The following is a 113,510-nucleotide window of genomic DNA, read 5'->3' on the forward strand; positions in this document are numbered from 1 at the left end:
CCCGGCGCACCGTGCCGGCCCTCATCGCCGCGCCGACACGCCGACGTCCCGGGGCCTCGACACGTGCCTGAGCCGCCCGGCCCCGGGGCATCGGTGCCCCCGCGCCGAGCCGCCCGCCGTGGTCGCCCCGGGCGGCCTGCGGTGCCTCACTCCTCCGCCGCACGGAACCGGCCTCCTCCGCCGCACGGAACTGGTCCCTCCATACGGCCGCCACGGATTCCGTCCACCCGCGCACGCTCTGTATCAGCCACTGATACGGCCGTCCGGCGCCTGGGTGCCGTCTGAGAGAATTGGCCCTGTGATCTCCCGAATCGATCTGCGCGGCGACGCCCTCCCCCAGGGACCCGCCCTGCGTGACCTGCTGCCCCGAGCCGACTTCGACGTTCAGGCCGCCCTGGAGAAGGTGCGTCCGATCTGCGAAGCCGTGCATCATCGCGGCGACGCGGCTCTGATCGACTTCGCCGAGAAGTTCGACGGCGTGCGGCTGGAGTCGGTGCGGGTGCCGGCCGGGGCCCTCGAGGAGGCCCTGGAGCGGCTCGACCCGGCCGTGCGCGCGGCCCTGGAGGAGTCCATCCGCCGCGCCCGTCTGGTCCACCGCGCACAGCGCCGTACCACGCACACCACCCGGGTCGTCCCCGGCGGCTCGGTCACCGAGAAGTGGGTGCCGGTGGAGCGTGTCGGGCTGTACGCGCCCGGCGGCCGTTCCGTCTACCCCTCGTCCGTGATCATGAACGTGGTGCCCGCCCAGGAGGCCGGGGTCGAGTCCATCGCCCTCGCGTCCCCCGCGCAGGCGGACTTCGGAGGTCTGCCGCACCCGACGATCCTCGCCGCCTGCGCCCTGCTCGGCGTCGACGAGGTGTACGCGGCCGGCGGCGCGACCGCCGTCGCGATGTTCGCGCACGGCACCGAGTCCTGCCCGCCCGCGAACATGGTCACCGGCCCCGGCAACATCTGGGTCGCCGCCGCCAAGCGCTACTTCACCGGCAAGATCGGCATCGACACCGAGGCCGGCCCCACCGAGATCGCGATCCTCGCGGACGACACCGCCGACCCGGTGCACGTGGCCGCCGACCTGATCAGCCAGGCAGAGCACGACCCGCTGGCGGCCGCGGTCCTGGTCACCGACTCGGTGGAGCTCGCCGACGCCGTGGAGAAGGAGCTCCAGCCGCAGGTCGAGGCCACCAGGCACATCGAGGACCGGATCCGTCCGGCGCTCGCGGGCAAGCAGTCCGCGATCGTGCTCGTCGACGGCGTCGACGAGGGCCTGAGGGTGGTCGACGCGTACGGCGCCGAGCACCTGGAGATCCAGACGGCCGACGCCGCCGCGGTCGCCGACCGGGTGCGCAACGCGGGTGCGATCTTCGTCGGTCCCTGGGCGCCGGTCTCCCTGGGCGACTACGCGGCCGGCTCCAACCACGTGCTCCCGACCGGCGGCTGTGCCTGCCACTCCTCGGGCCTGTCCGTCCAGTCCTTCCTGCGCGGCATCCATGTCGTCGACTACACGAAGGACGCGCTGGCCGAGGTCGCGCACCATGTGGTGACGCTGGCGGAGGCGGAGGACCTGCCCGCGCACGGCGCGGCGATCAAGGCGAGGTTCGGCTGGAAGGTGCCTGAGAGCAAGTGAGCTTCGGAATCGACGATCTTCCCGTACGGGACGAGCTGCGCGGCAAGTCCCCCTATGGGGCGCCCCAGCTGGACGTGCCCGTACGGCTGAACACCAACGAGAACCCCTACCCGCTGCCCGAGCCGCTGGTCGAACGGATCGCCGAGCGCGTGCGCGAGGCCGCCCGGAACCTCAACCGCTACCCGGACCGTGACGCGGTCGAGTTGCGCACCAGGCTCGCCGAGTACCTGACGAAGACCGGCGGGCACCGGGTCGGCGTCGAGAACGTCTGGGCGGCCAACGGCTCCAACGAGATCATCCAGCAGCTGCTCCAGACCTTCGGCGGCCCCGGCCGCACGGCGATCGGCTTCGAGCCGTCGTACTCGATGCACGCGCTGATCGCGCGCGGCACGGGCACCGGCTGGATCTCGGGCCCGCGGGGCGAGGACTTCACCATCGACGTCGGCGCCGCCGAGCAGGCGATCGCCGAGCACCGGCCCGACGTCGTCTTCGTCACGACCCCGAACAATCCCACGGGCAACGCGGTCCCGGCACAGACGGTCCTCGCCCTGTACGAGGCCGCGCAGGCCGCGCGTCCGTCCATGGTCGTCGTGGACGAGGCGTACATCGAGTTCAGCCACGGCGACTCGCTGCTGCCCCTCCTGGAAGGTCGGCCGAATCTCGTCGTCTCGCGGACGATGTCCAAGGCGTTCGGGGCCGCCGGCCTCCGCCTCGGCTATCTCGCCGCGCACCCGGCGGTCGTGGACGCCGTCCAGCTCGTCCGGCTGCCCTATCACCTCTCCGCGGTCACCCAGGCCACCGCCCTGGCCGCCCTGGAGCACACGGACACGCTGCTGAAGTACGTCGAGCAGCTGAAGTCCGAGCGGGACCGGCTGGTCGCCGAGCTGACCGCGATCGGCTACGACGTCACCACGTCCGACGCGAACTTCGTCCAGTTCGGGCGCTTCGAGGACGCCCACGCCACCTGGCGGAAGATCCTCGACCGGGGCGTCCTGGTCCGCGACAACGGCGTACCGGGATGGCTGCGGGTCACCGCCGGAACCCCGGACGAGAACGACGCGTTCCTCGACGCGGTACGTGAACTGAAGAAGGAGCAGAGCGCATGAACCGCGTTGGGCGCGTGGAGCGCACCACCAAGGAGACCTCGGTCCTCGTCGAGATCGACCTCGACGGCACCGGGAAGACCGACATCGCGACCGGCGTCGGCTTCTACGACCACATGCTCGACCAGCTCGGCCGGCACGGTCTGTTCGACCTGACCGTCAAGACCGACGGCGATCTGCACATCGACTCCCACCACACCATCGAGGACACCGCCCTCGCGCTCGGCGCCGCCTTCAAGCAGGCGCTCGGCGACAAGGTGGGGATCTACCGCTTCGGCAACTGCACGGTCCCGCTGGACGAGTCCCTCGCCCAGGTCACCGTCGACCTCTCCGGCCGCCCGTACCTCGTGCACACCGAGCCCGAGAACATGGCGCCGATGATCGGCGAGTACGACACCACGATGACCCGCCACATCCTGGAGTCCTTCGTCGCCCAGGCCCAGATCGCGCTGCATGTGCACGTGCCCTACGGGCGCAACGCCCACCACATCGTGGAGTGCCAGTTCAAGGCGCTGGCCCGGGCCCTGCGCTACGCGAGCGAGCGAGACCCGCGCGCGGCCGGCATCCTCCCGTCCACGAAGGGTGCGCTGTAAAGCCATGAACGGCACCTCGACCGTCCTCATCGTCGTCGGGCTCTTCCTCCTCGGCGGGATCATCTCCTTCGTCAAGCAGAAGATGCCCAAGAGCCTCATCGTGCTGCTGTCCCTCGGCGCCGCGATGTGTCTGGTGGCGGGCGTCATGCGACTGGGGGTGTGGAGTTGAGCACCCCGAAGAAGGTCGTGGTCTTCGACTACGGCTTCGGCAACGTCCGCTCGGCCGAGCGCGCCCTCGCACGCGTGGGGGCGGACGTGGAGATCACCCGCGACTACGACCGGGCCATGAACGCCGACGGTCTGCTGGTGCCGGGCGTCGGTGCCTTCGCCGCCTGTATGCAGGGGCTGCGCGGGGCGCGTGGCGACTGGATCATCGGCCGCCGGCTGTCCGGCGGACGCCCGGTGATGGGCATCTGCGTCGGCATGCAGATCCTCTTCGCCCGCGGTATCGAGCACGGCGTCGAGACCGAGGGCCTCGACGAGTGGCCCGGCACGGTCGGACCGCTCCAGGCCGACGTCGTGCCCCACATGGGCTGGAACACCGTCGAGGCGCCGGCCGACTCCGAGCTCTTCGCCGGACTGGACGTGGACACGCGGTACTACTTCGTGCACTCCTACGCCGTCCATGACTGGACCATGGAGACGCTCAGCTCAAGGCTGCACGCCCCCAAGGTGACCTGGTCGACGCACGGCAAGCCGTTCGTGGCGGCCGTCGAGAACGGGGCCCTGTGGGCCACGCAGTTCCACCCCGAGAAGTCCGGCGACGCCGGAGCGCAGCTGCTCACCAACTGGATCGGAACCCTGTAGACCATGGCCAAGCTCGAACTCCTCCCCGCCGTCGACGTCCGCGACGGCCAGGCCGTACGCCTCGTCCACGGCGAGTCCGGCACGGAGACCTCCTACGGCTCCCCGCTGGAGGCGGCCCTCGCCTGGCAGCGGGCGGGCGCCGAGTGGCTGCACCTGGTCGACCTGGACGCCGCGTTCGGCACCGGCGACAACCGCGCGCTGATCGCCGAGGTCGCCCGGGCCATGGACATCAAGGTGGAGCTGTCCGGCGGCATCCGCGACGACGACACCCTGGCCGCCGCCCTGGCCACCGGCTGCACCCGAGTGAACCTCGGCACGGCCGCCCTGGAGACCCCGGAATGGGTCGCCAGGGTGATCGCCGAACACGGCGACAAGATCGCGGTCGGTCTGGATGTGCGCGGCACCACGCTGCGCGGCCGCGGCTGGACCCGTGACGGCGGCGACCTCTACGAGACGCTGGAGCGCCTGAACAACGAGGGCTGCGCGCGCTACGTCGTCACCGACATCGCCAAGGACGGCACCCTCCAGGGCCCGAACCTGGACCTGCTGAAGAACGTCTGCGCCGCCACCGACCGCCCGGTCGTGGCCTCCGGCGGTGTCTCGTCCCTGGACGACCTGCGGGCGATCGCCGGCCTCGTGCCCCTCGGTGTCGAAGGGGCGATCGTCGGGAAGGCCCTGTACGCGAAGGCGTTCACGCTCGAAGAGGCCTTGGAGGCTACGTCGTGAAAAAGGACACGGTGTCATGACGTCGGAAGCCGTGCGGCGGGTACAGAGCGGAAGTCCCTGGGAAGAGAGCTTCGGCTTCGCACGCGCCGTCGCCGCGGGCGACCGTGTGCTGGTGGCGGGAACCACGTCCTTCCGGGGGCGGGTGCTGTACGGGGAGGGCGATCCGTACGAGCAGGCCAAGGTGGCCTTCACCAGCGCGCTGGAAGCGATCGCCGAGTTCGGGCTCGGTCCCGAATCGGTGCTCCGGACCCGGATGTACCTGACCCATCTGCGGGATGTCGACGAGGTGGGCCGGGCCCACAAGGAGCTGTTCGACTCGGTGCGCCCCGCCTCGACCCTGCTGGTCGTGGAGGGCTTCGTCGACCCACGCATCCTGGTCGAAGTGGAACTGGAAGCCTACAGAGGCTAGAAGCAGCCTTCAAAAGGCCCGAAGCAGCAAGAGGAGCCGTGGATTCATGACCCTGGCGGTCCGAGTCATCCCCTGCCTGGACGTGGACAACGGCCGGGTCGTCAAGGGAGTCAACTTCCAGAACCTGCGCGACGCGGGCGACCCCGTCGAGATGGCCAAGGTGTACGACGCCGAGGGCGCCGACGAGCTGACCTTCCTGGACATCACCGCGTCCTCGGGCGACCGCGAGACGACGTACGACGTGGTGCGCCGCACCGCCGAGCAGGTCTTCATCCCGCTGACGGTCGGCGGCGGTGTCCGCACGGCCGAGGACGTGGACAGGCTGCTGCGCGCGGGCGCCGACAAGGTCGGTGTGAACACGGCCGCGATCGCCCGCCCGGACCTGATCCGGGAGATCGCCGAGCGTTTCGGACGGCAGGTGCTGGTGCTGTCGGTCGACGCGCGCCGCACCGAGTCCGGTTCGTTCGAGGTGACCACCCACGGCGGCCGCCGCGGCACCGGCATGGACGCGATCGAGTGGGCGCACCGGGCCGCCGAGCTGGGCGCGGGGGAGATCCTGCTCAACTCGATGGACGCGGACGGCACCAAGGACGGCTACGACCTGGAGATGATCGCGGCCGTGCGCAAGCACGTGACGGTCCCGGTGATCGCCTCCGGCGGCGCCGGCAAGGCGGCCCACTTCCCGCCGGCCATCGCCGCGGGCGCGGACGCGGTGCTCGCGGCCTCGGTGTTCCACTTCGGGGACCTGCGCATCGGCGAGGTGAAGGAGACCCTGCGGGAGGCGGGCCACCCGGTCCGGTGACACCGCTCTCGCCTCCGGCCCCGGTCGCCTCACGGAGGCCGGGGCTTCATGACGCGCGGATGCGGGAACGGGGCGTGGGGCCGCCTCCCCGCTGCTCACGCTGCGCGGACCGCTGCCGCACCCAGGGCAGCCGGTCGCGTACACGCCCTTCGCGGGTTCCCTCGCGATCGGCGTCCGGGGCAGGCACCGGCCCGGTGTTCGTCAGCGCGGCGGTCTGCGGGCTGAGCGGGGTCGCCGCCCTCGGCGCCCGCGACCTGCGCCGCGCCGGGCTCCCCCGCTGAGCGCCCCCCTCAGAGCCCCAGCTCCTTGGCGTCCTGCACCTTGGCGACCGCCTCCTTGTCGCCCTCCAGCTCCACATCCGCCACCCGCTGCCGGCCGAGCGAGAACATCAGCAGTTCCGAGGGCTCGCCCGTCACCGTCACCACCGGCGTACCCCGGTGCGCGACCGCCGTCTGCCCGTCCGGGCGGCGCAGTACCAGTCCCGTCGGCGCCTTGCGGCCGGTGAGCCGGGCCGTGCGCTCCAGGCGAGACCACAGGGCGTCCTGGAAGACGGGGTCGAGCTCGCGCGGCGTCCAGTCGGGCCGAGCGCGGCGGACGTCCTCCGTGTGGACATAGAACTCGACCGTGTTCGCCGCCTCGTCGAGCTGCTTGAGCTGGAAGGGCGAGAACCGCGGCGGCCCGGTACGGATCAGCTGGATCAGCTCCTCGTACGGCTTCGCGGTGTACTCCTCCATCACCTTCTCCAGCCGCGGCGCGAGCTGCTTGACCAGCACGCCGCCGGCGGCGTCCGGGCGCCGCTCGCGCACCACCACGTGCGCGGCGAGGTCCCGGGTGTTCCAGCCCTCGCACAGCGTGGGCGCGTCCGGGCCCGTGGCCTCCAACAGATCGGCGAGCAGGAGCCTTTCACGCTTCGCATGGGTCGACATGCAGTCAGCGTACGACCGCAAGGACGGTCCGCCCACCGGACGGCGACCGGCGACGACGCCGGGGCGCGGCACAATGGTCGACATGACCAGCACGCCCGACCCCAGCAGGCCCAGCGGCCTGGACCCCCAGATCGCCGCGCGCCTCAAGCGGAGTGCCGACGGTCTGCTCCCCGCGATCGCCCAGCAGTACGACACCGGGGAGGTGCTGATGCTCGGCTGGATGGACGACGAGGCCCTGCATCGCACGCTCACGACCGGACGCTGCACCTACTGGTCGCGCAGCCGCCGGGAGTACTGGGTGAAGGGCGACACCTCCGGCCACGTCCAGCACGTCAAGTCGGTCGCCCTGGACTGCGACGCGGACACCCTGCTCGTCAAGGTCGACCAGGTCGGCGCCGCCTGCCACACCGGCGACCGCACGTGCTTCGACGCCGATGTGCTGCTCGGGGACACGGTGACCCGCGCCGCCGCCCCCGCGGATCAGTAAGGTCGGCCGCCATGGACCTCGAGACGTTCCGCAAGCTGGCCACCGACCGACGGGTCATCCCGGTCACGCGCAAGCTCCTCGCCGACGGCGACACCCCGGTCGCGCTCTACCGCAAACTCGCCGGGGAGCGCCCCGGCACCTTCCTGCTGGAGTCCGCGGAGAACGGCCGCTCCGCGTACAAGTGGTCCCGCTACTCCTTCGTGGGCGTCCGCAGCGCCGCCACCCTCACCGAACGGGACGGCGAGGCCCACTGGCTCGGTGCCCCGCCGGTCGGCGTCCCGGTGGACGGTGACCCGCTGGCGGCCCTCCGGGCCACCATCGAGACCCTGCACACGCCGCACCAGGATGATCTGCCGCCGTTCACCGGCGGCATGGTCGGCTATCTGGGCTACGACATCGTGCGCCGGCTGGAGAAGATCGGCCCGGGCGAGCGGGACGAGCTGCGGCTGCCCGAGCTGACCATGCTCCTGACCAGCGACCTGGCGGTCATGGACCACTGGGAGGGCTCCGTCCTGCTGATCGCGAACGCGATCAACCACAACGACCTCGACACGGGCGTCGACGAGGCCTACGCGGACGCCGTGGCCCGCCTCGACGCGATGGAGGCCGACCTCGCCCGCGCGGTCCCGCAGCCGGCCGCCGCCCTCCCGCCCTCCGAGCTGCCCGAGTACACCGCCCGGTGGGGAGGCGAGGACTTCCGGGAGGCCGTCGAGGACATCAAGGAGCGCATCCGCGCGGGCGAGGCCTTCCAGGTCGTCCCGTCGCAGCGCTTCGAAACGCGGTGCTCGGCAAGCGCGTTGGACGTCTACCGGGTGCTGCGGGCCACCAACCCGTCTCCCTATATGTACCTGTTCCGCTTCGAGGGCTTCGACGTGGTCGGATCCAGCCCCGAGGCACTGGTCAAGGTCGAGGGCGGCCGGGCCATGGTCCACCCCATCGCGGGTACCCGGCACCGCGGCGCGACCCCGCAGGAGGACCAGGCGCTCGCCGAGGAACTGCTGGCCGACCCCAAGGAGCGTGCCGAGCACCTGATGCTCGTCGACCTGGGCCGCAACGACCTGGGGCGGGTCTGCGAACCGGGCTCGGTCGAGGTGGTCGACTTCATGTCCGTCGAGCGGTACTCGCATGTGATGCACATCGTCTCGACCGTGACGGGCCGGGTCGCCGAGGGACGCACGGCCTTCGACGTCCTGACCGCCTGCTTCCCGGCGGGCACGCTCTCCGGCGCGCCCAAGCCGCGGGCGATGCAGATCATCGACGAACTGGAGCCCTCACGGCGGGGGCTGTACGGCGGCTGCGTCGGCTACCTGGACTTCGCGGGCGACTCCGACACCGCCATCGCCATCCGCACGGCGCTGCTGCGGGACGGCACGGCATACGTCCAGGCGGGGGCGGGCATCGTCGCCGACTCCGACCCGGTCGCCGAGGACCACGAGTGCCGCAACAAGGCGGCCGCCGTACTGCGGGCGATCCACACGGCCGGCCGGCTGGGCCGATGAGCCGATGAGCCGGTGGCGCGGGGCCGACGAGCCGGGAGCGGGCGCGTCGATCATCCGATAAGGGGGCCCGGGTGACGGTTCGCCCGGGGTTCAGGCGATAGTGGAGTACGTGACTGCCGTACCTCACCCCCGAACCGAGGCCGCCGCCCCCGTCCGGTCCGGCCGCCGCAGCCTCGCCCTGGCCCTGCTGAGCGGGGCCGTGGGCGCGGCCGTCGCGCTGCTCGCCTCCCGGCAGAGCTGGTCGGCGGGGACCGTGACGGTGGCCGGCGGAGACTTCCCGCTGACCGCCAAGGGGAGCGAGGTCACGGGCGTGCCCGCGGCGCTCGCCATAGTGGGCCTCGCCGCGCTCGTCGCCGTCTTCGCCGTCCGCAGGGCCGGGCGTCTCCTCGTCTCCGGGCTGCTCGCGCTCTCCGGCGCCGGCACCGTCGCCGCGGCGCTCCTCGGCGCCACGGACGGGTCGGCGCTCGACGAGAAGGCGGCCCAGGCGGCCGGCGACACCTCCGCGACCGCCTTCGCGCTCACACACACCGTCTGGCCGTATGTGGCGGCGGCCGGCGGCGCGCTCCTCCTCCTCGCGGGACTGCTCGCCCTGCGCTTCGGCCGGCTCTGGCCCGCGATGTCCGGCCGCTACGAGCGGGACGGCACCCCCCGGCCGCGCCGGGCGAAGCCCGTCGACCCCGACCGCCCCGAGGACCTCTGGAAGGCGCTCGACCGGGGTGAGGACCCCACGGGAGCCTGACCGGGCCCCGCCCGCCGCGGCGGGACCACCGGAGCCGGGCCAGGCTCCGCCGGGAGCGACCCCGCCCACGCCCCATCCGCCCGGGTGCGGGACAATGAGCGCCGAGCGTTCGGCTCAGACACGTCCATACAGTCAGCAAGGAGCAAGTCATGGCGGGCAGCAGCCACGGTCACACCCCGGCCGCCTGGACCGGTGTCATCATCGCCTTCATCGGTTTCTGCGTCTCGGGCGCCTTCACCGTGATGGCCCAGCCGGTCGGCTTCTGGGCGGGTATGGTGATCATCGCACTCGGTGGCGTCGTGGGCGGCCTCATGCGCCAGATGGGCCTCGGCCAGCCGAAGACGCCGGCGCACTCGGCGCACCAGCCCGCGAGCGCGACCGCGGACCACTGAATCCCTCCGCGACCTCGTAGGTCTCCTGCGTCCCGGACGCGAGGCGGCCCCGGCAGGCCCGGCGGCCGCCTCACGCGTTCCCCCGCGCGCGCCGGGAGCGGGGCAGGCAGAATGCCTCCCGTGAACGCCGAATTCCCCAGCGTGGTGCCGCCCCCCGCGCCGTCGGGGGCCGCCGCCGTGCTCCGGCGGACCGCCGTCCCCCTCGGGGTGCTCGCGGGGGTCGTCGGCGCCTTCGCGTACGTCGGGGCCGTGGACCCCAACGAGCCCGGCCACTACCCGGTCTGCCCGCTGCTGCGCTACACGGGCCTGTACTGCCCCGGCTGCGGCGGACTGCGCAGCGCGCACGCCTTCGTGCACGGGGACTTCCCGGCGGCGCTCCAGGACAACGCGCTCGCCGTCGCGGGCTATCTGGGGTTCGCGGTGGTGTGGGCCCTGTGGGCGGTCCACGCGGTGCGGGGGCGGCGTCTGCGGTTCGACCCCGGTCCGGTACCGCTGTGGGGCCTGGGCGCCCTGCTGCTCGTCTTCACGGTTGTCCGCAACCTGCCCTTCGGTGGCTGGCTGCATCCTTGACCTGGGGGAAATGTCCAGGTAGTGGGACCGGCGTCAACCGGATGCGAGGTCTACGCCCTCCTCCGGATACCATCGCAGTGACCATTGGTTCCGCCCGCGGGGCGATCGATCCCGGTGGACCGAGCTTCGAAGCGACAGAGCTTCTTCAATCCTCAACCGTCAGGAAGGGGGCCGCTCGCGTGAGTGTGCTCGACGAGATCATCGACGGAGTCCGTGCCGACCTTGCGGAGCGGCAGGCGCGCGTCAGCCTCGACGAGCTCAAGGAGCGCGCGGCGAAGGCGCGTCCCGCCAAGGACGGCGTCGCCGCCCTGCGGGGCGACGGCGTCAAGGTGATCTGCGAGGTCAAGCGGTCCAGCCCGTCCAAGGGCGCGCTCGCCGCGATCGCCGACCCGGCGGGTCTTGCCGCGGACTACGAGGCGGGCGGCGCGGCCGTCATCTCCGTCCTGACCGAACAGCGCCGTTTCGGCGGCTCGCTGGCCGACCTGGAGGCCGTGCGGGCCCGGGTCGACATTCCGGTGCTGCGCAAGGACTTCATCGTCACCTCCTACCAGCTCTGGGAGGCCCGCGCCTACGGCGCCGACCTCGCGCTGCTGATCGTCGCCGCCCTTGACCAGCCCGCCCTCGAGTCCCTCATCGAGCGTGCCGAGTCCATCGGGCTCACGCCCCTCGTCGAGGTGCACGACGAGGAGGAGGTCGAGCGGGCGGTGGACGCCGGCGCCAAGGTGATCGGCGTCAACGCGCGCAATCTGAAGACCCTGGAGGTCGACCGCTCGACGTTCGAGCGGGTCGCCCCCGAGATCCCCGAGAGGATCGTGAAGGTCGCCGAGTCCGGGGTACGGGGACCGCACGACCTCATCGCGTACGCCAACGAGGGCGCCGACGCGGTGCTCGTGGGCGAGTCCCTGGTGACCGGGCGCGACCCGAAGACGGCGGTCGCCGACCTGGTGGCGGCGGGGGCCCACCCGGCGCTGCGGCACGGGCGGGACTGACGTGGCTCCGGGACCGGCCCGGTGGCCCCGGTGCGGGCAGCCGGACGGCCCCGGCCCGGTAGGGTTGTTGTCGATGATGCTTTCGATCACCATGGCGGCCAGGGACCCGTATGCCCGTCTCGCCCGAGGGTGCCGGCCGCGTGGCTGCCGGGCGCCCGCGCGGCGGGTGCACGGGCGACGGGTGCGGTACGTCATCGGTGATGAGCCGGGGCAGGTCAACGGGATGCGATGGCGCCCCTCCGGGGGCGCGGGGCAGTGCCCGAACACGCGGCTCCGCCGCGTGAGCGCGACAATCCACAGGCGGCCCGCGGCCGTCTGACCAGCCCCGGCCCCACGGCGATTCGTTTCCACGCACTCACCGTGAGGTATCCGCATGCCCAGCGAGTTCTTCATTCCCGACCCGGAGGGTCGGGTCCCCAGCGCCGAGGGGTACTTCGGCGCGTTCGGCGGCAAGTTCATCCCGGAGGCCCTCGTCGCCGCCGTCGACGAGGTCGCCGCCGAGTACGACAAGGCCAAGGCCGACCCCGAGTTCGCCCGCGAGCTCGACGAACTGCTCGTCAACTACACCGGCCGGCCCAGCGCCCTCACCGAGGTGCCGCGGTTCGCCGAACACGCCGGTGGCGCCCGGGTGTTCCTCAAGCGCGAGGACCTCAACCACACCGGCTCCCACAAGATCAACAATGTGCTCGGGCAGGCCCTTCTGACCAAGAGAATGGGCAAGACCCGGGTCATCGCGGAGACCGGCGCCGGCCAGCACGGCGTCGCCACCGCCACGGCCTGTGCCCTCTTCGGGCTCGACTGCACCGTCTACATGGGCGAGATCGACACCGAGCGGCAGGCTCTCAACGTCGCCCGCATGCGCATGCTCGGCGCCGAGGTCATCGCCGTGAAGTCCGGCTCCCGCACCCTCAAGGACGCCATCAACGAGGCGTTCCGCGACTGGGTCGCCAACGTCGACCACACCCACTACCTCTTCGGCACCGTGGCCGGGCCCCATCCGTTCCCGGCCATGGTGCGCGACTTCCACCGCGTGATCGGCGTCGAGGCCCGGCGGCAGCTCCTCGAGCGCACCGGGCGGCTGCCCGATGCCGCCGTCGCCTGCGTGGGAGGCGGCTCCAACGCCATCGGCCTCTTCCACGCCTTCATCCCCGAAACCTCCGTCCGTCTCATCGGGTGCGAGCCCGCCGGCCACGGTGTCGAGACCGGCGAGCACGCCGCCACGCTCACCGCAGGCGAGCCCGGGATCCTGCACGGCTCGCGGTCCTATGTCCTCCAGGACGACGAGGGCCAGATCACCGAGCCGTACTCGATCTCCGCGGGCCTGGACTACCCGGGCATCGGCCCCGAGCACGCGTACCTCAAGGACAGCGGCCGCGGCGAGTACCGGGCCGTCACCGACGACGCGGCGATGCAGGCCCTGCGTCTGCTGTCCCGCACGGAGGGCATCATCCCGGCCATCGAGAGCGCCCACGCCCTCGCGGGTGCCCTGGAGGTCGGCAGGGAGCTGGGCCGGGACGGGCTGATCGTCGTCAACCTGTCCGGGCGCGGTGACAAGGACATGGACACGGCCGCCCGGTACTTCGGCCTGTACGACACCGACGCGTCCGTCGCCTCGGACGCCGACAGTGACGCCGCGGAGATCGAGGGGGACGCCAAGTGAGCGGCAACATCCGACTGCTGTCCGACACCCTCGCCGCCGCGAAGGCCGAGGGACGCTCCGCGCTCATCGCCTATCTGCCCGCCGGCTTCCCGACCGTCGACGGCGGCATCGCCGCTGTCAAGGCGGTGCTGGACGGCGGCGCCGACGTCGTCGAGGTGGGCCTGCCGCACAGCGACCCGGTCCTCGACGGCCCCGTCATCCAGACCGCCGACGACATCGCCCTGCGCGGCGGCCTCAGGATCGCCGACGTCATGCGCACGGTCCGCGAGGCGTACGAGGCGACCGGGAAGCCGGTGCTGGTGATGACGTACTGGAATCCCATCGACCGCTACGGCGTGGAGCGCTTCACCGCCGAGCTGGCCGAGGCGGGCGGCGCCGGCTGCATCCTGCCGGACCTGCCCGTGCAGGAGTCGGCGCTGTGGCGGGAGCACGCCGAGAAGCACGGGCTGGCCACGGTGTTCGTGGTCGCGCCCAGCAGCAGGGACGAGCGGCTCGCCCGGATCACCGCTGCGGGCTCCGGCTTCGTCTACGCGGCCTCCCTCATGGGCGTCACCGGTACCCGGGAGTCGGTCGGCGCGCAGGCCCAGGACCTGGTCCGGCGCACCCGTGCGACCACCGATCTGCCGGTCTGCGTCGGCCTCGGCGTCTCCAACGCCGCGCAGGCCGCCGAGGTGGCCGGGTTCGCCGACGGAGTGATCGTCGGCTCGGCGTTCGTGAAGCGGATCCTCGACGCGGGGGACGAGGCGGCGGCCCTGGAGGCCGTACGGACCCTGGCGGGCGAGCTGGCCGCGGGCGTGCGCGGCACCGCGTGACACCCCGGGGAACTCACCCGGCAGGGTGAATTCCCCGCGTGCCGGACCATTTCTCGCTCGAACGGGTGGACCTGGGACCGGGGAGGCGCGCTGCGCCTCCCCGGTTCGTTCTGCCGGATGTGAGCGAGAAGAACCGTGACGGAAAGCGCACCGCCCGTGAGCGGCTGGCGGTCGAGCGACAGAAGCAGCAGGCCGCGGACCGGCGCCGACGGGCGCTGATCGTGGGCGCCTCGGTCGTCTGTGTCCTGGGTCTGGCGACGGTGGTGGGTCTCCTGGCGGCCAACGCCGGGAAGAGCGGCAAGAGCGGCGCCGCCGGTCCCGCCGTGGCGCCCTCGGGCGCGACGGGCAAGGACCAGCTCGCGATCCCGGTGGGAAAGGACTCCGCGAAGTCCACGCTCACGGTGTGGGAGGACTTCCGCTGCCCGGCCTGCCAGGGCTTCGAGACCGCCTACAGCCCGACGATCCACCAGCTGGTCGACGCCGGACAGCTCAGAGCCGAGTACCACCTGGTCACGCTCATCGACGGAAACGCGGGCGGCAGCGGCTCCCGCCGCGCGGCCAACGCGGCGGCGTGCGCCCAGGACGCCGGCAGGTTCCGGGAGTACCACGACGTGCTGTACCAGAACCAGCCGAGCGAGACCCAGGACTCCTTCTCCGACAACGCGAAACTGATCGCGCTGGCGGGCAAGGTGCCCGGCCTCGACACGCCCGGCTTCCGGAAGTGCGTGAAGGACGGCACCCACGACCGCTGGGTGGTGAAGTCGAACGACGCCTTCCAGGCCGGGGACTTCAAGGGCACCCCGACCGTGTTCCTCGACGGAAAGAACATCTACGAGGACCGGACGATGACCCCCGCGAAGCTGAAGCAGATGGTGGAGGCGGCGAACAAGTCCTGAAGCACGTCCCCGACCGGTCATGAGGAGGCGCGCACCGCCCGGCGTGCCTCCCGTCCCGCCACGCCGAGGAAGCCCTACGTTATGGACCCGTAGCCGGGTCGGTTCCCCTGCTGCGGGTCCGGCACGGTAGCGTCGTTCTTGCCATGGAACTTGCCTACATCCCCAGCCCGTCGCGCGCAGTGCTGCACCTCGGCCCCGTTCCGCTGCGCGGCTACGCCTTCTGCATCATCATCGGTGTCTTCGTAGCCGTGTGGCTCGGCAACAAACGCTGGGTCGCCCGCGGCGGCCGACCGGGCACGGTGGCCGACATCGCGGTCTGGGCGGTGCCGTTCGGCCTCGTCGGCGGACGCCTGTACCACGTGATCACGGACTACGAGCTGTACTTCAGCGACGGCCGTGACTGGGTGGACGCGTTCAAGGTCTGGCAGGGCGGGCTCGGCATCTGGGGTGCGATCGCGCTCGGGGCGGTCGGCGCGTGGATCGGCTGCCGGCGCCGGGGCATCACGCTCCCCGCGTACGCCGACGCCGTCGCGCCCGGTATCGCCTTCGCGCAGGCGATCGGCCGCTGGGGCAACTGGTTCAACCAGGAGCTGTACGGCCGGGCGACGGACCTGCCGTGGGCGCTGCACATCACGTCCTCGGAGGGCGGGCGGGTGCCCGGCTACTACCACCCGACGTTCCTGTACGAGTCGCTGTGGTGCATCGGCGTGGGATTCCTGGTGATCTGGGCGGACCGCCGCTTCAAGCTGGGGCACGGACGGGCCTTCGCGCTGTATGTGGCCGCGTACTGTGTGGGCCGCGGCTGGATCGAGTACATGCGGGTCGACGACGCGCACCACATTCTGGGCCTGCGGCTGAACGACTGGACCGCGATGCTGGTGTTCCTGTGCGCCGTCGCGTACATCGTGGTCTCGTCGCGGCTGCGGCCGGGCCGCGAGGAGATCGTGGAACGGGACGCCTTCGACGGCGAGGCCGGGCAGGGCGCCGGTGCCGCGGACCCCGAGAAGAAGCCGGAACCGGCCGACGGGAAGCAGGAGCCCGCGGACGGGGAGCCCAAGCCCGCCGAGGTGAGTTCCGAGGCGGCCGACGGGAAGCCGGCGGCTCAGGAAGAGGCCCGGACGCCGGGTACATCCGGGGCGGCCGAGGCTTCCGAGGACCAGGACACCCCGGCGGACTCGAAGACTCCGGCGGACGGGGCCCGGTCGGCGAACAAGAGCTGAGCGACGTCTGTACGCCGTCGGGGGCGCCGTATCACCGGATACGGCGCCCCCGACGTGTACGGACAAGACCTCAGCGCCTCCGGCGGGCCAGTGACAGCGTGGTGTACGCCTCCCGCACCACCGCCGTGTCGATGAAGCGCCCGTCCGGGAGGGCCTGGGCTCCCGGGTCCCTGACCGCCGCCTTCAGGACCTCCTCAGCCCGTGAGATCTCCTCCACGGTGGGCGCATAGGCGCGCTCGATGACCGGGAGCTGGCGGGGATGGATCGCCGCCCGGCCCAGGAAGCCCAGCGTCCGGCCGCGAGCGCAGGAGGCCGCCAGGCCCTCCAGGTCCCGCGTGTCCGGGTAGATCGACTGGGCGGGCGGCGGCAGCGCGGCGGCACGGGCGGCCACCACCACCCGGGCCCGCGACCAGTCCAGTCCCGCGTCCGCCCGGACGCCTAGATCGGCCCGCAGGTCCGCCTCGCCGAGCGCGATGCCCCGCAGGGCCGGGTGAGCCGACGCGATGGCGAACGCCCGCTCCACGCCCAGTGCCGTCTCCAGCAGGGCGTAGAGGGGGACCGTCCCGCCCGTCCCGGACACGGTGCGTTCCGCCACCCGCACCACGTCCGACGGTGACGTCACCTTGGGCAGGCGCAGACCCGACAGGCCGGGCAGGGCCCACAGTGCCGCGAGGTCCGCCTCGGCCCAGGGACTGTCCAGCGCGTTCACGCGGACGTGGACCGGCACCGGCGGGCGCTCGGACAGCCGTTCCGCCGTCGCCGCCCGCGCGAACTCCTTGCGGTCCGGGGCGACCGCGTCCTCCAGGTCGACCAGCACCACATCGGCTCCCGACAGCAGCGCCTTGCCGACCACCTCGGGGCGGTCCCCGGGCGCGTACAGCAAGGTGAGAGGGGGGAAGCCCGGGCCCGCGCTCACAGGGCGCCCTCCGCCGCGAGCGCGGCGATCTCCCGGTCCGTGAGGCCGAGCTCGCTCAGGACCGCCTGTGTGTCCGCGCCGTGCGGACGGCCCGCCCAGCGGATCACGCCGGGCGTGGCGGACAGCCGGAACAGCACGTTCTGCATGCGCAGCCGGCCGAGTTCCGGGTCGGGGACCGTGGTGATCGAGTCCAGTGCCGCGTACTGCGGGTCGGTCATCACGTCCCGTACGTCCTGCACCGGCGCGACGGCCGCCTCCGCCTTCTCGAACTCCTTCAGCACCTCCGCTCGGGTGTGGCGGGCGATCCACCCGCCGACCGCCTCGTCGAGCACCTCGGCGTGCCGTGCCCGGTCCTCGCCGGTCGCGAACCACGGCTCCTCGATCACATCCGGACGGCCCACCAGGCGCATCACCCGCTCGGCGACGGACTGCGCGGAGGTGGAGACCGCGACCCAGCCGCCGTCCGCGGTGCGGTAGGTGTTGCGCGGCGCGTTGTTCTGGGAGCGGTTGCCGGTGCGCTCCTGGACATGGCCCAGCTGGTCGTACCAGATCGGCTGAGGGCCGAGGACCGTGAGGATCGGTTCGATGATCGCCAGGTCCACCACCTGTCCCGCGCCGGTGCGGTCGCGGCCCGCGAGTGCGGTCAGCACCGCGTACGCCGTCGTGAGAGCCGCGATGGAATCGGCCAGTCCGAACGGCGGCAGCGTCGGGGGCGCCTCGGGCTCCCCGGTGATGGCCGCGAACCCGCTCATCGCCTCCGCGAGCGTGCCGAAGCCGGGGCGGTGCGCGTAGGGCCCGAACTGGCCGAAGGCGGTCACCCGGGCGAGGACCAGCCGGGGGTTCGCGGCCGACAGCTCGTCCCAGCCCAGACCCCACTTCTCCAGCGTGCCCGGGCGGAAGTTCTCGATCACCACGTCGGCGGTCGCGGCCAGGCGCAGCAATGTCGTCCGCCCGCCGGGCCGGGACAGGTCCAGGGTCATCGTGCGTTTGTTGCGGCCAAGCAGCTTCCACCACAGGCCCACCCCGTTCTTCGCGGGGCCGTGACCGCGCGAGGGGTCCGGCCGGGACGGGTGCTCGACCTTGATGACCTCGGCACCGAAGTCACCGAGCAGGGTGGCGGCGAGGGGCCCGGCGAACAGGGTCGCGAGATCGAGGACACGGAGGCCGGTGAGGGGCGCGGTCATGAGCGGTGGGCTTCCCGGTGGGTGAGATGGGCCAGGGCGTCGAAGCCGATGCCGTTGAAGTCGCCGACCGACGTGGCCAGCCGGTTCTTGAGCGGGGCCGTCCAGCGGTCGGGCAGCACCCCGGGGTGTCCGGCCAGCAGGCCCGTGACGCTGCCCGCCGTCGCGCCGTTGGAGTCGGTGTCCCAGCCCCCGGACACGACCCGGCAGACGGAGCCGGTGAAGTCCCCGTCGGCATGCGTGAGGGCGGCGGCGATCAGAGCGGTGTTGGGGACGGCGTGCACCCAGTGGTACCCGCGATGGGTGGCGTGGAGTTCGTCGACGACCGCCTCGAAGTCCCGCGTGGCGCGCGCGAGACGGATCGCGTGGCGGACGGCGCGGGCCAGGCGGGAGTCGCGCGGGATCACGGTGAGGCCGGTGGCCAGACAGTGGTGGACGTCATCGGCGCCGCCGGCCGCCTCGGCGAGGGTGGCCGCCGCGAACATGGCCGCGTAGACGCCGTTCGCGGTGTGTGTGAGGGTGGCGTCGCGGTGGGCCTGTTCGGCCGCGGCGGCCGGGTCGCCCGGGTTGGTCCAGCCGTGGACGTCCGCGCGGATCAGGGCGCCGATCCACTCGCGGAACGGGTTGCGGTGGAGGGCCGTGCGCGGGGGCTCGATACCGCACAGCAGATTGCGGTAGGCGACGCGTTCGGCCGTGAAGGCGCGGCCGGCGGGGAGTTCGTCGAGCCAGAGCCGTGCCACGTCGGCGGTGGTGAAGGCCTTGCCGTGGCGGCCGAGCAACAGCAGATTGACAAGCGGGTAGTCGAGGTCGTCGTCCTCGGGCATGCCGTCGATGTTCTCGGCGAGGGAGTTTTCCGCGGAGCGGCGGTTCCAGGGGTAGCGCTCGGCGAGGTCGTCCGGCACTCCACGGGCCGTGAACCAGGTGTGCAGGGGCCAGTTGCCGGTGGCGCGGGCGAGTCGGCGGATGCCCTCCAGGGGGAGCTTCTCCACGGGCTTGCCGAGGAGGCAGCCGGCGGCCCGGCCGAGCCAGGCGGCTTCCAGGCGGGCCTCGGCCGGGGCCGGCGCGCCCCCGCGCGGGTCGGGCCAGTCGGGACACAGGGCCTTGATCCGCTCCAGGCAGGTCGGCTCGCCCTCCGCCGACCGGCGGGGCAGGTCGGCCAGCTCGTCCAGCAGGTCCTTCGCCAGCATCCGCAGATACGGGGACACCGGCCCCGTCGACGCGCCCGCCCGGGTCGGAGCCTCGGGACCGCCGGCCCGGTACCACCGCGCCGCGACGGCCGAGATCTCACGGCCCTCGTGCGCCGACTGGCGCAGCTCGTGGCCGAGGAGGTCCTCCGGCTGGACCCAGGTCAGTCGGAGCACCTGGGGCCTCCCAACCGGGCGAACTCCGCCTCATGGGCCCGGCGGCGGCAGACATCCCGGGCGAAGATCTCCCGCGTGACCTCCGTCAGCGTCCGTGCCGGGGCGTGCAGGTCCAGACGGCTCGCCTCCGCTACCTCCTTCGCCCAGTAGGACGGCACCTCCGATCCCAGCGCGCCCGTGACCGCGCCCGCCATCGTCGCGATGGAGTCGCAGTCCCGGCCGTAGTTCACAGAGCCGAGCACCGCGTGCCGGTAGTCGCCGCGCGCCACCACCACCATGCCCAGCGCCACCGGGAGTTCCTCGATCGAGTGCAACCGGGAGGGCCTGCGGGCGCCCAGGGACGGTGTCCGGTAGTCGGGGCCCACCGTGTCGTACGGGGCCACCGCCTCCCGCAGCGGACGCAGCGCGGACTCGAAGTCCGAGTAGCGGGAGGCCGTGTCGCAGACCGTCTCGATGGCGGCGCGCGTACCGTCCTTCGCCACGGACAGGCACGCTGCCACCACCGAGTCGGCGGTCGCGCCCGGAGCACAGGCCGCCGCCACCGCCGCGGCGAACACACCGGCCGCCTCCCTGCCGTACGACGACTGGTGCGCACCCGCCACGTCCAGCGCCTCGGCGTACGCTCCCGCCGGATCGGCCGCGTTGACCAGGCCGACCGGCGCCATGTACATCGCGGCACCGCAGTTGACGATGTTGCCGACGCCCGCCTCGCGCGGGTCGACATGGCCGTAGTGGAGCCTGGTCACGAGCCACTTCTCCGCGAGGAAGATCCGCCGGAGCGGGATCGTCTCCGTCTCGAGCTCCGGGATCCAGCGCGGGTTGGTCATCAGGTCGGGGACCAGGTGTTCGGCGATCGCGTAGGCGTCGAGGTGGTCACGGACCGCCGCGTACACCCGCACCAGCGCGTGCGTCATCAGGGTGTCGTCGGTGACGTGGCCGTCGCCCTTGTGGTACGGGGCGAGGGGACGGGCGGTGCGCCAGGCGTCGCCGTGCCAGGGTCCGACGATTCCGTGCACGCGGCCGCCGTGCCGCTCGACGATCTGCTCGGGGGAGTGGCCCTCGACGGGCCCGCCGAGGGCGTCGCCGACGGCGGCGCCGACCAGGGCGCCGGTGATGCGTTCGTCGAGAAGGGGCGTCTCGTCAGAAGTGGGCGTCATGTCCGGAATCATCCCCCCGGTGCGGTCAGTTCCGTCGCCTCCAGGAGTTCGGCGAGGTGTACGAGGTCGGTACCGGTCAGCCGGGGGAGCGCGCAGCCGGACAGGGCGCGGCAGGCGTCGCGCCAGGCGGCCGGGATCGCCCCGCCGCCGCCGATCGCCCCGGTCAGCGCGCCCGTCAGGGCCGGGGCGGAGTCGGCGACCCGCGACAGACAGGCGGCGGCGGGCACGGCCTCGGCGATCCGGCCGCGTGCCGCCGTCGCCAGGGCGAGCGCGACCGGGACGGTCTCCGCGGCCGCGACGCCGTAGCTGTAGACGTGGTCGACGATCTGGTGCTCCAGCAGCGGTACGACACCGAAGGCGCGGTCGCCGCCCCGGGCCAGCGTCAGCGCGTGCCGGGCGTTGCGGCCGATCTCGGTGGCCTCGGGAAGTTCGGCCAGCGCGGCCTCCACGCATGCGCCGACCGGCTCCCCGGACAGGGCGAGCGAGAGGGCCGCGGCCATGGCGCGCGCACCGTGCACCCCGTCGCCGTCCTGGGTGTAGCGGGCGTCGAACTCCGCCAGTTCCGCGGCCAGTCGGGGATCCCCCGGGTGCGCCACGGCCAGGACGCAGGCCCGGACGCAGGCCGCGTCGTCGAAGTAGTGCGGGTTGTCGTGGCCGGTGGCCGGCGGGCGCAGACCGGTGGCGAGGTTGCCGAGCCCCGCGCGCACGGAGATGCGGGCGCGCAGCGGCGGAACCGCCGACTCGACCTCGGGCGCGCGGTCGGCCGCGGCGGCGACCTCGGCGGCGACGGCGTTCCAGGACAGATCGATGGCCGCGCGCATCCTGCGCTGCCGGTCCAGGTCGCCGAGCGCGCTGCCGTCCCCGGCCCGCAGCACGGCCTCCGCCGCGAACGCCGCCCACTCTGCGTCGTCCGACGGCCCCAGCCGCAGCGGCTCGGGCGGCTGGTTGAGCGCGATCGGCACGGGCAGGGTGGTGGTCGCGTTCTGCTCGGCGAACGTGTCCAGTTCCCGGGTCAGCCGCCGGGTCCACTCGGGCATGCGGGCGGCGCGGTGCCGGGCGGCCGGCCAGCCGGCGGCGTCACCCGCGGCGAGCCCGAGCAGCAGCCCCTCGATGCGGCGGGGGCCCGCGGGCGCGTTCACGGTTCCACCCCGCCCTCGTCCGCCGGGTCCCTGTACGCGGCCTCCGCGTAGGCCGCGGGATCGGGCTGAGCCCGGGCGTCCTGCCATGGGGGCCCGCTGCGGCACACCGGATCGCCGCTCTCCGCGGGCCGGCCCCGAGGCGCGGCGTTGGCGGAGCCCCGTGCGGCAGCCGTCGCCTCCGTCGCATCAGTCGGCCTTTTCGGTCCCATTGACCCCCTCGACTCCGTCTGTCCCATCGACCCCCTCACCCCCGTCGGCCCTACCGCCGTCGTCCTCCTCGCCCCCGCGGCCCCTCCCGTCCCCGGCCCGCCGCCCTCCGGTGTGAGCAGGTCCGCCACGGCGAGGACGTGGTGGCCCGCCATGGAGGGCAGGCACCGGCCGCGAACCGGGCCGATCGCCGCCGCCCACGCCGCCGGGATCGCCGACACCCCGCGGGCAGCGCCCGCCAGGGCACCCGCGACGGCCGCCGTGGTGTCGGCGTCGCGGCCCATGTTCACCGCGGTGAGCACCGACTCCCTGAAGTCGCCGTCCGCCGCCGCGTACGCGCCGAAGGCCAGGGCCACCGCCTCGGGGGCGAGGTCCGTCCAGGGGTAGCCGCCGATCACCACCGCGGAGCGGACCGCGCGTGCGCCCCGGCGGGCCGCGGCGACCGCGCGGCGCAGGGAGCGGGCCGTCCACGAGTCGTCGGGGACGACCGCGAGGGCCGAGGCCACCACGGCGGTCGTCGGCGCACCCGCCATGGCCGCCGCGACCCCGGCCGCGACGGCCTGGCCGCCGTAGATGCCCTCCCCCTCGTGGCTCACCGAGCCGTCGATCGCCACCAGCCGGGCCGCCTCGGCGGGGCGGCCGGCGGCGAAGACGCCGAAGGGAGCCGCCCGCATGGCCAGCCCGTCGCTCCAGGCGTGCCGGTGCTGTGCGGAGATGGGCGCCGCAAGGCCCCGGCGCAGGTTCTCCAGGGTCCCCCGCTCGCTGAAGCCCGCCCCGCGGAACGGCCCCTCGTCCCGGTCCGCGATCCACCGGTGCCAGGCCGCCTCCACCTGGGCCACGGTGAGCGCCGAGCCGTACCGGGCCAGCAGCAGCCCCGAGAAGATCGCGTACTCGGTGTCGTCCGTGCCGGAGGGCCGGTCGACGACGTACCCCGTGATGCGGCCCCAGCGGGCCCGGATCTCGGACGGCTTCATGTTCTCGGCGGGCGCACCCAGGGCGTCCCCCACGGCGAGGCCGAGCAGCGCGCCACGCGCCCGTTCCCGCAGGCAGGAGGCGTTCCCGGGCGCCGGGGCCGCGGGACTGCAGGCGATGGAAGCCATACGGAGCCTCTCCTCTCAGGACGCCCCGCCCCCGGTCCGGGGCGACGGAACCGCTGTGCGGATCTGTGCCACCCGAGCCGTTCCCCCGAGCCTCGCCGGCCGCAGCATCACCCTTCCGACATCTGCGCAGTGCCATACACGGATGAGCGCCCGGAGGTAAAAGCGCAGGTTAGCCCAGCCTTTCCTTGCTGGCGGCCGGGCAATTTTCGACGTACTTTCGGGGTTGTCGAAAAGTGGAAACAGTCCAATCAGCACCCTGGGGGACCGGGCATGGCCATCATCGAGACCGAGGCGACACTGCACGAGGCGCACCGGGACAACCACACCCACAGGGATGTCAACGGAGGCTGGCTGCGCCCGGCCGTCTTCGGTGCCATGGACGGGCTGGTGTCCAACCTCGCCCTGATGACCGGTGTCGCCGGCGGTTCCGTCGGCCAGCAGACCATCATCATCACCGGTCTCGCGGGCCTGGCCGCCGGGGCCTTCTCCATGGCCGCGGGTGAATACACCTCCGTCGCCTCGCAGCGCGAGCTGGTGGAGGCGGAGCTCGCGGTCGAGCGCCGGGAACTGCGCAAGCATCCGGAGGACGAGGAGAAGGAGCTGGCGGCGCTGTACCAGGCCCGCGGGGTCGAGCCCGCGCTGGCCCGCGAGGTCGCCAGGCAGCTCTCCCGAGACCCGGAGCAGGCCCTGGAGATACACGCCCGCGAGGAACTGGGTGTCGACCCGGGCGACCTGCCCTCCCCGCTGGTGGCCGCCGTCTCCAGCTTCGGCTCCTTCGCGCTCGGGGCCTTCCTGCCCGTCCTGCCGTATCTGCTCGGTGCCCACGCCCTGTGGCCCGCCGTGCTGCTCGCCCTGCTCGGGCTCTTCGCCTGCGGCGCGGTCGTGGCCAAGGTGACGGCGCGGTCCTGGTGGTACAGCGGATTGCGGCAGCTCGCCCTGGGGGGTGCCGCGGCGGGTGTGACGTACGCCCTGGGCAGCCTGTTCGGTACCGCCGTAGGATAGAAGCACGCTACTTATGCGAGGGACCGTATAAGTAGTCGTTACTCCACGGTTTCGATTGCTTGACGACCGGGCATGAGCCGTAAGCGCCGCGGGCAATGACGCCTGCGCCGCACCCCCCGCGGTGGGCGACGACGCCCGCCTCATCCGGCCCGACGGACACCGATCTGTCCGCTTGCGCCCCCTGACTTCCATCGCCGTGCGTGGCACCCGCGCCACGCACGGCAGGTGTCCGCATGCTGGAACGGACTATCCGCTTCCCGAGCACCACTCCATCATGTAACCTGCACGAAATTTCGCACCTGACGCAGAGGGCCAACGTCGTCCCTCGGCACTGCACATGCCACATGACGACGACGGGAGAGCCGATGCGTACGCCGCGCCAGCCGTCCCAGCACTCCGCGAATGGCCAGAACTGGTCCTTCATGGATGCTCGCCCTGCTGCGCAGGGTATGTACGACCCCCGCAATGAGCACGACGCCTGTGGCGTCGGCTTCGTGGCCACCCTCACCGGCGAGGCGAGCCATGCGCTGGTCGAGCAGGCGCTCACGGTTCTGCGCAACCTGGAGCACCGCGGTGCCACCGGCTCCGAGCCCGACTCCGGTGACGGCGCCGGCCTGCTTTGCCAGGTGCCCGACGCCTTCTTCCGTGAGGTGGCCGGATTCGAACTGCCCGAGGCGGGCGCTTACGCCGTCGGCATCGCCTTCCTGCCCGAGGACGGTATCGCCGAGACCGTCTCGCATATCGAGACGATCGCTGCGGACGAGGACCTGACCGTCCTCGGCTGGCGCGAGGTGCCGGTCGCCCCCGAGCTGCTGGGCGCCACCGCCCGCTCCACCATGCCCGTCTTCCGTCAGCTGTTCGTGACCGAGGGCACCTCCCGGACGGAGTCCCGGGGAGCGAGCAAGGGCATCGACCTCGACCGCAGGGCCTTCGTGCTGCGCAAGCGCGCCGAGCGCGAGGCCGGGGTGTACTTCCCGTCGCTGTCCGCGCGCACGATCGTCTACAAGGGCATGCTGACCACCGGCCAGCTGGAGCCCTTCTTCCCGGACCTGTCCGACCGCCGTTTCGCCTCGGCCATCGCCCTGGTCCACTCGCGCTTCTCGACGAACACCTTCCCGAGCTGGCCGCTCGCCCACCCGTACCGCTTCGTCGCCCACAACGGCGAGATCAACACGGTCAAGGGCAACCGCAACTGGATGCGCGCCCGCGAGTCCCAGCTGCTCTCCGACCTGTTCGGCCCCCAGGAGAAGCTGGAGCGGATCTTCCCGATCTGTACGCCGGATGCCTCCGACTCCGCCTCCTTCGACGAGGTGCTCGAACTCCTGCACCTCGGTGGCCGCTCCCTGCCGCACTCCGTGCTGATGATGATCCCGGAGGCGTGGGAGAACCACGAGTCCATGGACCAGGCCCGGCGCGCCTTCTACCAGTACCACTCCACGATGATGGAGCCCTGGGACGGCCCCGCCTGCGTCACCTTCACCGACGGCACCCAGGTCGGCGCCGTGCTCGACCGCAACGGCCTGCGCCCGGGACGCTACTGGGTCACCGACGACGGCCTCGTCGTCCTCGGCTCCGAGGTCGGCGTCCTCGACATCGACCCCGCCAGGGTGGTCCGCAAGGGCCGTCTGCAGCCCGGCAAGATGTTCCTCGTCGACACCGCCGAGCACCGCATCATCGAGGACGACGAGATCAAGGCGTCCCTCGCCGCCGAGAAGCCGTACGCCGAGTGGCTCGAGGCCGGCGAGATCGAGCTGGGTGACCTGCCCGAGCGCGAGCACATCGTGCACACCCACGCCTCGGTCACCCGCCGCCAGCAGACCTTCGGCTACACCGAGGAGGAGCTGCGCGTCATCCTCGCGCCGATGGCCAAGACCGGCGCCGAGCCGATCGGCTCCATGGGCACCGACTCGCCGATCGCCGCGCTCTCCGAGCGCCCGCGTCTGCTGTTCGACTACTTCACCCAGCTGTTCGCGCAGGTCACCAACCCGCCGCTGGACGCGATCCGCGAGGAGCTGGTCACCTCCCTGCGCTCGTCGCTGGGCCCGCAGGGCAACCTGCTGGAGCCGACCGCGGCCTCCTGCCGCAGCGTTGTGCTGCCCTTCCCGGTGATCGACAACGACGAGCTGGCCAAGCTCATCCACATCAACGCCGACGGCGACATGCCCGGCATGAAGGCGGCGACGCTCTCCGGTCTGTTCCGGGTCTCCGGCGGCGGTGACGCCCTCGCCGCGCGCCTGGAGGAGATCTGCGCCGAGGCCGACGCCGCCATCGAGAACGGCGCCCGTCTGATCGTGCTCTCCGACCGGCACTCGGACGCCGAGCACGCGCCGATCCCCTCGCTGCTGCTCACCGCGGCCGTCCACCACCACCTCATCCGCACCAAGCAGCGCACCCACGTGGGCCTGCTGGTCGAGGCCGGCGACGTCCGCGAGGTCCACCACGTCGCCCTGCTCATCGGCTACGGCGCCGCGGCCGTCAACCCGTACCTGGCGATGGAGTCCGTCGAGGACCTGGTCCGCGCGGGCACCTTCCTGCCGGGGGCCGAGCCCGAGAAGGCCATCCGCAACCTGATCTACGCCCTCGGCAAGGGCGTCCTGAAGGTCATGTCCAAGATGGGCATCTCGACCGTCGCCTCCTACCGCGGCGCCCAGGTCTTCGAGGCCGTCGGCCTGGACGAGGCCTTCGTCGACAAGTACTTCAACGGCACGGCCACCAAGATCGGCGGCGTCGGCATCGACGTCGTCGCCAAGGAGGTCGCCGCCCGTCACGCCAAGGCCTACCCAGCCTCCGGCATCGCTCCCGCGCACCGCGCGCTGGAGATCGGTGGCGAGTACCAGTGGCGCCGCGAGGGCGAGCCGCACCTGTTCGACCCGGAGACGGTCTTCCGCCTCCAGCACTCCACGCGCACCGGCCGCTACGACATCTTCAAGAAGTACACGGCCCGCGTGAACGAGCAGTCCGAGCGCCTGATGACGCTGCGCGGCCTGTTCGGATTCAAGTCCGACCGCGCGCCGATCTCCATCGACGAGGTCGAGCCGGTCTCCGAGATCGTCAAGCGCTTCTCCACGGGCGCCATGTCGTACGGCTCCATCTCCAAGGAGGCGCACGAGACGCTCGCCATCGCCATGAACCAGCTGGGCGCCAAGTCCAACACCGGCGAGGGCGGCGAGGACCCGGAGCGCCTTTACGACCCGGCGCGCCGCTCGGCGATCAAGCAGGTGGCCTCCGGCCGCTTCGGCGTGACCTCCGAGTACCTGGTCAACGCGGACGACATCCAGATCAAGATGGCCCAGGGCGCCAAGCCCGGCGAGGGCGGCCAGCTGCCCGGCCACAAGGTCTACCCGTGGGTGGCCAAGACCCGGCACTCGACGCCGGGTGTCGGCCTGATCTCCCCGCCGCCGCACCACGACATCTACTCCATCGAGGACCTGGCCCAGCTGATCCACGACCTGAAGAACGCGAACCCGCAGGCGCGGATTCACGTGAAGCTGGTCTCGGAGGTCGGTGTCGGCACGGTCGCCGCGGGTGTGTCGAAGGCCCACGCGGACGTCGTCCTGATCTCCGGCCACGACGGCGGCACGGGTGCCTCCCCGCTGACCTCCCTCAAGCACGCCGGCGGTCCCTGGGAGCTGGGCCTGGCCGAGACCCAGCAGACGCTGCTGCTCAACGGGCTGCGCGACCGCATCGTCGTGCAGACCGACGGCCAGCTGAAGACCGGCCGTGACGTCGTCATCGCCGCGCTGCTCGGCGCCGAGGAGTTCGGTTTCGCGACCGCACCGCTCGTCGTCTCCGGCTGCGTCATGATGCGCGTGTGCCACCTGGACACCTGCCCGGTCGGCATCGCGACCCAGAACCCGGTGCTGCGCGAGCGGTTCGCCGGCAAGGCCGAATTCGTGGTGAACTTCTTCCGGTTCATCGCCGAGGAGGTCCGCGAGCTGCTGGCGGAGCTCGGCTTCCGCTCCATCGAGGAGGCCGTCGGCCATGCCGAGGCGCTCGACGTCACCCGCGCAGTCGACCACTGGAAGGCGCAGGGCCTGGACCTGCAGCCGCTGTTCCACGTGCCCGAGCTGGCCGAGGGCGCGGTGCGCCACCAGGTCGTCGCCCAGGACCACGGCCTGGAGAAGGCGCTCGACAACGAGCTGATCAAGCTCGCCGCCGACGCCCTGGCCGCGAACTCCCAGGCCGAGGCCCAGCCGGTGCGCGCCCAGGTCGCGATCCGCAACATCAACCGCACGGTCGGCACCATGCTCGGCCACGAGGTGACGAAGAAGTTCGGCGGCGCGGGCCTGCCCGACGACACGATCGACATCACCTTCACCGGCTCGGCGGGCCAGTCCTTCGGCGCGTTCCTGCCGCGCGGTGTCACCCTGCGCCTGGAGGGCGACGCCAACGACTACGTCGGCAAGGGCCTGTCCGGAGGCCGGATCGTCGTGCGCCCGGACCGTGCCGCCGAGCACCTCGCCGAGTACTCGACGATCGCGGGCAACACCATCGCCTACGGCGCGACCGGCGGCGAGCTGTTCCTGCGCGGTCGTACCGGCGAGCGGTTCTGCGTCCGCAACTCCGGCGCCCTGGTGGTGTCGGAGGGCGTGGGCGACCACGGCTGCGAGTACATGACCGGTGGACGCGCGGTCGTGCTCGGCGAGACGGGGCGCAACTTCGCGGCCGGTATGTCGGGTGGCATCGCGTACGTCATCGACCTGGACCGGGACAACGTCAACGCCGGCAACCACGGCTCCGTCGAGGCCCTGGACGACGCCGACAAGCAGTGGCTGCACGACGTGGTGCGCCGCCACGCCGAGGAGACCGGCTCCACGGTCGCCGAGAAGCTCCTCGCCGAGTGGTCCGTTGCCGTGGAGCGCTTCAGCAAGATCATCCCCAGCACCTACAAGGCAGTGCTCGCCGCCAAGGACGCCGCCGAGCGAGCCGGTCTCTCCGAGACCGAGATCACCGAGAAGATGATGGAGGCGGCGACCAATGGCTGATCCCAAGGGCTTCCTGACGCACGGCCGCGAGGTCGCCACGTCCCGCCCGGTGGGCGAGCGCGTCAAGGACTGGAACGAGGTCTACGTTCCCGGCTCGCTGCTGCCGATCATCAGCAAGCAGGCCAGCCGGTGCATGGACTGCGGCATCCCGTTCTGCCACAACGGCTGTCCGCTCGGGAACCTGATCCCCGAGTGGAACGACTACGCCTACCGCGAGGACTGGGCCGAGGCGTCCGAGCGCCTGCACGCCACCAACAACTTCCCGGAGTTCACCGGCCGGCTGTGCCCGGCTCCGTGCGAGTCGGCGTGTGTGCTCGGCATCAACCAGCCGCCGGTCACCATCAAGAACGTCGAGGTCTCGATCATCGACAAGGCGTGGGACAGCGGCACCGTCAAGCCGCAGGCCCCCGAGCGCCTGTCCGGCAAGACGGTCGCGGTCATCGGCTCGGGCCCGGCCGGTCTGGCCGCCGCCCAGCAGCTGACCCGGGCCGGTCACACGGTCGCGGTGTACGAGCGCGCGGACCGCGTCGGCGGTCTGCTCCGCTACGGCATCCCCGAGTTCAAGATGGAGAAGCGGCACATCAACCGCCGTATCGAGCAGATGCGCGCGGAGGGCACCCGCTTCCGTACCGGTGTCGAGATCGGCCGCGACCTCAAGGCGACGGACCTGCGCAAGCGGTACGACGCCGTGGTGATCGCCGCGGGCGCGACGACCGCACGCGACCTCCCGGTCCCGGGCCGCGAGCTCAAGGGCATCCACCAGGCCATGGAGTACCTGCCCCTGGCCAACAAGGTGCAGGAGGGCGACTACGTGACCGCGCCGATCTCGGCCGAGGGCAAGCACGTGGTCGTGATCGGCGGCGGCGACACGGGCGCGGACTGCGTGGGCACGGCCCACCGCCAGGGCGCGGCCTCCGTCACCCAGCTGGAGATCATGCCCCGCCCGAACGACGAGCGGCACCCGGTCAGCCAGCCGTGGCCGACCTTCCCGATCCTCTACAAGGTCACCTCGGCCCACGAGGAGGGCGGCGAGCGGATCTACGCCGCCTCCACCACCCACTTCGAGGGCGACGAGGACGGCAACGTGCAGTGGCTGCACCTGGCCGAGGTCGAGTTCGTCGAGGGCAAGCTGACCCAGAAGCCGGGCACGGAGCGCAGGATCCCCGCCCAGCTGGTCACCCTCGCCATGGGCTTCACCGGCACCGACCGGGAGAACGGCCTGGTCGAGCAGTTCGGCCTGGACCTCGACGAGCGCGGCAACATCGCCCGCGACGCCGACTTCCAGACCAACGTGCCGGGCGTGTTCGTCGCCGGTGACGCGGGCCGTGGCCAGTCGCTGATCGTCTGGGCGATCGCGGAGGGCCGCTCGGCGGCCCGCGGTGTCGACCGCTACCTCACGGGTGTCAGCGAACTGCCGGCCCCCATCCGCCCGACGGACCGCGCCCTCGCGGTCTGAGGCACCACCGCGTGACCTGACGGTCACTCACCTACGTTTCCGTACAAAGGCGTGCGGAACACAGATGGCGCCTGCCCAGTCCCCGACCGGACCACGGGCAGGCGCCGTCGCATGTGCCGAAGGGCTCAGCCCGTCAGATCCGTGACCTTGCCGACCGTGAGCAGCACCAGCAGGACCAGCAGTGCGGCGCAGGCGGCCGCCTGGAGCAGGCCGCGGCGCGGGCCGCGCGGAACGTAGGCGTACGCCAGGGTCACCACCCCGCCCGCCAGCAGGCCGCCGAGGTGCCCCTGCCAGGAGGTCAGGCCCGCGGAGATCACCAGCCACAGCAGCAGGCCCGTCATGTAGCGGTTGACGGTGCTCATGTCGGCGCCGAGACGGCGGGCCATCACGTAGTAGGCGGCGCCCAGCCCGAAGATGGCGCCGGACGCGCCGACCGTGTGGGTGCCCGGGGCGATCAGCAGGATCAGCACCGAGCCGCCGAGGGCCGACAGCAGGTAGAGCGCGAGGTAGCGGACGCGGCCCAGCTGTGCCTCCACCACCCGGCCGACGTTCCACAACGACACCATGTTCATCACGATGTGCAGAATGCCGAACGTCCCCTGCAGGGGTGGCAGATGCAGGAACGCGCCGGTCAGCAGCCGCTCCCACTGACCGCCGGCCACACCCTCCGCGTGCAGCTCAGGGGGGTACGGGTACTGCCACAGGTAGTGGCCGCCGTCCGGGCCCCGAAGATCCGCGCCCAGCATCGAGAACCGGTCCACGATCGCCGGACGCACCAACTCGCCCAGATAGGCCAGGACGTTCAGGCCGATCAGGACATACGTCACCACGGGCGCCGTGGTGATCCGGCCGCCGAACGCCGTACGCGCCTGCCGGATCGACCGCGCACCCTCCTTGACGCACTCCACGCACTGGTGGCCGACGGCCGCCTCCCGCATGCAGTCCGGGCAGATGTAGCGGTCGCAGCGGGTGCAGCGGACGTAGGACTCCACCTTGGGATGGCGGTAGCAGGTGGTGACGGCGGATTCGGGCTCCACGGCCGGCTCCTCGGACGGGGGGGCGGATGAAGGTGAGCCGGTGGGGACGGCGGCGAACAAACTAGCGAACTCGCGGGAACGGTGATCAGCGAGGGGCGTCGGTGGCGTAACGTCGGCTCCCCGCCCCCGCCTGCACAAGGGAGTCCCGTATGGCCGCGATCAGCCTCCGCAAGCTCGAGGAGACCGCTCCCGGACTCGTCGGCCTGTACAGGACCGCCGGGGTGTCCCTGGCCAAGCACGGGCTGGACGGGCAGCGGGCCGCCGTCTACCTGGTGGTGGACTACTCCGGATCCATGCGGCAGTACTACAAGGACGGCAGCGTGCAGGCGCTCGCCGAGCGGGTGCTCGGGCTGTCCGCGCACCTCGACGACGACGGCAGCGTGCCGGTCGTCTTCTTCTCCACGGACGTCGACGCCGTCACCGACATCTCCCTCGCCGACCACCACGGGCGGATCGACCGGATCGTGGCCGGGCTCGGACACATGGGCAAGACCAGCTACCACCTGGCGATGGACGCCGTCATCGACCACTACCTGGACAGCGGCTCCCGGGACCCCGCCCTCGTCGTCTTCCAGACCGACGGCGGCCCCCTCAGCAGAACCGCCGCGGAACGGTATCTGTGCAAGGCGGCGCGGCTGCCCCTGTTCTGGCAGTTCATCGGGTTCGGAGACCCGGACAGCAAACAGTTCGACTTCCTGCGCAAGCTCGACGAGCTGCCGGTGCCGCGCACACGCGTCGTCGACAACGCGGGGTTCTTCCACGCCGGACCGGACCCGCGGCGGATGTCCGACGCCGAGCTGTACGACCGGCTGGTGGCCGGGTTCCCGCAGTGGCTGGCGGCGGCACGGGCCGAGGGCATCGTGCCGTGACCGCGCGGGCCGCGCCGCTCCTCACCCGTGCAAACGCAAGCCCCTGAGGACGGCGGCCCGGCACTCTGCGGGCGTCCCCCACGCCCCGCGCAGCACGCGGGCCTTCGTCAGCCAGAGGGACAGGTCGTACTCGGCGGTGTATCCGATCGCTCCGTGCAACTGGAGTGCGGTCCGGGCGGTCGCGTACGCCGCCTCGCACGCCGCGACCTTGGCGGCGGCGATGTCCGCCGGAGCCATCGACAGCGCGGCCCCGAAGAGCAGCGGCCGTGCGAACTCCAGGGCGATCGCGGCGTCGGCCAGCCGGTGCTTGACCGCCTGGAACGAGCCGATGGGCACCCCGAACTGGATGCGCTGCCCCACGTACGCGACGGTCCGGTCGAGCAGGGCGAGACCCACGCCCAGAGCCTGCGCGGCCGTGGCCAGGCGCGCCCAGCCGACGGCGTCCGGGGGGACGGCCGGGCACAGCAGCTCGCCGCCGGGCAGCGGGACGGCCAGCCGCCGGGCGGGATCCAGGGACGGCCGCACCTCGGGACGGCAGCCGGGCGACAGCCACACCTTCCCGTCCGCGAGGACCAGGACGACATCCGCCGTGTCCCCGTCCAGCGCGTACGCCGAGCCCACCGTGGCCATCGCCTTGCCCGAGACCAGCGGCGGCAGCAGCCGCGCGGCATGCTCGGGCGCCCCGGAGAGCAGGGCCGCCGCGAGCACCGTCTCCACCACCGGGCCCGGCACCGCGTGGCGGCCCAGCTCAACGAAGGCCACGGCGAGTTCCACGGGGAGCGGGCCCATCCCCTCGTACGCCTCCGGGACCGCCGGCGCGAAGACGCCGGCCCCGGCGATCCGGGACCACAGCGCCCGCCCGGCCGTGTGCTCGCCCGCGCTCCAGGCCCGGGCGACCGACGGGGTGTCGGCGGCGGTCAGCAGGGCGTCCAACGAGCGTGCGAACGCCCGCTGTTCATCGGTGAGCAGAAAACGCATCAGCGTCGGCCCTTCGGCAATCCGAGCAGACGCTCGGCGATGATGTCGCGCTGGATCTCGTTGGTGCCGGCGTAGAGGGGGCCCGCCAGGGAGAACACATACCCCTCGGCCCAGCGGGTGTCCGCCACCTCGCCCTCCCGGCCCAGGAGATCGAGCGCGGTCTCGTGCAGCACGAGGTCGTACTCGGACCAGAACACTTTGTTCAGGCTGGCCTCGGGCCCGATCGGCGTGCCGTCCAGGAAGCGGGAGGCGGCCGCGTAGGTGAACAGCTGGTAGGCGCGGGCGCCGATCAGGGCGTCGGCCACCCGGTCGCCCATCGAGGCCGGGCCGCCGTGCGCCTGCCAGAGCGCGAGCAGCCGCTCGGCGGCGGCGAGGTAGCGGCCGGGGGAGCGGAGGGTGAGTCCGCGCTCGTCGGCCGCCGTCGACATGGCGATCCGCCAGCCCCGGCCCGGCTCGCCGATCACGTCCTCGTCGGGCACGAACACATCGTCCAGGAACAGTTCGGCGAAGGCAGGCTTGCCGTCGAGGCGGCCGATCGGACGGACCGTCACCCCGGGAGCGCGCAGGTCGAACATGAGGTAGGTCAGGCCCTGGTGGGGTTTGGGGGCGTCCGGATCGCTGCGGAACAGACCGAACGCACGGTCCGCGAAGGCCGCCCGCGACGACCAGGTCTTCTGCCCCTTAAGCAGCCAGCCGCCCCGGGTGCGTACGGCCCTGGACCGCAGCGAGGCCAGGTCGGAGCCGGCCTCGGGCTCCGACCACGCCTGCGCCCAGATCACCTCGCCGGTGGCCATCGGGGGCAGCACCCGGGCCCGCTGCTCCTCGGTGCCGTGGGCGAACAGGGTCGGCGCCAGCAGGCTGATGCCGTTCTGCCCGACACGGCCCGGAGCGCCAGCCGCGTAGTACTCCTCCTCGAAGATCAGCCACCGCAGCAGACCCGCGTCGCGTCCGCCGTACCCGGCCGGCCAGGACACCACCGACCAGCGGTCCGCCGCGAGTTCCGTCTCCCAGGCCCGGTGGGCCGCGAACCCCTCCCCGGTCTCCAGGGAGGGCAGCGGTGTCGAAGGCACATGCGCGGCCAGCCAGGACCGGGCCTCGGTGCGGAAGGCCTCGTCGGCGGGGGAGTGGGTCAGATCCACGGGCGGCACCCTTCGAAGGCGGGCATCCGGCTTCCCTAACAAGTGTTTGGTAGGTTAGCGTGGACCCATGACAGCCGTCGAGAGTCCGGCGTACGTGCCCGGTCACGGGCTGCTCCGGGGCCGCACCGCCGTGATCACCGCGGCGGCCGGTGCGGGCATCGGGGGCGCGACCGCACGGCGGTTCCTGGAGGAGGGCGCGCGCGTGCTGATCAGCGACGCCCATGCGCGCCGGCTTCAGGAGTACGAGACCGAGCTGGGCCGGGAGTTCGCCGGGGCGGTGGCGTCGGCCGTCTGCGACGTCACCGACGACGCCCAGGTGACGGCCCTCTTCGACACGGCCGTCCGGCTGCACGGCCGACTCGACATCGTCGTCAACAACGCCGGCCTCGGCGGCACCGCCACGCTGGCCGACATGACCGACGAGCAGTGGTCGAAGGTGCTCGACGTGACGCTGAACGGCACCTTCCGGTGCACCCGGGCGGCCCTGCGGTCGATGAGGGAGACGGGCGGCGGAGTGATCGTCAACAACGCCTCGGTGCTCGGCTGGCGCGCCCAGGCCGGACAGGCCCACTACGCCGCCGCGAAGGCAGGGGTCATGGCCCTGACCCGCTGCGCCGCCATGGAGGCCGCCGAGTACGGGGTACGGGTCAACGCCGTCTCCCCGAGCCTCGCCCTGCACCCGCATCTGGCGAAGGTGACGACGCCCGGGCTGCTGCGGGAGCTGACCGCACGCGAGGCCTTCGGGCGGCACGCGGAGCCATGGGAAGTCGCCAACGTGATCGTCTTCCTGGCCTCCGGCTACTCCTCCTACATGACCGGCGAGGTCGTCGCGGTCAGCAGCCGGCACCCCTAGAGCCGTGCGATGGACCAGCCCCCTCGGGATCACAATGGATCCGTGCCGACCAAGAAGAAGCCCCAGGTGGCCGCCGCGCCCGCCCGCCGCCGTGAACTCCTCGACACCGCCGCGGAGGTCTTCGCCGAACAGGGCTACAACGCCACCACCGTCCGCACGATCGCGGACCACGCCGGGATGCTCGCGGGCAGCCTCTACTACCACTTCGACTCCAAGGAGTCGATGCTGGAGGAGATCCTGCGCACGTTCCTCGACGAGCTCTGGGACGGCTACGACACGGTCCTGGAGTCCGAACTCGGCCCCCGCGAGACCCTGGAGGCGCTGGTCACCGAGTCCTTCAGGGAGATCGACCGGCACCGCGCGGCCGTCGCGATCTACCAGAAGGAGTCCAGGCAGCTCGCCGCGCAGGAACGGTTCGCGTTCCTCGCCGAGTCCCAGCGCAAGTTCGAGAGGGCGTGGCTGTCCACGCTGGAGCGCGGGGTGGCCGCCCGGGTCTTCCGGTCGGACCTCGACGTCCGGCTCACCTACCGGTTCGTGCGCGACACCGTCTGGGTCGCCGCGTCCTGGTACCGGCCCGGGGGACAGCACAGTCCGGAGGAGATCGCCCGGCAGTACCTGTCGATGGTGCTCGACGGGATCGCCGTGCGCGCCTAGCCGTACCTGACCGTATGTGACGTCCGTCCAATGCGAGGGAGTTGACCATGGCCGAGGCCTATCTCGTCGAAGCGGTCCGCACGCCCGTCGGACGGCGCCGGGGCGGATTGAGCGGCGTCCATCCCGCCGATCTGGGCGCCCATGTGCTGAAGGCCCTGGTGGCGCGTTCCGGTGTGGACCCGGCCGCCGTGGAGGATGTCGTCTTCGGCTGCCTGGACACGGTCGGGCCGCAGGCCGGGGACATCGCCCGCACCTGCTGGCTCGCGGCCGGGCTGCCCGAGGAGGTGCCGGGAGTGACGGTCGACCGGCAGTGCGGATCCTCCCAGCAGGCCGTGCACTTCGCGGCGCAGGCCGTGCTCTCCGGCACCCAGGACCTCGTGGTCGCGGGCGGCGTCCAGAACATGTCGCAGATCCCCATCGCCTTCGCCTCCCGCCAGGCCGCCGAACCGCTGGGGCTCACCGAGGGCCCCTTCGCGGGCAGCGAAGGATGGCGGGCCCGCTACGGCGACCGGCCCGTCAACCAGTTCCACGGCGCCGAGCTGATCGCCGCCAAGTGGGGCATCGGCCGCCGCGACCAGGAAGAGTACGCGCTGCGCTCGCACCGCAGGGCCCTCCGCGCGATCGACGAGGGCCGCTTCGACCGGGAGATCGCCGCCTACGGGGACGTCACGGTCGACGAGGGCCCGCGCCGGGACACCTCGCTGGAGAAGATGGCCGGGCTGAAGCCGGTCCTGGAGGGCGGCACCGTCACCGCCGCCTGTTCCTCGCAGGTCTCCGACGGCGCGGCGGCCCTGCTGCTGGCCTCCGAGCGGGCGGTACGGGAACACGGGCTGACGCCGCGCGCCCGGGTCCACCACCTCTCGGTGCGCGGGGAGGACCCGATCCGGATGCTGACGGCACCCATCCCCGCGACCGCGCACGCCCTGAAGAAGACCGGCCTCACGATCGACGACATCGACCTCGTCGAGATCAACGAGGCCTTCGCCCCGGTCGTGCTCGCCTGGCTCAAGGAGACCGCAGCCGACCCGGAGAAGGTCAACGTCAACGGCGGTGCGATCGCCCTCGGCCACCCCCTGGGCGCCACCGGCGCCAGGCTGATGACCACCCTGCTCCACGAACTGGAGCGCACGGGCGCCCGCTTCGGCCTCCAGACCATGTGCGAGGGCGGAGGCCAGGCCAATGTGACGATCATCGAACGCCTCTGAGCGGACCCGACCGCCGCCCGGCGGGTGGTGGTGGGGCGGGGCCGACCGGCGGGTGGTGGGCGCCGCCCGACGGGCCCGGGCGGATGCGCTGCCGGGCCCGCTCGTCCGCCCCTGCGCCTGCGCGGGGCGCGGGCCGTCAGTGACCGGGGCCGTCGAACCGCGCCAAGGCCTTCAGCAGCTCCTCCGCCTCCCTCATGATCCGGTCCACCAGTTCCGCGCACGACGGCAGGTCGTCGATCACCCCGGCGACCTGCCCGGACGCCATCACCCCCAGGTCCGTCCGCCCATCTACCATCGCGGCCCTCAGCAGCATGGGCGTGTTCGCGGCCAGCAGGACCTGGCTCCAGCTCAGCTGCCTGCCGTGCCTCAGGGCGAGGCCGTCGCGGACCATGTCCGGCCACGTCAGTCCCGACAGCTTCCGGAAGCCCGCCGCCCGGCGCACCGCGTGCACCAGCGCCCGAGCCCGGCCCGCACGCTCCAGCGAGTCGACGAACGGGGTGCGCAGCATCCGGTGCGGCAGCCCGTCCACGGCCGTCGTCACCGTGACGTCCCGCACCGTCGCCGCCAGATACCGCGCCTTCACCGCGTCCGGAACCGTCGAGTCCGAGGTCAGCAGGAACCGCGTGCCCATCGCGACGCCCGCCGCCCCGTACGCCAGCGCCGCGACCAGCCCCCGCCCGTCGTGGAAGCCGCCCGCCGCGACCACCGGTATGTCCACGGCGTCCACCACCTGCGGCAGCAGCACGCTCGTCGCCACCTCGCCGGTATGACCGCCGCCCTCGCCACCCTGCACGACGACGGCGTCCGCGCCCCAGGCGGCCACCTTCTCCGCATGCCGCCGGGCGCCCACCGACGGGATCACGACCACCCCCGCGGCCTTCAGCTCGGAGATCAGCTCACGGGACGGCGCCAGCGCGAAGGACGCGACCCGCACACCCTCCTCGATGATGATCCGCACCCGGTCGCCCGCGTCCCCGGCGTCCGCGCGCAGATTCACCGCGAACGGTGCGTCCGTCCGCGCCCTCACCTCCCGTATCGCCTCCCGCAACCGGTCGGCCGTCATGGTGGCGGAGGCCAGGACACCGAGCGCCCCCGCGTTCGCCGCGGCGGAGACCAGACGCGGCCCCGCCACCCAGCCCATCCCCGTCTGGACCACGGGGTGCCGCACACCGACGAGCCGGGTGAGCGCCGTGTCCATCAGCGCCCTCCGCCCTCGGCGACTCGATCCGGGACCTCCCGCTCCCGTATCCCCTCCGGATCGATCACCTCACGGATCAACCGCAGTTCCCGTGGCGTCGGTTCCCGCGTGGCGGGCACCTCGCCCGGGACCGTCAGTTCGAAGCCCGTCGCCGCCCGCACCTCCTCCACGGTCACCCCCGGGTGGAGCGAGGCCAGCCGCATCGAGCGGTCAGGGGTGGCGAAGTCGAAGACGCCGAGGTCGGAGACCACCCGCCGGACGTCATGGAAGCGTGCGGTGGCGGGATGCCGGGCCGCGCGGTCGTACCCCACCCCGCAGACCATGTCGACCCGCTCCACGAACACCCGAGGTGAGTGCCGCGGGATCCAGTAACTGGTCCGGTTGTTGAGGGTGTTGACCGGCGCCCCGCGCACCCCCAGCAACTGTCGCCGGGGTCTCGCCCAGTCGCCGACGCACGAGATGTTCTGGTTTCCGAAGCGGTCGATCTGACTGGCGCCCATCATCACGTGCCGTCGGCCGCCGGTGACCAGCGCCAGATGCTGACGGTACGGCAGCCAGCCCTCCACCGTCCCGTCGACGTCCACGAGCATCGCCTCGCCGTCGGTGAGCAGCAGATCCGGCGCGAAGGTGCGCCGGGCGAGCCGCGCCCCTGCCGAGGGGATGGGGCCCATGGGACTCGCGAGGATCTCGCCCTCGCCACGCCAGGCTTCGGCGCAGGCGATCACGCAGTACTCGGCGCGGGTGACCCGGCTCATGACCGCTCCCGGTGCCAGGCCTGTACGGCCGACTGGTACGCGTGTTCGTCGCCGGTGAGGAACCGTTCGGCGAACTCGGGCCACGCCGTGGTCGCGTAGTGCCGCTGGAAGGCCTCGTCCCGTTCGTGGTCGGGCGCGCAGGACGTGAAATGGGCCCCGTTGGGAGCCTCGACCACGCCGGTCACGGTGTGGCGTTTGATCAGCAGGGTCTGCGGCGCGGCCTCCTTCGTCAGCTCCGCCGTGTCCACGATCCGCTCGCACGAGACATAGGCTGCGTCGGCCGCCTCGCAGAACAGGTCGTCGAAGTACGGGTCGGGGCCCAGATACCGGCCGTTGCCCCGCCGGTCGGCACGGTTGACGTGGACCAGTGCGGCGTCCAACCGCAGCGCCGGCATGGCGACGAACTCCTCTTGGCCGCCCGACTCCCGAGCGCCCGCGCCCGGGCTCGGGCCGGCGCCCGTGCCGGTGGCCTCCCCGACGGACCTCCCCGGCCGCCCGGGCTCGGCGGCAGGCTGCCCATCGGAGAACGGCCACCCCTCCCCGTATGGCGAAGTGACCGTCCGCAGGCCCGGGTTGACCCGCAGCACGTCCGATCCGACGCCCGCCCGCACCGGCAGGAACGGCAGCCGGTTCGCCGCCGCGCGCAGTCCCCACATCAGCATCGCCTCGTCCACCTCCGCCAGCTCCAGTGCGCCGGCCTCACGCGCAGCGCGGTAGTGAGGCTCCAGCGGGATCGAGTCCAGGGTCGCGAACGCGGAGACCAGTCTGCGGATCCGTCCCACCGCCGCGAGCATGCCTACGTCCGGGCCGCCGTAGGAGACGACCGTGAGGTCGGTGATCCGGGAGCGGAGCAGCGCCCGCACCAGGGCCATCGGCTTGCGGCGCGAGCCCCAGCCGCCGATGCCGAGGGTCATGCCGCTCTCCAGCCGGGAGACGACCTCGTCCGCCGTCATCGTCTTGTCCCTCATCTATGTGTCCCCCTTGCCGAAGGTGTCCCGGACCCGGTCGGCGACGCCGCTGGTCTGTGCCTCGAAGGTGAAGCCCTGCTCGAAGCGGTAACTGCGGCGCACATCGACCGGGTCGATGCCGTTGATGGCGGCCTTGGCGAGCCGCAGCAGCTCTCCGTCCTTGGCGGCGATCTCACGGGCCAGTTCCAGCGCGGCGCCGCGCAGGCCGTCCCGCGGCACGACCCGCCACACCGAACCGTGCGCCCGCAGCTCGGCCGCCGTCGCCGTGCGCGAGGTGTAGTACAGGGTGCGCATCAGATGCGGAGGCACCAGCCGGGCCAGATGCGTGGCCGCGCCCAGTGCACCGCGCTCCAGCTCCGGCAGCCCGAAGACGGCGTCCTCACTCGCCACGATCGCGTCCGCGTTGCCGGCGAGCCCTATGCCGCCGCCCAGGCAGAACCCCTGCACCGCCGCCACGACCGGCACCTCGCACTCGTACACCGCCGCGAACGCCTCGAAACATCCGCGGTTGGCCCCGATCAGCCCGCGGCCCCCCTTCGCGCGTATCTCCTTGATGTCCACACCCGCGTTGAAACCGCGTCCTTCCGCGGCCAGCACGACACAGCGGACCTGTGGGTCGCGGCCCGCCGACCGCACCGCGTCGGCCAGGGAGAACCAGCCGGTCACCGGGAGCGCGTTCACCGGGGGGAAGTCGACCGCTACGACGGCGACCCCTTTTTCCGGGCACGAGGTGGAGACACCCATGAGCACATCAGCTACCTTTCCACCAAACGTTTGTTAGGTGCGTGTCGAAGTTAGCAGCCATCCCATTCCGCCGGGAGGCCCTGTGGACAACTCCAGCGGCACGACCGCCGCAAGCCTGCGCGGGAGAGTCGCCGTCGTCACCGGCGGCACCCGCGGCGTCGGCGCGGGGATCGCCCGGGCCTTCGTCGCGGCCGGCGCCGATGTGCTGGTGTGCGCCCGCCGGCCACCCGAAAAGCCCCTGCCGGGTACCGAGTTCCTCCGTCTGGACGTCCGCGACCCGGCCGCCGTACGGGACTGCTTCGACGTGCTGCCCCGCCTCGATGTCCTGGTCAACAACGCGGGCGGCGCCCCCTACCGGCTCCTCGCCGACGTCGGCTCCGAGCGGCACGCCCGGGTCGTCGAACTCAATCTCCTCGCCCCGCTGACGGTCTCGCTCGCCGCATATCCCCACCTCAGGCGTGCCCGCGGAGCGATCGTCATGATCGGCAGCGTGAGCGGCAGCCGCCCTTCACCGGGCACCGCCGCGTACGGCGCCGCCAAGGCCGGCCTGGAGAGCCTGGCACGCTCCATGGCGGTGGAGTGGGCGCCTGAGGTGCGGGTCAACACGCTCGTCGTGGGCATGGTCCGCACCGAGCTGTCCCACCTTCACTACGGCGATGAGGACGGTATCGCGGCCGTCTCCCGCACCGTCCCGCTCGGCCGGCTCGCCGAGCCCTACGACATCGGCGAGGCCGCCGTCTTCCTCGCCTCGGACGCCGCGGCATACGTCACCGGCGCGAGCCTGCTCGTACACGGCGGAGGGGAACGGCCGGCGTTCCTCGACGCGGCGACGGTCAACAAGGGCATCCGGGACTCCATCGGAAAGAGCCGGGACACAAGCCGAGAAGGAAGCCGGGACGAAGGAAGCCGGGACAAAGGAATCCAGGGCAAAGGAAGCCAGGACGCAAGAGGGGGTACGACGTGACGGGTATCGCGGACGGCCGCGTGGTGATCGTCACCGGGGCGGGACGTGGGCTGGGCCGCGCGCATGCCCTCGCGTTCGCCGCCGAGGGCGCGAGGGTCGTCGTCAACGATCTCGGGGTCGGCCTGGACGGCGCACCCGGTGCCGGAAGCCCGGCCGGGCGGGTCGTCGAGGAGATCCGCGCCGCCGGCGGCGAGGCGGTCGCGCACGGCGGCGACATCGCGACCGAAGCCGGCGCGGCGTCCGTGGTGGCGACCGCCCTGGAGACATACGGACGCCTCGACACGCTCGTCAACAACGCCGGGTTCCTTCGGGACCGGATGCTGGTCAACCTCGACGAGGACGACTGGGACGCCGTACTGCGGGTCCATCTCAAGGGGCATTTCCTCGTGTTGAAACACGCGGCGGCACACTGGCGGGCCGAGACGAAGGCGGGGCGCGCCCCGTGCGCCCGGGTGGTGAACACCGGCAGCGGCGCGGGACTGCTGGGCTCGGTCGGGCAGGCGAACTACAGCGCCGCGAAGGCCGGGATCGTCGCACTGACCCTGGTCGCGGCGGCGGAACTCGCCCGCTACGGCGTGCAGGTCAACGCTCTCGCGCCCGCCGCGCGCACCAGGATGACCGAGCGCACGTTCGCCGAGACGATGAGTGCCCCCGCCTCGGGCTTCGACGCGATGGCTCCCGAGAACGTCTCCCCCCTGGTCGTCTGGCTCGGCTCCGCCGCGAGCGCCGGCGTCACGGGCCGTGTCTTCGAGGCCGAGGGCGGGCGGATCACCGTGATGGAGGGATGGCGGCGGGGCCCGACCGCCGAGGAGAGGGCGCGCCGGACCCCGGCCGAGGCCGGCGAAACGGCCCGGAAGCTGCTGGCACGGGCCGAGTCGCCGCAAGCGGTGTACGGGGCGGAGTCATGAGGGCCGTTCCATGACGGTTGCCTCGGCGGGCGACTCCGTCAGCGGTCAGGGCACCACCGTTCCGTCGCCCGCCGCGCCGCACTGCTCGGTGGAGGTGGAGACGTCCGTCGTCCTGAGCCCCGTCTCGAGCGCCGACCACCATGAGCGTCAGCCATCTGCGCCATTCCGGTCGAAGGCGGCCGTCGTGCCGCCCGGATAACGCGCGTGTGGTCCGGCCCGACGCGCCTGTGAACGCGTCTTCGGTGTTGAACGCCGTCAAGGGGACTCCTCAGTGGGGTGACCGCGAGGGTGGAGACCAGTGCCGTATTGACACCCCGTCAAGGCCTAGCGCCCGGCGATGACAGAGGGGTTGCCGAGGAGTAAGGCGTCGGCCGGGGCACCGGCGCCGTCAGGCCTGGCGCAGACGGCCTGCCGGCCCGGGCCCGCTATCCCGTGCGCGAGCCGGGATCCCGCTCCAGCAGGGCCGCTATCGTGCGGTGCCCCGTCTGACGGTCGTTGCCCGCCGCCGGCCGGCCGTCGCGCAGGAGCGCCACCTCGACGGTCACCGTGCCGGGCTCGTCCTCCCGGCGGCTCGTGACGTACGCGTGCCCCGGCCCGTACGCCGCCTCCAGGCCCGCACGCAGTTCCTCCTCGATGTCCACCGCCAGCCAGCGCCGGGCCTCGGCCAGGGCCTCCCGCCGGGCCCGCGCCCCGTGCGCCAGCAGCGCCCGCACACAGCCGGGGGAGCCGCGACGGGCGGCCGCCACCAGCGGGGGCTCGCCACCGGGGCCGGGCAGATCGGGGTCCGCTCCCGCAGCCAGGAGCACCCGTACGACGTCCGCATGCCCGCGTTGCACCGCCCATGTCAGGGCCCGGAATCCGTACCCCTCCCGCAGATCCGGCGCGGCCCCGGCCGCCAGCAGCGCCCGTACGACCTCGGTGTGGCCCCCGCAGGCGGCCCCGCACAGCGGAGCGTCGGCGCCCGAGCTGAGGCGGTCGGGGTCGGCGCCCGCCGCCAGCAGCAGCCGTACGATGCCCGGCGCGTCGCTCACCGCCGCCAGGTACAGGGCGGTCTGGCCCTCGGCGTCCACCGAGTCGGGACCGGTCCCCGTGCGCAGCAGCCGTAGGACCGCGTTCTCGTCCCCTTCGTACACCGCCGCGAACAGCCCCGGCGGCTCGTGCGTGTTCATGCCTCGACCCTCGCTCGCCGAGGGGGCCGTGGGCAAAGGCATATCGGGTGTCGTGCGCCACCCTTCGCCTCCTTCGGGGACCTTCCCGGCGCATCCGGTGCCGGCCGGGCCTCAGGTGTCGCACTCCAGCACGGTCCGGCACAGCCCGCAGCGGGCCCGCACCCGCCCCCGCACGGGCACCTTGATCCGCTGGTGGCAGGTCGGACAGGGGAAGCAGACACCCAGCGGGCCGCGGCCGGCCGAGGTGAAGGAGTAGGGCGCGCCCGGATGCGAGTCGGGCTCGGAGTGGTCCTGGGCGTGCCGGCGGTCCCTGGCGTAGCGGTGGCGGCCGGCCCAGCCGGCCGCCGTCAACGGCGGCTGCTGCTCGTCGCGGCGGGCCTGGGCCAGGCCCTTCGTGTACGCCGTGTACGCCTGCGGGCTGGTGAACCAGATCGCGGGATCCTCGCCGAACAGCAGCGCCCGCTTGGCGAGGACGTAGCCGAACTCCTCCGGGGTGAGGTAGCCGAGCTTCTGCGACGAGGCGCCGTCCTCGCGGTAGGCGTCGAGGAGCAGCCAGCCCGCGCCCAGGTAGGTCGCCGCCGTGTCGGTGAGGATCTCGTTGTCCCGGGTGCCGGGGAAGGAAAGGTCGAGGCGGTGCAGATAGACATGCATCACCTCGTGCGCCAGGGCCGCGCCGATATCCCGGCGGTGGGTGCGGAACCGGTCGTTCAGCTCCACGAAGTACTCGGGCCCGGCGGCGAGTTCCACATTCGCCGCGTGGATCATCTCGCGGAAGCTGACGATGATCCTGGCGTCCGGCAGCCGGTAGTGGCGCACCATCTCGTGCGCCACTCGCTGCGCGCCGAGGTACAGGTCGTCCTGGTCGGAGAAGGCCACGTCGGCCGGGGCCACGCTGGCCGCGAAGGTGCGGATGGTGTCGTACGACAGCCGCTTGTACAGCGCGGTGATGGCCGTCCGCACCATGTCCAGATGTGGATAGCCGTGCTCGACCGGTCCGCCGTTCGCCACGTCCGCACCCCCTGAAGACGCCGGCTGTGCCTCCACTGTATGCGTGCTTCCTTCCGGCCGTATGCACCGGCCGTATGCACGTTTCCTCCCGCGGCGGGCGTGCGCGGGCGCCCGGCGGTCGCACCGTGCGCCGTCTGGCCGGAAACCGGTTCTTGTCGGCAGCGTCCGATACTCCCAATAATCCGTAAAGGCTTGGCGGGAGCATGTCATACATGATATCCGCGTGCTGCCGCCGGGCGGTCAACCCCCCACGGAAGGAAGCACGGTGAAGCTTCTCAAGAAGACCGGCGGCCTCAAGAGAGCCCTCGCGGCCCTCACGGTCGCGCTCGCCGCCCTCTCGCTCCAACCCCTGTCGGCGCAGGCGGCTCCCCAGCCCGTCGTCGGCGGGACCCGTGCCGCGCAGGGTGAGTTCCCGTTCATGGTGCGGCTCTCCATGGGCTGCGGCGGGGCCCTGTACACCAAGAACATCGTCCTGACCGCCGCGCACTGCGTCAGCGGATCCGGCACCAACACCTCCATCACCGCAACCGCCGGCGTCGTGGACCTGCGCAGCAGCAGCGCGATCAAGGTGAAGTCGACCAAGGTGCTGCAGGCCCCGGGCTACAGCGGCAAGGGCAGGGACTGGGCGCTGATCAAGCTTGCCAAGGCCGTCGACCTGCCCACGCTGCCGATCGCGACCAGCAGCGCGTACAACAACGGCGACTTCTCCATCATCGGCTGGGGTGCGGCCCGCGAGGGCGGCGGCCAGCAGCGCTATCTGCTCAAGGCCCAGGTCCCCTTCGTCGACGACGCCACCTGCCAGCGCGCCTACGGCAACGACCTGGTGCCCGGCGAGGAGATCTGCGCCGGGTTCCCGCAGGGCGGCGTCGACACCTGCCAGGGCGACTCCGGCGGGCCCATGTTCCGCAGGGACAGCACGGGCGCGTACCTCCAGGTCGGCATCGTCAGCTGGGGCGAGGGCTGCGCACGGGCCGGCTACCCCGGCGTCTACACCGAGGTCTCGACGTTCGCGGGGGATATAGCCCGCGCCGCCGCCGGCCTCTAGCGAGACCCTGGGAACGTACCCCCTGACGGGTACGAGGCGCCCGCGGCCCACTCCGGCCGCGGGTGCTTTCCGTGGGCCGAGCTTCGCCGGTCGTGGGCGCTCTCCCGCCGACCGCCTGACCTCGGAGACGATCCGCAGTCCGGACAGGAGTGGGAGGGCGCCCGCGCGCCCCGTAGGGTGGTCGCTCATGACCACCCGCAACACCGCCGGCGGCGATGCCGACCCGGCCGTCCGCGCCGAGCTCGCCAGGCTTCGCGACAGCATCGACAACATCGACGCCGCCGTCGTCCATATGCTCGCCGAACGCTTCAAGTGCACCCAGCGGGTCGGCCACCTCAAGGCCGCACATCACCTGCCGCCCGCCGACCCGGCCCGCGAGGCCGCCCAGATCGCCCGCCTCCGCCGGCTCGCCGAGAGCGCCAAGCTCGACCCCGCCTTCGCGGAGAAGCTGCTCAACTTCATCATCGCCGAGGTCATCCGCCACCACGAGCGCATCGCCGAGGACGCCACGTCCGCCGCCGACACAACGGGGAACTGACCTCCCGCGCCCACGGCCCGCGCCGGTCGTCGGGCGCGTGGTCGCCCGTTCGGCCGAGTGACTCTTTGTCAGGTCAAAGGAACGTGGGATAGGACGGTTCGGGCATAAGCTGGTTGCCCAAACGAGGGGACGTCGGGCCATGCCGTCTGATGCGAGCATTCTCATCGTCGACGACCACCAGGACATGCTCTACGCCCTGGAGAGCGCACTGGCCCCGCTGGGCCACCGGCTCATCCGTGCGACCAGCGGCGACGGCGCGCTCAAGGAGGTCCTGCGGGGTCAGGTGGGCCTCCTGCTCCTCGATGTGTGCATGCCCGGGGTGGGCGGACTCGACGTCGTGCGCTACATGCGGCGCGTGGAGCAGACCCAGCACATCCCGGTCATCCTCCTCACCGGTTTCGGTCCCGACGCCGCACTCACCTCCGCCGCCTTCGGCCTCGGTGTCGCCGACCTGTTGATGAAACCCGTCGACCCCTGGTCCCTGCGCACCAAGGTCCGCTACCTCTACAACGCCCACCAGCGCTCCCAGGCCCTCGAACGCGAGGTACGCGCCCTGCGCGCCCGGCTCAAGGGGCCCGGCGCGCCCCCGGCACCCGCCCTCCCGTATCCGGACGCATACCTGCCGGGCCAGCGCGAGGACGCCGCCGAGGGCACATCCCCCGGGGGCACCCAGGCACGGCGCGAGAGACAGCCGTAGGCGCCACCGGCGCAGCCCACAGGCCCGCACGAGAGGCGCCCGAAGGCGCCACGGAGCGCCCAGGCGGACGACGCGAGGGTGCATGCGAACGGCACAAAACGCGCACGCGAGCCGAGCGACAGGGCGCGAGAAGGCGGCAAGGGAAGCGGACAAAGGGCGTGTACCGGGATCACCCCTGTGCGCTGTCGGCGGCATCAGGCAGCATGTCCCTCATGTCCGTACTGACGCGCGACGAAGCGCAGACCCGTGCCAGGCTCCTCGACGTCCACCGCTACGAGATCGCCCTCGACCTGACCCGCGGCGACGAGACCTTCGACTCCCGTACCGTCATCCACTTCACGGTGAGCGGTGACCGGAAGGCCGCGGACACCTTCGTCGAGCTCAAGCCCGCCGAGCTGCGCTCCGCAACGCTGGACGGACAGCCCCTGGACCCCGAGACCCTCGACGAGAACCGGCTGCCCCTCAAGGGCCTCACGGCCGGCGAGCACGAACTGCGCATCGACGCCGCCATGCGCTACTCGCACACCGGCGAGGGCATGCACCGCTTCACCGACCCCACCGACGGCGAGACCTACGTCTACACCCAGCTGTTCCTGGACGACGTCCAGCGCGTCTTCGCCGCCTTCGACCAGCCCGACCTCAAGGCCGTCTTCGAGCTGACCGTCAAGGCCCCCGAAGGCTGGAGTGTCCTCGCCAACGGCGTCACGACCCACGAGGGCGAAGGCACCTGGCGCGCCGCCGCGACCCCCCTCATCTCCACCTACCTCGTCGCCGTCGCCGCCGGCCCCTGGCACTCCGTGCGCACCGAGCACCGCGGACTGCCCTTCGGCATCCACTGCCGCCGCTCCCTCGCCCCCTACCTCGACGCCGACGCGGACGAACTCCTCGAGATCACCCGCCAGTGCTTCGACCGCTACCACGAGAAGTTCGAGGAGCCCTACCCCTTCGACTCCTACGACCAGGCGTTCGTCCCCGAGTTCAACGCCGGGGCCATGGAGAACCCCGGCCTCGTCACCTTCCGCGACGAGTTCGTCTACCGCTCCGCCGTCACGGACACCCAGCGCCAGACCCGTGCCATGGTCATCGCTCACGAGATGGCCCACATGTGGTTCGGCGACCTCGTCACCCTGCGCTGGTGGGACGACATCTGGCTGAACGAGTCCTTCGCCGAGTACATGGGCTACCAGACCCTGACCGAGGCCACCCGCTTCACGGACACCTGGACCGACTTCGGCGTCGCCCGGAAGGCCTGGGGATACGACGCGGACCAGCGGCCCTCCACCCACCCCGTGGCCCCCGACGCTGTCGACGACACCGCCTCCGCACTCCTCAACTTCGACGGCATCTCCTACGCCAAGGGTGCCTCCGCGCTGCGGCAGCTGGTGGCCTGGCTCGGCGAGAAGGACTTCCTCGCCGGCATCAACACCCACTTCACCCGCCACCGCTTCGGCAACGCCACGCTCGCCGACTTCGTCGACTCCCTCGCCGACGCCACCGAGCGGGACGTGCACGCCTGGGCCGACTCCTGGCTGCGCACCACCGGCGTCGACACCCTCACCCCGCACCTCACCCAGGCCGACGACGGCACATACTCCCTGACCGTCGCCCACGACGGCAGCCGCCCCCACCGCATCGCCGTCGGCCTCTACGACCAGGACCTCTCCGACGACGGCGGCCTCACCCTGCGCGAACGCCTCGAACTGGACATCCCGCAGAGCGCGCCGCAGCCCCTCGGGAAGCGTCCCGCCCTGCTCCTGCTCAACGACGGCGACCTCACCTACGCCAAGGTCCGCTTCGACCCCGACTCCTTCACGGCCGTCCGGGGCGCACTGTCCGCCGTGCCCGAACCGCTCAGCCGCGCGGTCGTGTGGAACGCCCTGCGCGACGCCGTGCGCGACGGCCGCCTCCCCGCCGCCGCCTACCTGGAGACCGCCCGGACCCACCTCCCGCACGAAACCGACCTGGCCCTCGCCGAAGGCGTCCTCGCCTTCGCCTCCACCCAGGTCGCCGACCGCTACCTGCCCGCCGAGGAACGGCCCGCCGCCCTCACCACCCTCACCCATCTGTGCCGCGACCTCATCCGCCGCACCGAGGACGGTTCCCACCCCGGGCTGCGGCTGATCGCCGTACGCCACTTCATCGACGCCGCCGCCCACCCCGACACCATCGCCGCCTGGCTCGCCGACGGCACGGTGCCCGGCGGTCCCGAACTCGACCCCGAACTGCGCTGGCGCATCCTGGGCCGCCTCGCCGTCCTCGGCGCCGTCGACGAGGCCACCATCGACGGGGAACTCGAGCGCGACCCCAGCGCCACCGGCCAGGAAGGCGCCGCCCGCTGCCGCGCCGCCCTGCCCGACCCCGAGGCCAAGCGGCGCGCCTGGGACGCGATGTTCGCCACCGACGACCTGTCCAACTACCTGTTCACCGCCACCGCGCAGGGCTTCTGGCAGCCCGAACAGGCCGACCTCGTCGCGGAGTACGTCGACCGCTACTGGACCGACGCGCCCGCCGTCGCCGCCCGCCGCGGCCCCGCCATCGCCGCCGCCGCCGGCCGCTGGGCCTTCCCGCACCACGCTGTCGACGCGGACACCCTCCGCCGCGGCGAGAAGTGCCTGCGCAAGACGGACCTCGTCCCGGCCCTGCACCGCAGGCTCGTCGACGAACTCGACGACCTGGCACGCGCCCTGCGCGTCCGCGAGGCGTAGACGACGCCCGGTGTGCGGTCGGCACACGTCCGCACCCGGGTGTGTTGCGCTTGGCACACGTCCCTTACGAGGCGCCGGGGCGAGTGCTCGCCGCTGGATGCCGTCAGCGAATGCCTGTGCCGGGCGCCTGCACCGTACGCCCGTTTTCGCGGGCGGGGATGGGCGCGTCCGGCTCCCTGGTGTGCCGGTCGACACGCTCCTCTCACGGGCCGCCCGGCCGGCGTGCTCCCTGCCGGTTGCCGGCCTGCGCACGCACGCCGCCGGGCGTCCGCAGGCGTCCCCCCTTCCGGACGTGGGCGGGTCCCTTCCCAGGTACGCGGTCGGCACCCGCCTCACGGGGCGTCCGGTCGGCGCACGCCCGCCACGGGCCACCGGGCGCCCGGCAGGCTCGCGCCCTCTCAGGGCGGCGCAGGTACGTGAACGTGCCTCCCCCCGGCAGTTCGCTCCTGACACGTCCCGCCCACCACCGATACCCGCTCCCGGGTCGGATCGTTGTCCTCTGCGGGCGGGTGAACTCCCTCGTATGCGGGTCTGATTGCCCCCGCCCAGCGCCCGGAGGACGTCCCATGAGCTTGCCGCCCCTCGCCTCAGGACCCGAAGGCCCGACCGCCCTCGGGCCACTGCTCGCCACCGTCCTCGACGCCCTACGGGAAGGCGTACGGCAGCGCGGCGGGCCGCTGCCCGCGGGCGGTCCCGCGGCGGTCGCCGCACGGGTCCGCGACGCCGTCGGCGACGTACTGCCGCAGAAGGGCGACCCTGACGCCTTACACACCCTCGTACGCGCCTTCGCCGAGGGCGCCGCCGACCCCGCCGACCCCCTCTGCGCGGCCCACCTGCACTGCCCGCCCCTCGCCGTCGCCACCGCCGCAGACCTCGCCGCCTCGGCCCTCAACCCGTCCCTGGACTCCTGGGACCAGGCCCCGGCGGCATCCGAACTGGAAGCCCTGGTCACCGAAGCCCTCGCCCAAGAGGCCGGTGCGGCCGCCGCCCTCGTCACCACCGGCGGCACCGAGTCCAACCAGCTCGCCCTCCTCCTCGCCCGCGAAGCCCACGGCCGTGTCCGGCTCGTCTGCGGAGCAGGCGCCCACCACTCCCTGGCCCGCGCCGCCTGGCTCCTCGGCCTGCCCGAACCCGTGGTGCTCCCCGCCCCGCGCGGCACCCTCGACCCCAGCGCCCTCGCCGAAGCCCTCACCCGTCTGTCCGGACCGCGCGAACCGGTCCTCGTAGCCGCCACGGCGGGCACCACCGACGCCGGACTCATCGACCCCCTGCCCGAGATCGCCGATGTGTGCGCCGCCCATGACGCCCGCCTCCACATCGACGCCGCATACGGGGGCGGACTTCTCTTCAGCGACCGCCACCGCCCCAAGCTCCACGGCCTGGACCGCGCCCACACCGTCACTCTCGACCTGCACAAACTCGGCTGGCAGCCGGTGGCCGCCGGCCTCCTCGCCGTACGGGACCCGCACGACCTGCGGGCCCTGCAGCACCGCGCGGACTACCTCAACGCCGACGACGACACCGAGGCGGGCCTGCCCGACCTCCTCGGGCGCTCCCTGCGCACCACCCGGCGCCCAGACATCCTGAAGATCGCCGCCACGTTCAAAGCCCTCGGCCGGACCGGACTCGGCGCCCTCGTCGACCAGGTCTGCGCCCGCGCACAGGAACTCGCGCAGCTCGTCTCGGCACACCCCGCCTTCGAGCTGTACGCCGCGCCCACCATCAGCACCGTCCTGTTCCGGCCCGCCGAAGCCCCCGACGACAGCGTCGCCGCCGTCCGCCGCGCCCTCCTCCACGGCGGCCGCGCCGTCCTCGGCCGCGCCCGGCTCGACGGCCGCCTCTGGCTCAAGGCCACCCTCCTCAACCCCCACACGGGGCCCGGCGACCTGGCCGCGCTCCTGAACCTGGTGGAAGGAAGCACGCCCCGATGATCCACCTCCCGTACCACGACATCCCGGCCCCACGCGACCTGGTCGGCATCGGCATCGGCCCGTTCAACCTCTCCCTCGCCGCCCTCGCCCACCCCCTCGCCGAACTCGACAGCGCCTTCTACGAACAGCGCCCCGGCTTCGACTGGCACCCCGGCCTCCTCATCGACGGCGCCACCCTCCAGGTCCCCTTCCTCGCCGACCTGGTGACCCTCGCCGACCCCGCCAGCCCCTGGTCGTTCCTCAACTACCTCAAGAGCCGCGAGCGCCTCTTCCCCTTCTACTTCGCAGAGCGCTTCCACATCCAGCGCGCCGAATACGACGCCTACTGCCGCTGGGTCGCCGGCCATCTCCCCGGACTCCACTTCGGCCACCAGGTCGACAGCGTCCGCTGGGACCCGGAGAACGACGTCTTCGAAGTCGACTTCACCCGGCTCGACCCGGACGGCGAGGCCGAGGCCCTCGGCCGGACTCGGGCGCGCAACATCGTGCTGGGCGTCGGCACCGAACCGCACGTCCCCGAGTCGCTGGTCCCCCTCGTCGAGGCCCCCGGCGTGCCCGTCATCCACGCAGCGGACTACCTCCGCCACCGCGAGGAGTTCCTCACCGCCGGGCACATCACCGTCGTCGGCGCGGGCCAGTCGGGCGCCGAGGTCTTCCTCGACCTCCTGCGCCACCGGCCGGCCGGGCACGAGAGGATCCACTGGCTCGCCCGCACGGAGGCGTTCGCCCCCATGGAGTACTCCAAGCTGGGCCTCGAGCACTTCACACCCGACTACACGCGCTACTTCCACGCCCTCGTCGAACCCGTGCGCGACCGCCTCGTCTCGGCCCAGTGGCAGCTCCACAAGGGCATCGACGCCGGCACCAGCGCCGCCATCCACGACGAGCTGTACCGCCGCACCCTGCACGGCGGCTGGCCCGACGCCGTCCTCACCCCCGGCGTCCACGTCCACACCGCGGAACGCCTCGCCACCGCCACGATCGAGCTGCACCTGGAACACACCCAGCAGAACGTCCGTTCCCGCCTCACCACCGACGCGGTCGTCCTCGCCACCGGCTACCGCGAACGTCCCCTCGACCGCATCCTCGCCGGACTCGCCCCCTACCTGCGCCGCGACAGCAGCGAGCGCCCCCGCATCGACGACCAGTTCCGCATGATCCTCGACCCCTCCCTCACCGGCCGCCTCTACGTCCAGAACGCCGAACTCCACACCCACGGCGTCGGCACCCCGGACCTCGGCCTCGCCGCCTGGCGCAGCGCCACCATCCTCAACTCCCTCACCGGCAAGGAGCCCTACCCCCTGCCCCGGCGCACGGCCTTCACTACCTTCGGACTCAGTCAGCCGGGTCCACCCGGGGCCCGGGCCCGGGAAAACCGGACCTGGACCTCGGAAGTCGGCACCTGGGGCCCCGGAAGACACGATCCGAGGCCCCAGAGGGTCTGAGGCCTCAAAAGAAGCCGGGGCCCCAAGTGAAGCGGGGTCCCAGAGGGCCTGAGGCCCCAAAACAGGCTGAGACCTCAAAACAAGCTGAGGCCCCAAAAGAAGCTGGGGCCCCAAAGCAAGCGGGGCCCAGAGGGTCTGAGGCCCCGAAAGAACCTGGGGCCTCAGAGGACCCGAGGCCCCAGCAGACCCGAGGCCCCAGCAGACCCAAGGCCCTAGAAGACCGCCGTGCCGTTCCGCGTCAGCTTCCAGTCCACCGACGCGAAGTCCTTCGGATCCAGAAGACCCTTTGCGGTCACCCACTCCGCGATCCTGGTCCGGATCTCCGTCGACTCCGACCACAGCTCCTTCGCCGAGGCCACGTACGGGAAGGCGCCGCCACCGTTGGCGCGGTAGTTGTTCACCGCGAAAACGAACTGCTGGGCGTCGTCCAGGGGGGCACCGCGGTAGGTCAGGTTCTTCACACGGGAACCCGCCGCCTGGGCGATGTCGATGTCGTAGCGCAGCCCCGACACATAGTCGTAGTTGTAGTCCGGCCGGCCGCCCGCGTTGGTCAGCTTCTCCACGTCCACCGTGGCGTCCGCGGCCGTCTGCACGAAGTACTCCGCCGAGTACTCCAGGTACGCCCGAAGCTGCGCACCCGTCATCAGCTTCGCCACCAGCGTGTTGTCGTACACGTACAGGCTCGACAGATCCCGGATCGTCACATCGCCGGCCGGGATCTCCGAGGTCCGTGAGAACGGCGACGCCTGCGCGAGCACCGGCAGCGACGCGTACTCGGTGCCTGCCAGCGCCGCCTTGACCACGTCCTCCTGCACCTTGGTGATCAGGTCGATGATCGGGGCGTCCTTGTAGCGCGCCTCCACCGTCGTCAGCGTCTCCGTCGCCCGGCCGACCACCTGGTTGACGTACTTCACCACGGCGGCGTGCTCGTCGGACAGCAGCTTGGTGATGTTCGGGTCGTCGGCGACCGTGTTCGCGTTGCGCAGGGAGGCCGCGACGGACTCGACCTCCCACCTGCCCTTGGCGAAGACCAGCTCGATGTCGAAGAGCGTGAGCCGCTCCGCGAAGCACAGCGGCTCGGACAGCACGACCGTCTTCCCCGTCTGCTCGTTGGTGACCTTCAGCTCGGGGATCTCCACATGCGCGTGGCCCACCAGGATGGCGTCGATGCCCGGCACCTGTCGGGCCACATTGGCGGCCGCGTTCTCGACGTACGGCAGCTGGTCACCGTACGACGAGGTCCCGGAGGAACCGGAGTGTGCCGACACCACCACCACGTCCGCACCCATCGACCTGAGCTTCGGCACCCACTTGGCCGCCTGCTCCTCAAGGCCCGGGAAGGTCAACCTCCCCTGCACATACGCCTTGTCCCAGATCGCGATGCCCGGGTTGGTCAGGCCGAGGACCGCGACCTTCACCGGCGGGGCGCCCGGCACATGGAACTTCTTGATGAGGTACGGGGGGAAGGCCGGCCTCTGTGTCTTCGCGTCCAGCGCGTTCGCGCCGAGCAACGGGAAGTGACACTGCGACTCGAACTTCCGCAGCGTCTCGATGCCGTAGTTGAACTCGTGGTTCCCGAGCGCCACCGCGTCGTACCCGATCGCGTTCATGGCCTGCGCCATCGGGTGCACGGGGCCGCCCTTGGCCGTGATCGGGTCGACCTTGGCGTAGTAGTACGTCAGCGGAGTGCCCTGGATCGTGTCGCCCGCGTCGAGCAGCAGCGTGTTGCAGCGGCCCTTCTCCTGCCTGACCTGGTTCACCAGAGTCGAGATCCGGGCCAGGCCCATCGCGTTGCCGGCCTTGTCCGCGTACTCCGCGTCCTTGAAGTAGTCCCAGTTGAAGACGTGTCCGTGCAGATCCGTCGTCCCCATCACCGTCAGCGCATACCGCTTCGGGCCCTTCTTCGCCGGGGCCACGGACGCCGCCCGCGCCGCCGGAGCCGCCGCGGAACCCGCCAGCGCCACCCCCGCCCCGGTCACAGCGGATCTCTTCAGGAACTTCCGGCGGTTCAACGGCATCTCTCGTACTCCTCGAGGAATGGTCAACAACGCGCGTAGATTCTGACCCGACCATGACCAGTCGCAACAGGCCCCGGAGGTTTCGATCTGGTGACCGGTATATGACCGCCCGTCAGACCATCCGTGACGGAGCGGGTATCCACGCATGCGTCACCGTTCGCCGCCCCGGCCGCAGCCGCACCGCATCACGTGGGCCACGGGGAATGCGAGTGCCGGCGAAAACCGCGCGTATTTCGCTCCGGTTTTCCTCAGGGATGCTCATCGGAGCGCGCCACCGCACAATTCAACACTTGTCAATAAGGCTTCACGCAAAGGTTGTTGAGTAGTCACGCGCAACGAATTCTCTACCGGCCGGTAAGGCATACGCTCGAAGCATGCGCCGAGCGAAGATCGTTTGTACATTGGGGCCCGCCACCGACTCGTACGACCAGATCAAGGCACTGGTCGAAGCCGGAATGGACATCGCCCGCTTCAACCTCAGCCACGGCAGCTACGCCGAACACGAGGAGCGTTACCAGCGCGTACGCAGGGCTTCCGACGAGACCGGCCGCAGCGTGGGAATCCTGGCCGACCTTCAGGGCCCGAAGATCAGACTCGGTCGATTCGCCGAAGGCCCCGTACTCCTTGAACGCGGGGACACCTTCACCATCACCGTGGAGGAGGGCGTCGAAGGGGACCGCCAGACCTGCGGCACCACCTATGCAGGCCTCGCCTCCGACGTCACCCCCGGCGAACGCATCCTCGTCGACGACGGCAAGGTCTGTTTGGAGGTCACGTCCGTCGACGGCCCCCGGGTCCACACCACGGTCGTCGAGGGCGGCATGGTCTCGGACCACAAGGGGCTGAACCTGCCGGGCGTCGCGGTCTCCGTCCCCGCGCTGTCCAAGAAGGACGAGGACGACCTCCGCTGGGCCCTGCGCACCGGCTTCGACGTCATCGCCCTCTCCTTCGTCCGCAGCGGCCGGGACATCAAGGACGTCCACCGCATCATGGAGGACGAGGGCCGCCGCCTCCCCGTCATCGCCAAGGTGGAGAAACCGCAGGCGGTCGAGAACATCGACGACATCGTGGCGGCCTTCGACGGCATCATGGTGGCGCGCGGCGACCTGGGCGTCGAAATGCCACTGGAACAGGTGCCCATCGTCCAGAAGCGCGCGATCAAGCTCGCCAAGCGCAATGCCAAGCCCGTCATCGTCGCCACCCAGATGCTCGACTCGATGATCGAGAACTCGCGTCCGACGCGCGCCGAGGCCTCGGACGTCGCGAACGCCGTCATCGACGGCACCGACGCCGTGATGCTCTCCGGCGAGACCAGCGTCGGCAACCACCCCGTCGAGACGGTCCGCACGATGGCCCGCATCGTCTCGGCGGCCGAGGAGGACATCCTCGCCAAGGGCCTGCCGCCCCTGACCGAGAGCAGCAAGCCGCGCACCCAGGGCGGCGCGGTCGCCCGCGCCGCGGCGGAGATCGGCGACTTCCTCGGAGCGAAGTTCCTGGTCGCCTTCACCCAGTCGGGCGACACCGCCCGCCGGCTGTCCCGCTACCGCTCCCCGATCCCGCTCCTCGCCTTCACCCCCGAGCCGGCCACGCGCTCCCAGCTGAACCTCAGCTGGGGCGTGGAGACCTTCCTCGGTCCGCACGTCGACTCCACGGACGCCATGGTCGACCAGGTCGACGAGCTGTTGCTGAAGTACGGCCGCTGTCAGAGGGGCGACATCGTGGTGATCACCGCGGGCTCGCCGCCCGGGGTGTCGGGCTCGACGAACATGGTGCGGGTCCACCACATCGGCGAGGACGACAGCCCCAGCTAGCCCGACCCCACGCGCGAAGGGCCCCTCCCGGGCCCTTCCGCCGTCCCGGGGTGTCAGTACTTCGGATCCGGCGCTCGTGCTTCCTACCGGGGCCGTGCTGGGGGAACATGCAAGTCCAGTGCTCCGTGTACGACTTGACCTCGACGCAACCCGCCTTGTGACGCCGCTTGATCCTCGGCAGGGGCCTCACCCTGCGCATCGCGTCCTCGGCCGCGGCGATCAGGCCTGTCTGGTTGGCGTTGCAGAAGATGGACAGGTGGTGCTGCCCGGGCCTGGCGATGATGTGGCCATCACCGAGGTGGAGACCGAGCAGATAGGCGTACGCGTCGCGGTCGAAGCCGCGCCCGGTACAGCGGGGGCAGTCCGTGGGCCGCTCGTATGTCTCACCGCGCGCTCCGCGGTCTTCGCTGCGCCACCAGGCGACCGAATCGAAGGTGCTGCTCCATGCGGCCACTCTGCGTCACGGTGCGTGACTTGGCGCAGCAAAAAGCGGAGGTTCACGCGAACGTGAGCCTCCGCTCAAAAGAATGTGCCGGGTGCGGGATTCGAACCCGCAAGCCCTCACAGGCAGAGGTGTTTGAGACCTCCGTGTATACCGTTCCACCAACCCGGCTCGGCACTTCCGAGAGTGTACCGGGTCATCATCGGCCGGCGCCTCTAGGTAGGCTGCATAAGCAGCACTACCTGCCCCAGCCCGTACGAGGAGCCCGAGTGACCGCCCCCGAGTCGCCCCAGCCCGTTGCCGACGACGACAAGTCGCACGTGCCTCCGCTGACGACCCGTGTCGTCATCGCGGAGGACGAGGCGCTCATCCGGCTCGACCTCAAGGAGATGCTCGAGGAAGAGGGCTACACGGTCGTCGGTGAGGCCGGCGACGGCGAGCAGGCCGTGGAGCTGGCTCGTGAGCACAAGCCCGACCTGGTGATCCTCGATGTGAAGATGCCGAAGCTGGACGGCATCTCGGCGGCCGAGAAGATCGCCGAGGAGCGTATCGCCCCGGTGCTGATGCTGACCGCCTTCTCCCAGCGCGACCTCGTGGAGCGTGCGCGGGACGCCGGTGCCATGGCGTACCTGGTGAAGCCGTTCAGCAAGAGCGACGTCGTCCCGGCGATCGAGATGGCCGTCTCGCGGTTCAACGAGCTCAAGACGCTGGAGAAGGAGGTCGCGGACCTCACGCTGCGGCTGGAGACCCGCAAGCTGGTGGACCGGGCGAAGTCGATCCTGCAGACGGAGTACGGGCTGACCGAGCCGGCCGCCTTCCGCTGGATCCAGAAGACCTCGATGGACCGGCGCATGTCGATGCAGCAGGTCGCCGAGGCCGTCATCCAGGACGCCGAGGAGAAGAAGGCGTCCAAGGGCTGAACAGGGCGTAGGGCGTCCACGGCGCCTATCCGTGTGCGGCGAGGCCCGCACCCCCGGGTTCAGGGGGGTGCGGGCCTCGCCGTTGTCGGGCCGCAGGACCGGTCAGTCCTCGCCGAGGTAGGCCTTCCGCACCGACTCGTCGTGCAGCAGGTCCCGCCCGGTGCCGGAGAGCACGATGTTCCCGACCTCCATCACGTGACCGTGGTCGGCGAGCGACAGCGCCGCCTGGGCGTTCTGCTCGACCAGGAGGATCGTCGTGCCCTGGGACTTCAGCTCGGCGATCGTCGCCATGATCTTCTGCATCATGATGGGGGAGAGACCCATCGACGGCTCGTCGAGCATGAGCAGCTTCGGCTGGGACATCAGGGCGCGGCCCATGGCCAGCATCTGCTGTTCACCGCCGGAGAGGGTACCCGCGGCCTGCTTCCTGCGCTCCCCGAGGATGGGGAAGAGGTCGTAGGCCCGCTGGATGTCCTTCTCGATGCCCTGCTTGTCGCTGCGCAGGAAGGCCCCGAGCCGCAGGTTGTCCTCGATGGTCATGCGGGGGAAGATGTGCCGGCCCTCGGGGGAGTGGGCGAGGCCCAGGGAGACCACCTGGTGGGCCGGGATCTTCTTGAGCGACTTGCCGTCGAACTTGATCTGGCCGCCGACCGGCTTGAGGAGGCCGGAGAGCGTGCGCAGGGTGGTGGTCTTGCCGGCGCCGTTGGTGCCGATGAGGGTGACGACCTCGCCGGCGTCGACCTTGAAGGAGATGCCCTTGACGGCTTCGATCTTGCCGTAGGCGACCCGGAGGTCCTCGACTTCGAGCAGTGCGGTCATCGGTCGTTCTCCTTGCCGGGCGCGGCGTCCGTCGTGGTCTCGGCCTGTGCCTCGGCGGCCTCGACCTCGGCGACCTCTTCGTCGCCGGGGGCGTCCTCGAAGGGTTCGCCGAGGTAGGCGGCGATGACGCGTTCGTCGCCCTGGACGGTCGCGCTGTCGCCCTCGACGAGCTTCTCGCCCTGGACGAGGACGGCGACGCGGTCGCAGAGGTTGAAGATGAAGCGCATGTCGTGCTCGATGACGAGGACGGCGATGCCCTTGTCGCGGATGGCGAAGACCAGTTCCTCGGTGGCGCGGGTCTCCTGTGGGTTCATGCCGGCGGTCGGCTCGTCGAGGAGCAGCAGGCCCGGTTCGCTGGCGAGGGCGCGTGCGATCTCGAGCTTGCGCTGTTCGCCGTAGGGGAGGTTGCGGGCCAGGTGGTCGGCCTTGCCGGCGAGGCCGACGAACTCCAGGAGTTCCATGGCGCGTTCGCGGGAGGCGGCCTCCGCCTTGTGGAAGCCGGGGCCGCGCAGGAGGGCGGACCAGAGGCCCTCCTTGGTGCGGGTGTGGCGGCCGACGAGTACGTTCTCCAGAACGGTCATGTTGGCGAACAGACGGATGTTCTGGAAGGTGCGGGCGATGCCGGCCGCGGTGACCTTGTAGGACTTGGGCGGCAGGACGTTGCCCTTGTAGCGGACCTCGCCCTCGGTGGGGATGTAGAGGCCGGTGAGGCAGTTGAAGAAGGTCGTCTTGCCGGCGCCGTTGGGCCCGATCAGGCCGACGATCTCCCCGCTCTTGACGGTGAAGTCGACGTTGCGTACGGCCGTCAGGCCGCCGAACCGCATGGTGACGCCGCGGGCGTCGAGCACGACTTCGCCGGGTGCGGAGGCGCCGGCGGTGGCGTCCTTGGTGGTGGTGTCGGTAGTCATCGTGGTCAGGCCCCTGCCTTGGTGAGGACGGCGGGCGCTTCGGTTTCTTCGTGGAACTCGAGCTGGCGGCGCCGGTTGGGGATGAGGCCCTCGGGGCGGAAGCGCATCAGCAGGACGAGCGCGACGCCGAAGGCGAAGAGCTGGTAGTTGCCCAGGAACTGGAGCTTGGCCGGGATCAGGTACAGCAGTGCGGCGCCGACCAGCGGTCCGGCGATGGTGCCCATGCCGCCCAGGACCACCGCGGCCAGCAGGAAGGCCGAGTTGGGTGGCACCACGTGGGCGAACTGGTACTGCTCGGGGGTCACCGTGTAGGTGACGTGGGCCTGGACGGAGCCGGCGAGGCCGGCCAGGCTGGCGCCCAGGGCGAAGGCGATGAGCTTGACCCGGAAGCCGTTGATGCCCATGGCGAGCGCGGCGGTCTCGTCCTCGCGGATGGCGATCCAGGCGCGGCCGATGCGGGAGTCGCTGCTGCGCCGGAACACCACGACCACGATGAGCGTGATGAGCAGCATCAGCAGGAAGTAGTTGGCGAACCGGCCGATGGTGGCGCCAAGGAACGTGTGGTCCTTGCCGAAGTCGAAGCCGAGGATGTTCAGGTTCGGGATGGAGGAGATGCCGTTGGAGCCGTTGGTGACGTCGGGGCCGGAGGTGCCGTCCATGTTCAGGACGGTGATGCGGAAGATCTCACCGAAGCCGAGGGTCACGATGGCGAGGTAGTCGCCGCGAAGCCGCAGGGTCGGGGCGCCGATGAGGACGCCGAAGACCATGGCGACGGCCGCGCCCAGCAGCGCGGAGGCCCAGAACGGCCAGTTGACGTGCAGGGGCGAGGACGGCGAGCCGGAGACCAGGGCCGAGGTGTAGGCGCCGACGCCGAGGAAGGCGACGTAACCGAGGTCGAGGAGGCCGGCGAGACCGACGACGATGTTCAGGCCGAGGGCGACGGTGGCGAAGATCAGGATGTAGACGCCGATCGTCGCGTACTGGTCGTCGGACTGGGTGAAGGGGAAGGCCGCGGCGGCGACGAAGGCGCCGGCCATCGTCACGGTGCGGTGCCGCGCGGTGATCGCGGAGACCCGGGCCACGATTCCGGACTTGCCCAGGGCGGCGAAGCAGAAGCCGGCGGTGAGGAGGAAGCCGATGAACAGTTCGTCGTACTCGGTGCCGATGCCGTAGGTGAAGACGAGCAGGCCGGCGGCCATGGCCGCCACGATGACGAGGATCTCGGCGTAGGCGGGCAGCTGGCGTGCCGGTGCCGGGGTGGTGGAGGCGAAGGCCGCCTTGAACGTGTTCCAGTTCTGGCGGCTGTTGTGCCGGAACCGCTCCAGACCGGTGTCGTCCGGGTCGGCGAGGTCGGGGGCCGGCCGTTCGAACGGCAGGGCCAGCGCGCCGAGCAGGGCGGCCAGGGTGGCGACCGCGACGAGGTAGCCGCCGGGCTCCAGGTTCACCACGCCGCCGAGTTCGACGCTGATGGCGATGACGGTGTACCAGGCGGTGGCGAAGGTGCCCAGTGCGGCCAGCTTCAGGGCGCTGTCGGCGCTGCCCGGGGTCAGCCATCCCAGGCCCTTGATGCCGTAGGAGGCGAGGCCGAACAGGGTGGTGAAGACGGCGCCTATGAGGACGAGGACCTGCAGGCCGCCCGGGTAGCCGTAGACGGTGAGGTCGCCGGGGAAGTCGGCGGTCCAGGTCCAGGAGAGGAAGGTGGAGATGATCGTGAGGGCGCCGCCGCCGGTGGCGAGGGCCCGCCCCAGCCGGTGCGGGAGGCCGATCAGGCCGGACTGGGCGGCCGCGGGCGCGCTGGGGGTCTCTGGTGCGGTGGTCTGTGTGGTCATCGGTGTCACGCCCTGTCCGCGACGCGCTCGCCGAGCAGGCCCTGGGGCCTGAACAGCAGCACAAGGATGAGGAGTACGAACGCCCAGACGTCTGCCCAGGACTGGCTGCCGAACTTGTCCATGCCGGGGATGTCCGAGATGTAGGCGGTGGACAGCGCTTCGGCGACGCCGAGGACTATGCCGCCGAGCATGGCGCCGTAGATGTTGCCGATGCCGCCGAGGACGGCCGCGGTGAACGCCTTGAGGCCGAGGATGAAGCCCATGCGGAAGTCGATCTGGCCGTACTTGAGGCCGTAGGCGACGGATCCGACCGCGGCGAAGGTGGCGCCGAGGGCGAACGCGATCACGATGATGCGGTCGGTGTTGACGCCCATCAGCTTCGCGGTGTCCGGGTCCTGGGCGGTGGCCTGCATGCCGCGTCCGGTGCGGGTCTTCATCACGAAGTAGGCGAGGACGGCCATGCTGATGGGGGCGGCGACGAAGAGGAAGATGTCACCGGTCTGGATGGTGACATTGCCGAGGTGGAAAGGACCTCCGCCGATCTGCGGGAAGATGCGGGGGGACTTGGCGTCGGGGTACCAGGCCCAGACCGCCTGCTGGAGGGCGAGGGAGAGGCCGATAGCCGTGATGAGCGGGGCCAGGCGGGGGGCGTTGCGCAGGGGCCGGTAGGCCAGCCGCTCCGCTCCCACAGCCACCATGACGGCGACCAGGATGGCGCCGATGAGCATCAGTGGCAGGGCGACCCACATGGAGGTGCCGTCGGGCAGGATGTATGCGTAGACCGTGAGGGCGCCGAACGCCCCGGTCATGAAGATCTCGCCGTGGGCGAAGTTGATGAGCTGGACAATGCCATAGACCATTGTGTAGCCGATGGCTACCAGCCCGTACATGGATCCTAGTAGCAGGCCGTTGACCAGCTGCTGCGGCAGTTCGTTCACCGCATGTCCTCCGAGACTTTCGGACGTTCGACGGATGTGGCCGGATGCGAGTCCGCGCGGGGCGCCAGTGGAACAGCGCCCCGCGCGGCTCTCGGGTGGTGCGGGTGGGAGGGGATCAGCCGGTGTAGGTACCGGACTTGACCGGCGCCCAGGCACCGTTCTTCACGGCGTACACGGTGAGCTGCTTGTTCGTCGTGTCACCGAACTCGTCGAAGGAGACCTTGCCGGTCACGCCGTCGAAGGAGACGTTCTGCATGGCGGCGGTGACCTTGGCGCGGGCGTCGGAGGGGAGCTTTCCGCCGTTGTCCTCGACGACCTTCTTCACGGCCTCGATGATCGCCCACGCGGAGTCGTAGGAGTAGCCGCCGTACGCCGCGTACTCCTCCTTGTAGCCCCCGGCCTTGTAGTTGGCCACGAACTCCTTGGCGGAGGGGAGCTGCTCGACGGGGGCGCCCACGGAGGTGGCGAGGTCGCCGGCGCTGTTGCTGCCGGCCAGCTTGATGAACGTCGGGTCGTAGATGCCGTCGCCACCGACCAGCGGGACCTTGGCGCCGGCGGCCTTGATCTGCTTGCTGAGCGGGCCGGCCTGCGGGTACTCGCCGCCGTAGTAGACGACGTCCGCGCCGGAGTTCTTCACCTTGGTGGCGACCGCGGAGAAGTCCTTGGTGTCCGGGTTGATGTGCTCGGTGCCGGCGATGGTGCCGCCGAGCTTCTTGAACTCCTGGGTGAAGGTCGCGGCGAGACCCGCGCCGTAGGTCTTCTTGTCGTCGATGACGAAGACCTTCTTCTTCTTGGCGTCGTTGTAGACGTACTGTGCGGCGAACGGGCCCTGGACGGCGTCCGTCGTCGCGGTGCGGAAGTACGACTTGTACGTGCGGGCCTTCTTGGTCTGCCAGTTGGCACCCTGGGTGAGGGCCGGGTTGGTGTTGGCCGGGGAGACCTCCACCAGATTGGCGTCGTCGAAGACCTTCTGCATGGACTCGGCCACGGAGGAGTTCAGCGGGCCGACGGCGCCGAGGACGCTGCTGTCGGCGACGAACTTGGTGGCGTTCTGCTGGCCCGAGGAGGGCTGCGCCTGGTCGTCCAGCGCCTGGATCTGGAAGGTGACGCCCTTGACGTAGTTCTGCTTGTTGGCGGTCTTGACGGCGAGGTCCGCGGAGTTCTTGATGCCCAGGCCCAGCGCGGACAGGTCGCCGGTCAGGGGCGCGTCGACTCCGATGGTGACGGTGGTGCCGCCACCCTTGCCGGAATCCGAGCTCTTGCCGCTGTCGCGCGAGCCGCAGGCGGTGAGGGTAAGCGCTCCCGCCGCCAGCGCGGCGGTGATGGCGATGAGCGAACGTTGACGCACGATCAGTCCTTTCCCTGGCACGGCCCTCCACCCTGGAAGCGGCCGAGTCGAGCGCTGGGCCGAAGTGAACATTCAGACCGCGCGGTGACTGGCCGTGACTCTAAGCGTGGGTGGGGAAGGTGGAGGAGGGTCTGACCCAGGCTGTGACGCTCTTGTTATGACACGAGGTAATGCAGAGCGGTACTCGACGGGTGATACAGCGGAATTCCGGCCGATTCGCCCGGTCCGCATAGTGAGAATCCGCAGGACGCGCGCCGGTGTGTTCAGGTGCATCAGGCGTTTTGGTGATTACCGGGAAAGGTTGCCGCAGGCGACGTGCAGGGCCACGGAGAGGTCGTGCGCATAGCGCGAGCCGAGGATGTAACTGTGGTCTTCCATTGCGCGTGTATTACGCAGAGTTACATCGAGGAAAGGGAGTCCGGCGTTCTCAGGGACTTTCCCGCATTCGGTCACGCGCATGGTGATCGCGATCTTGCGGGTGGCACCCGCGTTTGTGCGGAAAGGGGGGAGAGGGGCCGAGGCCACGGAAAGACCCGCATAGGGCTGGGCTATCCGGGTCACGGTGACCGGCGGGCCGGACTCCACGCTCAGCAGCACCGAGAGGGTGAAGCTCCGGGGAGGAGCGCCGCGGGGCGCGGGCCGTGCGGCCAGGTAGGTGACGCTGACCACTTGGGAGGGGTACGGCGGTGGTGGCGGCGGCGGCTTCTGCGGCCGGGTCGCGTAGAGGTAGCCGCCGCCCGCGAGGAGGGCGGCGACCGCCGTCGCCGCGAGGAGGGCCGGGCGGTGCCGGTCGTACAGCTGGGCGAGGCGTCCGTGTGGAGGGCCGGACGGGGGCGAGGCGCCCGGGTCGTCCCATGCGTGCGTGCCCTCGCCGGGCTCGACGGGGCCGACGCCGCTCACTGCCACGGCCCCTTGCTCGGGCCGCCGGTGCGGTACCAGTCGGCGCAGCCCTCGTGGGCCTGACGGTCTATCAACCGGTGGGCGGCAGGGACGCCTTGCCGCCTCTTCTCGTCCCGGGCCGCGTCCACGACCGTCCGCAGGATCTCGTACTGCCCGTTGGACAGCCCCATCGACTGGTAGTCGCCGTAGGTATCGCTGTCCAGCACCTTGCGGGACCAGTAGGCGACGACCCGCGCGCACAACTCGTCGGGAGACGCGGCCCGGGGTGGTGCCGAGGCGGAGGCGGCCGCCTCGGTGCTCCTCGCGCCGGCGGAGCCGGAGCCGGCGGCGCAGGCGGTCGTCGTCACACCCGTCAGAACGGTCAGCCCGAGCCAGAGTCCGAGCAGCCTCAGCCCCGGCCTGGGGGCTCCTCCCGTCGCCATGCCATGACGCTAAGGCGCCGGTGGTCCCGGGAGCAACGGCGCTGCGGACGCCGGCTCGCCGGCTCATCCCCCGCTGGGGAGGTGGTCCCCGTCGCCGGGCCGCACATCGCGCAGCAGACAGGTCAGGCGGGCCGTGCACACCCGCTTGCCGTCCTCGTCGCTGATCACGATCTCGTACGTCGCCGTCGACCGCCCCCGGTGGACGGGGGTGGCGACGCCGGTGACCAGACCGGAACGCACCCCCCGGTGGTGGGTGCAGTTCAGGTCGACACCCACGGCGATCTTGGAGGCACCGCCGTGGAGCATGGAGCCGACCGAGCCGAGGGTCTCGGCGAGGACCGCGGAGGCACCGCCGTGGAGCAGCCCGTAGGGCTGTGTGTTGCCCTCCACGGGCATCGTGCCGACGACCCGCTCGGCGGAGGCCTCGACGATCTGGACGCCCATACGGGTCCCGAGATGTCCGGCCGAGAAGAGGGCGGGCAGGTCGACGCCGAGCGCTGCGTACTCGTCGACGACATCCTGCGGGAACTTCACGGTGTGCTGCTCGCCCATGGGGCTGGCTCCGTTCGTCGGTGATCGGTGACTCGCCTGTCGCTGAGCAAACGCTCAGTCGGTCGCCGATTGTTCCAGGCGCACCACGACGGACTTGCTCGCGGGGGTGTTGCTGGTGTCGGCCGTGGCATCCAGCGGGACCAGCACGTTCGTCTCCGGGTAGTAGGCGGCCGCACAGCCGCGGGCCGTGGGGTAGTGCACCACCCGGAAGCCGGGGGCGCGCCGCTCGACGCCGTCCTTCCACTCGCTCACCAGGTCGACGTACGACCCGTCCGCCGCGCCCAGCGCCCGCGCGTCCTCCGGGTTCACCAGCACCACCCGGCGGCCGTTCGCGATGCCCCGGTAGCGGTCGTCGAGGCCGTAGATCGTGGTGTTGTACTGGTCGTGCGAGCGCAGGGTCTGCAGCAGCAGCCGGCCCTCGGGCAGGCGCGGATACTCCACGGGGGCCGCCGTGAAGTTGGCCTTGCCGGTGGCGGTGGGGAAGCGGCGCTCGTCGCGGGGCGCATGGGGGAGCGCGAAGCCGCCGGGGCGGGCCACGCGCGTGTTGAAGTCCTCGAAACCGGGGATCACGCGGGCGATACGGTCGCGGATGGAGGCGTAGTCCTGCTCGAACTCCTCCCACGGCACCTTGGTGCCGTCGCCGAGCACGCGGCGGGCGAGGCGGCACACGATCGCCGGTTCCGACAGCAGGTGCCGGCTCGCGGGCTCCAGACGGCCCCGGGAGGCGTGCACTATGCCCATGGAGTCCTCCACGGTCACGAACTGCTCGCCGCTGCCCTGCACATCGCGCTCGGTGCGGCCCAGGGTGGGCAGGATCAGGGCACGTGCTCCGGTGACGGTGTGCGAGCGGTTCAGCTTGGTCGACACATGCACGGTGAGACGGGCTCGGCGCATGGCCGCCTCGGTCACCTCGGTGTCGGGCGACGCGGACACGAAGTTGCCGCCCATCGCGAAGAAGACCTTCGCCTCGCCGTCCCGCAGCGCGCGGATGGCCCGTACGACGTCGTAGCCGTGCTCACGCGGCGGCACGAACCCGAACTCCTTCTCCAGGGCCTCCAGGAAGGCGGGCGCGGGCCGCTCGAAGATGCCCATGGTGCGGTCGCCCTGCACGTTCGAATGGCCGCGCACCGGGCACACGCCCGCGCCCGGGCGGCCGATGTTGCCGCGCAGCAGCAGGAAGTTGACGACCTCGCGGATGGTGGCCACGGCGTGCTTGTGCTGGGTGAGGCCCATGGCCCAGCAGACGATGGTGCGCTCGGAGGCGAGGACCATCCGCAGGGCCTGCTCGATCTCGGCGCGGGTGAGACCGGTCGCGGTCAGCGTCTCGTCCCAGTCGACGGCCCGTGCGGCCTCGGCGAACTCCTCGAAGCCATGGGTGTGGTCGCGCACGAACTCCTCGTCGACCGCGCCCTCGGTCTCCAGGACCAGCTTGTTGAGGAGACGGAACAGGGCCTGGTCACCGCCGATGCGGATCTGCAGGAACAGGTCGGTCAGCGCGGCACCCTTGAACATGCCGTGGGGGGTCTGCGGATTCTTGAAGCGCTCCAGGCCCGCCTCGGGCAGCGGGTTGACGCTGATGATCCGCGCCCCGTTCGCCTTGGCCTTCTCCAGGGCGGAGAGCATGCGCGGGTGGTTGGTGCCGGGGTTCTGCCCGGCGACGATGATCAGGTCCGCCTTGTGGAGGTCCTCGAGCAGCACGCTGCCCTTGCCGATGCCGATCGTCTCCGAGAGTGCGGAACCGGACGACTCATGGCACATGTTGGAGCAGTCGGGCAGGTTGTTGGTCCCCAGTTCGCGGGCGAAGAGCTGGTAGAGGAACGCGGCCTCGTTGCTGGTGCGGCCCGAGGTGTAGAAGACGGCCTCGTCGGGGGAGCCCAGCGCGGCGATCTCCTCGGCGATGATGTCGAAGGCGCGCTCCCAGTCGACCGGCTCGTAGCGGTCGCCCCCTTCGGGGAGGTACATGGGGTGCGTCAGCCGCCCCTGCTGGCCCAGCCAGTAGCCGCTGCGGGTCGCGAGGTCGGCCACGGGGTGCGCGGCGAAGAACTCCGGGGTGACCCGGCGCAGGGTGGCCTCCTCCGCGACCGCCTTCGCGCCGTTCTCACAGAACTCGGCCTTGTGCCGGTGGTCGGGCTCGGGCCAGGCGCAGCCCGGGCAGTCGAAGCCGTCCTTCTGGTTGACGCGGAGGAGGGTGAGGGCGGTGCGGCGCACACCCATCTGCTGCTGGGCGATGCGCAGGGTGTGTCCGATGGCGGGCAGCCCCGCCGCCGCGTGCTTGGGTGCGGTGACCTGCGGCGAGTCCTGAACCGGGTCCACCTTGGGCGGCTTGCTGGCCATCTCGGCTCTCCCCTTTCGCGTACACCTGTGAGTAGGTCTCCGAATCCTCGCACGCGCCGCCGACAACGATCCCCGCCCGGTCGTGGGGAGGGCGGCGGGACCGCGCGGGGGCGGCTAAAGGGGTGGCGGCTCCGGCGGCACAGTGTGGAACCGGGCACGCGTGCCGCGCGTGCGGCGTTCCGTCACACCAAGCGCACGGTCCGTGACGCCGCGCCCTTGTTGGGGTCCACCGGCCGCCCTCCACCGCCGCCGGGCCGCCTCGGGCCCGCGCGGGCCCGAGTGTCAGTGGAGCGTGGCAGGATCGGGGGCGTGGCAGAAACAGCATCGAAGAAGACCGAGAAGACCTCCGGCGGCGGCCGTCCCCGGCTGATGCTCATGGACGGGCACTCGCTGGCCTACCGCGCGTTCTTCGCGCTGCCCGCGGAGAACTTCACCACCGCGACGGGCCAGCCGACGAACGCGATCTACGGCTTCGCGTCGATGCTGGCGAACACGCTGCGCGACGAGACCCCCACGCACTTCGCGGTGGCGTTCGACGTCTCCCGCAAGACCTGGCGCTCCGAGGAGTTCACGGAGTACAAGGCGAACCGGTCGAAGACCCCCGACGAGTTCAAGGGCCAGGTCGAGCTGATCGGCGAGCTGCTGGACGCGATGGGCGCCCAGCGCTTCGCCGTCGAGGGGTTCGAGGCGGACGACGTCATCGCCACGCTCGCCACCCAGGCCGAGGCCGAGGGCTTCGAGGTGCTGATCGTCACCGGCGACCGGGACTCCTTCCAGCTGGTCTCCGACCACACCACGGTCCTCTACCCGACGAAGGGCGTCTCGGAGCTGACCCGGTTCACTCCGGAGAAGGTGTTCGAGAAGTACGGGCTGACTCCGGCGCAGTATCCGGACTTCGCGGCGCTGCGCGGCGACCCGTCGGACAACCTGCCGGGCATCCCGGGCGTCGGCGAGAAGACGGCCGCGAAGTGGATCAACCAGTTCGGCTCGTTCGCGGAGCTGGTGGAGCGCGTCGACGAGGTCAAGGGCAAGGCCGGGCAGAACCTGCGCGACCATCTGGAGTCGGTGAAGCTGAACCGCCGGCTCACGGAGCTGGAGCGGCAGGTGGAGCTGCCGAAGGCGGTCGCCGACCTGGAGCGGGCACCCTACGACCGCAAGGCGGTCGCGATGGTCCTGGACACTCTGGAGATCAGGAACCCCTCGCTGCGCGAGCGGCTCTTCGCCGTCGACCCCGGGGCCGAGGAGGCGGAGACGACGCCCGTCCCGGCGGACGGCGTCGAACTGGACGGCGCTGTGCTCGGCGCGGGCGAGCTGAAGCCGTGGCTCGCCGAGCACGGCGGGCGGGTCCTCGGCCTGGCCACGGTCGACTCGTGGGGGCTGGGCGTGGGCGCGGTCGCCGAGATCGCGCTCGCCGCGGCCGACGGGGCGGCGGCGTGGTTCGACCCGACGCAGATGGACGAGGCGGACGAGAAGGCGTTCGCGCAGTGGCTCGCCGACCCGGCCAGGCCCAAGGTGCTGCACAACGCCAAGGGCGCGATGCGGGTCTTCCCCGAGCACGGCTGGTCCCTCGACGGCGTGACCATGGACACGGCGCTCGCCGCGTACCTGGTCAAGCCGGGCCGCCGTTCCTTCGCGCTGGACGCGCTGTCGCTGGAGTACCTCGGGCGGGAGCTGGCCCCCGCGGCCACGGCGGACGGTCAGCTCGCGTTCGGCGCCGACGAGGGTGCCGAGGCCGAGGCGCTGATGATCCAGGCCCGCGCGATCCTCGACCTCGGCCAGGCCTTCGAGGACAAGCTGCGCGAGGTCGGTGCGGCGGATCTGCTGCGCGACATGGAGCTGCCCGTCTCCGCCCTGCTCGCCCGCATGGAGCGGTACGGCATCGCGGCGGACCGCCCGCATCTGGAGGCCATGGAGCAGTTGTTCGCGGGCGCCACCCAGCAGGCGGTGAAGGAGGCGCACGCGGCGGCGGGGCACGAGTTCAACCTGGGCTCGCCCAAGCAGCTCCAGGAAGTCCTCTTCGGCGAGCTGGGCCTGCCGAGAACCAAGAAGACCAAGACGGGCTACACGACGGACGCCGACGCGCTGGCCTGGCTCGCCACCCAGACCGACAACGAACTGCCGGTGATCATGCTCCGCCACCGTGAGCAGGCGAAGCTGCGCGTGACGGTCGAGGGCCTGATCAAGACGATCGCGGCGGACGGCCGGATCCACACCACGTTCAACCAGACGGTCGCGGCGACCGGCCGGCTGTCGTCGACCGACCCCAACCTGCAGAACATCCCGGTCCGCACGGACGAGGGCAGGGCCATCCGCCGCGGTTTCGTGGTCGGCGAGGGCTTCGAGTCCCTGATGACGGCGGACTACAGCCAGATCGAGCTGCGCGTGATGGCGCATCTGTCGGAGGACGAGGGCCTGATCCAGGCGTTCACCTCCGGCGAGGACCTGCACACCACGGTTGCCTCCCAGGTGTTCGGGGCGGCCCGCGACGCCGTGGACGCGGAGATGCGGCGCAAGATCAAGGCCATGTCGTACGGCCTGGCCTACGGTCTGTCGGCCTTCGGCCTGTCCCAGCAGCTGAACATCGAGGCGGCGGAGGCCCGGGCCCTGATGGACACGTACTTCGAGCGCTTCGGCGGAGTACGGGACTATCTGCGCCGGGTGGTGGACGAGGCGCGGGCCACCGGCTACACCGAGACGCTCTTCGGCCGCCGCCGCTACCTCCCGGATCTGAACAGCGACAACCGCCAGCGCCGGGAAATGGCGGAACGCATGGCGCTGAACGCCCCGATCCAGGGCACGGCGGCGGACATCGTCAAGATCGCGATGCTGAACGTGGACCGGGCCCTGCGCGAGGCCGGCCTCGACTCCCGCATGCTGCTCCAGGTCCACGACGAAATCGTCCTGGAGATCGCTCCCGGCGAGCGCCGGAAGGCGGAGGAGCTGGTCCGCCGCGAGATGGCGGCCGCGGTGCAGCTGAGGGCACCGCTGGATGTGTCGGTGGGAGACGGAGCGGACTGGGAATCGGCGGCACACTGACCTCCGGCGAACGGCCCCGAGGCAGCCAGGTCCTGCGGCTGTGGCCCCGTCCCGTGTACATGGACGGGGTCAGCGGCGCGTGGGCCGGGTCGGTTCCGGTCGCGGGGCGGACGGGCCCGGGGCGGCCGGACGCAACGCCCTGACCCCTGCCACGTAGAGCGCCAGCCCGACGGCGAGCCCGGCACCCGCCCCGAAGCACACCGGCGGGATCACCTCCCACGGCTTCGCGGTCGTCCCCCAGTAGGCCCACCACCGGGACGCCCGCTGCACCGCCCCCACGGCCGCGCATCCGCCGATCACCGCACCGGCCAGCCACCGGTCGGCCCAGGACAGCAGCGGCACACCCGACCCCGTGACCGGACCGGCCGGCGTCCGCCGCAGCACGACCGTCATGAAGACCGCGATCGCCACCCCCGCCACCGCCGAACTTCCGTATTGCAGGTACGTATAGAGCGGCGTTCCCTCGAACGGCCTCCTCAGCACCGGAAACAGCCGCATCCCCCACCGGTCGAGATGCGTGAACGCGTCCCACACCACATGGGTCAGCGCACCCAGCGCCGCCGAGACGTACCAGCGGAGAACCAGCCGAATCGAGACCTTGCGCCGCGGTGTGCCGCAGCGCACCAGTGCCGCCACCCGTCCCTGTGCCGCGCGCGGCAGGAGTGCCACCGCCGGCTCCCGCAGCACCAGCCACGCCCCCACCAGCGCCCATGCGATGAGGACGTCCACGGTGAAGACCCCGGCGAAGGAGTGGGTGACGGCACCGAAGTCCATCGCCCCGGACACCGCGCTCGCCGCGAAATAGGTCATGTCGGGCGCGAACGAACCCGCGACGAGGACCGAGGGCACCAGTCGTCCGCGCCCGGACCCGTCCCCGCGCACGGCGGGAAGCACGGCCGCGGCATGGCTGAGGGTGAACGGCAATTCGGCTCCCTCGGCAGACGTTGACCGGGCACAACCACCCGGCGATCACAGACGTCCAGTATGAAGGACGCACGAAACGGGTGAGGCGATCCGCCCCGCTCCCGTGTCCTGGCCAAGAACGCATGACCAACTGGTGAAAACCGGGCACCAACCGGTGCCGACGCGACGGAAGTTGTCGTAGGGTCACTTGGTCGCCGTGCCGGGGAGCGCGGTCGTGGAACAAGGGCGCCCCACTGCACAGGGTCGTCGACGGGAGGGGTTCACTCAATGGCGGCGCATATCGGCAGGAGGCTGCGCAAGGGGGCGGCAACCACGGCTGTGGCCGCGGCCGCGGTCGCGGCTCTGGCGGCGTCCCAGGCCCCGGGAGTGACCACCGACGACCAGGGCAGACAGACCACCGGTGCGCAGACCACACCCGAGACCGACGGCACCACCACCCAGGGCGGTGACGGCAGCGCCACCGGCAACGGCGGCTACTACACGGACCTCCCGCCGCTCAACAGCCCCACCGAGTCTCCCAACCCGACCGCCGGTCCCACCCCGGCCGGCGCCGTGGGTGTCGCGGAATCCGGCATTCCGGCCACGGTCCTGGACGCCTACAAGAAGGCGGCGGCGGAACTGCAGCAGTCCAAGCCGGGCTGCAATCTGCCCTGGCAACTGCTCGCCGCCATCGGCAAGGTCGAGTCCGGTCAGGCCCGCGGCGGCCAGGTCGACGCGGACGGCACGACGTACTCGAGGATCCTCGGGCCGCTCCTGGACGGCAACGGCTTCGCGAACATCAAGGACACCGACCACGGTGCCTACGACGGCGACACCACCTACGACCGTGCCGTCGGCCCGATGCAGTTCATTCCGTCCACCTGGGCATGGGCGGGACGCGACGGCAACGGCGACGGGGTCAAGGACCCCAACAACGTCTACGACGCCGCCCTCGCCGCCGGTCACTACCTGTGCCGCTCCGGCCGTGACCTGTCCGTCCAGTCCGACATGAACGCGGCGATCCTCGGCTACAACGCCTCCCAGGACTATCTGAACACCGTTCTGTCCTGGTACGAGTACTACCGCAAGGGCACCCACGAGATCCCGGACGGCACGGGCACGGTGCCCAGGCACCGCAGCGACACCGACTCCGGTGCGCGCCCCGGTTCGAAGCCGGCCGGGACCAAGAAGCCCGGCACCCACAAGCCCGGCACCCGCAAGCCCGGCACCCGCAAGCCCGGCGGCCACAAGCCCGGCGGCACCACCTCGTCTCCGGACCCGTCGAAGCCGGGCACGCCCAAGCCCAAGCCGCCCACCGCGAGCGACACGGTGGCCCGTCTGGCGGACGCCGGTACCGGAATGCTCTCGGCCAGGACGGGTGACACGTTCGACCGGAGCATCGCGGTGAAGGCCGTGACCAAGGCCGGCAAGGCGGTGCCGAAGGTGCGCGTGCGGTTCACGATCTCGGGCGACACGGACTCCACCTTCACGGGCGGCGAGACGGTGGCGACCGTCGTCACCGACGCCTCCGGCAAGGCCACCGCACCGGCGCTCGTCGCGGGCCGGAAGACCGGCGCGTTCACGGTCCGCGCCCTTCTCGTGGGCCGTATGGTCACCGCCCCCGAGTACACGGCCACCGTCGTCGAACGCCAGGCCGACACCCTCGCCCGCACCAGCGACACCGCGCTGACCTGCACCCCCGGCGGCGAGTTCGCGGACCAGGTCGAGGTGAAGGCCACCTACAAGGGCGCCGTCGCGGACGGTGTCGCGGCCACCGCGACCCTCGTCAAGTCGACTGACGACCCGGCCGAGAACGACAAGGGCCCCTACTTCAAGGACGCGGACGGCAAGACCGTACGCACCCTCACGGGCCTGCGGACCGACGCCCACGGCCTGCTCAAGCTGCCGAAGCTGTACGCCGACGACACGACCGGCACCTTCCTGCTCCGCATCACCACCGCGGGCGGCGCGACCCTCACCGTCCAGCTGGACGTCGCCGCGGCCACCTCGTCGCCCAGCCCGGCCCCGTCGGGAAGCACCTCTGCGAGCCCGACCGCGTAAGGCCGCACCGGCCCGCGTACGACGGCGGCGTCCCTCCCTCGCGGAGGGGCGCCGCCGCCTTGTGCGCGACGTGTTCTCATCTCACCCGCCCGTTGCTACGGTGCCCGGACCTGACGGCATATCAGCTACGGCCCGGGGAGGCCCGTATGCGCGCCCTCGTCGCCGCCGCGATCGGCCTCGCCGCAGCGCTCGCCGTGGTGTTCGCCCTGGCGGCCATGGGCTCGCCGTCCGGCAGCACGTCACCGAAGCCGCTGCTGACGACGGTCCCCGGCCATCCGTGACGCACTGTCCCCAGCCATCCGTGACGGACGGTCCCGGCCATCCGTGACGCACGGGCCCGAGCGCCGTGACACACGGACCCGGACCCGCACCGCACGCAGAGGGAGGACGCCGCGATGCGACGCAAGGCCGGCCTGATCCTGCTCGCCCTCGCCGTGTTCTTCACGGCGCTGTCCCCGCTGCTGCGCTGGTACGTCTTCCCGCGCGTGGCCAAGGTCCCCGCCAACCAGTACCAGACCATGGTCCTTCAGGCGAAGAACGCCACCCTGCTCGACTACAGCACCATGACCTCCCGCACGGTCCCCGAGGTCACCGTGGTGCAGACCCTCAAGGGCAACGTGGAGGCCGCGAGGAAGGCCGGGAGGACGGCCGGCCGGGACGTGGTGGTCTGGGACGGCCTGTCCTACGCCCAGGGCCCCAATGGGGAGATGGTCTCCAGCTTCCCCGAGCGCTACATCTTCGACGCGCACAGCCAGGAGCCCGTCCACGTCACCGGCGAGTCGGTCGACGGCGACCCCGTCCAACGCCACGGCATCGAGTTCAAGTGGCCGTTCCTGACCCAGAAGAGGGACTACGAGTACTTCGACGCCCAAGCGCGCGTCACCGCTCCCATCCACTACAAGGGCACCCGGAACTTCCGCGGACTGACGGTCTACTACTTCGAACAGACCATCCCCTGGACCAAGGTCCCCTATCCCAGGGTCATGCCCGTCAAGGGCCTCACCCGCGAGTGGGTCGCGAAGACCGGCACCGCCCGCTGGTACACCACTGTCCGCAGGTTCTGGGTCGAGCCCGTCACCGGGGCGCCCGTCTACGGGGAGGAGATCCACCGGGAGGAACTGCGCGGCGGCACGCTCCTCGGGGGGCGCGCCAAGGTCACGGCGTTCGCGGGTCATGTGAAGATGCGCGAGGACTACATCAGGTCGACGGTCGCGCTCGTCAAGCACAACCGTCTGCCGATCCTGCTGCTGACGTCCTATCTGCCCTGGGGCTTCCTCGCCCTGGGCGTCTGTCTGCTGGCGCTGTCCCTCTGCCTGGAGGCCCGCGGCCGCCGCCCGGACGGCCCGGCGCCCACCGAGACGGCCGAGCCCGAGCCGGTCACCGCCTGAGCCGGGCGTTGGTGTGCCGGGTCGGCTCCGCGGAGGCGGGATCCTCGGGCCAGGGGTGCTTGGGGTACCGGCCCCGCAGCTCGGCCCGTACGGCCCGGTACCCGTCCCGCCAGAAAGAGGCGAGATCCGCGGTGACGGCGACGGGCCGCCCGGCGGGGGACAGCAGATGCACCAGCACCGGCACACCGGCGATCCTGGGCGACTCCTGGAGCCCGAACATCTCCTGGAGCTTCACGGCGAGGACGGGCCGCTCGGGGTCGCCGTAGTCGACCCGGACGGCGGACCCGCTCGGGACGGTGATCCGCTCGGGCGCCAGCTCCTCGAGCCGGGCGGCGTCCCCGGTGGCCCAGGGCAGCAGCCGGGCGAGGGCCCCTCCCGCGTCGATCCGCGCCAGGTCGGCGCGCCGCCGGGCACGGCTCAGCTCGGGCTCCAGCCACTCCTCCACGCGCGTGTGGAGCGCCTCGTCGCAGACGTCCGGCCAGGGCTCACCCAGGTGCTGCCGCAGGAAGGCGAGCCGCTGCCGCAGGACAAGGGCCCCGGGCGGCCATCGCAGCAGACCGAACCCCTCCGCGCGCAGCCCTGCCAGAAGGGCCTTCCGGACGAGGCCGGGGGCCGGGTCCCGCAGGGGGCGCACCGTCAGCTCCACGGCGCCGAGCCGTTCGGCGCTCTGCGCCACGACGTCCCCGTCGGCCCAGCGGACCTCCTCGGCCTCGGTGTGCAGGGTGGCGGCGGCCCGCCGGGCCACATCCTCGTCCACCGCCGCGGCGAGCCCCACGCGCGCGTGGACGTGGCCCACCGGCCGGTCGGCCACGGCGACCGCGAGCCACGGGGCGCCGCGCAGCCCCGATCCGTCCCCCAGCTCGGCACGGGTGCCGTTCACCATGAGGTACGAACCGCCGTCGGCGCGCGCGAGCCGCTCGGGGAAGGCGAGGGCCGCGACGAGACCGGCCACCTGATCGTCCGGCACCCTCCCCGGCCGGTCCGCGTCCTGAGTCCGGGGCCCGCCCGTACCGGCGGGGAGGCCGTCCGCCGCGGCGCGCAGCCGGCGCACCTCCTCGCGCCAGCGGGCCGTGTACGCGTCGCTTCCGCGACGGGCCGCCCGCCAGGCCGCCGGCAGATCGTCCCCGTACTCCCGCGGCGGCTCCTCACTCAGCAGGGCGACCACCTCGGCGGCCCGGTCCGCGCCCACCTGCGGCGCCGCGTCCAGCAGCGCCCGAGCCAGCCGTGGGTGCAGACCGAGGCGGGACATCCGCACACCCCGTTCCGTGGCCCGTCCCTCTCCGTCCACGGCCCCGACCGCCGTCAGCACCGAGCGCGCGGCCGTCATCGCCCCGCCCGGCGGGGCGTCCAGGAGCGCCAGCCCGGACGCGTCCGGATCACCCCAGCACGCCGCCTGCAACGCGAACCCCGTCAGATCGGCGAGCCTGATCTCCGGCGCCGGGAACCGGGGCAGCCGCGCGTCCTCCGCCTCGGACCAGCAGCGGTAGACCCGGCCCTGCGCCTCACGCCCCGCCCGGCCCGCTCGCTGCCGTCCCGCCGCCTGCGAGGCCCGTACCGTCGCCAGCGCGCTCAGCCCGCGGGCGTGGTCCACCCGCGGCTCACGAGCGAGCCCTGAGTCCACGACCACCCGTACCCCGGGCACCGTCAGCGACGACTCCGCCACGGACGTTGCCAGTACCACCCGCCGCCCGTCACCGGGCGCCAGCACCGCGTCCTGCACGGCCGCCGGAGCCCGCCCGTGGACCTGGAGCACCTCGACGCCCGCCGGGTTCCCCAGCCGCCCCGCCACGCGCGCGATCTCCCCGACGCCCGGCAGGAAACAGAGCACGTCGCCCTCGCATTCGGCCAGCGCCCGCCGCACCACCGACGCCACATGCGTCAGCAGCGCCGGGTCCACGCGCAGTCCGTGCGGCGGCCGCACCGGACGCGCGGGCGGCGCCCACACCACCTCCACGGGATGCGACACGCCCTCGGCCTCGACGACCGGGGCTCCGCCCAGCAGCCGGGCCCAGCCCTCCGCGTCCGTCGTCGCGGAGGCCGCCACCAGCCGCAGCTCGGGCCGCAGAGTCTGCCGGACGTCGAGCAGGAAGGCGGCGGTCGTGTCGGCGTCCAGGTGCCGCTCGTGGCACTCGTCGAGCACGACCACATCGACGCCCGCCAGCTCCGGGTCCCGCTGCAACCGCTGGAGCAGCACACCGGTCGTGACGACCTCCACGCGCGCGTGCCGGCCCGTCACCCGCTCTCCGCGCACGGAGTACCCGATGCTGTGGCCGGGCTTCTCCCCGAGCAGCCATGCCATCCGCCGGGCCGCGGCCCGCGCGGCGATCCGGCGCGGCTCGGCGACGACCACGCGGCGCGCCGGGCCCCCGCCGACGAGCCCGGCGAGGACCAGCGGCACGAGGGTGGTCTTACCGGTACCGGGCGGAGCGCACAGCACCGCGACACCGTGCTCCTCGAGCGCACCGCGAAGGGCGGGGACTGCGGAGCGGACGGCGAGGCGGTCGAGGGCGTCGTGGCGGATCACCGCACCAGTGTTCCAGGCGGCTCCGGTCCGGTGTCACGGGAGAAAGTCGTGGCGGCACCGCCGGCAGTACTGCTTCCGGTGCCAGTCGGCCCGTCGCTTCGCCGTCTGGGCCACCTCGTCGCGCAGCGTCACCAGCCAGAGGCCCCCGCCGGCCACTCCGACCAATCCCAGCCACGCTTCGGAGACAAGCAGGGCGCAGCCCAGAGCGAGCAGTCCGAGCGGAGCCGTCCATCGCTCGTCGTGGAGGACGGGACGCGCGAGGTGGGGTGCCGCGGCCCGGCGTTCGGCCGGGAGCGTCCTCCAGTACCTGCTGAGCTTCGTGGTCCTGTCGCTCCGCTTGCAGACCGGACAGACGTGCATGCGCGTACCCCCCGCCGGCACAGCTGACCGCAGCCCTGAGGGCGACTTGTCGACTCATCGTTTCTGCCCGGCCCGCGCCGTGCGCACACGCGTGCGGACACCGCACGGCCGATCGGCCGAAAACGCCCCGGCTCGGCTCCGCCTTCCGGCTGCGTTCCGTCCCTCAGTCCCGGTCGCACACGAAGATCGCCGTGCCCGGGATCAGGCCGCCGCGCAACGGCGACCAGCCGCCCCACTCCGACGTGTTCCAGGCCGGCCACTCCGGCTCGACCAGATCGACGAGCCGGAAGCCGGACACCGCGATCTCCCGCACCCGGTCACCGAGCGTGCGGTGGTGCTCCACATAGACCGCCCTGCCCTGCTCGTCCTGCTCGACGTACGGCGTGCGGTCGAAGTACGAGGCGGACACCGACAGGCCCTCGGGGCCCGGCTCGTCCGGGAACGCCCAGCGGATCGGGTGCGTCACGGAGAAGACGAAGCGGCCGCCGGGGCGCAGCACCCGGCGCACCTCGCGCAGCACCAGGACCGGGTCCGCGACGAACGGCAGCGCGCCGTACGCCGAGCACGCGAGGTCGAAGGAGCCGTCCCGGAAGGGCAGCACGGCCGCGTCCGCCTGGATCAGGGGGAAGGTCACTCCGATGCGCAGGGCGTGCTGGAGCTGGCGGTGGGAGAGGTCCAGGGCCACCGGGCGCGCGCCCTGCACGGCCAGCCAGCGCGAGCACTGCGCCGCGCCGGCGCCTATCTCCAGGACGTCCTTGCCCTTGAGGTCCTCCGGCGCGCCGAGCAACTCGGCCTCGACCTCGTCGAGGCCCTCGGGTCCCCAGACGAAGCGATCGTCGCCGAGGAACGTGCCGTGCTCGTTCTGGTACTCGTCCGCGTTCCGGTCCCACCAGCCCCGGTTGGCCCGGGAACTCTCCGTGACACCCGCGGCGCGTCGGGTGGCTTCGGGCTCGGACTGCTCGGGCTCTTGGATGATCGGCTCCCTCGTCGTACTCTTCCGTCCTACCCGCCTCGGCGGTGTCGGGGAAGGGGTGTTCCAGGCCTGCGCGGACTCGCGGCGTGTCCGGTATACGGGTGGTGCCGCGCGGGCTTTTGTGCCGGGAATGCGGCGATCCGCCCCGGGTGTGCCCCTTCGCGCATTGACCCTGTCCGGCTGCCCCCGTATGCTACAAGTTGCGCTGCGGGCCTGCGCACCTCAGACGTAGCAGGCTGCGCTCGCATCTGTTGTATGTCCCCTCGGTTGTCGAGGCGCCACAGGCTGTATCCGGTGTGGCGCTTCCTAGGCTGTCCGGCTTCTGCAGAGCGAAACGGGCTCCCGGCGTAAGCAGTACCTACGACTTCAATGTCCGTACCGGAGCCCTTTCCCACATGACGAGCAGCACCGAGACCACCGCCACCACCCCGCAGGTAGCGGTCAACGACATCGGTAACGAGGAAGCCTTCCTCGCAGCGATCGACGAGACGATCAAGTACTTCAACGACGGCGACATCGTCGACGGCGTCATCGTGAAGGTCGACCGGGACGAGGTCCTGCTCGACATCGGTTACAAGACCGAAGGTGTCATCCCGAGCCGCGAGCTCTCGATCAAGCACGACGTCGACCCGAACGAGGTCGTTGCCGTCGGCGACGAGATCGAGGCCCTTGTCCTCCAGAAGGAGGACAAGGAAGGCCGCCTGATCCTCTCGAAGAAGCGCGCCCAGTACGAGCGTGCCTGGGGCACGATCGAGAAGATCAAGGAAGAGGACGGCATCGTCACCGGTACCGTCATCGAGGTCGTCAAGGGTGGTCTCATCCTCGACATCGGCCTCCGTGGCTTCCTCCCGGCCTCCCTGGTCGAGATGCGCCGCGTCCGTGACCTCCAGCCGTACGTCGGCAAGGAGCTCGAGGCGAAGATCATCGAGCTGGACAAGAACCGCAACAACGTGGTCCTGTCCCGCCGCGCCTGGCTCGAGCAGACCCAGTCCGAGGTCCGCCAGACGTTCCTCACGACCCTCCAGAAGGGTCAGGTCCGCTCCGGCGTGGTCTCCTCGATCGTCAACTTCGGTGCCTTCGTGGACCTGGGTGGCGTCGACGGTCTGGTCCACGTCTCCGAGCTGTCCTGGAAGCACATCGACCACCCGTCCGAGGTCGTCGAGGTCGGCCAGGAGGTCACCGTCGAGGTCCTCGACGTCGACATGGACCGCGAGCGCGTCTCCCTGTCGCTGAAGGCGACCCAGGAAGACCCGTGGCAGCAGTTCGCCCGCACCCACCAGATCGGCCAGGTCGTGCCCGGTAAGGTCACGAAGCTGGTTCCGTTCGGTGCGTTCGTCCGCGTGGACGAGGGCATCGAGGGTCTGGTCCACATCTCCGAGCTGGCCGAGCGCCACGTGGAGATCCCGGAGCAGGTCGTCCAGGTCAACGACGAGATCTTCGTCAAGGTCATCGACATCGACCTCGAGCGCCGTCGCATCAGCCTCTCGCTGAAGCAGGCCAACGAGTCCTTCGGTGCCGACCCGGCCTCGGTCGAGTTCGACCCGACCCTGTACGGCATGGCCGCGTCCTACGACGACCAGGGCAACTACATCTACCCCGAGGGCTTCGACCCCGAGACCAACGACTGGCTCGAGGGCTACGAGAAGCAGCGCGAGGAGTGGGAGCGCCAGTACGCCGAGGCGCAGCAGCGCTTCGAGCAGCACCAGCAGCAGGTCATCAAGAGCCGCGAGGCCGATGCCGCTGCCGCTGCCGAGGGTGGCGAGGCCGCGGCTCCGGCCGCGACCGGCGGTTCGTACTCCTCCGAGGGTGGCGACAACTCCGGCGCTCTGGCGTCGGACGAGGCGCTGGCCGCCCTGCGCGAGAAGCTGGCCGGCGGCCAGAGCTGAACGCTCGCCGCTAGGCACTAGCCGATGACTGAGGGCCCGCCCCCCTATGGGGGCGGGCCCTCAGTGCGTCAGCCCACTCCATGACCGTGGGCAGCCCTCAGGCGCCGTACGACCGCCGGCGGTCCCCGGCGCGTCGGCGCCCGCAGGCAGGCGCATGGGCGCGCATCGGCGCGCCGACGCGCCGGCGCCTCCATAGGAGCGCGGGCGTGTTTCGGCGCGCTGGCCTTCTCCGGGCGCCTTCGCGGTGCCTTTGGCGCCATATCGCCGCTCGCTCCAGGACGGCCTCGAACCACCGCCCGGCGCGCCGCCCTCGCCCGCCGAAGTCTGCTGCGGTGCCGCCGAGTTGCTCCTCAAGGCGCCGACGCGGAGGCGCTCGACGGGGAGTTGACCGCCGTCGGCCACTGCATCGCGGCCCTGCCGCCCCACATCCTCGTCGGAATCACCAGCCGCCACCGCCCGAACCGGCAGACCGAGCAAGGCGAAAGGGCGTGAGTCGGGAATGCCCGCGCCCCGGAGCACGTTGTGCCGGAGGAGACACGAGGAGGAGCGGTCCACAGTGCTTGATCCGCAGGGTTTGTACGCATGGGAGCCGAAGGGGCTGGCCGTCGTCGACATGGCGCTCGCCCAGGAGTCGGCAGGTCTGGTCATGCTCTACCACTTCGACGGATACATAGACGCGGGCGAGACCGGCGACCAGATCGTCGACCGGCTCCTCGACTCGCTGCCCCACCAGGTCGTGGCCCGCTTCGACCACGACCGGCTCGTGGACTACCGCGCCCGCCGCCCGCTGCTCACCTTCAAGCGGGACCGCTGGACCGGATACGAGGTCCCGGCCATCGAGGTACGCCTCGTCCAGGACGCCACCGGGGCGCCCTTCCTGCTGCTGTCCGGCCCCGAACCGGACGTGGAGTGGGAGCGTTTCGCCGCGGCCGTCCGGCAGATCGTGGAGAGGCTCGGTGTCCGCTTGGCCGTGAACTTCCACGGCATTCCCATGGGCGTGCCGCACACCCGCCCGGTGGGTCTCACCCCGCACGGCAACCGCACCGACCTCGTGCCGGGCCACCGCAGCCCGTTCGAGGAGGCGCAGGTCCCCGGCAGCGCCGAGTCCCTGGTGGAGTACCGGCTCATGGAGGCCGGGCATGAGGTCCTGGGTGTCGCCGCGCACGTCCCCCACTACATCGCCCGCTCCCCATACCCGGACGCCGCGCTGACCGTTCTCGAGGCCATCACGGCCGCCACGGGACTCGTCCTCCCCGGGATCGCGCACACCCTGCGCACGGACGCGCACCGCACGCAGACGGAGATCGAACGCCAGGTCCAGGAGGGCGACGAGGAACTGGTCGCGCTCGTCCAGGGGCTCGAGCACCAGTACGACGCCGCTGCCGGAGCCGAGACGCGCGGCAACATGCTCGCGGAGCCCGTCGAGATCCCGTCCGCGGACGAGATCGGCCAGGAATTCGAGCGGTTCCTGGCGGAGCGCGAGGGCGAGGGCTGACCGCACGGGCCTGCCACCGCGACTGCCGGTGGCAGGCCGTAGGCTTCCCGTCATGCTGAAGGTGGGCCTGACCGGCGGTATCGGCGCCGGCAAGAGCGAGGTGTCGCGGCTGCTCGTGGAGTGCGGGGCCGTACTGATCGACGCGGACCGCATCGCGCGCGAGGTCGTCGCGCCCGGCACTCCGGGGCTCGCGGCGGTCGTCGAGGCCTTCGGGGAGGACATCCTCACCGCGGACGGCAGTCTCGACCGTCCCAGACTGGGCTCCCTCGTCTTCTCCGATCCCCAGAAGCTCGCCGTCCTCAACTCGATCGTGCATCCCTTGGTCGGCGCCCGCTCCCGCGAGCTGGAGACCGCTGCGCCCGAGGACGCCGTGGTCGTCCACGACGTGCCCCTCCTCACGGAGAACGGCCTCGCCCCGCTCTACGACGTGGTGGTCGTCGTGGATGCAAGCCCGAGCACCCAGCTCGACCGGCTCGTCCGTCTGCGCGGCATGACGGAGGAGGACGCCCGTGCGCGGATGGCCGCCCAGGCGCCGCGCGAGAAGCGCCGGGAGATCGCGGACATCGTCATCGACAACGACGTGCCCCTGGAGCAGCTTGAGCGGCGCGTACGGGACGTCTGGGCGGATCTCGTGCGCAGGGCCGGGCGCTCACCGGAATAGCGATCGTCGCCGGAAGCGTTGAAACGCCGGAGCAAGGGAAGGATTCAGCCGTGCCCGAGACCAGCGATCCGACCGGACGGACCCCGGAGACGCATGTGATCGACTTCCGTGCCGCCGAGCAGCTGCTCGCCGCACGGGACCCGAGGGGCGCGGTCAAGCTGCTGGACGGCGTGATCGCCGCGCACCCCGAGAACACGGCCGCGCGGCTGCTGCGCGCGCGTGCCTTCTTCGCCGCCGCGCAACTGCGGCCGGCCGAGCTGGAGTTCAGCATCGTGCTGGAGCGTGAACCGGACAACGCGTTCGCGCATTTCGCGCTGGCCCGCACCTACGAGCGCCAGGCGCGCCCCGAGGAGGCGAAGCGGCACTTCCGGCTGGCGGCCGCGCTCGACCCGAACCCGCAGTACCTGAAGGCGGCGCGCTTCGACTCGTAGCCCGGACGGCTTCCGGACGCGACGGTTGCTACCGGCGGGGATCCGGTGGCGGATACGGCGGCACGTCGCGGCCCGGCTGCCAGTGGGCCCCCTGGCGGATGTGCCGCACGATGATGGCCATGTCGGCGCCGACCACCAGCCACAGCACACCGCACGCGGCCGCCCAGCCCGGCCGCCCCAGAAGCGTGAAGGCCACCACGCCGAAGGTCGCCCACACCATGCCCCAGACGGCCAGCCAGAAGCGCATCCGCAGCGCACTGCGCGCCGTCGCCGGTTCACTGCCTGTACGCATCGTCCTCACCGCTCCTGACCGGACACGTACCCTTCCTGGTGCACATTCACCATGGAACGGCGACCGGAATCCGAAGTCGTGGGGGCGCGGCCGGGGCCACTCGGGGAGGCGATGGTGCTGCTGGAGGCGGTGCGGGCGGACGCGAGGCTCGCCAAGTGGCTGAAGGACCTCGAGCGTGAGGACGACGCGGGTGTGGCCGTCGCCCTGCCCGACGCGGACGAGCTGCCCGGCGTCCTGCTCGACCTGGCCGTACCCCACGAGGACATCAACGAGCTCGTCGCGCTGCGCGCCCGGCTGGGACGGGACGCCGAGGCGATGACGCTGCTGGCACGGTGCGTCACCCGTTTCGTACGCGACATGGGGGAGATCGGGAAGGCGTGTGAGCCGCCGCCCTTCCCGGACTCGGCCGGAGCCCTCGGGCGGTTCTTCCCTCTGTACGTCTACGTCGCGTCGGTTCCGTATGTGCGCGCCTACCACCGGGAGCGGGGCGTTCCGGAAGAAGTGACCCGCCGCACTCTGGCGGACCTCGGGCGCCAGGTCGCGGTGCACCGCAGACGGCGCGGCACCGGCGGACTGCTGTTTCCCTGGTGGCCGGCGCTGCACTTCCACGGGGAGCTCTTTCAGCTGGGACGGCTGCAGTTCCAGCGCGGACGGCTGGGCGAGCGTACGGGCCGGGCCGTCGCGTCGGCGGGCCGCGACCTGGGGCCCGGTGACCCCTGCTTGAACCTGCACATACCCGACTTCCAGGGGCCGCTGTCACCGTCCGCCTGCGAGCGGTCCCTGGCCCTGGCGCGGGACTTCTTCGCCCGCCACTATCCCGACGAGCGCCACGAGATCGCCGTATGCCACTCATGGCTGCTGGATCCGCAGCTCAAGCGGTACCTGCCCGCCGACTCCAACATCATCCGCTTCCAGGACCGCTTCGAGGCCGCATACGAGGAAGCGACACCGGACGACGGCGTGCCGATCGGCTTCGTCTTCGGCGACCCCGATCTGCCGGTGGCCGGGCTGCCACGGCGCACCAGCGTCGAGCGTGCGGTCGCGGACCATCTGCGCGGGGGCGGGCACTGGTACACGGGCCACGGCTGGTTCGTGCTCTGAGGGGGGCACGGTGGCCGGTCTCGCTGGGAGGAGGCACGGCGACCGGCCAGGGAGCGATGAGTTCCGGGACCTGGACGGGTCTGAATCCCTGACAGCACCGTGCACCTGCTCCTCGCATCCAGGAGAACCCATGTCCGAGACCGCTGCCTCCGCCTCCCGAGCCACCTCCGTCCCCGCGTCCGTCTCAGTCCCCGCGTCCGTCTCCGTCCCCGCGTCCGGCGCCCCGCCGAGGGACCGCGGCCGGAGTCGTCGCGCCGAGATCTCCCTGCGCGCCCTGCAGATCGTCCTGGCGCTCTTCTACGGCCTCGCGAGCGCGCTGCCCAAGCTGATCGCGCACCCGTCGGCCGTCGAGTCCTTCGACAGGATCGGCTGGGGGAGCACCGGGATGTACACGATCGGCTCACTCGAACTGGCCGGGGCCGTCGCGCTGCTCGTACCCCTGCTGTCGTCGGTCGCGGCCGTGGCGCTCTGCGGGCTGATGACCGGCGCCTTCGTCGTCCAGCTCGCCGTCTTCGACGGGCAGTACGCGGCGACCCCGCTGATCCTGATCGTCCCGCTCAGCGTGATCGCCTGGGCCCGTCGCGACCGCACCGCGGAGCTGGCCCGCCTGGTACGCCTCCGGGTGTGACCGTTCCCCGCCGTATGCCGCGGGGTGTGACGGGTCCCTGCCGTACGCCGCCGGGCCGGTGTGGGCCTGGCCGGCCCCGACCGGTCCGGCCGCCCCGCGCTCAGCCCGCCCTTGAGCCACCACGCCCCTGGGGCCGGTCCCGGCCCGACGACTGATCCCGTACCTCGGAACGGCCCCGGCCCTCGGAACGGCTCTGGGCGCCCAGGGCCTCGGCGTAGCCGCTGTACGGGCTGCCCGTTGCTGAGCCCAGACCCCGAAGGCGTTCCATCTCGCGGCGGTCCCGCTTGGTGGGGCGGCCGGCGCCGCGGTCGCGGATGCCCGCCGGGGCCACGGCCTCGCGGGGCGGCGGGGGCGGGCTGTTGTCGATGTAGCACTGGACCGCCACCGGGGCCCCCACCCGCTTGCGGATCAGGCGCTTCACGACGACGATCCGCTCCCGGCCCTCGTGCCGCAGCCGTACCTCGTCGCCGATCCGCACGGAGTGCGCGGGCTTCACGCGCTCGCCGTTGACCCGGACATGCCCACCCCGGCAGGCGGTGGCGCCGACCGAGCGGGTCTTGACGAGCCGCACGGACCAGATCCAGCTGTCGATGCGCACGCTCTCACCGTGCGACGGGCCGGCCGCCTCGGCGGCAGCCACCGCGGCGGCGGTCTTCGGGGCCATGGCCGGGGCGGCACCGTCGGTGCCCGGCGCGCGCGCACCGGATTCCCGGGGATCCGTATCGCCGCCCCGGCCTGCCCCGGACTCCTGGTCCGTCGCCGCCGCACGGGTTCCTCCGGTCCCGCCCGTCCTCTCGTCCTGCGCGCTCTCCACCGCGCTTTCGGAAGCCATGTCCCCGACCTTAACCCGCCGAGCCGGGTGCACCCGAGGCCTTTTCCCCACAGCGCCCGGTGCCCGCCCGCCAGGGCTCTCGCCACCCGGCCCTACCGTGGAGGCATGGACAGCAGCAGCCGTAGAGGTATGGACGGCGGCAGTCTCACGGCGCTGGACGAGCGGATCACCGGGTGCCGTGCCTGCCCCCGCCTGGTCGCCTGGCGTGAGGAGGTCGCCCGCACCAAGCGCGCCGCGTTCGCCGACTGGACGTACTGGGGGCGGCCGGTGCCGGGCTTCGGGCCCCCCGACGCGAAGCTGCTCGTCGTGGGGCTCGCACCCGCGGCGCACGGAGGGAACCGGACCGGACGCATGTTCACCGGGGACCGGTCCGGGGACGTGCTGTACGCGGCGCTGCACGCCGTCGGACTGGCGTCCCAGCCCACCGCGGTCTCCGCCGACGACGGACTCGAACTCTACGGCGTACGCGTCACCGCGCCCGTGCACTGCGCCCCACCGGCCAACAAGCCCACCCCCGAGGAGCGGGAGACCTGCCGGCCCTGGCTCGTCCAGGAGCTGCGGCTGCTGCGCCCGTCCCTGCGTTGTGTGGTAGCGCTCGGCGCTTTCGGCTGGCAGGCGGCGCTGACCGCGCTCGCCGAGGCCGGGTGGGCGGTGCCCCGGCCCCGCCCGGGCTTCGGTCACGGCGCGCATGTGTCGCTGGACGGGCTGGAGCTCTTCGGCTGCTTCCACGTCAGCCAGCGCAACACGTTCACGGGACGGCTCACCCCCGAAATGCTGCGCGAGGTGCTGCTCACGGCGGCGCGGGCGGCGGGGCTGCCGACCGCCGGGCAGTAGCCGCCGGGCCCAGCCCCGTGTCCCACCGGGCGGACGCACGGATGGACAGACAGACGGGAGGCGGACGGTCGGCGGTCGGCTGGTCGGTGGGCTGGTCGGTGGGCCGCGGTACGTTGCGTTTCCATGGACGACGACGCATTCCTCGACGGTGTGGCGCAACGCCTGGCCGCGCTCCCCGCCGTCCGGGCGGTCGCGCTCGGCGGCTCCCGCGCACAGGGCGTCCACGGCCCGGACAGTGACTGGGACCTGGCCGTCTATTACCGGGGCCCGGGCTTCGACCCCGCCGACCTCCGGGCCATCGGCTGGCCCGGCGAGGTCTCCGAGATCGGCGGCTGGGGCGGAGGCGTCTTCAACGGCGGCGCCTGGCTGACCGTCCAGGGGCGCCGGGTCGACGTCCACTACCGCGACCTGGACGTCGTGGAACACCAGTTGACGGAGGCCGAGGAAGGCCGCTTCCACGTGGAGCCGCTGCTCTTTCATCTCGCGGGCATTCCCAGCTACTTGGTGGTCGCCGAACTGGCCGTCAACCGGGTGCTGCGGGGCACCCTTCCCCGCCCCGCCTCGTACCCGGAGAAGCTGCGCACCTCCGCCGCCGTCCGCTGGCAGGGCACGGCCCGCGCCACACTCGCGTACGCGAAGGCCGACCACGCCCCGAAGGGCCGCCTCACCGAGGTCGCGGGTGCCCTCGCCACGGCAGCCGCCCACACCGCGCACGCGGTGCTCGCCGCACGCGGGGAATGGGTCACCAATGAGAAGCGGCTGCTGGAGCGGGCGGGGCTGCGGGTTGTGGACCGGATCGTGGCCGGGCTCCGGGCCGGCCCCGACGAGCTCGTGGCGGCCGTCGTGTCCGCCGAGCAACTCTTCGAGGGCGTCCTCGGTCGGTGACCTATGGGACCCAAGGTGTGCTTGCGTCCCATGCGTCCGTTGCGGACTCCGCGTCCTCTGCGCCCCCTGCGCCCCCTGCGCCCCCTGCGTCCGGGCAAAACCGGCTACTCCGGCCTTTGTTCACCAAGCGGCCGTGGCGGAGTGTCGAATGCGTCTCAGTACCGTCACATCGCGAGCCGTTCACCGGGGGAGAGGCGTTTAACTCTACGAGCCGATCGGGATCGGCCGCCGAGACACGGCATGGCAAGGAGGTGCGGGGTGAACGGGCGAACGGTACTCGAGCGCTTTCCCGCAGGCGGGCCGCGCGGCTCTTGGCCCGCGGAGGAGTATGCGCAGGCACGCCGACTGGAAGGGCAGCCCGCCGAGGTCGTCATGGACCTCGCCACGGACGCGTTCCTGGTGATCGTCCGGGGGGCCGACGCCGAATGACGCCACCCGCCCCCCTCGGCCGGTCACGGACGGGTCAGGCGCTGAGCGGCCGTGACCACGCCGGCGCCGTGCCGGTGACCTGACACAGGGCCAGGTACAGCGGGATGGGCGGGGTGTACGGCACGGTGTCGTCCGGCCGGTGGACGAGTCCAGGGCCGTCCGACGCGTCCGGGACCAGCGCTCCCCTGGAGTAGCGCGCGGGTGCGGGCCAGTTCACTGCGACATCGGAGTCCGACGGCACGATCCACCACCAGTCGGCCCGGTCGGCGTACACACAGCCCACCCTCGGCAGTCTGGACAGCAGCAGCGGGCCGTAGGAGGCGGGTACGGTCACAGCGTCACAGCCGAGCGGAACCGTCATGTCCTCGGGCAGGGCAAGTCTCCTGGACACCGCCCCGGACGTCCGCCGCGCCCGCCCGAGACGGGTCAGCGAGTCCAGGGTCAGAACCCGTCCGGTCCCGAGTCCCGCGGATCCCGCACCCCTCACGCCCACGCGGTCCCCGTCCCGGCTCCCGTTCCCCGGGACGTCTCCGCCCCGGACCCGGATCCCCCGCCGTCGGCCGGGGATCTCTTCGCGCTCCAGCCCAGGTCGGACCGGGCTCCGTGCTCAGCCGGCGGCTTCTTGGCGCCCCAGCCGAGATCGGACCGGGCCGACGTGTCGCCGGCCGCCCGGGACCTGCCGCCGGAACACGGCAGGTCCCGGGACGGCTGCTCCGGGCCCAGCTGCCCACCGGGCACCGACTGGCCGGGATCCCGTGCCAGCTCGGCCCAGACGAGCAGTCCGGGCCCTGCCTCCTGGGCTCCCCAGGCCCGGCACAGCGCCGCGACGAGAAGCAATCCCCTCCCATGCTCCTCTTCGGGGCGCTGCGGTCCGGAGTGCGGCTCGCTCGGAGCGCATCCCTCGTCCTGCACGGCTATGCGCACCAGGTCGCCAGCGTCGCGCAGTTCACATACGACGTGCTCCCCGGCGGTGTGCACGATCGCGTTGGTGACCAGCTCCGACACGACGAGAGCGGCCGTGTCGCAAGTGTCCTCGCACACCGCCCAGCCGGACAGCCGGGCGCGTGTCAACTGCCGGGCCCGTGCAACGGAGCCGGGGCGTGCGGCCAGCTCGAATCGGAAACGGCGCTCGGCAGCCGCGCCTGGACGCAGTGCTGCGGCACCGCCGCGGCCGAACCGGTCTGCGGCGGCGTCTGTTCCTAACGGCGCGGACGGAATCACACTTGCCACTATCGCGGCGACATGAACACTTGGCAAGAGTCACTCTGAAAGTTGCAGAGTGCGGTGTGACTTGGTGAAGGCCGTGGCACACTGTCGCAACGGCCCGCAGGGCGAGGCCCGTTGGCATCCGAAGCGCGGGCGGCCGAGTCCGGTGTCCACGCCGGCTGGGAACGGATCGAACCGGCAGGGAACGGATCGAACCAGTATGGCCTGGCGGGGAACGGGATCGAACCGGCAGGGAACGGATCGAGGCCGAATGCGGGCGTGCGCGAGCGCGGAACGGTTCCGGACGGCGCCCTCGGGGTTGCCGGGACGCATCAGGACGGGAGGAACGCGAGGTGAGCGAGCCGCGGTCGGCACCGACGGTCGGTCAGGTCGTCCTCGGCCGACGCCTGCTGGACCTGCGTGAACGCGCCGGCCTCAAACGGGAGGAGGCCGCCCGCATTCTGCGTGTCGCGCCCGCCACCGTCCGCCGTATGGAGACGGCCGAGGTCGCCCTGAAGATCCCCTACCTTCAGCTGCTGCTGAAGGCGTACGGAGTGAGCGACGAGGAGGCCGAGTCCTTCGTCCAGCTCGCCGAGGAAGCCAACAAACCCGGATGGTGGCAGCGGTTCCACGACATCCTGCCGGGCTGGTTCTCCATGTACGTCAGCCTGGAGGGCGCGGCGTCGCTCATCCGCCAGTACGAACCGCACTTCGTGCCCGGCATCATGCAGACGGAGGACTACGCCCGGGGCGTGCTGAGATCCGGTGCCGTCGGACAGACCAGCCCCGAGGACATCGAGCGTCACGTGGCGTTGCGCATGCAGCGCCAGGCCTTGCTCACACGGGACAACGCGCCCCGGATCTGGGTCGTGACGGAGGAGACCGCGCTGCGTCGGCCGGTGGCCGGGCCCGAGGTCATGCGTGCCCAGGTCGACCGGCTGCTCGAGGTCACGCAGCTGCCCCATGTCACGCTGCAGGTGATCGAGTTCTCCTCGGGACCGCACCCCGGCACGTACGGACCCTTCGTCCTGTTTCGATTTGCCATGCCGGAACTGCCGGACATGGTCTACAGCGAGTACCTGACCGGTGCCGTCTACCTGGACGCGCGCACCGAGGTGGCGAACCACCTCGAGGTCATGGACCGCATGGCGGCCCAGGCCGCAACGGCACAACGCACGAAGGAGATCCTCGAAAATCTCCGCAAGGAGCTGTGAATGGACCCCATCACGCCGCGCCGGCGCGTCTACAACGGCATGCCCGCCCGCGAACTCGGCAGCGAGGGCTGGCACAAGCCGTGGAGCGGAGGCAACGGCGGCAACTGCCTGGAGGCGATGAAGCTCGCCGACGGCCGGATCGCCGTCCGTCAGTCCACCGACCCGGACGGGCCCGCGCTGATCTACACCTCCGACGAGATGACCGCGTTCATCGAGGGGGCCAAGGCGGGGGAGGCCGACTTCCTGCTCTCGTGACTGATCTGTCGCTGCGCGACGTTGCTATCGGCACCACCGCCATCGGAAGCACTGCCATGACCGATGTGCCATTCAGTTGATCACTGACCTTCCCACGGAATCACGGAGTTCCTCATGACCGGGCAGGCCCCCCACGGACAACCACCCCGTCGACGAGGAGATGGGCCGGCAGACGCTCGCCCTCGACCCGAGGGTGCCGGTGATGGCGCGGGTCGACCGGGCGTTCATGCACCGTGCCACGCGCTGGCCGGACCACCAGGGCCTACGGCAGTTCCTGGACGTCGGCACGGGCATTCCGATCGAACCGAACCTGCACCGGATCGCCCAGGACGTCGCAGCGGACGCGCGCATCGTCTGCGCATGACCTGGTGGGCCGGCTGCTGGCCGAACTGCCCTCCGTCAGCTGTCTGATGATGACCCACGCCACCGCCGACTTCACCCCCGAGCGGTCAGCGGCGGCGACCGAGAAGCTCAAGGCGGCCGGAGTCACGCCCGCGCTCCGCTCCCGCGAGGAGTTCGCCCGCTTCTTCCACGGACTCGACCTCGTCGAACCCGGGGTGGAGGTGGTCCACAAGTGGCACCCGGAGCTGGGCGAGCCGGTCCCGGGGCAGGACGACGGCGTCATTCCCGGCTACGGCGCCGTGGGCCGCAAGCCGTAACCGCGGAGAACCGCCGACGCCCGGGGGGCCTGAGGCGGGTCCGGGCCGGGAATCCGTCGTCCGCCGGACGTCGGTCCGCTCTACGCCCTCATCGGCCGGTCGTACGGCCCGATAGGCGCCGGCAGGTGCGACGCGCCGCCGGTCAGCCGCCGGTCCACCGCCGCGGCCACGGCCCGCCCCTCCGCGATCGCCCACACGATGAGCGACTGTCCGCGTGCGGCGTCCCCCGCGGCGAACACTCCCGGGACGTTCGTCGCGAAGTTCTCGTCCCGTGTGATCGTCCCGCGTGCGTCGAGCGCGATCCCGAGCTGGTCGATCAGCCCGTCCCTGCGGTCCGGCCCGGAGAATCCCAGCGCGAGCAGCACGAGGTCCACGGGCAGCGTCCGCCCGGTACCCGGCACCGGCTGCCGCCGCTCGTCCACCTCGACCAGGTGCAGCGCGCGCACGTGCCCGTCGGCGTCCCCCGTGAACCGCAGCGTGGACGCCGCGAACAGCCGTGCGTCCGCCTCCGCGGCGGGCGCCGTGCGCAGATCACGCGCCTCCTCGTGCGCGGCGGACAGCCGGTAGATCTTCGGATACGTCGGCCACGGCTCGGTCTCCTCGTTCCGGGCCGCCTCCGGCTGCGGGTAGATGTCGAGCTGGGTCACGGACGCCGCCCCTTCGCGCACCGCGGTGCCGAGACAGTCCGCCCCCGTGTCCCCGCCCCCCACGATCACGACGTGCTTCCCCGCCGCCGACAGCGGCGAGACCCGCAGGTCACCCTCGCACACCCGGTCGGCCAGCGGCAGGTACTCCATCGCCTGATGGATCCCGGAGAGCTCCCGTCCCGGCACATCCAGTTCCCGCCACGCCGTGGCGCCGGTCGCGAGCACCACGGCGTCGTACCGCGCCCGCAGCTCGGCGGCCCCGATGTCCTTTCCTATGGCCGTCGAGGTGCGGAACTTCGTCCCCTCCGCCCGCATCTGCTCCAGCCGTCGGTCGAGATGCCGTTTCTCCATCTTGAACGCCGGTATCCCATAGCGCAGCAACCCCCCGACCCGGTCCGCGCGCTCGTACACCGCCACCGTGTGCCCGGCGCGTGTGAGCTGCTGGGCCGCCGCGAGCCCGGCCGGACCCGAACCCACGACCGCGACGGTCCGCCCCGACAGCCGCTCCGGCGGGCGTGGCGGCGCGAACCCCTCCTCCCAGGCCCGGTCGGCGATGGCCACCTCCACGTTCTTGATGGTGACGGCGGGCTGGTTGATGGCGAGCACGCACCCCGCCTCGCACGGCGCCGGACACAAGCGCCCCGTGAACTCCGGGAAGTTGTTCGTGGCGTGCAGCCGGTCGCTGGCAGCGCGCCAGTCCTCGCGGGAGACCAGGCCGTTCCACTCGGGGATCAGGTTCCCGAGCGGGCAGGCGTCGTGGCAGAACGGGATCCCGCAGTCCATGCACCGGTTCGCCTGGCGGCTGATGATCGGCAGCAGCGCACCCGGGACGTACACCTCGTTCCAGTCCCGCACCCGTTCCTCCACGGGTCTGCGGGGCCATTCCTCCCGGGGGGTGCTCATAAAGCCCTTGGGATCGGCCATGGCCGTCCCCCTTGCGTACGCGTACCGGGTCGTTTCGTGCCACGATACGACGCCCTCCGCCCGTCCGCCCCTCGTCACCAGGGCCCTCCGACCAGGGGCTCGAGCGCTTCCCCCCCCACGCCACGGAGCCTGGCTCCGCCACCCTCATGACCGGCGGGGGGCCGCTCCCCTTCTCCCGGGCCGCCCGGGTCACGCCGCCTCCCGGAGCCTCCACTCCCGCAGCACCGTCTCCACCCTCTCCGCGATGCGCCGCCGCGCCTCGGGCCTCGGCACACCGTTCATCAGCAGATGGTCGTACGGCGTCTCCGTGTGCCGTATCGACGCCCGCACCGCGGCCGTCGCGGCGTCCGGCGACAGCGCCCGCCCCGCCGCGCTGCGGCCGACCCGCCCGCTCCCGCGCACCGAGGCGTGCGCGGCGATGACCTCCGCACGCCCCGCAGGGCACCCGGGGAACAGCCGGCGGATCTCCCGCGCGAAAGCCTCCGTGAACCGCAGGTCCTCGGCCGCCCTCCGCCGTGCGTCGCGGACCCGACGTCTGCGCCGTGCCTCCGCATCCGCCAGGCACCGCTCCTCGGCCAGCGCGAGCGCCGCCTCCTCGACGAGCACCCCCTGCCGCTCGTACCGGCCGCGGCGCCGGTTGAACCGCACCACCACCGCCCAGAGCGCACTCGCCTCCCGCGACCGCCGGGTCAGCGCCGTGTCGCCGCGCGGCAGGAACACCAGATGCCCGAGGTCCGCACAGTCCAGACACCGGGGCGCCCCCTCCTCCAGCACCAGCAGCGACAAGGGCCCGCCGCGGCACTCGGCGCAATGCCGCCGCTTGAGCGGCTGGAAGACCAGAAGTCCACCGACGGGTGGGGGAGTTGGGGTCGGCGCCATAACGGCTTCATTCCCCGCCCGGCCGAGCGGCGACCTCGACGGACCTGTCCTTGTCCTTGCGGCTGGCCGCACGAGGCCCCTTTCTCCCGGCGGTCCGGCCGAGCCCCATCGCCGCGATCGCTCTCCTCGGCGCCGCTACGCCTCCGAGACCCCGCCGGCCCCACTCACTCCCTGCCGCCCGGCGGGGCCCACGGCGGCTCGCCAACCCGCCCGCGACCGATCGCAGCCCCGCACGCCCGCCACCGGCCGTGTCGTGGTTCGCCTCCGGTGCCGCGGCATCATGGGCCCTGTGCGACTCGAAGCGATCACTTGGGAGCGGCTCGCCGACCTCCTCGCCGACCGGCTGCTTGCCCTGAAGCCCGACGACGGCAGCCCCTGGCCGCGCATCGCCTTCGACGGAGCCCCGGCCGCGCGCCCCGGCGACCTCGCCCAGCGTGTGTCCGACGCGCTGCGGATACGCGGCCGCCCCTCGCTCGTCGTCGGCGCGGAGGGTTTCCTGCGCCCCGCGTCCCTCCGACTGGAACACGGCCATCGGGATCCGGACTCCTACCACGACGGATGGCTCGACGCCGGAGCCCTGTGGCGCGAGGTCTTCGGGCCACTCGAACCCGGCGGCGACGGCCGAGTCCTGCCCGATCTGTGGGACCCGATCACGGATCGCGCCACGCGCAGCCCCTACGTGCACCTCCCCGCCGGCGGCCTTCTGCTGCTCCACGGTCCCCTCCTCCTGCGGCACTGGTTCCCCTTCGACCTGACCGTCCATGTGCTCCTGTCCGCCGGCGCCCTCCGCCGCCGCACCCCCGAGTCCGAGCACTGGACCCTCCCCGCCTTCGAGCGCTACGAGGCGGAGACCGACCCGGGCGCCGTTGCCGACGTCCTGGTCCGCGCGGACGACCCGCGCCACCCCGCCTGGAACGGCTGAGCACACCCCCGGCCGCCCTGATCGTCTGGATCAGGCGTGGCCACACCGAGCTGCTCTCGTCGCTCGACGGCCCGTCCGTCCGGCCCACACCGCCCGCTGCGTGCCTCCGGGTGCGCTCGCCGGACGACACGGCGAGAATGAGGGGCGCCGGGACATGCGGTGCGTCCCGTGCCGCGCCGGCCTTCCGGCATCGGGAGGTACCACATGACTACCGCCAGAGACATCATGCACCGCGGTGCCCAGTGGATCCCCGCCCACGAAACCCTCGACCGCGCAGCCCAGCTGATGCGGGAACTCAACGTGGGTGCGCTGCCGATCAGCGACGAGAACGAACGGCTCTGCGGCATCATCACCGACCGCGACATCGTCGTCGGCTGTGTGGCCATGGGCCACGACCCCTCACGGGTGACCGCGGGTGACATGGCCAAGGGCACACCGTGCTGGATCGACGCGAACGCCGACGTCGGCGATGTGCTCCAGGAGATGGAGGAGCACCAGATCCGCCGGCTTCCCGTCATCGACGACAAGCGCCTCGTCGGCATGATCAGCGAAGCCGACCTGGCCGAGAACCTGACGGAGGATCAACTGGCCGAGTGGGTCGAGAGGGTCTACGCGAGGAGTGCGACACGCTGACCCGGACCATGCCGCGCGGGGTCACAACCAGCCGTTGCGCTTGAACCCCCGGTACAGCACGAGACAGGCGACGGCTATCACGACCAGAACCAGCGGATAGCCGAACCTCGAGTGCAGCTCGGGCATGAATGTGAAGTTCATGCCGTACACACCGGTGACCATCGTCGGCACCGCGATCAGCGCGGCCCAGGCCGTGATCCTGCGCATGTCCTCGTTCTGCGCGACGCTCACCTGAGCGAGATGCGCCTGCAGAATCGAGTTGAGCAGCTCGTCGAAGGCGGCTATCTGTTCCGTGGCGCGCAGCAGATGGTCGGAGACATCCCGGAAATACGCCTGTATCTCCGGGTCGATCACCCGGATCGGCTTGGTGGCCAGCTCCTGGATGGGGCGGTCCAGGGGCGCCACTGCCCGCTTCAGCTCCAGGAGTTCACGCTTGAGCTGGTAGATGCGGCCCGGATCCAGTCGCGCGCTGTTCTCCGCGAACACCTCCGTCTCGACCTGGTCGATGTCCCCCTGAACCGCGTCCATGACGGTCAGATAATCGTCCACCACATGGTCGGCGATGGCGTGCAGCACCGCGGCGGGGCCCTTCGCGAGCTGCTGGGGGTGGGCCTCCAGCTCCTCACGCAGCGGCCCGAGCGAACCGTGCCGTCCGTGCCGCACCGTGATGACGAAGGCAGGGCCGATGAACACCATGATCTCGCCGGTGCTCACCACCTCGCTCGTCGCGGTCAACTCCGTGTGCTCCACGTAGCAGACGGTCTTGAAGACGGCGAACAGCGTTTCCCCGTACCGCTCCAGCTTCGGGCGCTGATGCGCCTCGATCGCGTCCTCGACCGCGAGCGGGTGCAGGTCGAAGAGGTCGGCGACGCCCGCGAACTCCTGATCCGTCGGCTCGTGCAGCCCGAGCCAGACAAAGCCGTCGTTGCTCTTGCGGACCCGCTCCACGGCCTCGACCAGATCCCGGCCGGCGGGGACCCGAACGCCGTCCTGGTACGTCACGCAGTTGACCACCGCGGAGCCCAGTGGTGACCGGGCGGGGTGACTCAGATCGACGCGCGCCCGAGGCCGCGCCAACCGTGCCACCTTGCGGAGGCCGCCGACCCTGTCGAGGCCCGCGACCTTCCGCAGATTCCCTGCCATGGACATCTGGATCTCCTTGCGTGGCTCTCCTCGCGCCTCACTCCGCGCCTTCGCGAGCCAGTCTGCCAGTCGGCCGCGATCACCGGAAAAGCCTGTGGATACCGGCGGTTCCGCTCCGATGCGGGGGGCGTGCCGCCACCGTGTACCGGTCGCGCGGAGCGTCGTCCGGCACGGACCGGGCGGGCAACTGGGATGATCGCCGCATGACGGCGAGCGACGGATATCTTCTCGACAACCGGCAGACCGAGGCGGGCCGGCGTTTCGACGCACTCTCCGCCCTCTTCGATCCCACGACGTTCCGCCACATCGAGGACCTCGGCATCGGACCCGGATGGCGCTGCTGGGAGGTCGGGGCCGGCGGCACTTCCGTGGTCTCCTGGCTCGCCAGGAAGGTCGGCCCGACCGGGAGGGTCCTCGCCACCGACATCGACACGTCGTGGGCGGTGTCGGCCGCCCGCCTCCCGATCGAGATCCGTACCCACGACATCGGCACCGAGGAGCCGCCGGGACAGGCCTTCGACCTCGTGCACGCCCGGCTCGTCCTCGTCCACGTACCGGACCGGGAGAAAGCCCTGCGATCGATGATCAAGGCGTTGCGCCCCGGCGGCCGACTGCTGATCGAGGACGCCGACCCCGCGCTCCAGCCCCTCATCTGCCCGGACGAGCACGGCCCCGAACAGCAGCTCGCCAATCGCCTGCGCCAGGGTTTCCGCACGCTCCTCGCCGAACGCGGCGCCGACCTCTCCTACGGCCGCCGGCTCCCGCGCCTGCTCCGCGAGGCGGGGCTGCGGCGCGTGGAGGCCGACGCGTACTTCCCGCTCACCTCGCCCGCCTGCGCGGCCCTCGAAGCCGCGACCGTCCGTCAGATCCGTGACCGGCTGGTCGCCGAGGGCCTCGCCACGGACGAGGAGATCGACCGTCATCTGTCCCATGTCGCGTCCGGCACGATGGACCTGGCGACATCCCCTTTGATCTCGGCGTGGGGACGCAAGGAGTAAGGCCGCACGGGCAGAGGGCGGCACCCGGCGGAGGGCAGCCGGTCGCCGCCTACCCGGCGCCCGTCGGGGGCCTGCCTCCCACCTTCTCCACCGCCTTGGCACCCGCCCTGCACCCCTCCACCGTCGCCTCCTCCGGCTCCGCCCCCGCCAGAAGGGCCGCCAAAAAGGCCCCGGTGAAGGCGTCGCCCGCACCCGTCGTGTCCCTGGGCGTGGCGGGGAGTGCCGGGATCCGGGCCCGGACCGTCCCCGACGCGGCCACCAGCGCCCCGTCCTCGCCCAGCTTGGCGACCACCAGGGGGACATGGCGGCTCAACTTGGCGGCCGCGTCCCCCGGGTCGGGCAGCCCGGTCAGCAGACACGCCTCGTCCCGGCTGGGGAGCAGCACGTCGACGCCTTCGGCGAGCGTCAGGAACCGGCCCACGCCCAGATCGGCCAGGAACCCTGCCGACGCCGGATCCAGACTCACCGGCACTCCACGCGTGCGTGCCGCCGTGAGGACCACCCTCACCAGCCCTCGGCTCGTTTCGGAGAACAGCAGATAGCCCGACAGATGCAGCCGTGCGACACCGTCGAGGAACGCGTCCGACCAGTCGCCGGGGTCAAGCCGCAGACAGGCCCCGCTGTCCGTGAGGAAGGTGCGCTCCGCCGAGGCACTTCCGTCCACCAGGCAGATGACCGTTCCCGTGGCCGCCTGGGTGTCGACGACCAGGCGGGGCCGTACGCCCGACCCGGCCAGTTCCCGTTCGTGCCAGGCCGCCGTATCGGCCCCGACGCGTCCGAGCAACCGCACATCCGGACAGCCCCAATGGGCCGCCCAGCACGCCACATTCGCGCCGGCGCCGCCCGGCAGGGTACGGATGACGGCGGCCGTGTCCGTGCCCGACGCGAGCGGGCCGCGGTGCCGGGCGACGACATCCGTGACGACGTCCCCGATGACGAGCAGAGCCCCGCTCACGCCTTTGTCCAGGCCGCCGCGATCCGTGCCGCGAGCCGTACATTGCCGCGCACGGCCGCCAGATTGGCGCTCAGCGAGGCCCCGTCGGTGTGCCGCACCAGGTGGTCGAGCAGGAACGGCGTGACCGCCTGGCCGGTGACACCCTCTTCCTCGCACGCCTGCAGCGCGGCGGCCAGCACACGCGAGTGGAGCTGCGGATCGAGCTGCTCGTCCTGCGGAACGGGATGGGCGACGATGAGCGCTGACTCCGGGCCGCCGAGCGCGTCCTGCGCGTTCATGACCGCCGCGACCTCTTCCGGCGACTCCAGGGTCCAGTCGACCGGATGCCCGGAGTCGGACAGATAGAAGCCCGGGAAGCGATCCGTGCGGTAGCCGGCCACCGCCACGCCCAGCGTCTCCAGACGCTGCAGCGTCGCCGGCACGTCCAGGATCGACTTCACGCCCGCGCACACCACGGTGATCCTCGTCCGGGCCAGCAGGCCGAGGTCGGCGGACTCGTCCTGGGTCGCCGTCCACTGCCGGTGGACCCCACCGAGACCACCCGTGGCGAACACCCGCACTCCGGCGAGGGAGGCCAGCAGGGCCGTCGCGGACACCGTCGTCGCCCCGCTCTCACCCGCCGCGACCGCGAGCGGCAGGTCGCGGTGGCCCAGCTTGCGGATCCCCTCCTCGTTCGCGATCCGCTCGACTTGCTCCTTGTCCAGCCCGACATGGGCCCGGCCGTCCAGGACGGCGATCGTCGCCGGTACGGCACCCTCCTGCCGCACCAGGTCCTCCAGCTCCAGGGCGACCTGGAGGTTCCGCGGACGGGGCAGCCCGTGCGCGATGATCGTCGACTCCAGAGCCACCACCGGCCGGCGGGCGGCGAGGGCTTCCCGCACCTCTTCGGACACCAAGAACACGCGCGTGCCTCCTGTCTCTCGGTCTTCCCTCATCTCTGGCGGGTGGCGCCCGCCGCCAAACACTTGCGGGCCGTGGGAGGAGAACACCAGCCTGAGGGCATGACGAACAACTCGCCACGTCTCGACCATGTCGTCCTGTGGGTCCGGGACCCGGTCGCCGCCGCCGTGTTCTACACGGAAGCGGTCGGCCTGGAACCGCTCGGCGTCGCGGACTTCACCGCGGGCAAGGTGTCGTTTCCCTCCGTACGGCTCAATGAGGACACCATCCTCGATCTCGCCCCGCTCTCCCTGGCCGCCGACATGCGGATGCTTCCGGGGGCTGCCGAGAGCGCCGGACATCCGGTCAACCACGTCTGCCTGGCCCTGACGGCAGACGGCTTCGAGGCGCTCAGGACCCGCCTGGAGGAGCGGGCCGTCCCCGTCTCGGACTTCTCCTACGGGTCCTCGGGCGCCCGCGGCGCGGCCCGCCGCAGCTTCTACTTCCGCGATCCGGACGGGAACGTCTTCGAGGCACGGCACTACGAGTAGCGCCGCCACGAGAAGCGCCCTCCGCCGCCCACGGCACCCGCGGGCGGCGGCCTCCGGGGCCCGGCTCCCGTCCCGCGCAGGCGGGTCAGAAGAGCGGTTCCGGCAGCACCCCTTCGAGAGCGAGCAGCTTCCGTTTGGTCTCCAGCCCGCCTCCGAACCCTCCGATACCGCCGTCGCTCTCGATCACGCGGTGGCACGGCACGACCAGCGGCAGCGGATTCGAGCCCATCGCCACGCCCACGGCCTGGGCCGCACCCGGCTGGCCGACCCGGGCCGCCAGGTCGCCGTACCCCACCACGCTGCCGTACGGCACGGCGGAGGCCAGCTCGCGCAGCACCTGCCGGTTGAAGCCGGCGATCAGAGACCAGTCCAACGGCAGCGCGAAGTCGCGCAGCTCCCCCGCGAAGTAGGCCGCCAGCTGGCGTATCGCCTCGGCCAGGAGCGGAGAGTCCCGGGCCTCGAGGGGCTCGATGCCGAGCCGGGACGCCAGCCGCGCCAGGGCCTGGTCGCGCACGGCCTCCGACGCGTGGAACACCACGTTCACCAGGCCGTCGCGCGTCGCGGCCAGCAGCAGGGGTCCGATGTCCGTGGCGACCACGGTCCACACCAGGCGCTGCTCGTCCTGCCCGTCACTGTTCATGCGCCCACCGTACGACCCGGCACCGACAACGCCTCCTCGGTCGCGGGCCGGGCAGCCGGCCGCGCCCCGGGAGGACGCCGCCGGATCAGCGGGCCGTCACCGCTGTGCGCACCACGTCGGGAACGTTCGTGATGACGCCGTCCACACCGAAGCCGTCCAGCCGCCGGGCCTCGTCCGCGCCGTTGACGGTCCAGGCGAAGACCCTCATCGTCTTGTCGTGCGGCCCCTTGAGCGCGTGCACCGCGGAGACGTAGCCGGGTGAGAGCTTGGTGTACAGCGCATTGATCTGGTCGGCGAACCGGGCGTACGCCCGCAGCTCCTTCACCTGTGGGGTGCCCAGGTACGCGGTCCTGATCCCCGGCCGCAACGCGTGGACCGTCCGCACGCTGCCCGCACTGAAGCTCTGGACGATCAGCCGGTCCGTGAGGTGGCTCGGGTCGAGCCAGCCCTCCTTGTCCAGCAGCGCCAGGGTCTGGCGCTCGATGCCCGGGTACAGCTCGGGGTTCTTGATCTCCAGGAGCAGGCTCTGATGGTTGTGCGACACGCGCTCCATGTACTGCTGCAGGGTCGGCACGCGCACGCCCGCGTACCGACGGCCGTACCAGCTTCCCGCGTCCAGGCGCGCGATCTCCCCGGCGGTGAAATCCCTCACCCTCCACGGCGCCCGGTGCGGGAAGAGCAGCTTGACGTTGGTCGTCCGCTCCAGAGTGGCGTCGTGGATCACGACGAGCCGGCCGTCCTTGGTGCGCTGCACGTCGTTCTCGACCCAGCCGAAGCCCATGGCGGCCGCCCTGTCGACGGCCGCCAAGGTGTTCTCGGGCGCGTAGCCGGAGGCGCCACGATGGGCGACGACAACCAGCCGGTCACCACCGGCGGCACCGGCGTGTGGCGTCGGCAGTATGGCGACGTCCAGTCCGAACAACGCGATGGCCGTGGCGGCTGCTACGCGCGCGTGCATACGTACTCCTCGCGTCGGGCGATCACACACAGCATCAGAGTGGCAGCAGCGAGTCAAGCAAGTGACGGAGTGTGGCGGGCACAGATTGGCGGGGGTTGCCCGAAAGTGCTCACAAGCGCCGCACAAGTGCGGCAGCGTCGTGATTCTTTGCCGGAATATCGTTCGACCGATCGGGGGGAAGTCATACTCTCTGCCACAACCCTGACCGTCGCCGCGGTCCTGGGGATGGGGGCATTTTCGCTTTTCAGGGACGCATCAGGGTGGGAAGGGCAGCCGCGCATGCAGGGCACCGTCGACGGCTTCAGCTACGGACTCGTCACTCCCGTGGTGGCGTACCTCATGGCCTGCCTCGGCGGCGCGCTCGGTCTGCGCTGCACCACAAGATCGATGCTGGTCAGCCAGTCCTGGCGGCCCGGGTGGCTGGCCCTCGGTGCGGCCGCGATCGGGTCCGGCATCTGGACGATGCACTTCGTCGCGATGATGGGGTTCACCGTCGCGCAGACTCCCATCCACTACGACAAGGCGATCACGTTCGCGAGCCTCGCCGTAGCCATCGTCATGGTCGGCGTCGGGGTCTTCATCGTGGGCTACCGGGGGGCGACCGGGGTCGCGCTCTTCACCGGCGGCACCCTCACCGGTCTCGGGATCGCCTCGATGCACTACCTCGGCATGGCGGGAATGCGCCTCAACGGCGTGCTGGAGTACAACACCCTCACCGTCGCCGCGTCCGTCGTCATAGCGGTCGTCGCGGCGACCGCCGCCCTCTGGGCCGCCGGACAGATCCGCGGCTTCCTGTGGAGCGTCGGAGCGAGCCTCGTCATGGGACTCGCGGTCACCGGCATGCACTACACGGGCATGGCCGCCCTCAGCGTCCATCTGCACGGCGTGGGGGGATCACCGGCGGGTGAGACACCGGCCGCCCTGCTGGCCCCGATGATGATCGGTCCGCTCGTCTTCCTGTGCCTGGCCGGTGTCGTCGTGATGTTCGACCCGCTGATGGTCATGGGCAAGCCCGACTGGACCCCGGCGGAGCGCAAACCCGGTGTGCCGGCCCATCCCGGGGCGGCTCACACCGGACGGCATCCGTCCGCCGGCCCCCGCCGGGGCGCCGCACAGAGGTTCCGGGCCTCGCAGAATCGGTGACCGCCCCGGTTGTCAGTGCGGGGTCGTACGGTGGAGAACATGCGGCCCGTTTCCCAGATCGAACGCTCGGTGGCGCCCTTCGAGGTCGTCAGCTCCTACCAGCCAAGCGGTGACCAGCCCACGGCCATCGCCGAGCTGGAAAAGCGCATCAGCGCAGGTGAGAAGGATGTCGTCCTGCTCGGTGCCACCGGTACCGGTAAGTCCGCGACCACCGCGTGGATGATCGAGAGGCTCCAGCGGCCCACCCTGGTGATGGCACCCAACAAGACGTTGGCCGCCCAGCTGGCCAACGAGTTCCGTGAACTCCTGCCGAACAACGCGGTCGAATACTTCGTCTCGTACTACGACTACTACCAGCCCGAGGCCTACGTCCCGCAGTCCGACACGTACATCGAGAAGGACTCCTCGATCAACGAGGAGGTGGAGCGCCTGCGTCACTCCGCCACCAACTCGCTGCTCACCCGCCGTGACGTCGTCGTGGTCGCCTCGGTCTCCTGCATCTACGGCCTCGGTACTCCACAGGAGTACGTGGACCGCATGGTCAGCCTCCGGGTCGGCGACGAGATCGACCGCGACCAGTTGCTGCGCCGCTTCGTCGACATCCAGTACACGCGCAACGACATGGCGTTCGCGCGCGGCACCTTCCGGGTGCGCGGCGACACGATCGAGATCTTCCCGGTCTACGAGGAGCTGGCCGTCCGCATCGAGATGTTCGGCGACGAGATCGAGGCCCTCTCCACCCTCCACCCGCTCACCGGCGAGGTCATCAGCGACGACGAGCAGCTGTACGTCTTCCCGGCCTCCCACTACATCGCGGGCCCCGAGCGCATGGAGCGGGCGATCGGCGGCATCGAGAAGGAGCTGGAGCAGCGCCTGGCCGAGCTGGAGAAGCAGGGCAAGCTCCTGGAGGCCCAGCGGCTGCGCATGCGCACGACGTACGACATCGAGATGCTCCGCCAGATCGGCACGTGCTCCGGCGTGGAGAACTACTCGATGCACTTCGACGCGCGCGAGCCCGGTTCCCCGCCGAACACGCTGCTGGACTACTTCCCGGAGGACTTCCTGCTCGTCATCGACGAGTCACACGTCACCGTTCCGCAGATCGGTGCCATGTACGAGGGCGACGCCTCCCGTAAGCGGACCCTCGTCGATCACGGCTTCCGCCTGCCCTCGGCCCTGGACAACCGCCCGCTGAAGTGGGAGGAGTTCCAGGAGCGCATCGGCCAGACCGTCTATCTCTCGGCGACCCCGGGACCGTACGAGCTGTCCCGGGGGGACGGGCAGGTAGAGCAGATCATCCGCCCCACCGGACTCGTCGACCCGGAAGTCGTGGTCAAGCCCACGGAGGGGCAGATCGACGACCTGGTGCACGAGATCCGCAAGCGCACCGAGAAGGACGAGCGCGTCCTGGTCACCACGCTCACCAAGAAGATGGCCGAGGATCTCACCGACTACTTCCTGGAACTCGGCATCCAGGTGCGCTATCTGCACAGCGACGTGGACACGCTGCGCCGTGTCGAGCTGCTGCGCGAGCTGCGGTCCGGTGAGTACGACGTCCTGGTCGGCATCAACCTCCTCCGGGAGGGCCTCGACCTGCCCGAGGTCTCCCTGGTGGCGATCCTCGACGCAGACAAGGAGGGCTTCCTGCGCTCGGGGACCTCGCTCATCCAGACCATCGGCCGTGCCGCGCGCAATGTCTCGGGCCAGGTCCATATGTACGCGGACAAGATCACTCCGGCGATGGAGAAGGCCATCGAGGAGACCAACCGCCGGCGCGAGAAGCAGATCGCGTACAACAAGGCGAACGGCATCGACCCGCAGCCGCTCCGCAAGAAGATCAACGACATCGTGGCCCAGATCGCCCGAGAGGACGTGGACACCGAGCAGCTGCTCGGCAGCGGCTACCGCAAGGCGAAGGACGGCAAGGGCGCCAAGGCCCCCGTCCCCTCGCTCGGCGGTCAGGCGGCGAAGGGAGCCAAGCCCGCCAAGGGCAAGGGCAAGGCCAAGGAGGCGGTCCCGACCGACCGGCCGGCGGCCGAACTCGCCGAGCAGATCGAGGAGCTGACGGAGCGGATGCGCGCCGCGGCCGCGGACCTGCAGTTCGAGATCGCGGCCCGGCTGCGCGACGAGGTCTCCGAGATGAAGAAGGAGCTGCGCCAGATGAGGGAGGCGGGCCTGGCCTGACGTCCCCGCCTTCCCCCGGACGGACCCCGGAACGCGCGCGCTGTGTTGCAAGACCGACACAAAGCGCGGTCCGGGGTTCGTCACTGTCAGTGCCGCTGCGTAGGGTTTTGGCATCCGCGGAGTCCGCGGCACAGGGGACGGCTCGAGAGGGGAACGGCGCGTGACCGTCAATATGACCAAGGGGCAGGCGATCAGCCTGCAGAAGAACGACGGAGGCACGCTGACCGCGGTGCGCATGGGGCTCGGCTGGCAGGCCGCCCCCCGGCGCGGGCTGTTCGGTTCGCGCACCCGGGAGATCGACCTCGACGCGTCCGCCGTGCTCTTCGCGGACAAGCAGCCCGTGGACGTGGTCTTCTTCCGTCACCTCGTGAGCGACGACGGATCCGTGCGGCACACGGGCGACAACCTCGTCGGTGGAGTCGGCCAGGGCGGAGACGACGAGGCGATCCTCGTCGACCTGCAGCGCGTTCCGGTCCACATCGACCAGATCGTCTTCACGGTGAACTCCTTCACGGGCCAGACGTTCCAGGAGGTGCAGAACGCGTTCTGCCGCCTGGTCGACGAGACCAACGGCCAGGAGCTGGCCCGTTACACACTGGCCGGCGGGGGCGCGTACACGGCGCAGATCATGGCGAAGGTCCACCGCGCGGGCACGGGCTGGACCATGACGGCCCTCGGCACCCCGGCCAACGGCCGCACCTTCCAGGACCTGATGCCGGCGATCCTGCCGCACCTGTAGACATCCGGACACCGGGAACACGAAGCGACACAGGGGGACGAGGCGATGACGGCCGAGCTGGTCCGTGGGCAGAACCATCCGCTGCCCCAGGCCCGCCTCGAGGTCCGGGTGTCGGCCGGCACACCGGTGGTGGCCGGGGCCACGCTGGGAGACGCACAGGGCAGGGTGCGCGGCATCGAGTGGGTGGCCCATCCGGGCGCGCCCACGCTGCCCGGACTCGAGGTCTCCCGGCAGGCTGCGGCCGACCACCGTCTGGCCTTCGACCTGGACGCGCTGCCGGAGACCGTGCACCGGGTCAGCGTGCTGCTCGCCCTGCCCACGGGGACCGGCGGTCCGGCACGGTTCGGCGGCCTCGCCGCCCCCGTCGCCGCGGTGACCGGCCTCGACGGCTCGGGGGTCGCCCACTACTCCATGAGCGGCCTGGATGCCGAGTCCGCGGTCATCGCGCTGGAGCTCTATCGCAGACAGGGCGCCTGGAAGGTCCGGGCGGTCGGCCAGGGGTACGCGGGCGGGCTCGCCGCGCTCCTCGCGGACCAGGGCCTGGCCGAGGCCGAGCAACTCGCGGGAGGGATCAACGAGGCGGTGGTCCAGGGCCTGGCCCGCTCGGTCGCGCCGCCCCCGCCGCGCCTCCCGGACGGTGACCGCACACGGCAGGCGGCCGCACCGGCGACGCCCCACGGGGTATCCGGCGCCGTACCGCCACACGAGGATCCGCCGAACGTGCCGAGGCAGGGGTCCCCGTACGACGTCACCGGCTCGCCCGATCCGGCGCCGCAACCCGGTCCCGGCGGCCCGATCAACTACGTCCACCCCGGCCGGCAGAGCGCGGCACCGCCCGCGCCCCCGCCGGCCATGCCGGCGACGCCGGGGCAGCCCGCACAGCCCGTCGCGGGCGACGCAACCGGCTGGTCCATGGAGGAGCGGCTCTACAACCAGGTGTGGGGCATGTTCGAGGACCTGGCGCGCACGGCCGCCGCGTACCGCAGCGCCGTCGACTTCGCCGACTCACGCCTGGCGCAGGAGCTGGACAAGGTCCTGGCCGACCCGCGCAACCGGCTGGGCAGGCAGGGCGACCTCGCACGCGAGACGGCCCGGACCAAGCACACCCAGCTCGTCAGCCAGGCCAGGGCCTCGCTCGACCGTGACCTCGCCCAGCTCCTCGCGGAGTCGGATGTCGTCGAGCCCGCGCTGCCCGCGGCGTTCGCACGCTGGGACAACCCGGTCTGGCACGGCTACCGGGTGCCGATGGAGATCCCCATGGCCGTGCGCCTCGGAGATCTGCACCTACCGGAGAGCGAGAGCCTGTGCATCCCCATGCTGGTCAGGCTGCCGCTGCAACGCGGGCTCTGGATCGACAGCGGCCGCTCCGGATCCCTCGACCCGTTCGCGGACTCCGACGAACTGCGCCGGCTCGCCATGGAGACGGCGGTGGAGCACGCGGCACGGCTCCTGGCGGTGTACCCGCCCGACGTGTTCGCGGTGCACGTGATCGACCCGGCGGGTTCGGGTGCTTCGGCGCTCGCCCCCCTGGTGCACTCGGGTGTGCTCGCCGACGCGCCCGCCGTCGGCGCCGCGGGCGTGAGCGACATGCTGACGCGGCTGACCCGGCGCGTCGACCTGCTCCAGATGGCAGTGCGCGGCGGCGTCTCGGACGCTCTGCCGCCGGACCTCGACACCGCGGAGCACCTGCTGATCGTCCACGATTTCCCGCACGGCTTCGACGACCGGGCCGTGACCCAGCTGCGCTATCTCGCGGACGAGGGGCCGTCCGTGGGCGTGCATCTGATGATGGTCGCCGACCGGGAGGACGCCGCCGCCTACGGTCCGTTGCTCGACCCCCTCTGGCGCTCACTGCTACGGCTCACCCCTGTTCCCGACGACCACCTCGCGGACCCCTGGGTCGGCCATGCGTGGACGTATGAACCACCGCGGGTACCGGCGGGCAGCCAGGTCCTCGCGCAGGTGCTCGGCCAAGTGGCGCAGGCCCGCCGCGCCTGGAACCGCTGACCTGCAGGACCTGCTTCCCAAGGGCAGGTAAAGGCCCCTGAGCAGGGAGTTTGGCTGTTCCTTTACCAATCTCTTTACCTTTCCTTGGTGATTGGGGTAGTGTCTTTCCCACGGAGGGGAGTACTCCCTATCTGCTGCGGCGCACCCGTCAGTACGGATCAGGCCAGATCCCGGGGCGTCGGCCCACCGGCATCCGGCGCACCGCGTGCCCCGGGAGCCACGGGTGGAAGAGACCTCCGGCAGCGACGACGCTGACATTTGCCGTGACGTACTGCCGGAGGCGCAGTGGAAGTTTCTCCGACCCTGTGGGTCCTCACCATCGCGGGCCTGGCGGCCCTCATCGCGATCGATTTCTTCATCGGCCGCAAGCCGCACGACGTGTCGATCAAGGAAGCCGGTGTCTGGACGATCGTCTGGATCGCCCTGGCGGGACTGTTCGGCCTGGGTCTGCTCGTCTTCGGCGGCGGCCGGCCGGCCGGAGAATTCTTCGCGGGCTTCATCACCGAGAAGTCGCTGAGCGTCGACAATCTCTTCGTCTTCGTCCTGATCATGGCGAAGTTCGCGGTGCCATCCCAGTACCAGCAGCGGGTGCTCCTCGTCGGCGTGCTCATAGCCCTGGTCCTGCGGGCCGTCTTCATCGCCGCGGGCGCCGCGATCCTCTCGTCCTTCTCCTGGGTCTTCTACCTCTTCGGGGCCTTCCTGATCTGGACCGCCTGGAAGCTGATCCAGGAAGCGAGAGCCGAAAAGGAGGAAGAGGAATACGAGGAGAACAAACTGCTGAAGGCGGCCGAGCGCCGCTTCGGCGTGGCCGATCGCTACCACGGCACCAAGCTGTGGATCCGGCAGAACGGCAAGCGGGTCATGACACCGATGCTGGTGGTGATGCTCGCGATCGGCAGCAGCGACGTGCTCTTCGCCCTCGACTCGATCCCCGCCATCTTCGGCCTGACCCAGGATCCGTACATCGTCTTCACGGCCAACGCGTTCGCGCTGATGGGCCTGAGGCAGCTGTACTTCCTCATCGGTGGCCTGCTCAAGAGGCTGGTCCACCTCTCCTACGGCCTGTCGATCATTCTCGGCTTCATCGGGGTCAAGCTGGTGCTGCACGCCCTCCACGAGTCCGGTGTGCACGTCCCCGAGATCTCGATACCGGTCTCCCTGGGCGTGATCTGCACGGTTCTGGTCATCACGACCATCACCAGTCTGATGGCCTCCCGGAAGCAGGAGGCGATCGAGAGGGCGCGGCAGGACAGCGTCGAGGCCTGACCTGGAATGCAGCCCACGTGCGGGTCTGCGACGATCATTGGCATGGTCGTCGGGCTCCGGTCACTCGCGGCACAGTGGACGGCCGTCGTCCCCGTGGCCGCGGTGGTCCTCCTGGCCTTCACCTGGGGGCGGAGTCTGCCCGGCGGGGTCGTCGCGCTGGTGACGGTGGTCCTCGCCGGATCCGTCCTGGCCGCGGTCCACCACGCCGAGGTGGTCGCGCACCGGGTCGGTGAGCCGTTCGGGTCACTCGTCCTCGCCGTCGCGGTCACGGTCATCGAGGTCGCGCTCATCGTCACCCTCATGGCGGACGGTGGCAGCAAGAGCGCGACCCTGGCCCGCGACACGGTCTTCGCGGCCGTGATGATCACCTGCAACGGCGTCGTCGGCGCGAGCCTCATGGTGGCCTCGCTCCGTCACAGGATCGCGGTCTTCAACCCCGAGGGAACCGGCGCCGCGCTCGCCACCGTCGCGACCCTGGCGACCCTCAGCCTGGTCCTGCCGACGTTCACCACGAGCAAACCCGGCCCTGAGTTCTCCACGGCCCAGCTCACCTTCGCCGCGCTCGCCTCCCTGATCCTCTACGGGCTGTTCGTGACCACCCAGACCGTGCGCCACCGCGACTACTTCCTCCCGATCACCCGGCAGGGAGAGGTGATTCGAGCGGACGACCATGCCGGCGCGCCGTCCGCCCGTATCGCGGTCCTCAGCCTGGGCCTGCTCGCGCTGGCCCTTGTCGGTGTCGTCGGACTCGCCAAGGGCGTCTCGCCCACCATCGAGTCCGGCGTGGCGGCGGCCGGCATGCCGCAGGCCGTGGTCGGAGTGGTGATCGCGCTGCTCGTGCTGCTGCCCGAGACCATCGCCGCCCTGCGGTCGGCGCGCCGCGACCGGGTCCAGACGAGCCTCAACCTCGCCCTCGGCTCGGCGATGGCCAGCATCGGCCTGACCATCCCCGCCGTCGCCTTCGCCTCCCTGTGGCTGTCCGGCCCGCTCCTCCTCGGCCTCGGCCCCCTCCACATGGTGCTGCTCGCGCTGACCGTGGTGGTGAGCTCGCTGACCGTGGTCCCCGGCCGTGCCACGCCGCTGCAGGGCGGTGTGCACCTCGTCCTGTTCGCGGCGTATCTGGAGCTGGCGGTGACACCGTAGACGGCCGGACGCCAAGGCCGGCGGGCCGTCGTAGTGGCGCCGGTGTACCCGCCGGCTTCTCATCCCGGCGCGGGTTCCGCCACCGGGACGGACACGGGAGCCGTCTCCGGCAGCAGCGCGAAGCATCCCAGGCTGAGCAGCGCCACGGCCGTCAGATAGGCGCCGACACCCCACGGCACCCTGCCCCCGTGCCCGGCCAGCGTGGTGGCCACGATCGGGGTGAGGGCGCCGCCGAGTACCCCGCCGAGGTTGTAGCCCACAGCCGCGCCCGTGCACCGGACCCGGGGTTCGTACAGCTCCGGCAGATAGGCGGCGGTCACGGCGAACATCGTGATGAAGGCGAGCATCGCTCCCAGGAATCCCAGGAACATCAGCAAGGGCTCCCCCGTGGACAGCAGCGCCACCATGGGGAACATCCACAGGGCCACGGCGGCGCACCCCGTGAGGCACAGCGGCCGCCGTCCGTAGCGGTCGCCCAGGAGGGCCGCGAGGGGCGTCAGGGCTCCCTGCACCAGGACGGTGGCCATGACGCACGTCAGCATGACCGGACGGCTCACACCGAGCCGCTCCGTCGCATAGGCCAGGGACCAGGTCGTCACGGAGTAGAAGACCGCGTACCCGACCGCGAGCGCGCCGGCCGTCAGCAGCACCAGCCGCCAGTGGACGCGTACGACCTCGGCGAGCGGCACGCGCGCGTGGTCGTCGATCTCCAGGAAGCGCGGACTCTCCGTCAGTGAACCGCGCAGCCACAGACCCGCCGCCGCGAGCAGCCCCGCCGTCCAGAAGGGGATCCGCCATCCCCAGGACGCGAACTGGGCGTCCGACAGCGTCGCCGACAGCCCCAGCACCATGCCGTTGGCCAGTATGAACCCCAGCGAAGGGCCCACCTGCGGAAAGCTCGACCACAGGGCGCGCCGCCCGGGCGGCGCGTGTTCCACGGTCAGCAGCACCGCACCGCCCCACTCCCCGCCGAGCCCGAGCCCCTGAAGGAAGCGCAGCACCAGAAGGAGCACGGGGGCGGCCATGCCGATCGTGTCGTACGTCGGCACACAGCCGACCGCCACCGTCGCGGTTCCGGTCAGCATCAGTGAGGCGATGAGGACCGGCCGTCTGCCGCGCCGGTCGCCGATGTGCCCGAACAGCACCGAGCCGAGCGGGCGCGCGATGAAGCCCACCCCGAAGGTGCCGAAGGCCGCCAGCGTGCCCGCGACCGGCGAGAAGGTAGGAAAGAACAGGGGCCCCAGGACCAGGGCGGCGGCGGTCCCGTAGACGAAGAAGTCGTAGAACTCGATGGCGGTCCCCGCCAGTGAGGCGGCGGCGAGCCGGAACAGGGACGGCGCCCTCACGTTGCGTGCGTCGTGCATGCCGCCTCAACTACCCACCGTGATCGGCGGTTACGGGGGCGCATGGGGGCTCGGTGCTCTGGGTGACGGGAGAGGGCGTACGCCCGCGGCGCAGGGATGATCAGTACATGACGGCCATGCGCCGGGCGGGACCGATCACGCATACGGCGCCGCCGCACGTGATAGACCGGGGGCCGAGCCGCGGTCCGTGTGTGGGCCGGCAGATCCGAACGGACCGGAGGAACCGTGCCCCGTACCCTCGCCAGCGCCCCGATCATGGTCCTCAACGGCCCCAATCTCAACCTCCTCGGGCAGCGCCAGCCGGAGATCTACGGCTCCGACACGCTTGCGGACGTCGAGACGCTGTGTGCGAAGAGGGCGGCCGCCTACGGGGGCACCGTGGACTTCCGGCAGTCCAACCACGAGGGCGAACTGGTGGAGTGGATCCACGAGGCACGGCTGAACCACGCGGGGATCGTGATCAACCCGGCCGCCTACTCGCACACCTCCGTCGCGATCCTGGACGCGCTCAACACCTGCGACGGACTGCCGGTCGTGGAGGTCCACATCTCCAACATCCACCAGCGCGAGCAGTTCCGGCACCACTCGTACGTCTCCCTGCGCGCCGACGGGGTCATCGCCGGGTGCGGTGTGCAGGGATACGCGTTCGCGGTGGAGCGGGTCGCGACGCTCG

General features: G+C 71.5%; 104 protein-coding genes, 1 tRNA gene and 1 pseudogene (1 of these 106 only partly in view). 63 read left to right on the forward strand and 43 right to left on the reverse strand.

Translation table 11 applies throughout. The features are described 5' to 3' along the window. The first annotated feature begins 298 nt into the window (after positions 1-298). From hisD to hisF, 8 genes are read left to right on the forward strand one after another with little or no spacing between them, the layout of a single operon-like run. On the forward strand, positions 299-1,624 hold the full coding sequence (hisD, locus tag LZ604_RS12175; protein WP_234515050.1) for a histidinol dehydrogenase: 1,326 nt from the start codon (positions 299-301) through the stop codon (positions 1,622-1,624). Further along, positions 1,621-2,730: a histidinol-phosphate transaminase gene (locus tag LZ604_RS12180; RefSeq protein WP_234515051.1), complete on the forward strand. Its 1,110-nt coding sequence runs from the start codon at positions 1,621-1,623 to the stop codon at positions 2,728-2,730. Before hisD ends, LZ604_RS12180 begins: the two co-directional genes overlap by 4 nt. Then, entirely contained in the window at positions 2,727-3,320 is a 594-nt protein-coding gene (hisB, locus tag LZ604_RS12185; protein ID WP_234515052.1) for an imidazoleglycerol-phosphate dehydratase HisB, read from the forward strand. The genes LZ604_RS12180 and hisB overlap by 4 nt, the downstream gene beginning before the upstream one ends. Positions 3,321-3,324: 4 nt before the next feature. Beyond that, positions 3,325-3,489 carry a CG2302 family histidine operon protein gene (locus LZ604_RS12190; RefSeq protein WP_234515053.1) on the forward strand — a complete coding sequence of 55 codons (165 nt, stop codon included), beginning with the start codon at positions 3,325-3,327 and terminating at the stop codon, positions 3,487-3,489. Further along, positions 3,480-4,127, forward strand: coding sequence for an imidazole glycerol phosphate synthase subunit HisH (hisH, locus tag LZ604_RS12195; protein WP_234515054.1), 648 nt, complete (start codon positions 3,480-3,482; stop codon positions 4,125-4,127). Before LZ604_RS12190 ends, hisH begins: the two co-directional genes overlap by 10 nt. A gap of 3 nt (positions 4,128-4,130) precedes the next feature. Then, the gene (priA, locus tag LZ604_RS12200) at positions 4,131-4,853 is read left to right on the forward strand and encodes a bifunctional 1-(5-phosphoribosyl)-5-((5-phosphoribosylamino)methylideneamino)imidazole-4-carboxamide isomerase/phosphoribosylanthranilate isomerase PriA (RefSeq protein WP_234515055.1); all 723 of its coding nucleotides are present in this window, start codon (positions 4,131-4,133) and stop codon (positions 4,851-4,853) included. A gap of 16 nt (positions 4,854-4,869) precedes the next feature. Beyond that, positions 4,870-5,262 (forward strand): RidA family protein, encoded by a 393-nt coding sequence (locus LZ604_RS12205; protein ID WP_234515056.1) that lies wholly within the window; start codon positions 4,870-4,872, stop codon positions 5,260-5,262. Positions 5,263-5,308: 46 nt separating this feature from the next. After that, complete coding sequence (gene hisF, locus LZ604_RS12210) at positions 5,309-6,064, forward strand: imidazole glycerol phosphate synthase subunit HisF (protein WP_234515057.1); 756 nt, start codon at positions 5,309-5,311, stop codon at positions 6,062-6,064. Between the two features lie 290 nt (positions 6,065-6,354). Here the strand turns inward: hisF and LZ604_RS12215 are convergent, their stop codons facing one another. Beyond that, positions 6,355-6,990, reverse strand: coding sequence for a TIGR03085 family metal-binding protein (locus LZ604_RS12215; RefSeq protein WP_234515058.1), 636 nt, complete (start codon positions 6,988-6,990; stop codon positions 6,355-6,357). A gap of 82 nt (positions 6,991-7,072) precedes the next feature. Between LZ604_RS12215 and hisI the strand changes: the two genes are divergently transcribed. From hisI to lgt, 11 genes are all read left to right on the forward strand, one after another. Then, positions 7,073-7,477, forward strand: coding sequence for a phosphoribosyl-AMP cyclohydrolase (gene hisI / locus LZ604_RS12220; protein ID WP_234515059.1), 405 nt, complete (start codon positions 7,073-7,075; stop codon positions 7,475-7,477). Between the two features lie 11 nt (positions 7,478-7,488). Beyond that, on the forward strand, positions 7,489-8,976 hold the full coding sequence (locus LZ604_RS12225) for an anthranilate synthase component I (protein ID WP_234515060.1): 1,488 nt from the start codon (positions 7,489-7,491) through the stop codon (positions 8,974-8,976). A gap of 100 nt (positions 8,977-9,076) precedes the next feature. Beyond that, positions 9,077-9,715, forward strand: a complete 639-nt coding sequence (locus LZ604_RS12230) for a TIGR02234 family membrane protein (protein WP_234515061.1) — start codon at positions 9,077-9,079, stop codon at positions 9,713-9,715. Between the two features lie 149 nt (positions 9,716-9,864). Continuing rightward, complete coding sequence (locus LZ604_RS12235; RefSeq protein ID WP_234515062.1) at positions 9,865-10,107, forward strand: HGxxPAAW family protein; 243 nt, start codon at positions 9,865-9,867, stop codon at positions 10,105-10,107. Between the two features lie 111 nt (positions 10,108-10,218). After that, entirely contained in the window at positions 10,219-10,677 is a 459-nt protein-coding gene (locus LZ604_RS12240; protein WP_234515063.1) for a DUF2752 domain-containing protein, read from the forward strand. Between the two features lie 179 nt (positions 10,678-10,856). After that, a complete protein-coding gene (trpC, locus tag LZ604_RS12245; RefSeq protein WP_234515064.1) occupies positions 10,857-11,666 on the forward strand; it encodes an indole-3-glycerol phosphate synthase TrpC in 810 nt (269 codons plus the stop codon). Between the two features lie 76 nt (positions 11,667-11,742). Next, complete coding sequence (trpM, locus tag LZ604_RS36215) at positions 11,743-11,985, forward strand: tryptophan biosynthesis modulator TrpM (RefSeq protein ID WP_372482130.1); 243 nt, start codon at positions 11,743-11,745, stop codon at positions 11,983-11,985. A gap of 54 nt (positions 11,986-12,039) precedes the next feature. Beyond that, positions 12,040-13,326 carry a tryptophan synthase subunit beta gene (gene trpB, locus LZ604_RS12250; protein WP_234515065.1) on the forward strand — a complete coding sequence of 429 codons (1,287 nt, stop codon included), beginning with the start codon at positions 12,040-12,042 and terminating at the stop codon, positions 13,324-13,326. Further along, positions 13,323-14,138 (forward strand): tryptophan synthase subunit alpha, encoded by an 816-nt coding sequence (gene trpA / locus LZ604_RS12255; RefSeq protein ID WP_234515066.1) that lies wholly within the window; start codon positions 13,323-13,325, stop codon positions 14,136-14,138. Before trpB ends, trpA begins: the two co-directional genes overlap by 4 nt. A gap of 119 nt (positions 14,139-14,257) precedes the next feature. Continuing rightward, the gene (locus tag LZ604_RS12260) at positions 14,258-15,034 is read left to right on the forward strand and encodes a DsbA family protein (RefSeq protein ID WP_234515067.1); all 777 of its coding nucleotides are present in this window, start codon (positions 14,258-14,260) and stop codon (positions 15,032-15,034) included. A 143-nt stretch (positions 15,035-15,177) separates the two neighbouring features. Continuing rightward, positions 15,178-16,254, forward strand: coding sequence for a prolipoprotein diacylglyceryl transferase (gene lgt / locus LZ604_RS12265; protein ID WP_234515068.1), 1,077 nt, complete (start codon positions 15,178-15,180; stop codon positions 16,252-16,254). Between the two features lie 70 nt (positions 16,255-16,324). On the opposite strand, the gene LZ604_RS12270 is transcribed toward lgt, so the two are convergent. Genes LZ604_RS12270 through LZ604_RS12295 form a run of 6 tightly spaced genes read right to left on the reverse strand, consistent with a single transcriptional unit; the run spans position 16,325 to position 23,315 of the window. Continuing rightward, positions 16,325-17,170, reverse strand: a complete 846-nt coding sequence (locus tag LZ604_RS12270) for an HpcH/HpaI aldolase/citrate lyase family protein (protein ID WP_234515069.1) — start codon at positions 17,168-17,170, stop codon at positions 16,325-16,327. Continuing rightward, positions 17,167-18,354 carry a CaiB/BaiF CoA transferase family protein gene (locus LZ604_RS12275; protein WP_234515070.1) on the reverse strand — a complete coding sequence of 396 codons (1,188 nt, stop codon included), beginning with the start codon at positions 18,352-18,354 and terminating at the stop codon, positions 17,167-17,169. Before LZ604_RS12275 ends, LZ604_RS12270 begins: the two co-directional genes overlap by 4 nt. Continuing rightward, complete coding sequence (locus tag LZ604_RS12280) at positions 18,351-19,712, reverse strand: ADP-ribosylglycohydrolase family protein (protein WP_234515071.1); 1,362 nt, start codon at positions 19,710-19,712, stop codon at positions 18,351-18,353. The genes LZ604_RS12275 and LZ604_RS12280 overlap by 4 nt, the downstream gene beginning before the upstream one ends. Then, positions 19,700-20,869, reverse strand: coding sequence for an ADP-ribosylglycohydrolase family protein (locus LZ604_RS12285; protein WP_234515072.1), 1,170 nt, complete (start codon positions 20,867-20,869; stop codon positions 19,700-19,702). Before LZ604_RS12285 ends, LZ604_RS12280 begins: the two co-directional genes overlap by 13 nt. An 8-nt stretch (positions 20,870-20,877) precedes the next feature. Further along, the gene (locus tag LZ604_RS12290) at positions 20,878-22,095 is read right to left on the reverse strand and encodes an ADP-ribosylglycohydrolase family protein (protein WP_372482128.1); all 1,218 of its coding nucleotides are present in this window, start codon (positions 22,093-22,095) and stop codon (positions 20,878-20,880) included. Beyond that, positions 22,005-23,315, reverse strand: a complete 1,311-nt coding sequence (locus LZ604_RS12295) for an ADP-ribosylglycohydrolase family protein (RefSeq protein ID WP_234515074.1) — start codon at positions 23,313-23,315, stop codon at positions 22,005-22,007. Before LZ604_RS12295 ends, LZ604_RS12290 begins: the two co-directional genes overlap by 91 nt. 270 nt (positions 23,316-23,585) lie before the next feature. Here LZ604_RS12295 and LZ604_RS12300 point away from each other — a divergent pair, with 270 nt between their 5' ends. From LZ604_RS12300 to LZ604_RS12310, 3 genes are all read left to right on the forward strand, one after another. Beyond that, positions 23,586-24,317 carry a VIT1/CCC1 transporter family protein gene (locus LZ604_RS12300; RefSeq protein WP_234515075.1) on the forward strand — a complete coding sequence of 244 codons (732 nt, stop codon included), beginning with the start codon at positions 23,586-23,588 and terminating at the stop codon, positions 24,315-24,317. A 365-nt stretch (positions 24,318-24,682) separates the two neighbouring features. Further along, on the forward strand, positions 24,683-29,302 hold the full coding sequence (gltB, locus tag LZ604_RS12305) for a glutamate synthase large subunit (protein WP_234515177.1): 4,620 nt from the start codon (positions 24,683-24,685) through the stop codon (positions 29,300-29,302). Then, a complete protein-coding gene (locus LZ604_RS12310; protein ID WP_234515076.1) occupies positions 29,295-30,758 on the forward strand; it encodes a glutamate synthase subunit beta in 1,464 nt (487 codons plus the stop codon). The genes gltB and LZ604_RS12310 overlap by 8 nt, the downstream gene beginning before the upstream one ends. A gap of 125 nt (positions 30,759-30,883) precedes the next feature. Here the strand turns inward: LZ604_RS12310 and LZ604_RS12315 are convergent, their stop codons facing one another. After that, complete coding sequence (locus LZ604_RS12315) at positions 30,884-31,795, reverse strand: rhomboid family intramembrane serine protease (RefSeq protein WP_234515077.1); 912 nt, start codon at positions 31,793-31,795, stop codon at positions 30,884-30,886. Between the two features lie 149 nt (positions 31,796-31,944). Between LZ604_RS12315 and LZ604_RS12320 the strand changes: the two genes are divergently transcribed. Next, on the forward strand, positions 31,945-32,664 hold the full coding sequence (locus LZ604_RS12320; protein WP_234515078.1) for a vWA domain-containing protein: 720 nt from the start codon (positions 31,945-31,947) through the stop codon (positions 32,662-32,664). 21 nt (positions 32,665-32,685) lie between these two features. Here the strand turns inward: LZ604_RS12320 and LZ604_RS12325 are convergent, their stop codons facing one another. Together LZ604_RS12325 and LZ604_RS12330 are read right to left on the reverse strand one after the other, a co-directional pair. Next, positions 32,686-33,642 carry an acyl-CoA dehydrogenase family protein gene (locus LZ604_RS12325; protein ID WP_234515079.1) on the reverse strand — a complete coding sequence of 319 codons (957 nt, stop codon included), beginning with the start codon at positions 33,640-33,642 and terminating at the stop codon, positions 32,686-32,688. Next, a complete protein-coding gene (locus tag LZ604_RS12330; protein ID WP_234515080.1) occupies positions 33,642-34,781 on the reverse strand; it encodes an acyl-CoA dehydrogenase family protein in 1,140 nt (379 codons plus the stop codon). Before LZ604_RS12330 ends, LZ604_RS12325 begins: the two co-directional genes overlap by 1 nt. Before the next feature lie 67 nt (positions 34,782-34,848). Here LZ604_RS12330 and LZ604_RS12335 point away from each other — a divergent pair, with 67 nt between their 5' ends. From LZ604_RS12335 to LZ604_RS12345, 3 genes are read left to right on the forward strand one after another with little or no spacing between them, the layout of a single operon-like run. Next, a complete protein-coding gene (locus tag LZ604_RS12335) occupies positions 34,849-35,634 on the forward strand; it encodes an SDR family oxidoreductase (protein WP_234515081.1) in 786 nt (261 codons plus the stop codon). Between the two features lie 42 nt (positions 35,635-35,676). Beyond that, positions 35,677-36,288, forward strand: a complete 612-nt coding sequence (locus tag LZ604_RS12340) for a TetR/AcrR family transcriptional regulator (protein WP_234515082.1) — start codon at positions 35,677-35,679, stop codon at positions 36,286-36,288. A gap of 47 nt (positions 36,289-36,335) precedes the next feature. Then, a complete protein-coding gene (locus LZ604_RS12345) occupies positions 36,336-37,493 on the forward strand; it encodes an acetyl-CoA C-acetyltransferase (protein ID WP_234515083.1) in 1,158 nt (385 codons plus the stop codon). A gap of 136 nt (positions 37,494-37,629) precedes the next feature. Here the strand turns inward: LZ604_RS12345 and LZ604_RS12350 are convergent, their stop codons facing one another. From LZ604_RS12350 to LZ604_RS12365, 4 genes are read right to left on the reverse strand one after another with little or no spacing between them, the layout of a single operon-like run. After that, entirely contained in the window at positions 37,630-38,691 is a 1,062-nt protein-coding gene (locus tag LZ604_RS12350) for an NAD(P)H-dependent flavin oxidoreductase (RefSeq protein WP_234515084.1), read from the reverse strand. Continuing rightward, positions 38,691-39,446, reverse strand: coding sequence for a CoA-transferase subunit beta (locus LZ604_RS12355; protein WP_234515085.1), 756 nt, complete (start codon positions 39,444-39,446; stop codon positions 38,691-38,693). Before LZ604_RS12355 ends, LZ604_RS12350 begins: the two co-directional genes overlap by 1 nt. After that, entirely contained in the window at positions 39,443-40,414 is a 972-nt protein-coding gene (locus tag LZ604_RS12360; protein WP_234515086.1) for a CoA transferase subunit A, read from the reverse strand. The genes LZ604_RS12355 and LZ604_RS12360 overlap by 4 nt, the downstream gene beginning before the upstream one ends. Continuing rightward, complete coding sequence (locus tag LZ604_RS12365) at positions 40,415-41,158, reverse strand: enoyl-CoA hydratase family protein (RefSeq protein ID WP_234515087.1); 744 nt, start codon at positions 41,156-41,158, stop codon at positions 40,415-40,417. It abuts the gene before it with no gap. Between the two features lie 115 nt (positions 41,159-41,273). Here LZ604_RS12365 and LZ604_RS12370 point away from each other — a divergent pair, with 115 nt between their 5' ends. Both LZ604_RS12370 and LZ604_RS12375 read left to right on the forward strand, forming a co-directional pair. Continuing rightward, a complete protein-coding gene (locus tag LZ604_RS12370) occupies positions 41,274-42,122 on the forward strand; it encodes an SDR family oxidoreductase (RefSeq protein WP_234515178.1) in 849 nt (282 codons plus the stop codon). Next, on the forward strand, positions 42,119-43,030 hold the full coding sequence (locus tag LZ604_RS12375) for an SDR family oxidoreductase (RefSeq protein WP_234515088.1): 912 nt from the start codon (positions 42,119-42,121) through the stop codon (positions 43,028-43,030). Before LZ604_RS12370 ends, LZ604_RS12375 begins: the two co-directional genes overlap by 4 nt. 425 nt (positions 43,031-43,455) lie before the next feature. Here LZ604_RS12375 and LZ604_RS12380 read toward each other — a convergent pair whose 3' ends face one another. After that, positions 43,456-44,199, reverse strand: coding sequence for an ankyrin repeat domain-containing protein (locus LZ604_RS12380; RefSeq protein WP_234515089.1), 744 nt, complete (start codon positions 44,197-44,199; stop codon positions 43,456-43,458). A gap of 111 nt (positions 44,200-44,310) precedes the next feature. Further along, positions 44,311-45,207: a hypothetical protein gene (locus LZ604_RS12385; RefSeq protein ID WP_234515090.1), complete on the reverse strand. Its 897-nt coding sequence runs from the start codon at positions 45,205-45,207 to the stop codon at positions 44,311-44,313. 265 nt (positions 45,208-45,472) lie between these two features. Here LZ604_RS12385 and LZ604_RS12390 point away from each other — a divergent pair, with 265 nt between their 5' ends. From LZ604_RS12390 to LZ604_RS12415, 6 genes are all read left to right on the forward strand, one after another. Further along, a complete protein-coding gene (locus tag LZ604_RS12390; protein ID WP_234515091.1) occupies positions 45,473-46,252 on the forward strand; it encodes a S1 family peptidase in 780 nt (259 codons plus the stop codon). Positions 46,253-46,439: 187 nt separating this feature from the next. Further along, positions 46,440-46,790, forward strand: coding sequence for a chorismate mutase (locus tag LZ604_RS12395; protein ID WP_234515092.1), 351 nt, complete (start codon positions 46,440-46,442; stop codon positions 46,788-46,790). A gap of 139 nt (positions 46,791-46,929) precedes the next feature. Continuing rightward, positions 46,930-47,487 (forward strand): response regulator, encoded by a 558-nt coding sequence (locus LZ604_RS12400; RefSeq protein WP_234515093.1) that lies wholly within the window; start codon positions 46,930-46,932, stop codon positions 47,485-47,487. A gap of 203 nt (positions 47,488-47,690) precedes the next feature. Beyond that, complete coding sequence (pepN, locus tag LZ604_RS12405) at positions 47,691-50,192, forward strand: aminopeptidase N (protein WP_234515094.1); 2,502 nt, start codon at positions 47,691-47,693, stop codon at positions 50,190-50,192. A 566-nt stretch (positions 50,193-50,758) separates the two neighbouring features. Continuing rightward, positions 50,759-52,123 (forward strand): pyridoxal phosphate-dependent decarboxylase family protein, encoded by a 1,365-nt coding sequence (locus LZ604_RS12410; protein ID WP_234515095.1) that lies wholly within the window; start codon positions 50,759-50,761, stop codon positions 52,121-52,123. Then, positions 52,120-53,568 carry a lysine N(6)-hydroxylase/L-ornithine N(5)-oxygenase family protein gene (locus LZ604_RS12415; protein WP_234515096.1) on the forward strand — a complete coding sequence of 483 codons (1,449 nt, stop codon included), beginning with the start codon at positions 52,120-52,122 and terminating at the stop codon, positions 53,566-53,568. The genes LZ604_RS12410 and LZ604_RS12415 overlap by 4 nt, the downstream gene beginning before the upstream one ends. Before the next feature lie 212 nt (positions 53,569-53,780). Here LZ604_RS12415 and LZ604_RS12420 read toward each other — a convergent pair whose 3' ends face one another. Continuing rightward, entirely contained in the window at positions 53,781-55,586 is a 1,806-nt protein-coding gene (locus LZ604_RS12420) for a bifunctional metallophosphatase/5'-nucleotidase (protein ID WP_234515097.1), read from the reverse strand. 374 nt (positions 55,587-55,960) lie between these two features. Between LZ604_RS12420 and pyk the strand changes: the two genes are divergently transcribed. Then, positions 55,961-57,397: a pyruvate kinase gene (gene pyk, locus LZ604_RS12425; protein WP_234515098.1), complete on the forward strand. Its 1,437-nt coding sequence runs from the start codon at positions 55,961-55,963 to the stop codon at positions 57,395-57,397. A 530-nt stretch (positions 57,398-57,927) separates the two neighbouring features. Here pyk and LZ604_RS12430 read toward each other — a convergent pair. Continuing rightward, a tRNA-Leu gene (locus LZ604_RS12430) sits at positions 57,928-58,010 on the reverse strand. A 98-nt stretch (positions 58,011-58,108) separates the two neighbouring features. Between LZ604_RS12430 and LZ604_RS12435 the strand changes: the two genes are divergently transcribed. Next, positions 58,109-58,759, forward strand: a complete 651-nt coding sequence (locus tag LZ604_RS12435; RefSeq protein ID WP_234515099.1) for an ANTAR domain-containing response regulator — start codon at positions 58,109-58,111, stop codon at positions 58,757-58,759. A gap of 102 nt (positions 58,760-58,861) precedes the next feature. Here LZ604_RS12435 and LZ604_RS12440 read toward each other — a convergent pair whose 3' ends face one another. The 9 genes from LZ604_RS12440 to LZ604_RS12480 all read right to left on the reverse strand — a co-directional run bounded on the left by LZ604_RS12440 (position 58,862) and on the right by LZ604_RS12480 (position 68,809). Further along, a complete protein-coding gene (locus LZ604_RS12440; protein WP_234515100.1) occupies positions 58,862-59,578 on the reverse strand; it encodes an ABC transporter ATP-binding protein in 717 nt (238 codons plus the stop codon). After that, a complete protein-coding gene (locus LZ604_RS12445; RefSeq protein ID WP_234515101.1) occupies positions 59,575-60,486 on the reverse strand; it encodes an ABC transporter ATP-binding protein in 912 nt (303 codons plus the stop codon). Before LZ604_RS12445 ends, LZ604_RS12440 begins: the two co-directional genes overlap by 4 nt. Before the next feature lie 5 nt (positions 60,487-60,491). Then, positions 60,492-62,315 carry a branched-chain amino acid ABC transporter permease gene (locus LZ604_RS12450; protein WP_234515102.1) on the reverse strand — a complete coding sequence of 608 codons (1,824 nt, stop codon included), beginning with the start codon at positions 62,313-62,315 and terminating at the stop codon, positions 60,492-60,494. A gap of 5 nt (positions 62,316-62,320) precedes the next feature. Beyond that, positions 62,321-63,253: a branched-chain amino acid ABC transporter permease gene (locus tag LZ604_RS12455; protein WP_234515103.1), complete on the reverse strand. Its 933-nt coding sequence runs from the start codon at positions 63,251-63,253 to the stop codon at positions 62,321-62,323. Positions 63,254-63,368: 115 nt separating this feature from the next. Then, the gene (locus LZ604_RS12460) at positions 63,369-64,601 is read right to left on the reverse strand and encodes a branched-chain amino acid ABC transporter substrate-binding protein (RefSeq protein ID WP_234515104.1); all 1,233 of its coding nucleotides are present in this window, start codon (positions 64,599-64,601) and stop codon (positions 63,369-63,371) included. Positions 64,602-64,889: 288 nt separating this feature from the next. Continuing rightward, entirely contained in the window at positions 64,890-65,501 is a 612-nt protein-coding gene (locus LZ604_RS12465) for a Tat pathway signal sequence domain protein (RefSeq protein WP_234515105.1), read from the reverse strand. Next, on the reverse strand, positions 65,498-65,923 hold the full coding sequence (locus LZ604_RS12470; RefSeq protein WP_234515106.1) for a hypothetical protein: 426 nt from the start codon (positions 65,921-65,923) through the stop codon (positions 65,498-65,500). Before LZ604_RS12470 ends, LZ604_RS12465 begins: the two co-directional genes overlap by 4 nt. A gap of 63 nt (positions 65,924-65,986) precedes the next feature. Continuing rightward, a complete protein-coding gene (locus LZ604_RS12475; protein WP_234515107.1) occupies positions 65,987-66,475 on the reverse strand; it encodes a PaaI family thioesterase in 489 nt (162 codons plus the stop codon). A 54-nt stretch (positions 66,476-66,529) separates the two neighbouring features. After that, complete coding sequence (locus tag LZ604_RS12480; RefSeq protein ID WP_234515108.1) at positions 66,530-68,809, reverse strand: FdhF/YdeP family oxidoreductase; 2,280 nt, start codon at positions 68,807-68,809, stop codon at positions 66,530-66,532. 309 nt (positions 68,810-69,118) lie between these two features. On the opposite strand from LZ604_RS12480, the gene polA reads away from it, so the two are divergent. Next, on the forward strand, positions 69,119-71,845 hold the full coding sequence (gene polA, locus LZ604_RS12485; protein ID WP_234515109.1) for a DNA polymerase I: 2,727 nt from the start codon (positions 69,119-69,121) through the stop codon (positions 71,843-71,845). 69 nt (positions 71,846-71,914) lie between these two features. Here polA and LZ604_RS12490 read toward each other — a convergent pair whose 3' ends face one another. Beyond that, positions 71,915-72,769 (reverse strand): DUF4184 family protein, encoded by an 855-nt coding sequence (locus LZ604_RS12490; protein WP_234515110.1) that lies wholly within the window; start codon positions 72,767-72,769, stop codon positions 71,915-71,917. 267 nt (positions 72,770-73,036) lie between these two features. Here LZ604_RS12490 and LZ604_RS12495 point away from each other — a divergent pair, with 267 nt between their 5' ends. The 3 genes from LZ604_RS12495 (at position 73,037) to pgfA (ending at position 76,197) form a co-directional block, all read left to right on the forward strand. Continuing rightward, complete coding sequence (locus LZ604_RS12495; protein WP_234515111.1) at positions 73,037-74,809, forward strand: lytic transglycosylase domain-containing protein; 1,773 nt, start codon at positions 73,037-73,039, stop codon at positions 74,807-74,809. Between the two features lie 146 nt (positions 74,810-74,955). Continuing rightward, positions 74,956-75,090, forward strand: a complete 135-nt coding sequence (locus tag LZ604_RS12500) for an SPW_0924 family protein (RefSeq protein ID WP_234515112.1) — start codon at positions 74,956-74,958, stop codon at positions 75,088-75,090. Between the two features lie 114 nt (positions 75,091-75,204). Continuing rightward, positions 75,205-76,197, forward strand: coding sequence for a cell envelope lipid trafficking protein PgfA (gene pgfA, locus LZ604_RS12505; protein ID WP_234515113.1), 993 nt, complete (start codon positions 75,205-75,207; stop codon positions 76,195-76,197). Here the strand turns inward: pgfA and hrpB are convergent. The 3 genes from hrpB to LZ604_RS12520 form a co-directional block, all read right to left on the reverse strand. Beyond that, on the reverse strand, positions 76,187-78,721 hold the full coding sequence (hrpB, locus tag LZ604_RS12510) for an ATP-dependent helicase HrpB (RefSeq protein WP_234515114.1): 2,535 nt from the start codon (positions 78,719-78,721) through the stop codon (positions 76,187-76,189). The two genes, pgfA and hrpB, sit on opposite strands and share 11 nt — an antisense overlap. 33 nt (positions 78,722-78,754) lie before the next feature. Continuing rightward, complete coding sequence (locus LZ604_RS12515) at positions 78,755-79,081, reverse strand: hypothetical protein (protein ID WP_234515115.1); 327 nt, start codon at positions 79,079-79,081, stop codon at positions 78,755-78,757. 163 nt (positions 79,082-79,244) lie between these two features. Further along, positions 79,245-80,057 carry a class I SAM-dependent methyltransferase gene (locus LZ604_RS12520; protein ID WP_234515179.1) on the reverse strand — a complete coding sequence of 271 codons (813 nt, stop codon included), beginning with the start codon at positions 80,055-80,057 and terminating at the stop codon, positions 79,245-79,247. A gap of 392 nt (positions 80,058-80,449) precedes the next feature. On the opposite strand from LZ604_RS12520, the gene rpsA reads away from it, so the two are divergent. The 4 genes from rpsA (at position 80,450) to LZ604_RS12540 (ending at position 84,527) form a co-directional block, all read left to right on the forward strand. Next, a complete protein-coding gene (rpsA, locus tag LZ604_RS12525) occupies positions 80,450-81,940 on the forward strand; it encodes a 30S ribosomal protein S1 (RefSeq protein WP_055491747.1) in 1,491 nt (496 codons plus the stop codon). Positions 81,941-82,496: 556 nt separating this feature from the next. Then, positions 82,497-83,435: a PAC2 family protein gene (locus LZ604_RS12530; protein ID WP_234515116.1), complete on the forward strand. Its 939-nt coding sequence runs from the start codon at positions 82,497-82,499 to the stop codon at positions 83,433-83,435. 52 nt (positions 83,436-83,487) lie between these two features. Beyond that, the gene (gene coaE / locus LZ604_RS12535) at positions 83,488-84,096 is read left to right on the forward strand and encodes a dephospho-CoA kinase (protein WP_234515117.1); all 609 of its coding nucleotides are present in this window, start codon (positions 83,488-83,490) and stop codon (positions 84,094-84,096) included. A gap of 50 nt (positions 84,097-84,146) precedes the next feature. Next, positions 84,147-84,527: a tetratricopeptide repeat protein gene (locus LZ604_RS12540; protein WP_234515118.1), complete on the forward strand. Its 381-nt coding sequence runs from the start codon at positions 84,147-84,149 to the stop codon at positions 84,525-84,527. A 28-nt stretch (positions 84,528-84,555) separates the two neighbouring features. Here LZ604_RS12540 and LZ604_RS12545 read toward each other — a convergent pair whose 3' ends face one another. Continuing rightward, positions 84,556-84,819: a DUF6343 family protein gene (locus LZ604_RS12545; RefSeq protein ID WP_234515119.1), complete on the reverse strand. Its 264-nt coding sequence runs from the start codon at positions 84,817-84,819 to the stop codon at positions 84,556-84,558. 114 nt (positions 84,820-84,933) lie between these two features. Between LZ604_RS12545 and LZ604_RS12550 the strand changes: the two genes are divergently transcribed. Together LZ604_RS12550 and LZ604_RS12555 are read left to right on the forward strand one after the other, a co-directional pair. Then, positions 84,934-85,920 (forward strand): acyltransferase domain-containing protein, encoded by a 987-nt coding sequence (locus LZ604_RS12550; RefSeq protein WP_234515180.1) that lies wholly within the window; start codon positions 84,934-84,936, stop codon positions 85,918-85,920. A 130-nt stretch (positions 85,921-86,050) separates the two neighbouring features. Next, complete coding sequence (locus LZ604_RS12555) at positions 86,051-86,548, forward strand: DoxX family protein (protein ID WP_234515120.1); 498 nt, start codon at positions 86,051-86,053, stop codon at positions 86,546-86,548. Between the two features lie 100 nt (positions 86,549-86,648). On the opposite strand, the gene LZ604_RS12560 is transcribed toward LZ604_RS12555, so the two are convergent. Further along, on the reverse strand, positions 86,649-87,380 hold the full coding sequence (locus tag LZ604_RS12560; RefSeq protein ID WP_372482129.1) for an RNA-binding S4 domain-containing protein: 732 nt from the start codon (positions 87,378-87,380) through the stop codon (positions 86,649-86,651). Positions 87,381-87,509: 129 nt separating this feature from the next. Between LZ604_RS12560 and LZ604_RS12565 the strand changes: the two genes are divergently transcribed. The 3 genes from LZ604_RS12565 (at position 87,510) to LZ604_RS12575 (ending at position 89,528) form a co-directional block, all read left to right on the forward strand. Beyond that, on the forward strand, positions 87,510-88,214 hold the full coding sequence (locus LZ604_RS12565) for a uracil-DNA glycosylase (RefSeq protein WP_234515182.1): 705 nt from the start codon (positions 87,510-87,512) through the stop codon (positions 88,212-88,214). 123 nt (positions 88,215-88,337) lie between these two features. Further along, positions 88,338-89,099 (forward strand): nucleotidyltransferase domain-containing protein, encoded by a 762-nt coding sequence (locus LZ604_RS12570; RefSeq protein ID WP_234515121.1) that lies wholly within the window; start codon positions 88,338-88,340, stop codon positions 89,097-89,099. Between the two features lie 258 nt (positions 89,100-89,357). After that, the gene (locus LZ604_RS12575; protein ID WP_234515122.1) at positions 89,358-89,528 is read left to right on the forward strand and encodes a DUF8839 family protein; all 171 of its coding nucleotides are present in this window, start codon (positions 89,358-89,360) and stop codon (positions 89,526-89,528) included. A gap of 34 nt (positions 89,529-89,562) precedes the next feature. Here LZ604_RS12575 and LZ604_RS12580 read toward each other — a convergent pair whose 3' ends face one another. Both LZ604_RS12580 and LZ604_RS12585 read right to left on the reverse strand, forming a co-directional pair. Next, complete coding sequence (locus tag LZ604_RS12580; RefSeq protein ID WP_234515123.1) at positions 89,563-90,021, reverse strand: hypothetical protein; 459 nt, start codon at positions 90,019-90,021, stop codon at positions 89,563-89,565. Continuing rightward, positions 90,012-90,758, reverse strand: coding sequence for an ATP-binding protein (locus LZ604_RS12585; RefSeq protein WP_234515124.1), 747 nt, complete (start codon positions 90,756-90,758; stop codon positions 90,012-90,014). Before LZ604_RS12585 ends, LZ604_RS12580 begins: the two co-directional genes overlap by 10 nt. A 329-nt stretch (positions 90,759-91,087) precedes the next feature. Here LZ604_RS12585 and LZ604_RS12590 point away from each other — a divergent pair, with 329 nt between their 5' ends. The 3 genes and pseudogenes from LZ604_RS12590 to LZ604_RS12600 form a co-directional block, all read left to right on the forward strand. Next, positions 91,088-91,948, forward strand: a complete 861-nt coding sequence (locus LZ604_RS12590) for a Sco1979 family transcriptional regulator (protein ID WP_234515125.1) — start codon at positions 91,088-91,090, stop codon at positions 91,946-91,948. Next, positions 91,949-92,203 (forward strand): DUF397 domain-containing protein, encoded by a 255-nt coding sequence (locus LZ604_RS12595; protein ID WP_234515126.1) that lies wholly within the window; start codon positions 91,949-91,951, stop codon positions 92,201-92,203. It begins immediately after the preceding gene. Positions 92,204-92,339: 136 nt separating this feature from the next. Then, positions 92,340-92,862: pseudogene (locus LZ604_RS12600) on the forward strand (SAM-dependent methyltransferase); the annotation flags it as partial. Between the two features lie 80 nt (positions 92,863-92,942). Here LZ604_RS12600 and LZ604_RS12605 read toward each other — a convergent pair. Then, positions 92,943-94,433: a glutamate synthase subunit beta gene (locus tag LZ604_RS12605; RefSeq protein WP_234515127.1), complete on the reverse strand. Its 1,491-nt coding sequence runs from the start codon at positions 94,431-94,433 to the stop codon at positions 92,943-92,945. A gap of 189 nt (positions 94,434-94,622) precedes the next feature. Continuing rightward, positions 94,623-95,312, reverse strand: coding sequence for a DUF2293 domain-containing protein (locus LZ604_RS12610; protein WP_234515128.1), 690 nt, complete (start codon positions 95,310-95,312; stop codon positions 94,623-94,625). Positions 95,313-95,592: 280 nt separating this feature from the next. On the opposite strand from LZ604_RS12610, the gene LZ604_RS12615 reads away from it, so the two are divergent. Further along, positions 95,593-96,234 (forward strand): nucleoside/nucleotide kinase family protein, encoded by a 642-nt coding sequence (locus tag LZ604_RS12615; protein WP_234515129.1) that lies wholly within the window; start codon positions 95,593-95,595, stop codon positions 96,232-96,234. A gap of 204 nt (positions 96,235-96,438) precedes the next feature. Further along, positions 96,439-96,867, forward strand: a complete 429-nt coding sequence (locus tag LZ604_RS12620) for a CBS domain-containing protein (protein ID WP_234515130.1) — start codon at positions 96,439-96,441, stop codon at positions 96,865-96,867. A gap of 21 nt (positions 96,868-96,888) precedes the next feature. On the opposite strand, the gene corA is transcribed toward LZ604_RS12620, so the two are convergent. Beyond that, entirely contained in the window at positions 96,889-98,016 is a 1,128-nt protein-coding gene (corA, locus tag LZ604_RS12625; protein WP_234515131.1) for a magnesium/cobalt transporter CorA, read from the reverse strand. A gap of 197 nt (positions 98,017-98,213) precedes the next feature. Between corA and LZ604_RS12630 the strand changes: the two genes are divergently transcribed. Beyond that, complete coding sequence (locus LZ604_RS12630; RefSeq protein WP_234515132.1) at positions 98,214-99,008, forward strand: methyltransferase domain-containing protein; 795 nt, start codon at positions 98,214-98,216, stop codon at positions 99,006-99,008. Positions 99,009-99,057: 49 nt separating this feature from the next. Here the strand turns inward: LZ604_RS12630 and LZ604_RS12635 are convergent, their stop codons facing one another. Further along, a complete protein-coding gene (locus LZ604_RS12635) occupies positions 99,058-99,963 on the reverse strand; it encodes a carbohydrate kinase family protein (RefSeq protein ID WP_234515133.1) in 906 nt (301 codons plus the stop codon). After that, positions 99,960-100,865, reverse strand: a complete 906-nt coding sequence (locus LZ604_RS12640; protein WP_234515134.1) for a pseudouridine-5'-phosphate glycosidase — start codon at positions 100,863-100,865, stop codon at positions 99,960-99,962. Before LZ604_RS12640 ends, LZ604_RS12635 begins: the two co-directional genes overlap by 4 nt. 99 nt (positions 100,866-100,964) lie before the next feature. On the opposite strand from LZ604_RS12640, the gene LZ604_RS12645 reads away from it, so the two are divergent. After that, positions 100,965-101,393 (forward strand): VOC family protein, encoded by a 429-nt coding sequence (locus LZ604_RS12645; protein ID WP_234515135.1) that lies wholly within the window; start codon positions 100,965-100,967, stop codon positions 101,391-101,393. Positions 101,394-101,478: 85 nt separating this feature from the next. Here the strand turns inward: LZ604_RS12645 and LZ604_RS12650 are convergent, their stop codons facing one another. Both LZ604_RS12650 and LZ604_RS12655 read right to left on the reverse strand, forming a co-directional pair. Beyond that, a complete protein-coding gene (locus tag LZ604_RS12650) occupies positions 101,479-102,033 on the reverse strand; it encodes a methylated-DNA--[protein]-cysteine S-methyltransferase (protein ID WP_234515136.1) in 555 nt (184 codons plus the stop codon). A gap of 85 nt (positions 102,034-102,118) precedes the next feature. Then, entirely contained in the window at positions 102,119-102,991 is an 873-nt protein-coding gene (locus LZ604_RS12655; protein ID WP_234515137.1) for a glycerophosphodiester phosphodiesterase, read from the reverse strand. Between the two features lie 279 nt (positions 102,992-103,270). Between LZ604_RS12655 and LZ604_RS12660 the strand changes: the two genes are divergently transcribed. The 6 genes from LZ604_RS12660 (at position 103,271) to LZ604_RS12685 (ending at position 111,473) form a co-directional block, all read left to right on the forward strand. Beyond that, a complete protein-coding gene (locus LZ604_RS12660) occupies positions 103,271-104,134 on the forward strand; it encodes an MHYT domain-containing protein (protein ID WP_234515138.1) in 864 nt (287 codons plus the stop codon). Positions 104,135-104,173: 39 nt separating this feature from the next. Beyond that, the gene (gene uvrB, locus LZ604_RS12665) at positions 104,174-106,318 is read left to right on the forward strand and encodes an excinuclease ABC subunit UvrB (protein ID WP_234515139.1); all 2,145 of its coding nucleotides are present in this window, start codon (positions 104,174-104,176) and stop codon (positions 106,316-106,318) included. Positions 106,319-106,478: 160 nt separating this feature from the next. After that, positions 106,479-107,057 (forward strand): TerD family protein, encoded by a 579-nt coding sequence (locus tag LZ604_RS12670; RefSeq protein WP_234515140.1) that lies wholly within the window; start codon positions 106,479-106,481, stop codon positions 107,055-107,057. 45 nt (positions 107,058-107,102) lie between these two features. Continuing rightward, positions 107,103-109,064 (forward strand): TerD family protein, encoded by a 1,962-nt coding sequence (locus tag LZ604_RS12675; RefSeq protein ID WP_234515141.1) that lies wholly within the window; start codon positions 107,103-107,105, stop codon positions 109,062-109,064. A gap of 285 nt (positions 109,065-109,349) precedes the next feature. Beyond that, positions 109,350-110,330, forward strand: a complete 981-nt coding sequence (locus LZ604_RS12680) for a TerC family protein (protein WP_234515142.1) — start codon at positions 109,350-109,352, stop codon at positions 110,328-110,330. A 42-nt stretch (positions 110,331-110,372) separates the two neighbouring features. Further along, a complete protein-coding gene (locus LZ604_RS12685; protein WP_234515143.1) occupies positions 110,373-111,473 on the forward strand; it encodes a calcium:cation antiporter in 1,101 nt (366 codons plus the stop codon). 59 nt (positions 111,474-111,532) lie between these two features. Here the strand turns inward: LZ604_RS12685 and LZ604_RS12690 are convergent, their stop codons facing one another. Beyond that, positions 111,533-112,837: an MFS transporter gene (locus LZ604_RS12690; RefSeq protein ID WP_234515144.1), complete on the reverse strand. Its 1,305-nt coding sequence runs from the start codon at positions 112,835-112,837 to the stop codon at positions 111,533-111,535. Between the two features lie 225 nt (positions 112,838-113,062). Between LZ604_RS12690 and aroQ the strand changes: the two genes are divergently transcribed. Then, on the forward strand, positions 113,063-113,510 hold the 5' portion of the coding sequence (aroQ, locus tag LZ604_RS12695) for a type II 3-dehydroquinate dehydratase (protein WP_234515145.1). The gene runs 26 nt beyond the window's last position; only the first 448 of its 474 coding nucleotides appear in the window; it begins with the start codon at positions 113,063-113,065; its stop codon lies off the right edge, out of view.

Origin of the sequence: Streptomyces glomeratus, assembly GCF_021462825.1 — a bacterium.
Taxonomy (GTDB): Bacteria; Actinomycetota; Actinomycetes; order Streptomycetales; family Streptomycetaceae; genus Streptomyces; species Streptomyces glomeratus.

What these genes read in the sequence shown, in the direction of transcription:
- hisB (WP_234515052.1), top strand. Translation starts at nt 2,727, where the DNA reads ATGAACCGCGTTGGGCGCGTGGAGCGCACCACCAAGGAGACCTCGGTC.
- LZ604_RS12190 (WP_234515053.1), top strand. Translation starts at nt 3,325, where the DNA reads ATGAACGGCACCTCGACCGTCCTCATCGTCGTCGGGCTCTTCCTCCTC.
- priA (WP_234515055.1), top strand. Translation starts at nt 4,131, where the DNA reads ATGGCCAAGCTCGAACTCCTCCCCGCCGTCGACGTCCGCGACGGCCAG.
- LZ604_RS12205 (WP_234515056.1), top strand. Translation starts at nt 4,870, where the DNA reads ATGACGTCGGAAGCCGTGCGGCGGGTACAGAGCGGAAGTCCCTGGGAA.
- hisF (WP_234515057.1), top strand. Translation starts at nt 5,309, where the DNA reads ATGACCCTGGCGGTCCGAGTCATCCCCTGCCTGGACGTGGACAACGGC.
- LZ604_RS12215 (WP_234515058.1), bottom strand. Translation starts at nt 6,990, where the DNA reads ATGTCGACCCATGCGAAGCGTGAAAGGCTCCTGCTCGCCGATCTGTTG.
- hisI (WP_234515059.1), top strand. Translation starts at nt 7,073, where the DNA reads ATGACCAGCACGCCCGACCCCAGCAGGCCCAGCGGCCTGGACCCCCAG.
- LZ604_RS12225 (WP_234515060.1), top strand. Translation starts at nt 7,489, where the DNA reads ATGGACCTCGAGACGTTCCGCAAGCTGGCCACCGACCGACGGGTCATC.
- LZ604_RS12235 (WP_234515062.1), top strand. Translation starts at nt 9,865, where the DNA reads ATGGCGGGCAGCAGCCACGGTCACACCCCGGCCGCCTGGACCGGTGTC.
- LZ604_RS12240 (WP_234515063.1), top strand. Translation starts at nt 10,219, where the DNA reads ATGCCTCCCGTGAACGCCGAATTCCCCAGCGTGGTGCCGCCCCCCGCG.
- trpM (WP_372482130.1), top strand. Translation starts at nt 11,743, where the DNA reads ATGCTTTCGATCACCATGGCGGCCAGGGACCCGTATGCCCGTCTCGCC.
- trpB (WP_234515065.1), top strand. Translation starts at nt 12,040, where the DNA reads ATGCCCAGCGAGTTCTTCATTCCCGACCCGGAGGGTCGGGTCCCCAGC.
- lgt (WP_234515068.1), top strand. Translation starts at nt 15,178, where the DNA reads ATGGAACTTGCCTACATCCCCAGCCCGTCGCGCGCAGTGCTGCACCTC.
- LZ604_RS12275 (WP_234515070.1), bottom strand. Translation starts at nt 18,354, where the DNA reads ATGACCGCGCCCCTCACCGGCCTCCGTGTCCTCGATCTCGCGACCCTG.
- LZ604_RS12285 (WP_234515072.1), bottom strand. Translation starts at nt 20,869, where the DNA reads ATGACGCCCACTTCTGACGAGACGCCCCTTCTCGACGAACGCATCACC.
- LZ604_RS12290 (WP_372482128.1), bottom strand. Translation starts at nt 22,095, where the DNA reads ATGGCAGGACGCCCGGGCTCAGCCCGATCCCGCGGCCTACGCGGAGGC.
- LZ604_RS12295 (WP_234515074.1), bottom strand. Translation starts at nt 23,315, where the DNA reads ATGGCTTCCATCGCCTGCAGTCCCGCGGCCCCGGCGCCCGGGAACGCC.
- LZ604_RS12300 (WP_234515075.1), top strand. Translation starts at nt 23,586, where the DNA reads ATGGCCATCATCGAGACCGAGGCGACACTGCACGAGGCGCACCGGGAC.
- gltB (WP_234515177.1), top strand. Translation starts at nt 24,683, where the DNA reads ATGCGTACGCCGCGCCAGCCGTCCCAGCACTCCGCGAATGGCCAGAAC.
- LZ604_RS12310 (WP_234515076.1), top strand. Translation starts at nt 29,295, where the DNA reads ATGGCTGATCCCAAGGGCTTCCTGACGCACGGCCGCGAGGTCGCCACG.
- LZ604_RS12320 (WP_234515078.1), top strand. Translation starts at nt 31,945, where the DNA reads ATGGCCGCGATCAGCCTCCGCAAGCTCGAGGAGACCGCTCCCGGACTC.
- LZ604_RS12325 (WP_234515079.1), bottom strand. Translation starts at nt 33,642, where the DNA reads ATGCGTTTTCTGCTCACCGATGAACAGCGGGCGTTCGCACGCTCGTTG.
- LZ604_RS12335 (WP_234515081.1), top strand. Translation starts at nt 34,849, where the DNA reads ATGACAGCCGTCGAGAGTCCGGCGTACGTGCCCGGTCACGGGCTGCTC.
- LZ604_RS12345 (WP_234515083.1), top strand. Translation starts at nt 36,336, where the DNA reads ATGGCCGAGGCCTATCTCGTCGAAGCGGTCCGCACGCCCGTCGGACGG.
- LZ604_RS12350 (WP_234515084.1), bottom strand. Translation starts at nt 38,691, where the DNA reads ATGGACACGGCGCTCACCCGGCTCGTCGGTGTGCGGCACCCCGTGGTC.
- LZ604_RS12355 (WP_234515085.1), bottom strand. Translation starts at nt 39,446, where the DNA reads ATGAGCCGGGTCACCCGCGCCGAGTACTGCGTGATCGCCTGCGCCGAA.
- LZ604_RS12360 (WP_234515086.1), bottom strand. Translation starts at nt 40,414, where the DNA reads ATGAGGGACAAGACGATGACGGCGGACGAGGTCGTCTCCCGGCTGGAG.
- LZ604_RS12365 (WP_234515087.1), bottom strand. Translation starts at nt 41,158, where the DNA reads ATGGGTGTCTCCACCTCGTGCCCGGAAAAAGGGGTCGCCGTCGTAGCG.
- LZ604_RS12380 (WP_234515089.1), bottom strand. Translation starts at nt 44,199, where the DNA reads ATGAACACGCACGAGCCGCCGGGGCTGTTCGCGGCGGTGTACGAAGGG.
- LZ604_RS12395 (WP_234515092.1), top strand. Translation starts at nt 46,440, where the DNA reads ATGACCACCCGCAACACCGCCGGCGGCGATGCCGACCCGGCCGTCCGC.
- LZ604_RS12400 (WP_234515093.1), top strand. Translation starts at nt 46,930, where the DNA reads ATGCCGTCTGATGCGAGCATTCTCATCGTCGACGACCACCAGGACATG.
- pepN (WP_234515094.1), top strand. Translation starts at nt 47,691, where the DNA reads ATGTCCCTCATGTCCGTACTGACGCGCGACGAAGCGCAGACCCGTGCC.
- LZ604_RS12410 (WP_234515095.1), top strand. Translation starts at nt 50,759, where the DNA reads ATGAGCTTGCCGCCCCTCGCCTCAGGACCCGAAGGCCCGACCGCCCTC.
- LZ604_RS12415 (WP_234515096.1), top strand. Translation starts at nt 52,120, where the DNA reads ATGATCCACCTCCCGTACCACGACATCCCGGCCCCACGCGACCTGGTC.
- LZ604_RS12420 (WP_234515097.1), bottom strand. Translation starts at nt 55,586, where the DNA reads ATGCCGTTGAACCGCCGGAAGTTCCTGAAGAGATCCGCTGTGACCGGG.
- pyk (WP_234515098.1), top strand. Translation starts at nt 55,961, where the DNA reads ATGCGCCGAGCGAAGATCGTTTGTACATTGGGGCCCGCCACCGACTCG.
- LZ604_RS12440 (WP_234515100.1), bottom strand. Translation starts at nt 59,578, where the DNA reads ATGACCGCACTGCTCGAAGTCGAGGACCTCCGGGTCGCCTACGGCAAG.
- LZ604_RS12445 (WP_234515101.1), bottom strand. Translation starts at nt 60,486, where the DNA reads ATGACTACCGACACCACCACCAAGGACGCCACCGCCGGCGCCTCCGCA.
- LZ604_RS12450 (WP_234515102.1), bottom strand. Translation starts at nt 62,315, where the DNA reads ATGACCACACAGACCACCGCACCAGAGACCCCCAGCGCGCCCGCGGCC.
- LZ604_RS12470 (WP_234515106.1), bottom strand. Translation starts at nt 65,923, where the DNA reads ATGGCGACGGGAGGAGCCCCCAGGCCGGGGCTGAGGCTGCTCGGACTC.
- LZ604_RS12475 (WP_234515107.1), bottom strand. Translation starts at nt 66,475, where the DNA reads ATGGGCGAGCAGCACACCGTGAAGTTCCCGCAGGATGTCGTCGACGAG.
- LZ604_RS12480 (WP_234515108.1), bottom strand. Translation starts at nt 68,809, where the DNA reads ATGGCCAGCAAGCCGCCCAAGGTGGACCCGGTTCAGGACTCGCCGCAG.
- LZ604_RS12495 (WP_234515111.1), top strand. Translation starts at nt 73,037, where the DNA reads ATGGCGGCGCATATCGGCAGGAGGCTGCGCAAGGGGGCGGCAACCACG.
- LZ604_RS12500 (WP_234515112.1), top strand. Translation starts at nt 74,956, where the DNA reads ATGCGCGCCCTCGTCGCCGCCGCGATCGGCCTCGCCGCAGCGCTCGCC.
- pgfA (WP_234515113.1), top strand. Translation starts at nt 75,205, where the DNA reads ATGCGACGCAAGGCCGGCCTGATCCTGCTCGCCCTCGCCGTGTTCTTC.
- LZ604_RS12515 (WP_234515115.1), bottom strand. Translation starts at nt 79,081, where the DNA reads ATGCACGTCTGTCCGGTCTGCAAGCGGAGCGACAGGACCACGAAGCTC.
- rpsA (WP_055491747.1), top strand. Translation starts at nt 80,450, where the DNA reads ATGACGAGCAGCACCGAGACCACCGCCACCACCCCGCAGGTAGCGGTC.
- coaE (WP_234515117.1), top strand. Translation starts at nt 83,488, where the DNA reads ATGCTGAAGGTGGGCCTGACCGGCGGTATCGGCGCCGGCAAGAGCGAG.
- LZ604_RS12545 (WP_234515119.1), bottom strand. Translation starts at nt 84,819, where the DNA reads ATGCGTACAGGCAGTGAACCGGCGACGGCGCGCAGTGCGCTGCGGATG.
- LZ604_RS12555 (WP_234515120.1), top strand. Translation starts at nt 86,051, where the DNA reads ATGTCCGAGACCGCTGCCTCCGCCTCCCGAGCCACCTCCGTCCCCGCG.
- LZ604_RS12560 (WP_372482129.1), bottom strand. Translation starts at nt 87,380, where the DNA reads ATGGCTTCCGAAAGCGCGGTGGAGAGCGCGCAGGACGAGAGGACGGGC.
- LZ604_RS12565 (WP_234515182.1), top strand. Translation starts at nt 87,510, where the DNA reads ATGGACGGCGGCAGTCTCACGGCGCTGGACGAGCGGATCACCGGGTGC.
- LZ604_RS12570 (WP_234515121.1), top strand. Translation starts at nt 88,338, where the DNA reads ATGGACGACGACGCATTCCTCGACGGTGTGGCGCAACGCCTGGCCGCG.
- LZ604_RS12595 (WP_234515126.1), top strand. Translation starts at nt 91,949, where the DNA reads ATGGACCCCATCACGCCGCGCCGGCGCGTCTACAACGGCATGCCCGCC.
- LZ604_RS12605 (WP_234515127.1), bottom strand. Translation starts at nt 94,433, where the DNA reads ATGGCCGATCCCAAGGGCTTTATGAGCACCCCCCGGGAGGAATGGCCC.
- LZ604_RS12610 (WP_234515128.1), bottom strand. Translation starts at nt 95,312, where the DNA reads ATGGCGCCGACCCCAACTCCCCCACCCGTCGGTGGACTTCTGGTCTTC.
- LZ604_RS12615 (WP_234515129.1), top strand. Translation starts at nt 95,593, where the DNA reads ATGGGCCCTGTGCGACTCGAAGCGATCACTTGGGAGCGGCTCGCCGAC.
- LZ604_RS12620 (WP_234515130.1), top strand. Translation starts at nt 96,439, where the DNA reads ATGACTACCGCCAGAGACATCATGCACCGCGGTGCCCAGTGGATCCCC.
- corA (WP_234515131.1), bottom strand. Translation starts at nt 98,016, where the DNA reads ATGTCCATGGCAGGGAATCTGCGGAAGGTCGCGGGCCTCGACAGGGTC.
- LZ604_RS12630 (WP_234515132.1), top strand. Translation starts at nt 98,214, where the DNA reads ATGACGGCGAGCGACGGATATCTTCTCGACAACCGGCAGACCGAGGCG.
- LZ604_RS12645 (WP_234515135.1), top strand. Translation starts at nt 100,965, where the DNA reads ATGACGAACAACTCGCCACGTCTCGACCATGTCGTCCTGTGGGTCCGG.
- LZ604_RS12650 (WP_234515136.1), bottom strand. Translation starts at nt 102,033, where the DNA reads ATGAACAGTGACGGGCAGGACGAGCAGCGCCTGGTGTGGACCGTGGTC.
- LZ604_RS12655 (WP_234515137.1), bottom strand. Translation starts at nt 102,991, where the DNA reads ATGCACGCGCGCGTAGCAGCCGCCACGGCCATCGCGTTGTTCGGACTG.
- LZ604_RS12660 (WP_234515138.1), top strand. Translation starts at nt 103,271, where the DNA reads ATGCAGGGCACCGTCGACGGCTTCAGCTACGGACTCGTCACTCCCGTG.
- uvrB (WP_234515139.1), top strand. Translation starts at nt 104,174, where the DNA reads ATGCGGCCCGTTTCCCAGATCGAACGCTCGGTGGCGCCCTTCGAGGTC.
- LZ604_RS12675 (WP_234515141.1), top strand. Translation starts at nt 107,103, where the DNA reads ATGACGGCCGAGCTGGTCCGTGGGCAGAACCATCCGCTGCCCCAGGCC.
- LZ604_RS12685 (WP_234515143.1), top strand. Translation starts at nt 110,373, where the DNA reads ATGGTCGTCGGGCTCCGGTCACTCGCGGCACAGTGGACGGCCGTCGTC.
- LZ604_RS12690 (WP_234515144.1), bottom strand. Translation starts at nt 112,837, where the DNA reads ATGCACGACGCACGCAACGTGAGGGCGCCGTCCCTGTTCCGGCTCGCC.